This is a genomic window from Pseudomonas guariconensis (assembly GCF_024127895.1).
Taxonomy (GTDB): domain Bacteria; phylum Pseudomonadota; class Gammaproteobacteria; order Pseudomonadales; family Pseudomonadaceae; genus Aquipseudomonas; species Aquipseudomonas guariconensis_B.
The window spans coordinates 456,628-539,816 of the sequence record NZ_JAMYBK010000001.1 but is presented as its reverse complement, the minus strand read 5'-3'; the positions used below and the strand labels follow the sequence as shown (position 1 = coordinate 539,816).

Here is an 83,189-nt window from a genome sequence, read left to right as displayed (position 1 = left end):
GGGGCTGACGATCACCTGGCCGTCGCGGTCGGCCAGGAAGGCATGGCCGATGCCGCCGAAGTCCACGGCGTTGATGATGTCCACCAGGGTGTCCAGGCTCAGGTCGCCGCCAGCCACGCCCAGCAGCTCGCCACTGGCCTTGCTGCGCACCGGCGTCACGATGCTCATCATCAGGCCACCGACCGTGCCTTGGTAAGGTGGCGTCAGCACCGTGTGCCCCGCGCTCGCGGCGGCGCCGTACCAAGGGCGCTGGCGCGGGTCGAAGCCATCGGGCAGCTCGACGAACGGTCGCTGGGTGAACACCCCATCGGCCTGGCCGAGATAGGTGAACAGGAAGTTACGGGTATAGGAAGGCTGGTCGACCAACCCCGCCACATTGGCGTCGGTGCCCTGCAGGGCGATGTCCTGGGCCAGGTTCTCCAGCACCAGGATGCGCCCGCTCATCCAGTTCTGCACGCTGCTGGCGGTCAAGGCGCCAGCCTGTTGCACGGACGCCTCGATGTTCTGGCCGATGGTGTTGCGCTGCAGGTAGTCGTTGTAGAGGGTGAACAAGGCGAATGCCAGGACCACGACGGCGCAAGCGCTGAGCAGGATCTTGTGGCGGAATTTCAGGTTCATGTTTCAAGACCTTGGATTATTTTTTTGAATATCGCACGCGCATGATTCGATGGCGGCCTGTCACCCCTTGCTATCGGCCGTTGCCTGAACAATTTGATGGCGTTCGGTATTTTCCCAGGTCGTGAACGGAAACATCAGCGCGGTGAACAGCAGGCCGCGATCCTGTGACGACTCGTCACACCTGCTGTGAAATGCCATGGCCTAATCCACGCCTCGCCCAGCCCTTAAGGTAGTGCGCCAAGGCCGCCTCGCCGGTGGCCACTGACAACAATAAGCGTCCAACCGAGGTGCAAGCCGATGCGTGATGGTCAAGATAAGGTCAATGACAAGCTGGGGAACGGCTTGAAAGGCAGGCAGGTCACGATGATCTCGATTGGCGGCGTGATAGGCGCAGGCCTTTTCGTGGGGTCGAGCAACGCCATCGCGGCCGCCGGACCTGCGGTATTGGTGTCCTATGTGATCGCCGCGATGATCGTGGTGCTGGTGATGCAGATGCTCGGAGAGATGGCCACGGCCAGGCCGGACACCGGCTCGTTCTCCTCCTATGCCGACCAGGCCATCGGGCGCTGGGCCGGTTTTTCCATTGGCTGGCTGTACTGGTGGTTCTACGTGCTGGTCATCGCCATCGAAGCCATCGTGGCCGGCAACATCCTCGGCGACTGGCTGGGCCTTCCCCACTGGATCACGGCCTTTGCCATCACCTTCGTGCTGATCGTCTGCAACAGCCTCAGCGTGGGCTCGTTCGGCACGCTCGAGTACTGGTTGTCGCTGTTCAAGGTGGTGTCGATCGTCAGCTTCATCGTTCTGGGCGTACTGGCCATCTTCGACCTGGTGCCAGGTTCGTCCACCCATGGCATCGCCAACCTGTATGCCAACGGCGGCTTCGCCCCCAATGGCAACGTGGCGATAGTCGCTGCGCTGCTGACCGCCATGTTCAGCTTCCAGGGCAGCGAGGTGGTCACCATCGCCGCAGCCGAATCGAAGGACCCCAAGGCCAACATCAAGAAGGCGATTCGCGCAGTGGTGTGGCGCCTGGGCCTGTTCTACCTCGGCTCCATGTTCGTGGTCGTGTGCCTGGTCCCCTGGAATGCGCCAGGCCTGGCGCAGGGCTCCTACCAGGCGGTGCTCACTGCCATGAACATCCCTTGGGCACCTGCCATCATGAGCATCGTCGTCCTGGTGGCGGTGACCAGTTGCCTGAATTCGGCGATCTACACCGCCTCGCGCATGGCCTATTCGCTGGCCAAGCGGGGCGATGCGCCAAGGGCGGTGTCGCGTACCACGCCCAAGGGTGTGCCCCTGTTGGCGGTCGCGCTGACATCGCTGGCCGCGCTGGTCGCCCTGGCGGCCAACTACCTGTTGCCCAAGCAAGTGTTCCAGTTCCTGCTGGCCACCAGCGGAGCCCTGGCCCTGCTGATGTACCTGGTGATCGCCGTGACCCAGTTGTACATGCGTCGCAAGCTCGTGGCCCTGGGCAAGCGCCTGGAAGTGCGGATGTGGCTGTTCCCCTACCTGACCGTGCTGACCATCGCCTTCATCCTCGGGGTCTTCGCGATCATGGCAGCCTTCCCGGGGCAGCGCGCGGAGCTGTTTTCCACGCTCGGCCTGACCGCCGTGCTGGTGGGCATCGGCGCCTACCTGCAGAAGTCCCAGCCAGAGCTTTCGGCCCAGCGCAGTGCCATGGCACCGCTCGACGAGCACGCGCAGCGGCGGGCCCTGGCCTGAGTCTCCGCGCGGCGACTGCCAGCCCGCTGTGACCGAGCGTCATGGCGGGTGTGCCGACGAGGTCCTTTTTCCCCCTCTATCGCAACCTTAACCTGCATGAAGCCCCGGCCGACCGTATGGCCGGGGCCCCAGAGAACCAACCGTGGAAGCCTTTCATGAACGTAGCCCGCAAACCCGACGAATTGGCGATTCCCTATCAACTGCCCCAGGTGCCTTTCATGTCGCCCGACATGGTGCACCCCGGCGTGCTTGGCAAATGGCTCGACGACGACCAACTGTGGGTCCCGGTGACCGCGTCGGTGTCCTTCAAGCCCCTGCTGCTGAGCGTCTCTGGCGGCTACTACATCAACCTGCTGCGCGTGCGCCAGAGCGGTGTTCTGTCCCGCCACCGCCATACCGGTGGGGTCCATGCGCTGGTGCTCAAGGGGCGCTGGTACTACTTGGAGCATGACTGGATCGCCGAGGAAGGCTCGTTCGCCTTCGAGCCGCCGGGAGAGACCCACACCCTCTTCGTGCCGGAAGATGTGGAGGAGATGATCACCTGGTTCCATGTGCAAGGGGGCTACACCTACGTCGATCCCCAAGGTGTGGCAGTGGGGTACGAGGACGTCTTCACCAAACTGGAAGCCGCTCGTGCACACTACACGTCGTTGGGCCTGCCCGACGACTACATCGAACAGTTCATCCGCTGAGCAGGCTGCTGTCGGGGCTGCCGTGCAGCCCCGACGACATCACGCCCAGCTCGACCACCGCAGCACTGCCCGTCTGCTGATCGGCCACGGGAGACAGGAACATGGACAACTACTCACAATTGCTGGCATTCCTCTGGGCCACCGAGCACGGTAACTTCTCCGCGGCGGCACGGGCCCACGGGATGACCCCTTCGGCCATCAGCAAGCTGATCACCCGCCTGGAGAACCGCCTGCAGGTGCGCCTGTTCCAGCGTGGCACGCGCAGCCTGACGCTGACCGAGGAAGGCGCCGCCTACCTGGTCAGCGCCCGAGCGGTGAGCAATGCCATGGCCGAGGCGGACTCACTGGCCGAGGCGTTCCCGACCCGTGTCAGTGGCACGCTGCGCATCCATACCATGACCACCTTCGCCAAGCACCAGATTATCCCCTGGTTGCCGGAATTCCTCGCGGCCTACCCTGGCCTGGCCGTCGATATCCAGGTGGGTGCGCAGTTTCATGACCAGTTCGATCAAGGGCTGGACGTGGCCATCCACAGTGGCATCCTGCCCGATTCGACGCGCATCGCTCGCAAGATCGGCCAGAGCCGCTGGATCGTCTGCGCCTCGCCGGACTACCTGGCCCGCCATGGCGTACCCGAGCATCCACGGCAATTGCTCGATCACACCTGCTTCAACTTCGGCTTCGACAGCGTCTGGAACAACTGGAGTTTCCTCATCGATGGCGAGCCCACCACGGTGCCGGTGGTCCCCAAGGCCACGTTCGCCCAGGGCGACCTGCTGCGCGACCTGGCGCTCGGTGGCGCGGGCATCGTGCGCCTGGCGCAGTTCCATATCGGCCAGGACCTCCACGACGGGCGCCTGGTCCCGCTGCTGGAGCCCTACAGTAGCGACAGCAGCGAGCCGATCTACATGATCTACACCAACCGCAAGCACCTGAGCCCGAGGATCCGCGTGTTCCGCGACTTCCTCGAGCACAAGCTCGCCCACAACCCCTGGGACACACGCCGACAGTGAGCGTGGCCGAACCACACAGGCTTCGAGCCGATCCCGCCATCGGCTCTTCATCGAACGACAGAACAGAGGTCCCCATGCGTAACCTGGTTGGCGATGTTTCCAGCGCCGCTCGCATCCTGCCCGAACTCAACGGGCAAACCCTCTTCATCCGCAAGGGCAAGGGCGCCTACCTGTGGGATGACCAAGGCCGTCGCTACATCGACACCGCGCTCGGCTTCGGCGCCGTGTTGCTCGGGCATGCCAACGACCAGGTCACTGCCCAGGTCGCGGCGGCCCTGGCCGACTCGCCCTCGCCGTCGTGGGCGCATGTCCGCGAGCATGCCGCCGCCACTGCGCTCGCTGCGCACACCGGCGCGCTGAGCAAGGTCATCTTCACCAACTCCGGCAGCGAGGCGGTGCACCTGGCCTGCCGCGCCGCCCGCGCCTTCACCGGCCGCGGCAGGATCGCCAAGATGGCGGCCGGCTTCGATGGCTGGTTCGACGACGTCAGCTTCGGTAACGTCAGTTCGCGCGAAGCCGGCTTCGCCAACGGCCAGCGCCCCGCCACGGCACGTACCACGCTGCTGCGCTTCAACGACTTCGACGACGTGGAACGCCTGTTCGCCGAAGACCCCGACATCGCCGCGGTGATCCTCGAACCCATGCTCGCCAACGCCGGCTGCATCATGCCTGCCCCTGGCTACCTGGCGCACGTACAGGACGTGGCCCACCGCCACGGCGCCCTGGTCATCAGCGACGAAGTCCTGATGGGGTTTCGCCTGCACGCGGGGCTGGCGGCCTTGCACGCAGGCCTGGACCCGGACATCGCCAGCGTCGGCAAGGCCATCGGCAACGGCGTACCGGTCTCTGCCATCGTCGGCAAGCCACATATCCTGGCGGGCTTCGAGGAGGGGCGCGTGCTGCGTGGCGGCACCTTCAGCGGCAACCCGATGGCGTGCGCGGCGGTGATGAGCACACTGGCGCAACTGGACGATGCCGACTATCCGCACCTGCTCGAGCGTGGCGAAGGGCTGCGCCTTGCCGTGGAAGAGATCTTCGCCGCCCAGGGCATGGCCGTGAGCACCAGTGGCTACGGCAACGTGTTCGGTATCTGGCCTTCGCGTCAGGCGCCGGCAACCTACGCGCAGGCACTGGAGGTCGGCGACGCCGGGTTCAGCAAGGCTTTGCACCTGGCCCTGCGGGAAGCGGGCCTGCTGATGATGCCGTCGCAATATGGGCGGATCTACCTGTCATTCGATCACAGCGACGAGGTGGTGGACGACATGAAGGCTTGCTTCGAGGCCGCCGCCGCCAGCCTTGCCCCACGCTTCGCCCACGCAGGGTGAGACTTTGAGCTGTCGTTTGGGGCGCTTCGCGCCCCTTTCCGACCGGTCCGGCGCCCCGGACAGTCATTGGGCCACCACCCACGTCGCCATGACGCGCAACGACACAAGCAACGTCGCGATCTGACAAGTACATGTCGCAGGCGACCGTCTCGCCAAAGCCCCCTGATCGAATAATTCTCCCATCGGCTGAACCTTGCGCCAGAGGCCAGCCCCGCGACACCCGCGAGTATGCAGCCTCGCTTCACAATTCCAACGCTGCGGCGCCCCTTTGCACCGGACAACCGGTAGCACCCCATAACGATAAATTCTCCAAACCCGAAAACCCCGCGCGCATCGCCCTTGGGAAGTGCCTGCGCGCGCTTGTGAAGACCATTCGACTGCCATGATCGCAACCTCCGTTTCCACCGCCGGGACCTCGACCGGCCATCGCAACGCCCTGCTCGCCGCGCACATCGCCGCTGTGCTGTTCGGCCTGACCGGTATCCTCGGCGCACTGATCCAGGCCGATGCCAGCCTCATCACCTTCGGCCGGGCGACCTTCGCCTTCATCGCCCTGGGCTTCGTCGCCGGGCTCAAGGGCACGCGTCTGCTCGATGCGCTGAGCTGGCGCAACCTGCCGGTCATCGGCCTGACCGGCACCCTGCTCGCCGCCCACTGGGTGACTTTCTTCATCGCCATCAAGGTCGGCGGCGTGGCGGTGGCGACCCTGGGCTTCGCCAGCTTCCCGGCGTTCATCGCGCTGATCGACCTGCTGGTGTTCCGCGAGCGGACCGGCGCCACCGAGAGCCTGCTGCTGTTGCTGGTGACGGCGGGGCTGGTGCTGGTGGTGCCGTCCTTCGACCTGCTCGACCAAGGCACCATGGGCCTGCTCTGGGGGCTGGCCTCGGGCCTGGCGTTCGCCCTGCTGGCGGTCGCCAACCGCCGCCGCCCCAGCGGCATGGACGCGATGCAGGTGGCGTTCTGGCAGAACGTGGTGGTGGCGGCGCTGGTGGCACCGTTCGCCTTCAGCCACCTGGCCGGCACCAGCCTGCACGGCAACGACTGGGTCAATCTGGCGCTGCTGGGCGTGTTCTGCACCGGGCTGTCGCAGTTCCTCTTCGTCAAGAGCCTGGACGGCCTGCAGGCCCGCACCGCCGGCATGGTCATTGCGCTGGAGCCGGTGTATGCGATCGCCTGCGCCTGGTGGCTGTTCGGCGAACAGCCGTCGCTGCGGATGGCCGCCGGGGCGGCCCTGATCGTGCTGGCCACCCTCATGACGGCGTGGCGCAAGGCCGCAGCCCACTGAGGCGGCGACCACACTTGACAAAGATCAAGCGGCGCCCTGGGCAGGGCGCTAAAACAGCAGGGTGCATTCTCCTTTCCCGAACCTGCTGGAGGCTCCCATGGACCCTGCCCATCCCCATGCTGCACCCGCTGACCTGGCATTTCCCGAGACCGCTGGCGAACACTGGGTCCAAGCCCTGAACAACGGCAGCCATGTGCTCATCCGGCCGCTGCGCGCCGCGGATCGGGAGCGCGAGAAAGCGTTCATCCAGCGGCTGTCGCCGCAGTCGCGGCACTTTCGCTTCCTGTGCCAGATCAAGGAACCCGGCGAGGCCATGCTTGACCAACTGATGAGCATCGACCACGACCGGCAGATGGCCTACGTGGCCTTGGCCCATGTCGACGGCGAGCTGCAGGAAGTGGGCATCAGCCGCTACGCGGCTGCGGCCGAGACCGGGCAGTGCGAATGCGCGGTAACGGTGCTCGATGCCTGGCAGAACCTTGGATTGGGATCGCTGCTGCTCGGCCACCTGATCGATGCCGCCCGGGCCCATGGCTTCACGCAGATGTACTCGATCGACGCGGCCGCGAACGTGGCGATGCGCGACCTGGCACAGGCCCATGGCTTCACCACCTCGCGGGACCCGGACGACCCCAGCCAGGTCGTTCACCGTCTGGCCTTGGTCTGAGCTGCCTGCAGGTGGGTCATCTGGGGCTGCGAAGCGGCCCCAGCATTTGCCAAGCCCAACGGTGTAATTAGTGCTCCTCCCCCTGCCCCACCGGCACCGTCTGCAAGTGCTCCGGCACACACACCGACCAACCGAGCTCGAGGCTGATGCGCCGGCGCAAGGTATCGGCGGCGTGGGGCTCGCCATGCACCACGTAAGTCTGCCGGGGCGCGGTACGCAAACCCCGCAGCCACTGGATGATTTCGTCGGCATCGGCATGGGCGGAAAGATTCTCCATGGCGAACACCTGTGCGTTGATGGGAACGTCCATGCCATGCATGCGCACGCTCCTCGCCCCGGCGACGATGTCCGCCCCACGCGTGCCACCGGCCTGGAAGCCTGAGAACAGCAGGCTGTTGCGAGGGTTGGGCGCCAACGCCTTGAGGTGGTGCAGCACCCGCCCACCGGTCGCCATGCCACTGGCGGCGATGATCACCGCAGGCCCGCGCAACTGGTCCAGTTGGCGGGACTCGTCGACCGAGCGAACGATGCGCGTGCTCCGGTACATCGCCGCACACTCCTCGGCCGACAAACGGTGCTCGCTGTGAAAGCGCAGGTACAGCGCCGTGGCGTCGGTGGCCATGGGGCTATTGAGATAGACCGGGATATCGGGGATCAGCCCGTCCTTCTTCAGCTTGTAGAGGTAGTACATCAACAACTGGGCGCGCCCGACGGCGAACGAAGGCACCAGGGTGATGCCCTGGCGCAGCGAGGTCTGGTTGATGACATCCGCGATGTACTGCTCGGTCGAGCCGGCGGGGTGCTGGCGATCGCCATAGGTGGACTCCACCAGCAGGATGTCGGCCGCCTCGATGGGCTCGGGCGCATACATGACCGGGTCTTCCGGCCGCCCCAGGTCGCCGGAGAACACCAGCGTCTGGCCATCGACACTGAGCTCCACGCTGGCAGCGCCCAGGATGTGCCCGGCCGAACGCAGGTAGACGTGCACGCCAGGGGCGATCTGCACCCGCTGGTGCAACTCCAGCGGCCGTAACAGTTTCAAGGCACGCTGGGCGTCCTCTTCGGTATAGAGGGCACGGGCGGGATGATGCTTGGAATAGCCCCGCCGGTTGGCATAGTCGGCTTCCTCCTCCTGCAGCCGTCCGCTGTCGAGCAGCAGTATCCTGGCCAGCTCGCAGGTGGCGGGGGTGGCGTAGACCGGCCCGCGATAGCCTTCCCGGGCCAGCACGGGCAGGTAGCCGCTGTGGTCCAGGTGGGCATGGGTCAGCAGCACCGCGTCGAGTGAATGCAGCGGCATCGGCAAGGGTTGCCAGTTGCGCAGCCGCAGCTGCTTGTAGCCCTGGAACAGGCCGCAGTCGACGAGGATACGGGTGGCACCGCGTTCGAGCAGGAACTTGCTGCCGGTCACCGTGCCGGTGGCACCGAGGAAGGTAAGCTGCATGGCATCGACCTCTGGGATCAGTCAGGCGTGGGTTGACCGCCAGGGCGCTACAGGCCATCGGACATGCCCGCCAAAGCGGCTCGTCCACGGATTATCGAAGCGCCGCCGCCTGCCGGCTTGATCCAGGTCAGAAAGGCTCGCGCCACACCGGAAACTTGATGCAGGTCAGGTCGCCCGGAGCCAGGCGTTCTACAACAACCTTGTTGCCGGCTGGGATCGAGCGCTTGGGAGCAGGGTATGAACAGCAAGCATGACGATGACGACCTGGCCTGCCCACATTGGGTCGAGGCCCTGGATGACGGAACACCGGTGTTGATCCGCCCCCTGCGCGAGGAGGACCGGGAGCGGGGGCGGCGTTTCCTCGGGGCGATGGCCCACGACGTGCGCCACTTCCGCCGCCTGGCAGGGTTCGATGGCCGCGCGCCGTCGATGATCGACCGGCTGATGGACGTGGACCCTCACGGGTGCAGGGTGTTCGTCGCCCTGGTGCATGACACAGGCCAATTGTGCCAGATCGGCTTGAGCCGCTACGCGGCGATCCCCGGCAGCCAGGACTGCACCTGCGCGGTGGCGGTGAGCGAGCCCTGGCGGCGCAAGGGGCTGGGCAGGCTGCTGATGCGGCACCTGATCGATGCCGCCCGGAGCGATGGCTTGCACGGCATGGTGTCGCGCGACCTGGCGGGCAACTACGGGATGCACCGGCTTGCCAAGGCGCTTGGCTTTTCTGCCCGTTACCTGGACGGGGATGTCTCTGAGATCATCCATGAACTCGCACTGCGCGAGTGAGTGTCGATGCGGGACGGGCGTCAATGCCGGTCAGTCACGCGGCATGGGGCTGCCTTGCAGCCCATCGCCGGCAAGCCGGCCCCCACAAGGTACGAGTCGTACCCTAGATGATGCGGTTTGTAGGGACTCTGTGGGAGCCGGCTTGCCGGCGATGGGGCGCGAAGCGGCCCCTGTCGCTCACACCACCGCCTGCTCCGGCGTGATCACCAGCACGCTGGTCGGCAACTTGTACAGCATCCGTTCGACCGTGCTGCCGATATACCTGGCGACGCCGCGATGGTGGGTCCGCCCCATCACCACCACATCGATATCGTGATGCCCGACGAACAACGTCAGTACCTTGGCCGGGTCGCCCATGATCATGTGGCAGCGCTCGGGAGGAATGCCATTGCGTTCGGCCAACTGATTGAACTCGTCACCCTGCGCCGCGTGCAAGGTCTCGGCGGCGTTGGCGTCGAACAGGAACGAACGCCGGGCAAGGGTCTCGGCCTCCTGGTACATGGTGCCCAGATCGTAGACGTAGAGAAGCTCCATCTGCGCATTGCATTGCAAGGCCAGCTTCAAGGCTTCGCTGATGATGCGGTCATTGAACCCTTCGTACTGGTCTTGCGGCCGCGACAGGTCCACAGCCGCCAGCACCCTGCGCGGGAGGGCATGCCGGGTGGCACAGACGAAGTGCAGCGGCACCCGGCACTCGCGCAGCAGCCGGACATCGAGCGTGGTGAACAGCGCCCGCTGCAGGCGCGACGCCTGCTCGATATCCTTGATGAGCATGGCGAACGGATACTCGCGCAGGTGGGCGAGGATTTCATCGAGCACATCCTGCACCCAGACGACCTCGGTGGTCACCGTGAGCCCGTTGCGGCGCAGCGGCACGGCCTGGGTCTCGAGCCATTGGCGGTGTCGCTCCAGGTAGCCCTGGCGCATCGCCGCCAGGGCCTGCTCATCCACCAGCCCGGCCGTGGCCAGCCCTTCGAGGTAGTCGAACGCCACGATGTGCAGGGCCATGCCCTTGGCCTTGGCCAGGGCCGCGGCCCGTTCGTGGGCGGGGGTATGCTGCATCAGCGGGGAGGCGATGAGCAGCAGTCGTTGTTGGTCGGCCATGGCGCACCTCATGCTCGGGAGTCGTGCTTCGATGCTGCGCCTCCGCCCTGCTGCCCGCTTGACCTGTATCAAGATCGCATCGGCACCTAGCGGGCCGACATACGGTCGCGCGCGACCGGCCAATCCCGAGCGAAACATTGACACCGGTCAATGGATGCCCAGGGTTTTGGCGCACGCTAGGTGAACATTTCGAATGCCGATCACGGATCAGGAGGCGTTGCCATGGCTCGCATGAAAGCTGCGATCTTCGTCGACAAGAACAGAATCGTGCTGGACGAGAAACCCATTCCCGACGTGGGCCCCCTCGATGCGCTGGTGCGGATCACCACCACCACGATCTGCGGCACCGACGTGCATATCCTGCGTGGCGAGTACCCCGTGGCCAAGGGCTTGACCGTCGGCCACGAACCGGTCGGGGTCATCGAGAAACTGGGCGCCCAGGTCCAGGGCTTCAGCGAAGGCCAGCGGGTCATCGCCGGGGCGATCACCCCCAGCGGCCACAGCAACGCCTGCCTGTGCGGCTGCGCCTCCCAGGATGGGCCGGGCACCCGGCATGGCTTCAAGGCCACCGGGGGCTGGAAGTTCGGCAACATCATCGACGGTTGCCAGGCCGAGTACGTGCTGGTGCCCGACGCCATGGTCAACCTCTCGCCCATTCCCGACGGGCTTTCCGACGAGCAGGTGCTGATGTGTCCGGACATCATGTCCACAGGCTTTTCCGGCGCCGAACGCGGTGGCGTGAAGATCGGTGACGCGGTCGTCGTGTTCGCCCTCGGCCCCATCGGCCTGTGCGCGGTCGCCGGGGCACGCCTGATGGGCGCCACGACCATCATCGGCATCGACTCGATCGCGCCACGCATGGCCGTGGCACGCCAGCTCGGCGCGACCCATGTGGTCGACTTCAAGCAGGGCGACGTGGTGGAACAGATCATGGCCCTCACCGACGGCCGTGGGGTCGACGTGGCGATCGAGGCCCTGGGCACCCAGGCGACCTTCGAGTCGGCCCTGCGCGTACTACGTCCAGGGGGCACGCTGTCGAGCCTCGGGGTCTACGCCAGCGACCTGCGCATTCCGCTGGACGGTTTCGCCGCCGGGCTCGGCGACTACAGCATCGTCACCACCCTCTGCCCGGGCGGCAAGGAGCGCATGCGCCGCCTGATGCAAGTGGTCGCCAGCGGCCACGTCGACCTGTCGCCGCTGGTGACGCACCGCTTCAAACTCGACGATATCGAGGCGGCCTATGAACTGTTCGCCCATCAGCGCGATGGGGTCATGAAGGTGGCGATCACGCCCTGAATCCTCCTGCCACGCTGGGCATGGACGCTGTCACGCTTCATCGAATGTGCATGTACAGGTACGTCTGAACCTCACAGGCCTTGGCCTGGCGCAACCACGCGGAGGATGGCCGATGAACGTCTATATCGAGAAGCACCCACGACAGGGCCGTTGGTGGGTGCACATGGACCTGTGGCGCGTGGCCTTCAACAGCCACGAGGAGGCTCGCCAGTTCGTGGAACGCTTGAACAGCCGCCTCAACGCCCCGCATTCCCTGGCGATGATCGCTCCTTGCCCGGTCCCCCCGGATCACCTGCCCCGCCCAAGTGCCCGCGCGCACCCGACGGAGGCCTGACATGTACGAGCGGATCAACGCCAGGCTCATCGAACAACCGCCCCAGGATGCCGCGGCCCCGCCGATCCACCTGCACCCGCTCGCCTCTGTCTGCAAGGGCTGCAGGGTCGGCTCGCTGTGCCTGCCCACCGGCCTGCCCGAGCAGGACAATGGCCGCTTCAGCGCGCTGATCGGCCAGCGCATCAGGGTCAGGAAAGGTTGCGGCCTGTACCACGCCAACGACCCGTTGCAGTACCTCTACGCGATACGCTTCGGCAGCTTCAAGACCAGCCTCACCAATGCCGAGGGGCAGGGTCTGGTCATCAACTTCTGGATGCCGGGCGATGTGATGGGGCTGGATGCGATCAGCACCAACCGCCATGTCTGCGATGCCATCGCCCTGGAAGACAGCGAGGTCTGCCCCATCCCCTACCAGCGCCTGGAAGCGTTGGCCCGTGAGTTCCCCTTCCTGCAACAAAGCCTGAACCGCCTGCTCAGCCGGGAAATCGTCCGCGAGCACGAGCGCGTGCTGATGATCTGCAACCTCACCGCCGAGGAACGCTTGGCGAGCTTTTTGGTGGGGCTGTCCAGGCGCTTCGTCAACCGGGGCTATTCGGCCCACGGTTTCGTCCTGCGCATGTCGCGGGAAGACATCGCCTCCTACCTGGGGCTGCGCCTGGAAACCGTCTGCCGGGGCATCGCGCACCTGCGGCAACTGGAAATCGTGCGCCTGCGTGGGCGCGTCGTGGAGATCCTCGACCTGCCGGCGCTGATGGCGTTGGAACATGGCTACGGCAAGTCACGGTCACGCTCGGCGTGCGCCCGGCCCGCTGAGGACTGAGTGAAAAAAAGACGACAGGTTCGCCCCCATGCCAGTCAGTAACGCTTAACTGACTGGCATGGGGGCGAACGTTCAGTTTTGCCCGATCACCTGGGGCGAACGCTTCAACACGCGCCGCTTGAAGTCGGTCACCAGCATCAGGAACAACAGGCAGAAGCCGATATAGCCATTGAGCACGTACACCACGTTGATCAACGCATCGAAGGGTACGTTCAAGCCCACGGCGGTGCCGACCACGCAGAGCACGCACAGCAGCCCACGGTGCCGGGCACTGAATTCATCCGGCGCGAAACGCTTCACCGGCGCCCACAGCAGCGAAGCCGCTGTGGTGTAGATGGCCGCGAAGATGACCAGCGTCACCAGGCCAGACAGACTGGGGCTCAGCTTTTCCACCAGGATCAGCGAAGGAATTTGCGCACTGGCCACATCCTCCAGGTGCGCCGCCAGGCCGAGCATCATGGCCAGGACCGCCAGGGAGAACAGCACCATGCCCAGGACGGCGCCGCCACCGGCCTCGGCGCGATTGTTGCTGGTGCTGCCCAGGTTGGTCATGAAGGCCGCCAGCCACATCATGCAGAAGCCGACATAGGACAGGCACGCCGTGAACCAGCTGCTGCCGGCCTGCAGGACGGTCTTGTCCTCCACCAGGGGCTTGAGCGTGGCCGGGTACTGCTCCAGGCCTTCAGGTGCCATGAGCACACCCGCCACGCCGATGACGATCGCCAGCACCGAGAGCAGCGGGCCGATGGAGCCCACCACGCTGATCAGGCGGTTGAAGCCGAAGAACAGCGTCACCAGGGTCAGCCCGCCCATGAGGACGCCGCCATACCAGTTGGGCCAGCCGAACTGCTGGTTCAGGGCCGCCCCCGCGCCAGCGATCATGACCCAGAACGACATGTACAGGAACAACACCGAGAAGTAGTCGAAGAACGTCCCGATAGGCTTGCCGCAGTAATACCTGAAGATGTCTTTGGGTGCGGAAAACTGTTGCTCGTAACCCGCCATGACAAAACTCAGTGCCACGTAGGTGAATAGCAGGAACATGAGCGCGATACTGGCCAGGCCGGCATATTCGTAGGCCACGAAGTACTGCATGATTTCCTGGCCTGTGGCGAAGCCGGAGCCGATCAGCAGGGCGATACAGGCGCCACCGATGACGAACATTCGGGAAATGCGGGCGGGGGAATGTTGCTTATCCATTTTGACTACGTCCTCGTGCTTCTTTTTCTTATTGCTAGAAGTCGCTGTATTCCAGGCGCAGCAGGGCAGCGCGCAGCGCCCGAAGAACACTGGGTATGAAAGGCTTTTTTCGACAGTTGTAACGTGATCGAGCGGGTGGAAGGGCTGGGAGTGGTGGTTCTTCTCTTTGTTATCCAGCGTGGATTCGACAAGCAATGTACGTGCTGGTTTTGCCCACCGAACCTTCCGCTAACGCCGTTTGCGTGTCTGTTCGCGACACTTGGGAAGCGTGTACCAGAACAGGGGTGGCCAGTGGACGAGCAAGGTCGAGAATACCCTACCGTGCTCGGCCTACCGGCTCTGCCACGACAACCAAGTGCATACCCGCAATATCACACGCGTGCCGTTGATCTGCCCTCGGCGAACTGGTGGATACCGGTCACTGGGCCGCTGCGCGCCCCTTTCGCGCCACAAGGCCGCTCCCCCTTCTGTCATTCATCACTGTGCTTATGAGGGATCACCCTGCCCTTCGGACTGAGCTGTCGCGCAGAGAACATACGGTTGAGGCAGGCCCCTGTAGGAGCGAGCTTGCTCGCGAACAAGGGCGCAGCCCTTGCCGTACACCGGTGGAGTCAGGGCCGTCCTTCAGAACTGCCTGGCGATTGCCGCCACGATGATGCCTGCGGCAATCGCCGGCAGCGGTTTTCTCAGCGACAGCATGACGACCGCGGTCGCCAGCAAGGCCAGACGCGCGCCCATGTCGCCCGTCACCGCCAGCGGGGCGATGACCGCCACCAGTACCGAACCCGACATGGCATTGATGAACTGCTGCACGCGGTAGTTGATCGGCACGAACGACATCACGAAAACGCCACCCCAGCGCGTGGCCAGGGTCACCACCGCCATGACCAGGATAATGACGAACGTGCCGAGGCCTGTGCTTTCGATACTCATTGCTTCTTCTCCATCCAGAGTGCTCCCAGCACACCACCGGCCAATGCCCCGACCACCACATGACTGTTTTCAGGCAGGTACGCGTACGCCAGGAGCGATGAGCACGCCGCAAGGCTCCAGATAACCAGCATGCGCAGGTTCTTTTGCCCACCGATCACCATTGCCAGCAGGAAGCATCCCATCACCATGTCGAGCCCCAGGCTGACCGGGTCCTGGATCGCGCTACCGAAGTACAGGCCCAGCCAACTGCCCAGCGCCCAGGCCGACCACAACGCGATGCCCCCACCCAACAAGAGCCCCAGGCCAGGCTTGCCGCGGTTGAAGGCCTGCATCGACATCGCCCAGTTGGCATCGGACACCACCAGCATCACCCCGTAGCGCCTGGCCCGGGGCAGGTCCTTCAACCAGGGATACAGGGTCGCGCCCATCAGCAGGTGCCGGGCGTTGATCGCGAACACCGTGATGACCAGCGGGACGATCGGTACATGCGCTCCCCACATATCGAGAACAGCGAACTGCGCCGCGCCGGCAAACACCAACGCACTCATCAGTAGCGTCGATACATCGTCCAGCCCAGTCTGGGCCGCAGCCAGGCCGAAGGCGACACCGAAGACAACGACGAACAGGGAAATGGGCAGAAGCTGCTTGAAGCCACCCCATACCTCGCCCGCATCCAAGCGCACGGGTCTATTTTCCACACTCAACGCAAACCTCTCCTCTTTTCTGTATGGGTGCTCAGGCATTGGGGGCATATTTTGCTGGGCAGCCTTGATTCAGAAAAGCGAATAAGTGTTCGGCAGGCCAGGGGACACCCCCACTGGCCTGCTGTGATAGCGCTAATGCGCTATCGATCACCGCCCCTCGAACACCGGGTACGACGCCTTCTCGATGGCCGCTATCGCGTCGGCCTCAGTCATCACTCCCGACTCGGCCATGATCGCCAGCAGCGAGCGACCTTCGTTCACCGACTGGCGCGCCAGCTTGCTGACCTGGGCATAACCCAGGCGCGGCACCAGGGCAGTGGCCACGGCCATGGAGTCGGTGAGATGCGCCAGATTGCGTGCCTCATCCGCCTGGATACCAGCCACGCACTTGTCGCGGAAACGTTCGATGCCTTGAGTCAGCAAGGTGATGCTGTCGAACACCCGCGAGGCCACCACAGGCTCGAAGTGATTGATCTCAAGCTCGCCATACTGCACGGCCTGGGCCACGGCGACGTCGTTGCCGATCACTGCGAAACTCAGCTGGATCATCGCCATCGGCAGCACTGGGTTGACCTTGCCGGGCATGATCGACGAACCGGCCTGGGCTTCCGGCAGCTTCAGCTCGCCCAGGCCACCTACCGGGCCGGAAGACAATTTGGTCAGGTCAGCGGCGATCTTCGCCAGCGACGCCGAGCAGGTGCGCAACTCGCCGGAGACACGGGCGAACACGTCCATGTTCTGCATGGCATCGAACGGGTTGGCCGGGGCCAGGTACTCCACCTGGGTGATGCGTGCCAGGTGCTGGTACACCGCCGCACGGTAGTCGGCCGGGGCACCGAAGCCGGTACCGATGGCAGTGCCGCCCAGCGGCAGGGTACGCAGCTTGCCGCGCACGGCCACCAGCTCATCGGCCAGGCGGCGGGTCAGCGAGGCGTAGCCGGAGAACAGCTGGCCCAGGCGCATGGGCTGGGCATCCTGCAGGCAGGTGCGGCCCAGATGGAGGATGTCGGCGAACTGCACGGCCTTGGCCTCGAATACGGCCGCCAGCAATTTCACCTGCTCGATCAACCCACCGAGCATGGCATGGGTGGCGATCTTCAGTGCCGCCGGATACACATCGTTGGTCGACTGGGAGATGTTGACGTGGTCGTTGGGGTGCACCACGTCATAGCTGCCGGCGGCATGGCCGAGCAACTGCTGGGCGCGATTGGCGATGACCTCGTTGAAATTCATATTGGTCGAGGTTCCGCCCGAGCCCTCCATCAGGTCGACGATCAGCGAGTCGTCGCACTCACCAGCGATCAGCGACTGGCAGGCCTGCGCAATGGCCTCAGCCTGGGTGCCGCCGATCACACCGCAGTCGAGGTTAGCCAGGGCCGCGGCCCACTTGCACTGGGCGAAGGCATCGCGCAACGCCGGATAATGGGCGACGGTCAGCGGCGAGACGGTCAGGTTGTCGAACCCGCGTACGGAGTTCACGCCGTAGAGCTTGCTTGCCGGAATCTGCACATCGCCCACATAGTCCTGTTCGACGCGCACGTCGACACGGTCAAAAGTACTCACAGGTAGTTCCCTCATCGAATTTCACTAAAGCCTCGACCCCCTTGCCCAGCGCCTCGAGGCGCGGCAGGAAGGAGTCGAAGATGACGGTACGCGCCGACTCGCAGGCATCTGCGAAGAAGGCGCCGTATTCATTGCGTCTGGCCACCAGGTACAGCGAGCGCTCCAGGTTCAGCTCGGGTGCAAGGTGGGCGGTGACGTTATCCACCCAGGGCAAGGCCTGGAGAAAGCACATGGGGCTGGTCACCGCCCAACCGATACCCTCGGCGACCATGGCGGTCAGGGCGTCGGCGTTGTCCAGCTCCAGGCGGTTGGGTACGCGCACGTTGAGGCTGCGCAGGTGCCGCTCGATCTGCCGGCCCACCTGCGAGGTGCGGTTGAAACGCACCACCGGCAGCACATTGGCCAGCGCACGGACGTCCTCGATGCTGTGCAGCTGTTTGCCCAGGGTCTTGGGCGTGATCACGAAGTAGCGTTCGGTGAACAGGCGGTAGCGGATCACGTCGTTGGCATCCATCAGTGGGTCGCTGGTGACGATCAGGTCCAGGTCACGGCGCAGCAGCGACTCGCCCTGCTGCGGGCTCAAGCCTGTGCGCACCGACAACTGCGTCACCTGGCCGAGCATCTGCCGGGTGAACATCGAGCCGCAGGTGGCGGCGAAGGAGTCGACCAGGCCGATGCGCAGGTCGGGCTTTACCCCGCGCCCGGCATCCAGCACCTGGGCCTTGAGGTTGGACAGCTCCTCGCTGAGCAGCGCACCACGGTTGCGCAGGGCCAGGCCGAAGGGGGTCAGGGTCAATGGCCGCGTGGTGCGATCGACCAGCACGACCCCCAACTCGTCCTCCAACTGGCGGACCATTTGCGACACCCCGGACTGGGAGATCCCCATGCGGCTGGCCGCGCCCGACATGCTGCCCTCCTCGGCCACGGCGATGAACACCTGTACTGCGTGCATGTCGATCAGTCGATTGGCTGGCATGGGATCTTCCTTTTTAGCGTTAGCGGATCAGTGCGCGTTGGCCGGCCGCTCATCGGCCGTGGCCGCAGCCTGGGCCTCGGGACTGACCGCTGCAAGCTGCTCCTGGCTGGTCTCGGGGGCGAACAGGTGACAGAACACCCCGCCGAACACCAGCACACCGACGCACACTCCCAGCGCCGTATGCACCCCCAGGTGCTGCACGGCGATCGGCAGCAAGAAGGTGGCGAAAGCCGAACCGAAGCGACTGGCGGCCACCGCCATGCCGATACCCGAGGCCCGCAGGTGGGTGGGGAACAGCTCGCCGGGGTAGACGAACTCCAGGTTGACTGCTGCCGCCAGCACGCAGGCGAAGAAGCCGAAGGCGATGATGGTGCCCAGCGGCCCGAGGCCGGCCCAGGCCAGCGCGGCCAGGCCCACGGCACTGAGGTAGAAGGTGCCGACCAGGAATGCCCGGCGCGAGATGCGGTCGATGATCAGCAAACCGAGCAGCGCACCGATCATCAGCAGCACGTTGTACACCAGGCCGCCGACGAACTTGTCCTGTACGTTGAGCGCTTCCAGCACCCGGGGCGAGAACGTACCCAGGGCGAAGAACGGGATCACCTGGCAGGTGTAGAACACGCAGCCGACCAGGGTGTTCTTGCGCCAGCGCTTGCTCATCAGTTCGTTGAAACCGCCGCGCTTGCTTGGCGTGACGGGTGCTGTCGGCAGGCTCACGTTCGGGCCGAACTTGGCGCGCACGATGGCCAGCGCTTCCTCCCTACGGCCACGGGCCACCAGCCAGATCGGCGACTCTGGCACGCCCAGGCGCAGCGGCAGGATCAGCAACGCCGGCACACCGCTCAACGCCAGCATCACCCGCCAGGCGTCCGGGCCGATATCACGGATGGCGAAGCCCACCAGGTAGGCCGCCACGTACCCCGCCGCCCAGGCTGCCGCGAGCACGCTGAGCAGGCGACCACGGTAACGACGCGGGGCGAACTCGGTGACCAGCGACTTGCTCACCACATAGTCGAAGCCCAGCACCAGGCCCAGCAGCAGACGCAGCACCAGCAACTGCTCCGGTGAGGTGACGAAGAACTGCGAGGCCGAGATACCTGCGAACAACAGCATGTCCCAGGCAAAGATGGTGCGACGGCCGAACTTGTCGGCCAATGGCCCGGCAAACAGGCTGCCGAGGAACAGGCCCGCCAATGACGCCGCGCCGAGCAGCCCCATCCATAGCGCATTCAATTGCAACGGCCCCGCCGCCATGCTGACCGCGATGCCGATGATCCCTAGCACGAATCCGTCACTGAATTGACCGCCTGTGCCACTGAACACCGTCCGCAGGTGGAAGCGGCTCAGGGGGAGGTCTTCGAACGAAACTGGACTACTCATTCGTGTCTCCACTTGCTTCTTGTAGTAGTTGTGGGCCGGCCCGGGTGGCCGGTTGCGAATGAGTCTACGGCTGCACAATCAGCAAAACAGCAGGTGTGTTCGGAGTATCAGGATCCTTGATACTAGCGGCCACGAACACTGATGGAGGTGCCTTTTATCGGGCTCGCGGCGTTGCTCGGTAGCGTCAGGAGCTTCGTGGAGCGAGGCTATCTACACCTGGCCAGTGACAGGCGCAGGATGGCGTTCGCTCAAGGAGAGGGGGCAAGCAGAAATGTTGTAAAGCACAACCTCGACAAACGCCGCTGCGCTGCCAGTTCGAACAGCGTGGCCAGGCAGGGCAGGTGGAAGTGCTCGGTCATGCGCTCGACCGAGTCCCAATGTCCGGTGATGATCCAGGCCTCGCTCGAGGACTCCCGGCGAGCCAAGGTATAAGCCACGCAGCCGGACGTGCGATTCAGCGCTTGCAGCAGTGTTTCCAGCCTCCCCCGAAGGTTCGCTGCCGCCCCATTGGCCGAGTCGATTTCCACTGTGTTGATTGCAACCAGGCCCATGGCGCTATCGCTCCGCCGTTCATTTCGCCAGTAGTTGATCCGCGACCTTGAAGGCTTCTTCCTCGGTGTTCACTACCAACAGCGGATAGCCCCAGAAGGCTTCGAACGTGCTGGCGAACGACCTGGCGGCTTTCTGTTTTTCAGCATCGGGCTCGACGAGCACCTGCCCTCTGACGAAAGCGCGCAAGGCGGCCTTGTGACGCTTCATCCAGAGCGACAATCGCTTGCGTTCTTCGTGGGAATGCTCATGCGCCTGCCGGTCTGCGTTTTCCGCATCCAGTAACACGAAAGGCTCCTCGCGGGCCAACAGCGCTTCGAACGCGGCAAAGCCCTCGTCGCCGGTATCGATGCCGGCACCGCCAATCTTCATCCAGACCAACGGGAAATAGGTGGAATTCAAAAGCATCGGGCTCGTCCTCTGGGTTGGCTCCTGAAAAAACAAGGCGTCGACGACGCCGTTGCACAATAACGACGCTCCCCGTGGACGTCATTGCATAATCTTGTCATTCTGTTTTTCATTTCGGCCAAAGGCATCCGCCTTCCACAGGAACAAGCATCGTGCAGCCGACTGCCACAGAGGACAGCCCGCATTCGTGGGACATCGATGGCATTGCCCGTCAGGTCATCGCCTTGAATGCCTCCTGGGTGGGCAGGGACTGGGAGCACGCACCTCACCGCCATCGCAAGGCGCAGTTGATCTACTCGGTGCGAGGCATCCTCAATTGCGAGGTAGAGACCGGGCTGTGGATCGTGCCACCGCAGTGCGCACTGTGGATCCCGGGCGACATGCTGCATTCGGTCCGGGGGTCGGGAGAAACCGAGTGCTATTGCCTGTTCGTCGAACCGCAGGCCATCGAAGGTTTACCTAGTGCCTGTTGCACCCTGGCCGTGTCGCCCTTGCTCCGCGAATTGCTGCTCAAGGCGACGGGGTTCGAAACGCTGTACGCCGAGCAGGGTCCGCAGGCGCGGTTGATCGCGACCTTGCTGGACGAGTTGTGCGAAGCTCCCGTCGAAGACCTGCATCTACCGACGCCGAGCGACCGCAGGCTGCGCCAGTTGACGCGAATGCTGCTGGCCGATCCGGCCAGCAAAACACCGAGTGGTGAATGGGCCAGGCGCATCGGCATGAGCGAACGCAGCATGAGCCGGCTGTTGCTGCAGCAAGTCGGCATGAGTTTCGGCCGCTGGCGGCGGCAGTTGCACGTGATCCTTTCGTTGCAACGCCTGGCCAGGGGCGAGAGCGTGCAGACGGTTGCGCTGGCGCTGGGCTATGAAAGCGCCAGCGGCTTCGTCACCATGTTCCGCAAGGCGATGGGCAAGCCGCCGGCACGCTATCTGCTCGAACGCGGCACCAGCGGTGAGGCAGGTGCTGCGCGCAGCATCGTACTTGTGCCAGCGTGTTCACCCACGCCCAGCACGCCCTGACCCACTACAGCCGTAGTAGATACGGATCCCTCCGTCTCAGCGATACTGCATGCAAACCCGCCCCGCCCGGAGACGGCCGATGCGCATTCTGCTGATAGATGACCACGGCATCCTCAGAGCCGGGGTCAAAAGCCTTATCCAGGCCGTTCACCATGACGCTCAGGTCCTGGAAGCTTCATGCACGTCGCAAGCCTTGGCGCTGGTGCGCAGCCAAGCCTTCGACGTGATCTTCCTGGACCTCTGCATCCCCACCTCCCCCACCAGCAACGACCTCACGCCAGACAATGGCCTGAGCCTGTTGTCCCTGTTCAAATCCGGCCGGGAGGAGCCGTCTGACCCCGACCCCGCAAGGTGTGTGGTGGCCCCGGTGATCGTCATGTCGGCCGAATCCGAGCGGCGCTTCGTCGATGAGGTCATGCGTCGGGGAGCGTCGTCCTACGTGCCCAAGTCCAGTGCTCATGAGGCGATGCTGGAAGCCATCAACCGTGCGCTGAGCGGCGGGGTGTACCTGCCCAGCGAAGCGATCGGCAAAGGTGGCCAGGCACCGGCACCTTCCCTTCCCCTCCAGGAGCGGCCCGTCACCCCGCTAGGCCCCAAGGACCTGGGGGTAACGCCTCGCGAATTCGACATTCTGCGCCTGGCGTTGCAAGGCAATGCGCCCTGGAAGATCGCGGCGATCCTGGAGATCAACCCGGTCAACGTGCGCCAGTACCTGAGCAAGCTCTACAGCAAGTTCGGGGTGATCGACCTCTACGGCTTGCAAGGCTTGTTCGCCAAGACCGGTCAGGTGCTGGGGGTGCTGTCTTCCCCCGCCTCGCCAGCGTTGGCCTGCCGGCCGCGGAACAAGAGCTGCTGAACGGCGGCCATCAATGTTGCCGCGCTTTCACCCTTGCTGACCGACCGGGAGAGGAAATCGTCATCCAGCGGCCGTGGCAACAGCTCCGCCGAGTAAAGGATCGCCGGCACCTGGGCCCAGTCGTAGAACGCCCTGACGTGCTCGATCAGCGCCACGCCAACCAGGCCGTCGTGCAATGTGTAATCGCAGATGAGCAGGTCCGGGTAGCGGTCAGGCGCCCGCTCCAGCGCCGCCTGCAGCGAGGCCCGATCCTCGGCCGTGACGACGATGGCGCCCTGCAAGGTCAGGGATTTCGACAGGCTGTCGAAGATGCGCTTGTCATCGTCGACCAGCAGCACATAGGCACCGGTGATATCCAGGTCTTTCCCGTTGACCTGCACAGCGGGCGCACTGGCGCCCAACGGCGGCTCATCGCCCTGGTACAGCGGGCAATCGATTGAGAAACGGCTGCCGTGTCCGGGCCGGCTTGCGAAGGTCAGCCGATGCCCCGGGAGCCGGTCGATGAAGTTTTTCACGATCGAAAGTCCAAGCCCCAGGCCACGCTGGCTGTCATGGTTGGGGTTATCGACTTGGAAGAACTCCTCGAAGATCTTGCGTTTGAAGGCGTCGGGGATGCCTATGCCAGTATCGACCACATCGATGCGCAAGGTCGTTCTGCCCGCCACACTGCCCACCAGGACGCCGCCACGCTCCGTGTACTTGATGGCATTCGAGATCAGGTTCCCCAAGATCCGCTTGAAGATCGCCCGATCAGAATTGAGAACGGCATCCCGCCGGCGCTGGGGCAATCGAAGACGCAGGCCCTTGGCCTGCGCCGAAGGCATGTACAGGCACTCGAGTTCCGTCATCAGTTCGTTCAAGGAAAAAGGCTCGATGGCCGGTTGCGACTCACCACTGGTGAACACTTCACGCAGGCCTGTGAACAGGGCGCTGATTTCCCGGCCAGAGGCCTCTATATCCCGGAAGACCTCACGCAGGCGATCATGCTGGCCCTGCTCGACAATGCGCTCCCCTGCGAACGCCAAGGAGGCGATCGAGGCCAAGGGCTGCATGGTGTCATGGTAGGCCGCGCGCACGAAGCGCGTGCTGGCTTCGGCCTTTTCGCGGATCTGCGCGGCTTTCCTCGCCTCCTGGTCGAACAAGGCCTTCAACGCATCGTCCGCTTTCTGCTTCTCGCGGCGGATCCGGCTATTGGCCTGCTCGAGGCTTTCATTCTTCCTGTTCAGGGCCAGGGTTTTGAGATACCCCTCCCGGGCAACCTTCTCGGCGCGCACACTGATCGTCCACCCCACCAAGGTAAATGCCAGCAAATAGAACATGGCGGGAAAGAAGTTGATCTGCAAAACCCCGGTGGCGATTTCCTGCAGCAGGAACAACAGCACGCAATAACCCGTACTGAACAAAGAATAACGAGCCAGCAGTGCCAAGGTGCCATGCTGAAAGAAGATAACCAGTACGATGCCGACAAAATAATAGTTGTAGTTCAACGGCGCCGGCACGATTTGCACCATGGCCACCAGGCAGGTCTGGGTGAAACATACCGTGACCACCACACTTCTGTTCACCCAGCGCTCATCCTCGAAACGTGCGGTGAACGACACCACGGTCACTGCGGCTATCGCCAGCGTGCCGACCACCCGCCATACCAGGATCCCGTGAAAGTCCGTCCGGGACAGGACGTGTTCGTGGCTGATGTAGTGGTAATAATCCCAATAACCAAAACCTGCCCAAACAGCAATGGCGACGAACATGAACAAGCGTCGCCTTCTGAGGTTTTCAATGGCCTGGGTGTCGAGGAAGCCTTGCTCGTCCCGCGCGGAAGAAAAACGCTGTGGTAAACCGAAAAGTTCAACGGCAGCCATCTGGAGTTCACGCAGTCTTGTCATGTTGGCCACTCACGCTGCGGCTACTACAACTGTTGCACCACCGCCGTTGTATTTTTAAAACACGCCTTCGGTGAGAAGCTGAATCCGTCGAAAAACTCCAATTTCGAAACAGCCGGAGCAGGCTTCATGAACATCAATCAGATTAAAGCACTTGTCCGAAAACTCGCCATCGCGCCGCTGGCGAGCGGTCAAGGCCGCCCCTTGCCCACACAGAGCGAGCGGGGAGAGGTTGCGAAGACCAGGGTGGGCCTGGGGGGAACACAGACGGCGAACACCACGCCAAGGGTCAGTCGTTGTGCATCGGTCGAAATGACGCAATTGCAACTGTCGGCTCACCTTGTCGTCAGCTTCGCCTTTTCAAACTACCCGTTAGCGAAGGCCGCCATCCCGGCGAGCCTGGTAACGATGGAGAACAATCATGAAACTTGTAAAAACCCTCGCGGTTGGCAGCATGCTGCTTGGTCTTATGGGCACGGCTTATGCTGAAGACGGCTTTGAGCGAGCCAGGCAATTCAAGCAGAACTTTCTAGCGGAGCAAGCGCGCCTATGGGGTGATGGCGGTGTGGAGCAGAAGCAACAGCAGATCGCTCAGCGACAACAAGAACAACGGGACGTCAAGGACGACCCCAACAAACCATCAGCGGTAACGAAGGACTTTAAATGACGGTAGCAATTAACAAGAGAGCCAGGATAACGCCTGGCTCTCTTGCATCGCCCATGTATCGATCGTCACTGATTGCTCAGCTCGATCCCACACCTCGGGTTCGGTCATGCACCGGACCATCCCGAGTCTAGTATTACCTTAAATAGTATTCGTGTATAAAACCTGAGTCCTTAACAGACGTTCACAACCCGCTGCAATCGACAGCAGACAGGCCCAAAGGGAACAGCCCCTGCATTATTCGTTACAGCCAAGCCCTGATCTGTCGCGCTACCGCCTCCGTGGAAATACCATAGCGATCATGCAAAGTCGGCAACGCCCCCGCATCCAGGAATGCATCCGGCAGTGCGATCTGGCGGAAAGTCGGCGTGACGCCGTTGCGAAGCAGTACACCTGCAACCGCCTCGCCAAGGCCACCGATGATCGAATGGTTTTCTGCAGTCACGACCAGGCGGCCCGGCTTGCGTGCCTCGGCGAGCAGCGTCTCCTCGTCCAGCGGCTTGATGGTCGGGACGTGCAGCACCGAGACGTCCACCCCCTCTTTGTGCAACTGCTCCGCCGCCTCCAGCGCGCGCATGGTCATAAGCCCGCTGGCAATCAACAGGACATCTCGCCCACCACGCAAGACCTGCGCCTTGCCCAACTGGAACCTGTAGTCGTAGCGATCCAGTACCAAGGGTACGTTACCGCGCAGCAGGCGCATGTACACCGGTCCCTTATGCGCGGCGATGGCAGGCACCGCCTGCTCGATTTCAAGCGCGTCGCAAGGGTCGACGATCATCAGGTTGGGCATCGCACGGAAGATCGCCAAATCATCGGTTGCCTGGTGGCTTGGGCCGTAGCCCGTGGTCAGGCCAGGCAAGCCGCAAACGATCTTGACGTTGAGGTTCTCCTCGGCAATGGCCATGCAAATGAAGTCGTAGGCCCGCCGTGAGGCAAATACCGCATAGGTGGTGGCGAAAGGTGTCAGGCCTTCGCGAGCCATGCCGGCAGCAGCGCTCATCAGCAGTTGCTCGGCCATACCCATTTGGTAGAAGCGGTCGGGGTGGGCCTTGGCGAAGATGTGCAGGTCGGTGTACTTGGACAGGTCGGCGCTCAGGCCGACAATGTCCTGGCGCTGTTCAGCCAGGGCCGCCAAGGCATGGCCGAACGGCGCCGACCGGGTAGGCTGGCCCTCGGCGGCGATGGAGGCGATCATCGCCGACGTGGTCAGGCGTTTCTTCGGTACATTCGCAGTGTTCATGCTTGGCTCCCAGCGTCCAGCGCTTTCAAGGCAAGGTCCCATTCGTGTTCGTCGACGCGGATGAAGTGGGTTTTGTCGCGGTTTTCGAGGAAGGGCACGCCCTTGCCCATGCGGGTGTCGCAGATGATCACCCGCGGTTGCGCATCCGGGTGGGCACGGGCCTGATCGAAGGCCCGGACCAAGGCGTCGAGGTCGTTGCCATCTACCCGTTGTGCGTACCAGCCGAAAGCCTGCCAGCGGTCGACGATCGGCTCGAACGCCAGGATTTCGCTGGAATGGCCGTCGGCCTGCTGGTTGTTGACGTCGACGATGGCGATCAGGTTATCCAGCCGCCAATGGCTGGCTGACATCACCGCCTCCCAGGTGGAGCCCTCGTTCAGCTCACCGTCCGACAGCAGGTTGTAGACCCAGCTCGCCGAGCCCTTGCGCTTGAGCCCCAGACAGGCGCCGACGGCGATGCCCAGGCCATGGCCAAGCGAGCCGCCGGTGATCTCCATGCCGGGGGTGTAGGCAGCCATGCCGGACATGGGCAGGCGACTGTCATCGCTACCGTAGGTTTCCAGCTCCTGCTCCGGAATGACCCCGGCTTCGATCAGGGCAGCGTACAAGGCGATCGCGTAATGGCCGATGGACAGGTAGAAACGGTCGCGCGCCTCCCATCCAGGATTGCCTGGGTCCATGCGCAGGGCATGGAAATAGGACACGGCAAGCAGGTCCGCAGCACCCAGTGCCTGGCCGATATAGCCTTGGCCCTGGACCTGGCCCATACGCAGGGCATGACGTCGGATATTATGAGCGCGCACAGCCAGGGGCAGCGCCTCGTTGTGGGTAGGCACAGCAGTCATGAGTGACTCCTTGTTGAATCAACGATTGACCAGGTTTGCCGGTACGCGGAACACCAGGAGGGCACCACCCATCAGCACGCCGGTGATCAGGTACATGCCGATGGCATTGCTACCCAGGGCCGTAGTGACCCACCCGATCAGGTAGGGGGAGCAAAAGCCGGCAAGGTTGGCGAAGCTGTTGATCGCAGCGATACCCGCCGCAGCCGATACACCGCCCAGCAATGTGGTAGGCAGCATCCAGAACAGCGACGACGCGGACAGGACCCCAGCCGCAGCGAGACAGAGGCCAAGGATCGACAGGGTGAGGTTGCTGCCCAGGGCTGCGGCAAGGCTCAGGCCCAGCGCGCCAAGCAACATGGGGATCGCGAGATGCCAACGCCGTTCGCGGTGGCGATCGCCGCTGCGTCCGGCCAGCAGCATCGCAACGATGGCGCACAGGTAGGGGATGCTGGTCAGCAAACCGATGTGCAAGGGTTCGCTCACCCCCGCATTGCGCACCAGTGTCGGCAGCCAGAAGGTGATCGCATACTGGCCCATCACGACGCAGAAGTAGATACCGGCCAGCAGCCACAGCCGACGGTCGCGGATGAAGTCGGCCACCGATCCATGCTCTACCTTGCACCGCTCGTCTTCAGCCAGCTCCTTGCGCACCAGGGCCTTTTCGTCGTCACTGAGCCAATGGGCCTGCTCGACGCCATCCTTCAAGTAGCTCAGTACCAGGATACCCACCAGGACGGTAGGGATGGCTTCCAGCACGAACATCCACTGCCAGCCGGCCCAGCCCTGCACGCCGGCGAAGCGTTCCATGATCCAGCCCGACAGAGGCCCGCCGACCATGCCCGAAAGCGGGATGGCGATGAACCACAGGGCGGTCATCTTCGCCCGTCGGTAAGAGGGGAACCAGTAGGTCAGGTACAACAGCAGGCCGGGGGCAAGCCCCGCCTCGGCGACGCCGAGCAAAAAGCGCAGGAGGTAGAACTGCCAGGCCGTTTCGACGAAAGCGAACATCGCCGAAATGATGCCCCAGGTGATCATGATACGGGCGATCCAACGTCGCGCGCCGACCTTGTGCAGAATGATGTTGCTCGGTACCTCGCACAGGAAATAGCCGATGAAGAACATCCCGGCACCCAACCCGTATACCGCCTCGGAAAGCGCCAGGTCATCCATCATCTGGAGCTTGGCGAAACCGACATTCACCCGGTCCAGGTAGGCACACAGGTAGCAGAGCATGAGAAAAGGCATCAATCGCCAGGCCGTCTTGCGGTAGGCACTGCTGCGCGCGGCCGAGGCCGCGTCGAGCGTCAATATGGTCATGTCGATCTGATCTCTTGTTGTTATTGATGGCCCGGAACAGGCCGGGCTCAGATACAGAACACGGCGGGACGGCTAGTGGATCAGCATCCCACCATTGACGTCCAAGGTGATGCCCGTCAGATAGCTCGACAAATCGCTGGCCAAGAACAATGCTGCATTGGCGACATCGCGCGCCTCACCGAGCCGGCCAAGCGCAATCCCCTCGATGATGGCGTGACGGCGTTCGTCTTGCATCAGTCCGCCGGTGATATCGGTATGGATCAGGCCAGGGGTGATCGAATTGACCCGTACGTTGTCCGGGCCAAGCTCGCGGGCCATCGCTTTGCCCAGGCCAAGCACGCCGGCTTTGGCTGCACTGTAGTGAGGACCACCGAAGATGCCGCCCCCGCGCTGGGCAGAGACGGAAGACATGCAAATGATGCTGCCGGAACCTTGGGCACGCATCGACGGGATGACCGCCTGTGACATCAACAACGTACCTCGCAGGTTCACATCGAGGATACGGTCATAGTCAGGACCGGTGATTTCCAGTGTCTTCACCGGCTGAGTGATGCCGGCATTGTTGACCAGTACATCGATCCGGCCGAAATGGGCCAGCACTTGCGCCACGGCGTCGCGTACCTGTGCTTCATCGGCGACGTTCACGGCAATTCCAATGTGGCCTTCCCCGAGTGTCGCGGCGGCGTCGGATGCCGCTTGCGCATCGATGTCCAGTATTGCGACCTTGGCACCTTGGTCCACAAACGCTTGGGCGGTCGCGCGGCCGATCCCGCGGGCAGAGGCGGCACCGGTGACGATTGCGAATTTTCCTTCGAGTAGCATGGGCAGTGCTCCGGATGATTATTGTCGTGAGCGGCGGTTCACACAGAACCGATGGCCACAGCTTCATGCAGGCGCGAGGGAGCAGCAACGCAGTGCACCTCATCCGATGCTGAAAAAAATTCAGCCCTGTCTTGTAGGCAGTTATCCGTGCAGAGTAAAAACCTCTGTCACAGCCGTTGCTTTCAGGAAAGATCATGAACCAGGATTCACTCAGAAAGCCGCCCCAGATCCCTGCGCTGAAAGCAATTCAGTCCTTCGAGCAAGTGGCACGCTTTGGAAACGTTGCCCGAGCGGCCGAGCAGTTGAACATCACCCCATCAGCCGTCAGTCACCAGATCGCGAACCTGGAAGCGCTGATCGGGCGCCCCTTGTTCATCCGAGAGGCCCGCGGCGTCTCCTTGACACCTGCCGGGAAGCAATACCTGCGTGACGTTTCAGGCATTCTGCAGAGCTTGGCGAGCGCCACCGAGCGTGCCGGCAGCTCGGTCGGCTTCGATTGTCTGCGCCTTCACTCCGCGCCTAGCTTCGGCCTGCTCTGGCTCCTACCGCGCCTCGAACATTTTCGCACCTGCCATCCAGACATCCAGATCAACCTGTCCTGCTCGTACGAGTCGCTGCACTTCGGTCGCCACCAGCTTGACCTCGATATCCGCCATGGCTATCCCAATTGGCCCAGCCTGGAAGTGCGCACCATTCGACACGAGCGCGCGACGGTACTGGCCGCGCCGACACTGCTCGCGCGCACGCCAATCACGCAGCCCAGTGACCTGTTGGGGCAAAACCTGATCCTCTCGGAGGCGGCATTGGTCCAGTGGCCTCAATGGTTCGCCCAGCAAGGCGTAACGCTTCCCCAGGCGCCGTTTGCACTCAGCTTCGACCGTTCCTACATGAGCCTGGAGGCGGCGAGCCATGGCTACGGTTTCGCGTTGGAGAGTTCGCTTCTTGCCCAGGATTACATCGCTCGTGGCGAGTTGGTGCCCGTATTCGCAGAAGAGCTGGCGACCCCGGTTAGCGCGCATCATCTTGTCTTTCCGCGCGGGCATGCCGAGTCGTCGACGGTTCGACAGTTCCTCGATTGGGTACAGGGGCAGTTGGGCCATGACTTCAATTATTGATCCCGTGGGTTGGCGGGATAGCCGACACTGCCTCTGCCAGGACTACAAAACTTCCCACCAATCACGTACGTTGCCCCCTGCCCCACGCCACTGAGGTCATCACTCATGGAGCACAAGTCTCTGCGCGACGCCTTCACCGGCTTGCCGATCTTTTTCGAAGTGGCCCGCGAGCGCAGCTTCACCAAGGCCGCAGCCCGCCTGGGCATGTCGCAGACTGCCGTCAGCCACGCGGTGCGCACCCTCGAAACGCGGCTGGGGGCCCGCCTGCTGGTGCGCAACTCACGGACCGTCACGCCCACCGAGGCTGGCGAACAACTGCTGCGCACGGTGGCGCCGGAGATGGCAATGATCGACGGCGAGCTCGAGGCCATGAACGACCTGCGCGACAGCCCCACCGGAACGATCCGCATCACCGCCTCGGACCATGCGGTGCGCACGGTACTGATGAGCAAGCTCAAGCAGTTCCTGCCCCAGTACCCCGGCATCAAGGTCGAGCTGTTCACCGACAACGGGTTCGTCGATATCGTCGCCGAGCGCTTCGATGCTGGCGTGCGCCTGGGTGAATCGTTGGCACAGGACATGATCGCGGTACGCATCGCCCCCGATGCACGATTCGCCGTGGTGGCCAGCAAGGCGTACCTGGCGCGCCATGGCGCACCGCAAGTGCCCGAGGACCTGCTGCAGCACAACTGCATCAATATCCGCCTGCCCACCCATGGCAACCTGTGGCCCTGGGAATTCAGCAAAGAAGGACGCTCGCTGAACCTCAAGGTCGAAGGCCAGCTGGTGTTCAACACCACCTTCGATATTCTCGACGCCGCCCTGGCCGGGTTGGGGGTCGCCTACCTGCCCGAGGAGCTGCTGGCCGCCCACCTGCAGGCCGGCGACCTGATCAGCCTGCTCGACGACTGGTGCCCGGTGTGGCCGGGCCTGCACCTGTACTACCCCAGCCGCCGACAGCCTTCCGGTGCCATGGCGTTGCTGATTGGCGCCTTGCGTCTCGACTGACTTATCAATCTGATACATAGCTACATGCGCTTTATGCGGGTTTTTATTGACCCCGCTGATACCTAGACTCTACCGCCTGTCGTATTTCCAGGCCGCGAAGCCAATGAACATCACCCAGCCCTCCCCCTGCGCTCCCCAGGGGCACCGACCGACGCCGCCAGCCCGCCCCTGAGGCAGGCCACGTCAGCGCCCATTACACTGGAACAGCCAACCCGAGGAGACCGGCCAATGGCCAAGGAGCCCTACAGCCAATTGCTGGCCCTGGTCGCCGTGGCGCGTGAACGCAGCTTCACCCGTGCCGCCGCGCAACTGGGCATGTCGCAGTCGATGCTCAGCCACACCATCCGCACCCTGGAGGCGCAGATGGGCGTGCGCCTGCTGACGCGCACCACCCGCAGCGTGTCGGTGACCGAGGCGGGCGAGCGTCTGCTCGCCTCGGTGGCGCCCAGGCTCGAAGCCATCGAAGCGCAATTGCACGCCGTGGCCGAGTTCGGCGACACGGTCAGCGGCACCTTGCGTATCACGGCCAGCGACCATGCCATCGACACACTGCTGTGGCCCAAGCTGGCACCAGTCCTGGCCCAGCATCCGCGGCTGCACCTGGAACTGCACGCCGACTATGCCTTCACCGATATCGTCCAGGGCCGCTTCGACTTTGGCGTACGGCTCGGCGACGGCTTGGCCAAGAACATCTGCGCGGTGCCCATCGGCCCGCCCTTCGGCATGGCCATCATCGGCACGCCCGCTTACTTCGCCACCCGCGAGCGCCCCCGAACCCCTGCCGACCTGATGACGCACGCGTGCATCAACCTACGCCTGCCCACCCACGGCAACCTCTATGCCTGGGAACTCAAGCACGGCGAGCAGGAGATGAACGTGCGCGTGCCGGGCCGCCTGGTGTTCAATGGCATCTACCAGGTGCTCAATGCGGCGCTCGATGGCCATGGCCTGGCCTATGTGCCCGAGGACCTGGCCCGACCGCACCTGGAGTCCGGGCGCGCCCTGCCGGTGCTGGAGCAGTGGTGGCGCAGCTTTCCGGGCTTTCACCTCTATTACGCCGCGCACCGGGAAACCTCGCGGGCCATGCAGGTGGTGATCGACGCCTTGCGGCTGGCGGATTGAAGCTGCGCAGGCGATTTATCAATCCCATCGCTAGGTCCTAGCGATGGCGGCTAGGCCTTGGCCCAGCGACGCTGTGCTAGCGTTTCGGGATTGGGCGTGCTTGGCCCTCCTCCCTACAAGAAAAATCGACACATCAACCGACTGATTACGGGTGAGCCATGGAGCTGAAAATCAACCAACGGACCTATCAGGTCGATGCCGAGGCCGACACGCCCTTGTTGTGGGTGATTCGCGACGACCTGGGGCTGACCGGCACCAAGTATGGCTGTGGCCTCGCCCAGTGCGGCGCCTGCTCGGTGCTGGTCGATGGCAACGTCGTGCGTGCCTGTGTCACCCCGGCGGCCGCTGTGGTCGGGCGTGAGGTGACCACCATCGAAGCGATCGAAGCCGACGAGGTGGGCAAACGGGTCGTGGCCGCGTGGGTCGAGCACCAGGTGGCCCAGTGCGGCTATTGCCAGTCTGGCCAGGTGATGGCGGCGACCGCGCTGCTCAAGCACACGCCAAGGCCCAGCGACGAGCAGATCGACGCCGCGATGGTCAACCTCTGCCGCTGCGGCACCTACAACGCCATTCATGCCGCCATGCATGACCTGGTCCAAGGGGGTAAGGCCTGATGAAGACGCGCATCGAAACCCCTGAAGACCTGCTGCACCTGCCCGTGGGCGAAACCGTCAACCTGTCCCGCCGACGCTTTCTCGCCGGCACCGCCGTGGGTGCGCTGGTACTGGGTTTCGGCCTGCCACTGGGGTCGGCCCGTGTGCAGGCCGCCGCCGCGACCACCGAGCGTGGCACCCAGGTGCCTGCCTTCCTGGAGATCCGCCCGGACAACACCGTGCGCCTGCTCAGCCCGTTCATGGAGGGCGGCCAGGGGACCTACACCTCGATGGCGCAGATCGTCGGCGAAGAACTGGATGCCGACCCGGCCACCTTCCTGGTCGAGAGTGCACCGCCCGGCGAGGCCTACGTGGTCATGGAGAACGGCATGCGCATCACCGGAGGCAGCATGTCAGTACGCATGAGCTACCCGACCATGCGCCGCCTCGGCGCCCTGGCCCGGAACATGTTGCTGCAGACCGGCGCCGAGCACTTCGGCGTGCCGCTGGGTGAGCTCTCCACCGAGCCCGGCAAGGTGGTCCATGCCGCCTCGGGCCGTACCATCAGCTATGGCGAACTGGCCGAGCGCGCCATGGACCTGCCCGTGCCGGACCCGGCCACCGTCAAGCTGCGCGACCCCAGCCAGTTCCGCTGGATCGGCAAGCCGGTCAAGCGCGTCGATGCCTACGACAAGTCCACCGGCAAGGCCCAGTACAGCATCGACATCAAGGTCGACGGCATGCTGCATGCCGCCGTGCAGCACGCACCGCGCCTGGGCATGACCGTCGGCGGCCTGCGCAACGCAGCGCAGGTCAAGGCCATGAAGGGCGTGCATTCGGTGCACCAGTTGCCAGGCGCGGTGGCGGTGGTCGCCGAACGCTGGTGGCATGCCAAACGCGCAGCAGAGGCGCTGCAGGTCGACTGGCAGGAGCCGGGCCCGGACTCGAAGGTGCGGCCGATGCCCAAGGACTTTTCCAGCGACGCCTGGCGCGAGCACCTGGCCGCCCAGCCCGGCCCAGGGCGCGACGACGAGAAGGAAGGCGATGTGGCTGCTGCCCTGGCCAGCGCCAAGACCACGGTCGAGGCCACCTACCATAACCAGTACCTCAACCATGCCCAGCTGGAGCCACCGTCAGCGACGGCACGCTTCAACCCTGACGGCTCGCTGGAGGTCTGGCTGCCCAACCAGGCGCCAGACATGTTCCGCGACGACATCGCCAAGCGCACCGGGCTCGAGCCTGCGCGGATCACCCTGCACTCGCCCTTGCTGGGGGGCTTCTTCGGCCGGCATTTTCTTTACGACTCGGCCAATCCCTACCCGCAGGCGATCACGCTGGCCAAGGCGGTCGGCCGCCCGGTCAAGGTGATCTGGAGCCGCGAGGAGGAGTTCTTGCGCGATGTCCTGCGCCCCATGGCCGTGGTCAAGTTCCGCGCCGGGCTGGATGACAAAGGCCTGCCGGTGGCCCTGGAAGCCGTGAGCGCCACCGAAGGCCCTACCGAAGCCATCGCCGGCAAGCAGGGCGAGAAACTCGACCCCAGTGCGCTCGAAGGGCTGGCGGGCAAGGCCTATGCCATCGCCAACAAGCGCATCGCCCAGGTCTACGTCAAAGGGCCTGCCATGCTCGGCTACTGGCGCTCCGTGGGTAACTCCTTGAACGACTTCTTCTACGAGGCCTTTCTCGACGAATTGGCCGACAAAGGCGGTCACGACCCCTTCGAGCTGCGCCTGCACCTACTGCGCGACAACCCGCGCCTGAGCGACCTGCTGCAGGCGGTCGGCGAGCTGTCCGGGGGCTGGAAACGCGGCCCGTTCACCGCCGAGGACGGCAGCAAGCGCGCCCGTGGCGTGGCCATGGCCTCGCCGTTCGGCTCGGAGGCGGCGGTGATCGCCGAGGTGTCGATCGACGACGGCCAGGTCAAGGTCCACGACATCTGGCAGGCGATCGATCCGGGCAGCATCGTCAACCCAGCGATCATCGAGGCCCAGGTCAACGGGGCCGTGGCCCTGGGCCTGTCGCAAGCGCTGCTGGAGGAAGCGGTGTGGCGCGATGGCATGCCGCGGGCACGCAACTACGACCAGTACCCGATCCTGCCGCCGTCGCGCATGGCCCGGGTGCATGTGCGTATCGTCGAGAGCGGCGCGAAGATGGGCGGCATCGGCGAACCGCCGCTGCCAGCGGTGGCGCCCGCCGTGGCCAATGCGGTGGCGCAACTGACCGGCCAGCGTATTCGCAGCATACCGCTGAGCCGCCATACGTTCGGCTGACGCGCTGGACGATCGCTGATGCGCAAGATCCGCTGGCAGGCCGCGCAAGCCAGCACAGACACCATAGAGGCTTCGCGACACCCATGGAAAGCATCGACCTGCTCGTACTGCGCACCACCCGCGACTGGCTCGCCGCTGGCGAGCGCGTCCTGCTGGCCACCGTTGCCCGCACCTGGGGCTCGTCGCCACGGCCTGTCGGCTCGATGATGGCGCTGCGCAGCGATGGGCGCGTGGTGGGCAGCGTGTCCGGTGGTTGCATCGAGGACGATCTCATCCACCGCCACACCACGGCCTATGGCGGGCCCGGCATGCACGGCGACCTGCCGCAGGTGGTCCGCTATGGTGTCAGCGCCGACGAGGCCCATCGCTTCGGCCTGCCCTGCGGCGGTACGCTGGAGCTGGTCCTGGAGTTCCAGCCGGCCGTGGACAGCCTGGACGAACTCCTCGCCAGCCTCGACACGGGCAACCTGGTACGCCGCGAACTGGACCTGGCCAATGGCGAAGTCAGCCTCACCCCGACCCCGGTTCCAGACCAGTTCAGCTTCGACGGGCAGCGCATGGTCAATACGCTCGGCCCAGGGTATCGCATGCTGCTGATCGGTGCCGGTGCGCTGGCCGAGTACCTGGCGACCATGGCCCTGTTCAACGGTTTCAACGTGTCGGTCTGCGATCCCCGCCCCGAACACCAGGCCGGCTGGCACCTGCCGGGCGTCGAGCAGATCGTCGGCATGCCAGATGACGTGGTCAGGGCCTTCGTCCCGGACCAGCGCACCTGCATCATCGCCCTCAGCCACGACCCCAAGCTCGACGACCTCGCCCTGCTCGAAGCCCTGCACAGCCCGGCGTTCTACATTGGCGCGATTGGCTCGCGGCGCAACAGCCAGCTGCGCCGCGAGCGCCTGATCGAGCATTTCGGCGAAACCGAGGCGTCGCTCAAGCGCCTGCATGGCCCTATCGGCATCTACATCGGCAGCAAGACACCGGCCGAGATCGCGGTCAGCGTCATGGCCGAAGTCCTTGCCAGCAAGAATGCCGTCGCCCTGCCCGGTGAAATCAGCGTGTCCAGGGCCAAGCGCGCCAGGGAGCGCCAGGTGCTGACGACCTAGCGAATGCCGGTCAGTTAACTTTCAGCCGGCATTTTTGGGGCCGCTTCGCGCCCCATCACCGGCAAGCCCCACAAGGTTCGGCGCCAGTCATGAGTTGAGCGCTGTCCCTGTGGAAGCGGCTTCGGCAAGTCCGCGTGCTTCCCGTTGCCATTGAGGTCGGCCATGTCGATGGCCAGCGGCAACATCGCGGCGAAGGCATGGGCCGCCTCGGTATCGGCCAAGGTAATGGCAAAGCGGCGTTCGCCGCCGGTCATCCACATGGGTGATTCCTTGGTAATCTCGGGCATTGCCCCCGCCAGCGGGGCTCAGGCGACCTTGGGCGCTGGCGCGCGCGAGGTCAGGAAGGTCAGCAAAGCCGCAAGCAGCAGCACGGCCGCACTCACGACGAAGGTGCTCTGGTAGCCGCTGGCATCGAACAATACGCCGCCCATGGTAGACCCCAGGGCAATGGCCAGCTGGATGACCGCGACCATCAGCCCGCCGCCAGCCTCGGCATTGTGGGGCATGACCTTGGCGATCCAACTCCACCAGCCCACCGGCGCCGAGGTCGCTATCAGGCCCCACAGGCCCAGCAGCGCCACGACCGCCGCAGCCCAGCCACCGAGTGGAATCAGCGTCAATGCAATGGCCGCCATCACCACTGGAATGACCATCAGCGTCCCGTACAGGCCGCGCCGCAGGACGCTGCCGATCAACAGGGTCCCGATGAAACCGGCGACGCCGATCACCAACAGGATGAGCGACAAGGTGGACACGCCGACCTGCGTCACCTTCTCGAGGAACGGCCGCACATAGGTGAACAAGGCGAACTGGCCCATGAAAAAGGCACCGCAAGCAGCCATGCCCAATGCCACGGCCCGGTTCTTGAGCACCGTGAAGACATTGCTCGCAGCCGACGGGCGCTGCGGGACCTGCATGGCCGGTAGGCTCACCCATTGCCAGACCAGGGCAATCGCCGCCACCGGCACCAGGCAGAAGAACGCACCACGCCAGCCCATGATCGACCCCAGGTAGCTACCCAGCGGCGCCGCGATCACCGTGGCCAGCGCATTGCCGCCGTTGAAGATCGCCAGGGCACGCGGCACCTGGTGGGGCGACACCAGGCGCATGGCCGTTGCCGCCGACAGGGACCAGAAGCCACCGATGACCACACCGATGAGCGCACGGCCGACCATATAGACCAGGTAGTTCGGCGCCAGCGCGACGATGGTACCCGACAGGGCCATCACCCCGGTCAGCAGCAGCAACAACGTCTTGCGGTTCATGCCGCCGGCCAACGCGGAGATCGACAGGCTGGTCAACACGGCGAACACGCCGGAGATGGCGATACCTTGCCCGGCCATCCCCTCCGTGACCTGGAGATCGGCCGCGATTGGCGTCAGCAGGCTGACGGGCATGAACTCGGAGGCGATCAGCGCGAACACGCACAGCGACATCGCGAAGACACCGCTCCAATGGGCAATGGGTGCCTGCGCCTGGTCGTTTGAGAATAGAGTTCTCTCGATGTTTTCAGTCATCTGCTACAGCTGGAATAGTCAGGAAAAAGGAGCCCGGTGATGGCAGGCGTTGGAAATGGTGGAACATGCCGGGCCCCATTACTAGCTAATGAATGCTTAAAGGGGATATAAGACCCACTAATCAGTCAAGTGTGGGACGCAGCAGCCATGGTCAGACGAAACCTCAACGATCTGTTGTCATTCGTGATCGTTGCCCGGGAAGGCAGTTTCACCCGCGCCGCCTCGCTGCTGGGCGTGACCCAGTCCGCCCTGAGCCAGGCAATCAGCGGGCTGGAAGCGAGGCTGGACATCCGCCTGCTCACCCGCACCACGCGCAGCGTGTCGCCTACGGCAGCCGGCGAGCGCCTGTTGAAGGCGATTGGTCATCGCTTCGACGAAATCGAAGCAGAGCTCGACGAGTTGACCGAGATGCGAGACAAGCCTGCAGGTACCGTGCGGATCACCTGTGGCGAGCATATTCTGCGCACCTACCTGCTTCCCAAGCTCACGCCCCTCTTGCGCGAGTACCCCGACATCAAGATGGAGTTCGACATCAACTACGGCTTTCGCGATATCGTTGCCGACCGTTTCGACGCGGGCGTGCGCCTGGGCGATACCATCGACAAGGACATGATCGCGGTTCCCATCGGCCCACCCTTGCGCATGGCCGCTGCAGCCTCCCCGGCGTACTTTGAAAGTCGCCCCGTTCCCAAGACCCCACGCGACCTGCTCAAGCACAGCTGCATCAACCAGCGCATGCAGTCGGCAGGTGGGCTGTACGTCTGGGAGTTCGAGCGGCGTGGCCAGCCGTTGAATGTGCGGGTGGATGGCCAACTGGTATTCAACACCTCGCCCAGCATGGTGGATGCTGCATTGGCAGGCCTGGGCATCGCGTTTCTTCCCGAGGAGGAATTCGCCCCGCACCTGGAGGATGGCCGTCTGGTTCGCGTACTGGAAGACTGGTGCGCGCCGTTCCCGGGTTATCACTTGTATTACCCGAGTCGTCGGCAGCCATCCCATGCGTTTACCTTGGTCGTCAATGCACTGCGTATGTGACAGGCCGCTTTTGAAGGCAGAGGATGCATACCGATGCAGCGGCCATTGGCGCTACAAGAAGTAATGCACACTCTGCAGGGCAGTGAAAAGAAAGCGATTGCAGCCACCAGCGTGACTTAGGCGGTAGGGCGACTACCTACAACCCAGAAACGAAAAAGCCCCGCAGATCTTAATCTGTGGGGCTTCTCTATGTATGGCGGAGAGATAGGGATTTGAACCCTAGGTACCCGCGAAGGTACAACGGATTTCGAATCCGTCCCGTTCGACCACTCCGGCATCTCTCCAGTGGCGCGCATCATACCAGCGATTTCGCGAAAGGCAAACCCTTCTTTGAAAAAATTCGCGTGGTATCAGGCGCTTGCGTGCGCGTAGCGCTTAGAGCGGCACGCCCAGGCGCTGGGCCACTTCTTCGTAGGCTTCGATGACACCACCGAGGCCCTGGCGGAAGCGGTCCTTGTCCATCTTCTTGCGGGTTTCCTTGTCCCACAGGCGGCAGCCGTCGGGGCTGAACTCGTCGCCCAGGACGATCTGGCCGTGGAACAAGCCGAATTCCAGCTTGAAGTCGACCAGCAGCAGGCCGGCGTCGTCGAACAGCTTGCTCAGCACTTCGTTGACCTTCAGCGACAGCTGCTTCATGGTCGCCAGCTGCTCGGCGGTGCCCCAGCCGAAGGCGATCACGTGGGATTCGTTGATGAAAGGGTCGCCTTTCTCGTCGTTCTTGAGGAACAGTTCGAAGGTCGAAGGCTCGAGCTTGATGCCTTCCTCGACGCCCAGGCGCTTGACCAGGCTGCCAGCGGCATAGTTACGCACCACGCACTCGACCGGGATCATGTCCAGCTTCTTGACCAGGCTCTCGTTGTCGCCCAGCAGCTTGTCGAACTGGGTCGGGATGCCGGCTGCTTCGAGCTTCTGCATGATGAAGGCATTGAACTTGTTGTTCACCATGCCCTTGCGGTCGAGTTGTTCGATGCGCTTGCCGTCGAACGCCGAGGTGTCGTTACGGAACAGCAGGATCAAGCGGTCGGCGTCGTCGGTCTTGTAAACCGATTTGGCCTTGCCGCGGTAGAGTTCTTCGCGTTTTTCCATGATGGGCTCCGCTTGCTTGAGTGGGTGGGCTAGGCGATTTCACGCCAGTCGAGCCCGTGTTCCTGGTTCGCCACCTGGAGCCAGTCCGGGTCGCACCCCAGGGTGTCGACGAAGCACTGGCGGGCCAGTTGTGGCCGGTTGTTCTTGCTGCTGAGGTGGGCCAGCACCAGGTGCTGCAGGTGTTGCCAGCCCAACTCGGCCACCAGGCTGGCGGCCTGGTGGTTGTTCAGATGTCCCTGGCTGCCGCCGACCCGTTGCTTCAGGAAGTACGGGTAATGTCCGCGGGCCAGCATGTCACGGCAGTGGTTGGCTTCGATCAGCAGTGCATCCAGGCCTTGGTAGCGGTCCAGCAGGCGCCCGTCGTAGGAGCCCAGGTCGGTGAGCATGCCGAAGCGCCGACGCCCGTCGCTGAGCACATATTGCAGCGGCTCGAACGCATCGTGCTCGACCCGCGCCGCGCTGACCTGCAGGTCGCCGATGCACAGGTTGTCGCCACAACCGAGAAAACCGGCCACCTCCACCGGCTTGCGCATGCCGCGCAAGGTACCCTGGCTGAGGTAGACCGGTACATTGTAGCGCCGTGCCAGCAATCCGACGCCATGCACGTGGTCGGCATGTTCGTGGGTCACCAGCACGGCGCTCAGTTGCGTCGCCGATACGCCGAGCAGCGCCAGGCGCCGCTCGGTCTCGCGCAAGGAAAAACCGCAATCGACCAGGATGAAGGTATCACCACTGGCGATCAGCGTGCCGTTTCCCTGGCTGCCGCTTCCAAGTACCGCGAAGCGCACTTAGCCCAGGTGGTCCTGGATCATGCTCAGCACGCGGCGAGCCACATCGGCCGGGGCCACGGTGTTGATGTCCTTCTCGACAGTGACCTGGACGCTCTCGGCGACCTTGCTCAGGCGCACCTGGTAGCGTTCGGCGCGGGCTTCACGCTCTTCCTGGGTCGGCGCGCTGCCGAACAGGCGGCTGAAGAAGCCAGGCTCGTTCTGCTTGTCGTCGGGCTTCTCGGACAGGTTGATGTAGTAGAGGCCCAAGCTGCGGTTGATGTCCTCGACCCGCCATTCGCCCTGCTCCAGGGCACGGCCCACGCTGGACCAGGCGCGGTCCAGGTCGGCGCCCAGGTACAGCACCGGGTTGCCGCTGCCGTCCTCGCTCAGGCTGACACGGCTCGGCGCGTCGAAGTCGCGGGCGGCCAGCAGCGAGACCGAACCGCCCTTCTCGGCGCTGCGGTTCATGCTGGCCAGCATTTCGTCGACCAGCAACGCATCGGCACCGGTGTTGGTGGAGCTGGACGGGAAGTCGGGCTCGGCAGTGCTGCCAGCCGGACGCTCGACACTGACGATGTAGACCTCGGAGGTATTGCGCTGCACGCCAGGCTCCATGCGCACACGGACGCGCACTTCACTGTCACCGCTGCTGGCGGTGCTGGCCAGACGCTGGCCGAGGGAGGCGGACAGCTCGTCGAAACGCTGCCAGGTGGTATTGAATTCACCGGTCTGCGGACGCTCCTCGGCGATGCGGAAGCCGTTGTCCTCGAAGAACTGGTGGGCCACCGGCCAGACTTCGGCAGGCGAGCGCTGGGCCAGTACCCAGCGGCTGTTGCCGCTGCGCTGCAGGCTGAAGTCGCTGACCTCGGCGGCGGTCGACAGCGGCTGCGGCCGGGGTACCTCGAACTCGCCGGTGACGCGGTCGTCGGCGACGTTGCGCGGGATCGGCAGCAGCGGGTCGAGACGCTTGACGTTGCTGGCGTCCGGCGGCAGTTGCATCGGCGCGGTCGGGTGCGCCTGCAGGTAATCGCTGCCGCGGTCGCGGAAATAGCCATCCTCGCCCCACAGCCAGCCGCAACCGCTGGTGCTGGAGATGATCAGGGCGAGGGTGGAAAGGCCAACCAGTCGCTTCATGCGGTGTACTTCCTCGATTAAACCAGCACGCCGGACTGGCGCAGGGCCTGGCGGACAACGTCGTGGCAGGATTCGCTCAGCCAGGTCAGCGGCAGGCGGATGCCCGGTTGCATCAGGCCCATCTCGACGAGCGCCCACTTCACCGGGATCGGGTTGGCCTCGCAGAACAGGTGCTTGTGCAGTGGCATGAGTTTTTCGTTGATCGCGCGGGCCTTCTCGGCATTGCCCGCAAGGGCGGCCTCGCACAGGTCGGCCATTTCGCGCGGGGCGACGTTGGCGGTGACGGAGATGTTGCCCTTGCCGCCCAGCAGGATCAGCTCGACGGCGGTCGGGTCGTCGCCGGACATGACGATGAAGTCGTCGCTCACGCCCTCGAGGATCGCCTTGGCGCGGGCCAGGTCGCCGGTGGCTTCCTTGATGCCGATGATGTTCGGCACCTTCGACAGGCGGATCACGGTCTCGGCCTGCATGTCGCAGGAGGTGCGGCCGGGCACGTTGTAGAGGATCTGCGGGATGTCGACGGCTTCGGCGATGTGCTTGAAGTGCTGGTACAGGCCTTCCTGGGTCGGCTTGTTGTAGTACGGCACGACGAGCAGGCAAGCGTCGGCGCCAGCGTTCTTGGCGTTCTGGGTCAGGTGGACGGCTTCGGTGGTGGAGTTGGCGCCGGTGCCGGCGATGACCGGGATACGGCCATTGACGCGCTTGACCACGAATTCGATGACCGCGATGTGCTCCTCGACGTCGAGGGTGGCCGACTCGCCGGTGGTGCCGACGGCGACGATCGCATGGGTGCCTTTTTCCAGGTGGAAGTCTACAAGTTTGCCGAGGCTGTCCCAATCAAGACGCCCTTGTGCATCCATGGGTGTGACCAATGCCACCATACTGCCCGCAATCATGTAACTGCTCCTGCCGGAAAAAGAGAGCCGTAATGGTACTGGCGCCATCGGCCTTGCACAAGCGAAGCAGGCGGGCGGAGCATTCCCCTTCGCGCCGCTTTTCGCTACCCTTGATCCTTTGATCGGTGCAACGCGGCCCGCCGGGCCGTCGACGGTGCTCCCCGCCAGCGTCCACGACCGCCAAGCCGGCTCCTGGCCCTGGCGCAACCGGAGGCTTGTCCCCGTCCTGCGCCGACCGCTCATCGCTTTAGGAATGCTGCATGTCCACCCCCACCGTCCGCGAACAATTCCTCGTCATCAGCGCCCTGGGCCCCAACCCCATGGAGCTGGCCAATGTCCTGAGCCGTGCCGCCTTCGACAATCGTTGCGCGGTGGTCACCTCGCGCCTGACCCGCCACGGCGAGACCAGCGCCCTGGTGCTGCAGGTCGGCGGCAGCTGGGACGCCCTGGCGCGCCTGGAGACAGCCCTGCCGAGCCTGGGTAAAAAGCACGGCCTGACCCTCGACGTGGTACGCAGCGCCGACCAGGAGGTCCGCCCGCAAGCCCTGCCCTACGTGGCCTATGTCAGCGCGGCCTATCGCCCGGACATCGTCAGCGAGCTGTGCCAGTTCTTCCTCGACCACCGCGTCGAGCTGGAAAGCATGACCTGCGACACCTACCTGGCACCGCAGACCGGCAGCAGCATGCTCAATGCCCAGTTCACCGTGATCCTGCCGGCCGGCACGCAAATCAGCTGGCTGCGCGACCAGTTCCTCGACTTCGCCGACGCCCTGAACCTGGACGCGCTGATCGAACCCTGGCGCCCACAGAACCCCATGTAAGGAAGCTCCCATGGCCGTAGCACTCGACCAACCCGTTGCCGATTTTCAGGCCCAGGCCACCAGCGGCCAGGCCGTCAGCCTTTCTGCCCTCAAGGGCCAGCAGGTGGTGCTGTATTTCTACCCCAAGGACAGTACCCCCGGCTGCACCACCGAGGGCCAGGGTTTCCGCGACCATCACGAGGCGTTCAAGGCCGCCAACACCGTGGTGTTCGGTGTGTCCCGCGATGGCATCAAATCCCACGAGAACTTCAAGGCCAAGCAGGGCTTTACCTTCGAGCTGATCAGCGACAAGGACGAGGCGCTGTGCCAGCTGTTCGACGTGATCAAGCTCAAGAAGCTCTACGGCAAGGAATACATGGGCGTGGACCGCAGCACCTTCCTGATCGACAAGGACGGTGTGCTGCGCCAGGAATGGCGCGGCGTGAAGGTCCCCGGCCATGTCGAAGCCGTACTGGCGGCAGCCCAGGCCCTGAACCAGCGCTAGGGCCGAGCTGCAAGCTACAAGTAAAGCGGCGTCAACGCGATCTGCTTTTACTTGCAGCTTGCGGCTTGTAGCGTGCAGCTAGAGCATCGGCGCGACCGAGGGCTCCTGCCGCGGCCAGGCATCGAGCACGGCCTTGAACAGGGTCGCCAGCGGGATGGCGAAGAAGATCCCCCAGAAGCCCCACAATCCGCCGAACAGCAGCACCGCGCAAATGATCGCCACCGGGTGCAGGCTGACCGCCTCGGAGAACAGCAGCGGCACCAGCACGTTGCCATCCAGCGCCTGGATGATCGCGTACACCATCATCAGGTAGATGAACTCATCGCCCCAGCCCCACTGGAACAGCGCGATCAAGGTCACCGGCACGGTCACCACCACCGCGCCCACGTAGGGCACCACCACCGACAGCCCCACCAGCAGCGCCAGCAAGGCGGCATAGTTGAGGCCCAGGCTGATGAAGGCGATATAGGTGGCGATACCACAGATCAGTATCTCGATGCCCTTGCCGCGGATGTAGTTGGCGATCTGCCGGTTCATCTCGTCCCCCACCCGGTTCAGCAAGGTGCGCTCGCGGGGCAGGTAACCGCTGACCCAGCGGGCGATCAGCTCGCGGTCCTTGAGGAAGAAGAACACCAGGATCGGCACCAGCACCAGGTAGATCATCGCATTGACCAGCAAGGGCAGGCTCGACAGGGAGAACGTCAGGGCCCACTGGCCGAACTTGCCGATCTCGCCGCGCACCGACTCGATGGCGCGCAGCACCTGCTCGTCGGACACCAGGTGCGGGTAGCGCTCCGGTAGCAACAGCAGCAGCGACTGCCACTTGCCGAGCATGCCCGGCAGCTCGTTGAACAAGGTGATCAACTGGTGCCAGAGCAACGGCACCAGCACCAGCAGGAATACCGCCAACGCGCCCATGAACAGGGCGAACACCAGCCATACCGCCAGCCGGGTCGGCACCTTCAGGCGCTCCAAAGCATTGACCAGCCCCTGCATGAGGAACGCCAACACCATCCCGGCCAGGACCGGCGCGAGCATGCCACCCAGGGTCAGCACAGCAGTGAAGGCCAGGAACAGCAGGACCGCCAGCACCACTGCCTCCTCATCGGAGAAGTAGCGCTGCATCCAGTCACGAAGCACTTTGAACATTGACGATCCTTGGGAAAAGACTCAGGCCTTGCGCAGCCAGTAGGTGTAGACGCCCGCCTCGGCCGTTTCACGCAGCAGCGTATGACCGGCAAGCTGGGCAAAGGTGCGGAAGTCGCGCTGGGAGCCGGCATCGGTGGCGACCACCTTGAGCACCGCGCCGCTGGCCAGGCGGTTGAGCTCCATCTTCGCCTTGAGCAGCGGCAGGGGGCAATTCAGGCCGCTGGCGTCGAGTTCGGCGTCGCAGGTCGGGGTGTCGCTCATCGAGGGTTTCTCCAAGGGCATGGCGGGGCAATCCGCTAGGATAGCGCCACTGGTCGTCAACGTGCGAGCCGGCTACAGTAGAGCTCTTTGACCGACGCGAGCTTCGTGCATGAATCTACTGCGCCCTACCCTGTTGACGCTGGCCTGCCTGATGGCCCTTCCCGGCCATGCCGACGACCTGCCGTCACTGGGTGACGCCAGTTCCGCGATCGTTTCGCCACAGCAGGAGCATCAACTGGGCCGGGCCTGGCTGAGTCTGCTGCGCGGCCAGGTCAACCAGTTGAACGACCCCCAGCTCAAGGACTACGTCGAGACCAGCGTCTACAAGCTAGCCGAAACCAGCCAGCTGCAGGACCGGCGCCTGGAATTCATCCTCATCGACAGCCGCGAGCTCAACGCCTTCGCCGCGCCCGGCGGCATCGTCGGGGTCAACGGCGGCCTGTTCCTCAACGCCCAGACCGAGGGCGAGTACGCCTCGGTGCTGGCCCACGAACTGGCGCACTTGTCCCAGCGCCACTTCGCCCGCGGCGTCGAGGCCCAGCAGCGCATGCAGTTGCCGATGATGGCAGCGCTGCTGGCCGGTATCGTGCTGGCGGCAGGGGGCGGGGGCGATGCCGGCATCGGCGTGATCGCCGGAACCCAGGCGGCGGCCATCCAGGAGCAGCGGCGCTTCTCCCGGCAGAACGAGCAGGAAGCCGACCGCATCGGCATCCAGAACCTGGAGCGTGCCGGGTATGACCCACGCAACATGCCGACCATGTTCGAGCGCCTGGCCCGCCAGTATCGCTACGACGCCAAGCCACCGGAATTCCTCCTTACCCACCCGGTCACCGAGTCGCGTATCGCCGACACCCGCAACCGTGCCGAGCAGGCGCCCAAGGGGGGCATCGAGGACAGCCAGCGCTACCAGTTGATCCGCGCCCGCGTGGCACTGATCTACGAAGGCACGCCGGGCCTGGCGGCCAAGCGCTTCCGCGCCCAGCTCGATGAGAATCCGAACATGGATGCGGCGCGCTATGGCCTGGCGATCGCCCAGATCAAAGGCGGCCGGCTCAACGAAGCGCGGGAGAACCTCAAGCCCCTGCTGGCCAAGGCGCCCAATGACCTCACCTACAACCTGGCGCAGATCGATCTGGAGATCACCAACAACCGCCTGACTGATGCCCAACAACGTGTCGAGCGGCTGCGTGCGCTGTACCCGAGCAGCTACCCGCTGCAGCAGGTGCGCGCCGACCTGCTGGTCAAGCAGAACCGTCCGGCCGAGGCGGAGAAGGTGCTGGACAGCCTGGTCAAGAGCCGCCCCTATGACCCGGACGTGTGGTACGACATCGCTGAGGTGCGCGGTCTGTCTGGCAACACCATCGGCCTGCACCGGGCCCGGGCCGAGTACTTCACCCTGGTGGGCGACTTCGACCAGGCCATCCAGCAACTGGATTACGCCAAACGCCGCGCAGGCGGCAACTTCCCGCTGGCCTCGCAGATCGATGCGCGCCAGCGGGAGATCCTCGAGCAGCAGCGGATGGTCAAGGAGATGATGCGCTAAGGTGTAGCGCGTGTTCAGCCGCCATTTGGGGCCGCTTCGCGCCCCATCGCTGGCAAGCCAGCTCCCACATGGGGTCTGCGGCGTTCACCAATCATGTGCTCTGCAGAGACCCTGTGGGAGCTGGCTTGCCAGCGATGGGGCGCGAAGCGGCCCCTTGCCTCACGCGTTGCCGGATAGCTTCAGCCGCGCCGCCTGGGTGAAGTCGAGCATACGGTTGAGCGGCTTGATCGCCTTGGGGATGAGCGCCGGATCGACGAAGATCTCGTTGCTGCCCTTGCGCAGGCAATCCAAGGTGCGCTCCAAGGTGTTCATGGCCATCCACGGGCAATGGGCGCAACTGCGGCAGGCGGCGCCATTGCCGGCGGTGGGGGCCTCGACGAATTCCTTGTCCGGGCACAACTGCTGCATCTTGTAGAAGATGCCACGGTCGGTGGCGACGATGAAGGTCTTGTTCGGCAGGGTCTGGGCAGCCTTGATCAACTGGCTGGTGGAGCCCACCGCGTCGGCCAGTTCGATCACCGACTCAGGCGACTCGGGATGGACCAGGATCGCCGCGTCCGGGTACAGCGCCTTCATGTCCGCCAGCTGGCGCGACTTGAATTCTTCGTGGACGATGCAAGCGCCATCCCAGAGCAGCATGTCGGCACCGGTCTGCTTCTGGATGTAGCGGCCCAGGTGCTGGTCCGGGCCCCAGATGATGGTTTCGCCGTTGTCCATAAGGCTCTCGACGATCTCCAGCGCGCAACTGGAAGTCACCACCCAGTCGGCCCGCGCCTTCACCGCTGCCGAGGTGTTGGCATACACCACCACGGTACGCTCCGGATGCTGGTCACAGAAGGCCGAGAACTCTTCCACCGGGCACCCCAGGTCAAGGGAGCAGGTGGCGTCCAGGGTCGGCATCAGCACACGCTTTTCCGGGGTGAGGATCTTCGCCGTCTCGCCCATGAAGCGCACCCCCGCGACCACCACGGTGCTGGCCGAGTGGTTCTTGCCGAAACGGGCCATCTCCAGCGAGTCGGATACGCAGCCACCGGTCTCCTCGGCCAGTGCCTGGATCACCGGGTCGCAGTAGTAGTGGGCGACCAGAACGGCATTCTGGGCCTTGAGTTCGGCAGCGATGGCCGCACGGTATTCGGCCTCCTGCTCGGGCGTCAGCGGATTGGGCTGCTTGGCATCAAGATGGGCTTGAACCAACAGGCGTTCGGAAATCTGGGTCATGATCGCTGGACCTGCGGGCGCATGTGCGCGTCAATCGAGTGTAACACCCGGCCCTGGCAGATCGGCTAACAGGTGCCGGATGGCCAGGCGGGCCATCGCGGCCCATCTGCGGGCACGGATTATTATCGGACGCCGAAGGCTACAGACAATCGAGACAATTCAAAAGCGCTTTTTACCGGGCGAGTGGGTCAGGGCAATCTTCCTGGTCTATTCGTGGCGGTTCGGCGCCTCGACAGGCCTGCTCCCACAAACTGGCGCTGTTTTGTCATCAGCGCTGTGTGGGAGCGGCCTTGTGTCGCTAAAAGGGCGCAGAACACCACCCGGGGTATCAGCCCTGCGGCGCCAACGCAGCCAGGTGGGCATTGAGAAGCATGGCGAACTCCTCGACGGTCATCTTCCGGCCGTTGAAATCGACCATGCCATCGGCATAGTGCAGGCTCGATACCACATCGTCGCCCTCGACCGTGGCCATGCCGCTCTGCAGCGCCATCATGCCGACCATTTCGCCCGCCTGGCTGGACTGCCGGGCGATGAACTGGGCATCGGTCTGGCCCTCGAGCAGCGCCTGCAGGGTCGCCAGGTCGCCGATCATCGGCTTGGACAGTGTCAGCTTGCCCTGCAAGCGGGTGACCAATTGCTTGCCCAACTGCTCAGGCGGCAAGTCGAAGGACGTGGGGCTGGCCAAGTCGACCGCCAGGTTGAAACGGCTCTCGCCATTGGCTGTCTTGAACGACAGGTTCTCCAGGGCCAACTGTGGCTTGGCGGCGAGCATCTTCTGCAGATCGGCCTGGACCTTGGCCTGCTCCTGGGCAGTCATGTCGAGCGACGGCAGGGGCTCACCCTGGGCGGCAGCCTGCTGCACCTGCGGCATCTTGGTCTGGTACCAGGCGAGCAGCGCTTGCATGGCCGGGATATCCAGGGACTTCATGGTCCAGACCATCTCCCCGCTGCCCACGGCACGGCCGGCATAAGTGATATCGGCGACCTTGTATTCCAGGCGGCCGGACAGCTTGTCCTGGCCTTCGGCGTCGTAGCGGTTGTTCTGCTCCAGCCCCTTGAGCACCAGTACATCCTGCTGCGGCCCGAGGGTGACCTGGGTCTCGGCCAGGGCCAGGTCGAGGTTGCCCACGTAGATCATGTCGTGGCCGATCCCGGCCAGGTCACCATCGACCTTGAAGCCGTTGAGCAGGAACTTGATCGGCGGATGCTCGTCACCGGCCAGGTTCATCTCCAGCCTGTCGGCGTGACCGTCGATCTTCACCACCTTGCCGTCGCGATCGCCACGCAGCAGCAGTTGCATGCCAGAGAAGTCGAGGGTGCTGCCGTTCTCCTCGCTGAGCTTGAGTGGCGCCAGGCGGATGTCGCTCTCGATGCCGCCGCCATAGCCCAGGCTGACCTGGCCGGCCAATGGTGTCTTGTCGCCAGCGGCAGTGAACCAGGCTGCGGTGAAGTCGTCCTTCTCCAGCACGCTGTTGCTGGTGGCCATGACCGGCATCAGCTTCAGGGCCTTGATCCGCGACCAGGGAAACGGGCCGTGCTCGATCTGGTCAACGATACCGAGATCGAAGTTCAGCGGCTCGCCCTCGCCCAGCCAGACATCCTTGGCCTTGAGCCGGTAGTGCGCGGTACTGGTGAAAAAGCGCTGCTCGAGCGAGGCCAGTTCGAGGGTCATGCTGCCACCGGTGCCGGCCATGGTCTTTTGCAACTGCTCGTTGCCACGGGCGACGGAGCGCTCCAGTTCCGCGGGCAGGTGCGTGCCGGTGTACCAGGCGCCAGCAGTGGTTGCGACGGCGATGACAACGGCCAGGCCGGAAAGGATGCCTACTGATTTCTTCATGAATAGAACCGATTGCTGTCCATAAGGGCGGGATGCGCGGCACAGGGCGCGACGCGGTGCACCAAGATTACCATTGTCCGCAGCACGGGCGGCGGCCCTGCCTGGGAAATTGCACCTTGCGTCGCAATCGTTAATTTTTTTGAACGCAAAAATCTATATAAATCACCTTTTACATGCAAAAACCCCTAATTAAATCGTTAAACACACCGATAATTTTCTGTAAAAGTAATAATTTGTCGTATTACACTTGACACATAGACACCTTTCGTTTTTTATTTTTCCCACCCAGCTCCGCGCCCAACATAACGAAGAAGAACAGCGCTGCCATGACCCCCATCCGCCCCTGCCCTCACGCGCCACCTCCTACGTTGCCCCCCTGCCAGCCCTGATACAGGCAAACCCGCCGCGCCAGCTCCCGCTCCTACAAGAAAGGTGAACAACATGGAGCCCACCCGCTCGCCCTTGCCGCGCCCGTCACCCGCCGCAGAAGGTGATCCCCGGCGGCTGTTCGCCCGCCTGCACCCGCGCCACAAGACGCCGGCAGTGAATATCGTCGTGGTTGGCGTGCTATACCTGACCTGGCTGACAAAGGCCTTCCGGGTAGCGCCACCGAGCTATATCGCCGAATGAGACCCTGCCGACAACGCCCGCGCCAGAGCGCGGGCGTTGTCTTCGATCGAGAAGGAAAGCCCCATGCCCCTGCGCCGCCTCTCCATCCAATGGAAGATCACCCTCCTCGCCGGCCTGTGCCTGGTGGCCATCGTCGCCCTGCTGGTGGCCACGTCGCTGACCCAGGCCCGGCGTAGTGCGGTGCAGGTCTTCCAAGCCAACACCGAGCTACTCGACCATGGTGCCCGCCTGCGCCTGCAGGCCCACGCCGAGACCCAGGCCCTGCGCATCGAGCGCTACTTCATGGATGCCTATCAGTACGGCAACGGCTTCGCCCGCCTGGTGCAGGTACTCAAGGCGCATGGCAATACCGACCTGCGCAGCGAACTGGTCACCCAGGCGCGCGCCGCACTGGCCGCGAACCCGGAGCTGATCGGCCTGTACCTGGTATTCCAACCCGACGCCCTGGACCAGCAGGACACCCGCTTCATCGGCCAGGACGCACTGGGCAGCAACGACAGCGGCCGCTTCTCGCTGTACTGGTCGCAACCCCGCCCCGGCACCCTGGAGGCCGAGGCCATGCCCGAATCGATGCTCGCCGATACCAGCCCCGCCGCCAACGGCTCGCCCTACAACCGCTGGCTGACCTGCCCCCAGGAAACGGCCAGGGCCTGCGTGCTCGACCCGTATTTCGACGAGGTCAACGGCCACCAGGTACTGATGACCAGCATCGCCCTGCCCTTGCTGGAGGGTGGCAAGGTGATCGGCGTGGTCGGCCTGGACATCGGCCTGGACAACCTGCAGCAATTGAGCCTGGCCGGTCGCCAGGAACTGTTCGACGGCCGGGGAGAGGTCAGTATCGTCAGCCCCGCAGGCCTGCTGGCCGGGCACAGCCGCGACAATACGCAATTGAGCAAGCCGCTGGAGCGGGCCTTCGACGACCGCTCCCTGGCCGACACCCTGCGCACCGGCCAGGCGCTGGAGCGTCTGGATGACGGCCTGATGCACATCTCCCGGCCATTCGCGCCGATCCCCGACGCAGCGCCCTGGCAGGTGCTGCTGGAACTCCCGGAGCCCGTGCTGCAGGCGCCAGCCATCGCCCTCAACCAGCGCCTGGACGCGTACAACCAACAGGCCAACCTCACCAGCCTGCTGATCGGCCTGGCCGCCGCCGTGCTCGGGCTGTTGCTGGTCTGGCTGACCGCCCGGGGCGTGACCCGGCCGATTCTCGCCGTGGCCGAGCGCCTGCGCGACATCGCCAGCGGCGAAGGCGACCTGACCCGGCGCCTGGACTATGCCAGGGACGACGAACTGGGCCAGTTGAGCGCGTGGTTCAACCGCTTCCTCGACAAGCTCCAGCCGGTGATCGCCCAGGTCAAGGGCTCGCTGCAGGAAGCCCGCGGCACCGCCGACCAGTCTGCCGCCATCGCCAGCCAGACCAGCAGCGGCATGCAACAGCAGCAGCGGGAGATCGAGCAAGTAGCCACCGCCGCCAACGAGATGAGCGCCACCGCCCACGACGTCGCCCATAACGCGGCCCAGGCGGCCCAAGCCGCGCGCGGTGCCGACCAGGCCACGCGCGAGGGCCTGGAACTGGTCGCCGCCACCCGCCAGGCCATCGACCGGCTGGCGGACGACATGGACACGGCCATGGGCCAGGCCCGTTCGCTGGCAGGGCGTAGCGAGCAGATCGGCTCGGTGCTCGAGGTGATCCGGACCATCGCCGAGCAGACCAACCTGCTGGCGCTCAACGCCGCCATCGAGGCTGCCCGTGCAGGCGAAGCCGGCCGTGGCTTCGCCGTGGTCGCCGACGAAGTGCGCAGCCTGGCCCAACGTACCCAGGTCTCGGTGGAGGAGATCCGCCAGGTGATCGAAGGCCTGCAACAAGGTACCCATGACGTGGTCGGCGCCATGAACGAGAGCCAGCGCCAGGCTCAGGACAGCGCCACGCGAATGGAACAGGCCCTGCCCGCCCTGCAGCGTATCGGCGAGGCGGTGGCGGTGATCAGCGACATGAACCTGCAGATCGCTTCGGCCGCCGAGGAACAGAGCGCCGTGGCCGAGGAGGTCAACCGCAACGTGGCTGGCATCCGCGACGTGACCGAGTCGCTATCTGGCCAGGCGGACGAGTCGGCACGGATCAGCCAGGCACTGAACCGCCTGGCCAACCAGCAACAGGCATTGATGGAACAGTTTCGCGTCTAGCCTGTAGCGGCCCATTCGCGGACAAGCCCGCTTCCACAGGCTCGGTACCGCTCTCAGGAACGGCGCGGTCTGCGTGGGAGCGGGCTTGCCCGCGAATGGACCAGTACAAGCACCCCGGCACCACCTGAATGAGCCCGATCATGGAAACACCGAGCAAAACCCCACTCTTCGACCTGAATAGCGAACAGGGCCTGCTACGCATGTCCATCGCCGTGACCCTGTTCATCGCCAGCATCGGCATCGCTTTCGGTCTGGCCTCGGGCTCGTTCTCAATCATTTTCGACGGCGTGTATTCGCTGGTCGACGCCAGCATGAGCGGCCTGTCCCTGGTGGTGGTCAGGTTGATCACCGCCCACGCCAGGGCCACGCAGCTCTCACGCAAGCTGCGCGAACGCTTCACCATGGGGTTCTGGCACCTGGAGCCGATGGTCCTGGCACTCAATGGCATCCTGCTCACTGGCGTGGCCATCTATGCCTTGATCAACGCCGTCAGCAGCCTGCTCGAAGGCGGCCGTGAACTGGAATTCGGCGTGGCGCTGGTCTATGCGCTGGTCACCGTCGCCGCCTGCGTGGCCATCGCCGTCGTCGAGGCCCGCGCCAACCGTGGGATCGGCTCTGACTTCGTGCGCATGGACGTCAAGGGCTGGGTGATGTCGGCCAGCATCACCGCCGCGCTACTGGTCGCCTTCTGTTTCGGCTATGCGGTGCAGGGCACGAAGTGGCAATGGCTCTCGCCGTACATCGACCCAGCCGTGCTGGCCCTGGTCTGCCTGGTCATCATCCCGCTGCCGATGTCGGTGGTGCGCCAGGCGCTGGCGGACATGTTCCTGGTGACCCCGAGCGACCTGAAGCAGCATGTCGACGAAGTCGCCCAGACCTTCGTCAGCCGGCACGGCCTGCAATCCTATCGTGCCTATGTCGCCAAGGTCGGACGCTCGCGGGAGATCGAACTGTACTTCATCGTACCGGCCACCCTGGCAGCCAGGACGATCGCCGAGTGGGACGCCCTGCGCGACGAGATCGGCGCGGCCATCGGCGGCGAAGGGCCGGATCGCTGGCTCACGGTGGTGTTCACCGGCGACCCGGAATGGGCCGAGTAGAACACCGGCAATCGCGAGCGGCTTGCAGGGAGCACGGGCATCACCGTGCAGGCCATCCGTTCTTCGACAGGGAAAATATTTCAGTTGCCATTTTGGGGGCCGCTTCGCGCCCCATCGCCGGCAAGCCGGCTCCCACAAGACCGGCGGCGCTCAAAAATCACGGGCCATGCAGAGCCCCTCTGTGGGAGCCGGCTTGCCGGCGATGGGCTGCAGCGCAGCCCCAATGCCACTTAACCGACTGGCATTGACCTCAACGCCTGGCCAAAAGCCAAAATATGAAAGCCACTTTCAAAGCACAAAAAATAAGTTTTGCAGGCTTTACGCCCAGGCGAAACCTCGCCATCAACTTGACGAACCCACCCTCGACAGGCGCCATCTTCCATAATCGGCCCAAGAAGAGCCCCAACGGAAAAGCCCACGCGCTTGGCGCGATAAAATCCTTGTACTTCTGGCCACAAAATGGGCAGATGGAGTACGAAGGCTCCCCATCCCTGAAGACGACCCTTGGCACCATTTGGTGACGGCAACTCTGGCACTCAGCCAATCGCTTGGAGGCATCCACTTCCCGCCACTCCATGATAGCTAGGTAGCATCAAGGTATACCCGATGCCATAACGGTAAGACAATCACTGAGCCCCCGAGAAAGATCAAATGGATCTGGAACCAGGGAACGCAATACAGCAGCCGTCACCCGCCGCATGAGCCCAAACCCTTGATTTTTCTGGAGCAGAAATGAAATAGCCCACCATGATAGGTGGGCTATTTCATATATATGGTGGGTCGTGAAGGACTCGAACCTTCGACCAATTGGTTAAAAGCCAACTGCTCTACCAACTGAGCTAACGACCCGTTGGATGGCGCGTATAATACTGATTTCTAACGGGAAATCAACACCCCATCGCAACTTTTTTCAAAAATAGTTCGTCGGATCCTCGACACCGGCCGCCTTGAAGCCTTCGGCGCGCAGGCGGCAGCTGTCGCATTTGCCGCAAGCGCGGCCCTGATCGTCGGCCTGGTAGCAGGAAACCGTAAGACTGTAGTCCACGCCACGGGCGATACCGGCCTGGATGATCTGCGCCTTGCTCAAGTTCTGCAGCGGTGCCTGGATACGGAAGCCCTGCCCCTCGACCCCGGCCTTGGTCGCCAGGTTGGCCATGCGCTCGAAAGCCTCGACGAATTCCGGGCGGCAGTCCGGGTAACCGGAGTAGTCCACGGCGTTGACACCGATGAAAATGTCACGGGCCTCCAGCACCTCTGCCCAGCCCAGGGCCAGGGACAGGAACACCGTGTTGCGGGCCGGCACGTAGGTCACCGGGATGCCGTCGCCCGGCGCCTCGGGCACGTCGATGCTGCTGTCGGTCAGGGCCGAACCACCGATACCGTTGAGGTTCAGACCGATCACCTTGTGCTCGATCACGCCCAGGTCACGGGCGACCCGAGCCGCGGCGTCGAGTTCGGCGCGATGGCGCTGACCGTAGTCGAAACTCATGGTGTAGCAGCTGTAGCCTTCGGCCTTGGCCATGGCCACCACAGTGGCCGAGTCCAGGCCACCGGAAAGCAGGATTACCGCGCGTTTTTCTGTCATGTCTTTTTCTCCTGTCAGCGGCCCGGCTCGTCATTCCACAGCAGCTTGTGCAACTGCAGCTGGAAGCGCACGGGCAGGTTGTCGGCGACGATCCAGTCGGCAAGCGCCGTGGCATCGACCTGGTGATGGCTGGGCGAGAACAGCACCTCGCCGGCCCGCTGGTCGAGGTTGTACTGGATCAGCTTCGATACCGCCCAGTCGTAGTCCTCGCGGGAACAGATGACGAACTTGACCTGGTCGTTGCGCGTCAGGTGCTCGATGTTCTCGTAGCGGTTGCGGTGCGCCTCCTCGGAGCCGGGCGTCTTGAGGTCGACCACACGGCTCACGCGGCTATCGACCCGGGAGATGTCCAGGGCACCGCTGGTTTCCAGCGATACCTCGTAGCCGGCATCGCACAGCCGCTCGAGCAAGGGCAGCGCGTTGGGCTGGGCCAGCGGTTCGCCGCCGGTGACGCAGACGTAGCGTGGCCGGAAACCGGCCACCTGCTCGAGAATGGAGTCGAGGGTGCGAATGCTGCCGCCACTGAAGGCATAGGCACTGTCGCAGTACTGGCAGCGCAGGGGACAGCCGGTCAGGCGCACGAAAACGGTGGGCAGCCCAGCCGTTCGCGTTTCACCCTGCAAAGAGTAAAAGACTTCGGTGATGCGTAATGTGTCTTGCATGGTCGCCACGGGCGTGACAGCTGAACAGGCCATCCGCCTCCGTCAGGCACTGTCGCGGACTCGACATGGCGTTATCCGCGGCAGCGTGTTTACGTAAAAGGGCCAAGATTCTAACGAAAAAACCCGCGACGAGCGCGGGTTTCTTTCGAACGGCGATGCTCAGAGCTTCTGCAGGTCGCGCTGGGCCAGTTGCGCGGCGGAGGTGCCGGGGTACTGGGTGATGACCTGCTGGAGGATGCCCTTGACCTTGTCGGTGTGGCCGAGGCGACGTTCGACATCGGCCAGCTTGTACAGCGAGTCAGGCACCTTGCTGTGCTTGGGGTACAGCTGGCTGACCTTGGCGAAGGCCTGGCCGGCGCCTTGCAGGTCGCCTTTGGCCAGGTTCACCTCGCCGAGCCAGTACTGGGCGTTGCCGGCGTACTGGCTGTTGGGGTACTTGCGCAGGAAGGCGTTGAAGGCCTGGCTGGCCTTGTCGAAGTCCTTCTGCTTGATCAGGTCGAAAGCCGCGTCGTAGTAGAGCTTCTCTTTCGCCGGATCACCTGGTTCGCTGCTGGCGGCCGGTTGTTGGGCGGCGGCGCCAGCGGCAGCACCGGCGGCGGCACCCGGTGCGCCGCCAGTGGAGGAATTCTCGGGAGTCGCGGCAGGTGCGACACCACTGTTGATGCGACGGTCCAGATCCTGGTAGCGCTCCAGGTTCTCCTGCTTCATGCGGGCCACATCGTTCTGCAGCTCTTCGATGATGCCCTGCTGGCGGGAAATCTGGTCCTGCATCTGCTGCAGCTGCATGAACAGCTGGCCCTGTGCAGAGGCGGGAGTCGAAGCCCCCACCCCGGCATAGGCGCCGCTCGTGCCATAACCCGCAGGCGGATAGCCGCCCGCGTTGTCATCTACTACGGGAACCGCAGCCCATGCCGAAAGCGGCAGGCTGAGTGCGAGGACGGTTACAGCACGACGGCACATACGCATGGCAAATTACTTGCGCAGCTCTACGCGACGGTTCTGAGCCCAGGACTGCTCGTCGTGGCCGGTGGCAACCGGACGCTCTTCACCGTAGGAAACCAGTTCCAGCTGGGCAGGGGAAACGCCCTGCAGGACCAGGTAGCGCTGAACGGCCTTGGCACGACGCTCACCCAGAGCCATGTTGTACTCGCGGGTGCCGCGCTCGTCGGTGTTGCCTTCCAGGACAACGCGGTTGCCGTTGGCTTTCAGGTCCTTGGCGTGAACGTCCAGGGCGCGCATGGCTTCCGGCTTCAGGTCCGAGCTGTCGTATTCGAAGTAGAAGGTGGTGATTGCGCGCAGGGCGGCTTCTTCGCTCAGGCTGCCATCGACAGCACCGGTGTTGGCGCCGTAGCCAGCGTTCGGGTCGACAGCACCTTCGCCAGAATCGTCACCGCCCTTGGAGGAGCAACCTACAGCCACGGCCATGGCCAGGGCCAGCGCAGCGAATTTACCAAACTTCAGCATTTCCATCGTGAAACTCCTAATGAAACCCCAGTGTGTTAAGCAAAAATGTTACGCCGCAATCAGTTCAGGTAAGGGGACCAGGACGGTTCTCTGACTTCGCCTTGAGCGGTGGGAAGTGGGAGCCTCACGCGTCCATTGAGCGAGACGAGCATCAAGACTCCCCGGCCCTGCTGGCGGGTGGCGTAGATTAGCATGGTGCCGTTTGGCGCAACAGTGGGGGACTCGTCGAGACTGGTCTCGGACAGAATCTTTACACTTCCGCGCTGCAGGTCCTGGGCCGCCACCTTGAAGTTGGTGAAACCCTGCTGGCGATGGATCATCACCAGGGTCTTCTCGTCCGCCGAAAGTTTCGGGTTGGCGTTGTAGTTACCCACGAAGGTCACGCGCTCGGCACCACCGCCACTGACCGACGTCTTGTAGATCTGCGGCTTGCCGCCACGGTCGGAGGTGAAGTACAGGGTGTTGCCATCCTTGCCCCAGAACGGCTCGGTGTTGATGCCCGGGCCGGCGGTGACGCGGCTGATCTGGCGCGAGGCCACGTTCATCACGTAGATGTCCGGGTTGCCGTCCTTGGACAGCACGAACGCCAGGCGCGAACCGTCAGGCGACCAGGCCGGGGCACCATTGAGGCCCTCGAAGTTGGTGACCTGCTCGCGGCGGCCGGTGTCGATGTGCTGGATGAAGATGCGCGGCCGGCGCTGCTCGAACGACACGTAGGCGATGCGCTTGCCATCCGGGGCGAAACGCGGCGACAGGATCGGCTCGCGGGACTGCAGCAGGGTCACTGCACGGGCACCGTCGTAGTCCGAGCGCTGCAGGGTGTAGCGGGTGTTGTTGGTGGAGAAGCGCTCGGCGGTCACATACAGCATGCGGGTGGAGAACGCCCCCTTGATGCCGGTGAGCTTCTCGAACGACTGGTCGGCGATGTAGTGGGCCATGTCGCGCAACTGGTCGACGCCGCCGGCGACGCTGCCGGTCAGCACTTGCTGCTCGGTGGCGACGTTGAACAGGGCGTACTGCACCTGCAGGCGGCCACCGGCCGGCACGATGTTGCCGACCATCACGTACTGGGCGCCCAGGGCCTTCCAGTCGCGGAAGATCACTTCGCTGGCCTGGGTCGGCTGGCTGATCATGTTCTGCCGTGGAATCGGCGCGTAGTAGCCAGAGTTGCGCAGGTCGTTGCCGATGATCTCGGCCATGTCTTCCGGCAGCACGCTACCGCCCTGCAGGCCGAACGGCACCACCGCGATAGGCGTTGCCCGGTCGCTGCCGCTGGTGACCAGGATGTTCTTTTCCTCTGCCACGGCCATGCCTGCCACGCAGCAGAGCATGACCAGCAGTCCTCGAAGGAGTTTAATCACAACGATAGATCCTCAGGTGTAAATGTCATCTTGAATGAACGATACGGATTGAACTCGTTCGGCTTCAAGCCCTGCATCTCGGTCAGTCGACCAATGTTCCTCACTGCCGCCACCGCCGAACTGTCGAACGGGCCGTCGCCGCTTGAGCGGGACACGCTGACGTTGGTGATGGTGCCATCCGGCAGCATGTTGATCTGCAGGACTACCGTCATGCCCCTGCGTGCGGATGGCGGACGCGCCCAACCTTCGGCCGCGCGCATGCGGATCAGGTCGTCGAAATCGCCGGCCACCTGGTCGCCCTGCTCGTCGGCCAGCGCCTGCTGCCGCTCGGTGGTGTCGGACAGAAGCTCGGCCAGGGCCTGTGCCTTCTTGTCCTCGGCCGCCTTGCGAGCCGCTTCCTGTGCCTTTTTCTTCTGGGCTTCTGCCGCGGCCTTCTTCTTGGCCTCTTCAGCTGCCTTTTTCTTCGCTTCCTCGGCCGCCGCTTTCTTCTTGGCGTCCTCGGCCGCTTTCTTCTTGGCTTCTTCGGCGGCCTTTTTCTTGGCCTCCTCGGCAGCCTTCTTCTTTTCTTCCTCGGCTTTCTTCTTGGCGATGTCGGCCTGCTGCTTCTCGGCGGCCTTCTTCGCCTCCTCGGCCTTCTTGGCTTCGGCGGCCTTCGCCGCTTCCTCGGCCTTCTTCGCCTCGGCGGCCTCACGGGCCTGCTCGGCCTTTTGAGCAGCCTCGGCTTTCTTTTGTTCCGCGGCCTTCACGGCCTCCTGCTCGACCTTCTTCTGCTCCAGCTGTTCGACTTCGGTCTGGCGCGAGGCGGTTTTCTTCGCCTCCCCGGCAATCTTCTGATTGGTCTGGGTGGTCGCCTGGCTCTTGGACTTGAGCTGGTAGAGCGTGGCCTGGACGATGGGCTTGGAGGGCGGCAGCTCAGGCGTCATGGCAAAGCTGACGAACAGCATGGCGAACACCAGCACATGCAGGCCGATGGCCCAGACACTGGGCCAGAAGTAGCTTTCCGAGGCGGATGGCTCTCGCTGTTGCATCAGGGCGCCTCGGTAATCAGGCCAACGTTTCCGACACCGGCCTTCTGCAACCCGCCCATGGCGCCCATGACAGCACCGTAGTCGACGGCCTTGTCGCCACGGATGAAGACCTGGGTCTGCTTGCCCTGGTCACGGCCGGCGGCAATGATCTTGGTCACGGCGTCGGTCATTTCCGGCAAGGTCATGGCCTTGTCCATCTGCTTGTCGGTATCGACTTCGCCGCCGAGGTTCCAGTAGTAGGTCTTGTCGGCCTTGATCGAAATGGTCAGGATCTGAACGTTGTTGTCCTGCGGCAAGGCTTCGCTGGAAACCTTGGGCAGGTCCACCTTCACGCCCTGGTTGAGCATGGGGGCGGTCACCATGAAGATGACCAGCAGCACCAGCATCACATCGATGTAGGGCACCACGTTCATCTCGGCGACCGGCTTGCGTTTGTGGCGAACTCGGGCCATGGGCTTCTACCTGATCACTCTTCGCTGGTGTGCACTTTGCGGTGCAGGATCGCCTGGAACTCGTCGGCGAACGTGTAGTAACGGCCGATCAGCACTTCACTGCGCGCGGAGAAGCGGTTGTAGGCGATGACCGCCGGGATCGCGGCGAACAGGCCGATCGCGGTGGCGATCAGGGCCTCGGCGATGCCCGGTGCGACGGTGGCGAGGGTGGCCTGTTGGGCACTGGCCAGGCCGCGGAAGGAGTTCATGATGCCCCAGACGGTACCGAACAGGCCGATGTACGGGCTGGTGGAGCCGACGGTGGCGAGGAACGGCAGGCTCTGCTCGAGCTTCTCTTCCTCACGGGAAATGGCCACGCGCATGGCACGGCCCACGCCTTCCATCACCGCATCCGGATCGACGCCAGGTTGCTGGCGCAGGCGCGAGAACTCCTTGAAGCCGGCCCGGAAGACCTGCTCGACGCCCGAATCCGGATCGGGGTTGCTGCCGGCCTGGCGGTACAGCTTGGACAGGTCGATACCCGACCAGAAGCGCTCCTCGAAGGTATCCAGCGCACGACGACCGGCGCGCAGCATGTTGCTGCGCTGGAAGATCATGATCCATGAGGTGACCGAGGCTGCCACCAGGGTCAGCATCACCAGCTGCACCACGATGCTGGCATTGCTGACCAGACTCCACATGGAGGTATGGTCGACGACGTTAGCTTCCACGCTTATTCTCCTGCGTTCGATTGAGTACCCGTGCCGTCCGCCAGGAAGGCGTCGCGCAGTTCTGGGGGTATGGCCCGGGGTTTGAAAGTGTCGGCGCGCACGGCGGCCACCAGGAACTGCCCTTCGCAGAGCAGCACTTCATCCTTTTCCCGCCAGACCTGCTGCACGAAGCGCAGGCTGGCGCGATTCAATTCAAGCACTTGCGCGGTCACCCGCAGCGTATCGTCCAGGCGTGCCGGCGCGTGGTAGCGCGCTTCGCTGGAATGGACCACGAACAACAGGTTCTGGCCGGCCAGTTCGGCCTGGGAGAAGCCCAGGTGGCGCAGCCGTTCGGTACGCGCTCGCTCCATGAATTTCAGGTAGTTGACGTAATACACCACGCCACCTGCGTCGGTGTCCTCGTAATAGACGCGACAGCGGTGTGCGAACGGTTCCAGGCCATTTTGCGCGCGCATACTCTAGTGCTTACTCCTCAGCTTGCCAATCCGCCCCGGCAACTGTTTTTTCATCGATAATGTCGTATTGCCAGCAGGCCGATGGCATGCCAGCGGTAGGACCACGAAAAACCCGATTCGATCTGTCATTCATCGCCCGGGTCGGAAAAATCTCCGCCCTCGGCCAGGCGTCCGGGAATGTTCAGGCCGAAGTGCAGGTAGGCGTGCCGGGTGACCACACGGCCACGGGGTGTGCGCATGATGTAGCCCTGCTGGATCAAGTACGGCTCGAGCACGTCCTCGATGGTATGGCGCTCCTCGCTGATGGCTGCGGCCAGGCTGTCGACCCCCACCGGGCCGCCATCGAACTTCTCGATCATGGTCAGCAGCAGGCGCCGGTCGGAATGGTCGAAGCCGCGCTCGTCCACGTCCAGCAGGTTCAACGCCATGTCGGCCACTGCCTTGGTGATCTGCCCCTTGCCACGCACCTCGGCGTAATCGCGCACACGGCGCAGCAGGCGGTTGGCGATCCGCGGGGTACCGCGGGCGCGGCGGGCGATCTCGAAGGCGCCCTGCTCTTCGATCGGCAGGCCGAGGATGTTGCCGGAACGGCTGACGATGGTGGCCAGGTCGGCGTTGTTGTAGAACTCCAGGCGCTGGACGATGCCGAAGCGGTCGCGCAGCGGGTTGGTCAGCATGCCCGCCCGGGTGGTGGCGCCGACCAGGGTGAAAGGCGGCAGGTCGAGCTTGATCGAACGCGCCGCCGGCCCCTCGCCGATCATGATGTCCAGCTGGAAGTCCTCCATGGCTGGGTACAGCACCTCCTCGACCACCGGTGACAGGCGATGGATCTCGTCGATGAACAGCACGTCATGGGGTTCGAGGTTGGTCAGCAGGGCTGCCAGGTCGCCAGGGCGCTCGAGGATCGGCCCCGATGTGCTCTTGATCGACACGCCCATCTCTTGGGCGATGATGTTGGCCAGGGTGGTCTTGCCCAGCCCGGGCGGGCCGAAGATCAGGGTGTGGTCGAGGGACTCGCCACGGGCGCGGGCGGCCTGGATGAACAGCGCCATCTGCTCGCGCACCACCGGTTGGCCGATGTACTCCTCCAGGCGCAACGGACGGATCGCCCGATCCTGGACTTCCTCGCGGTCACGCCCGCTGGCGGCGATCAGTCGGTCGGCTTCGATCACTTGGCGATCATCCCTTTGAGGCTACGGCGGATCAGCTCTTCGCTGCTCAGGCTGGCCTTGCCTTCGATGGCCGAGACGGCCTTGCTCGCTTCCTGGGGCTTGTAGCCCAGGGAGATCAGCGCACTGACCGCATCGGCCTCGGCGTTGGAGAGACTGGACACCGGCAGCGGGCCGTCGGCGACCAGGGTGAACATGGCCGGCGAGGTTTCCCAGGCCTTGAAGCGGTCCTTGAGCTCGACCAGCAGACGCTCGGCGGTCTTCTTGCCGACACCAGGCACGCGCACCAGCGCCGAGGTGTCCTGGGCCTGGACGCAACGCACCAACTCATCGGCCTCCAGGCCCGACATCAGGGCCAGGGCCAGCTTGGGCCCCACGCCGTTGAGCCGGATCAGCTCACGGAACAGCTCGCGCTCGCGCTTTTCGAAGAAGCCATACAGCAGATGGGCATCCTCGCGCACCACCAGATGGGTATGCAGGGTCACCGTCTCGCCCACCTTGGGCAAGCGATACAGGGTCGTCATGGGGACTTCCAGCTCGTAGCCCAGGCCATTGACATCGACTATCAGGTGCGGCGGCTGCTTTTCCGCCAGGGTGCCGCGCAAACGTCCAATCACGTTCCGATCCTTCCTCTCGGGCGCCGGTCGGCGACCGGACAACCCTATCAGCAAATGCAACGGGTGAACGCTTCACCCGGACAAAATGTGTATCAGGGCATGAAGCCGCTACAGACGCAAGCGCCCGCCGCGTCGTCGCGCCGTGGCCAGGCCGTGGGGCACCAGGCTGGAACGGGTGTGGGCATGACACAGGGCGATGGCCAGGGCGTCGGAGGCATCGACCTGCGGCTTCTGGGTCAGCTTGAGCAAGTGCATGACCATCAGCATCACCTGCTCCTTGTTGGCACCGCCGGTGCCGGCCACTGCCTGCTTGACCTGGCTGGCGCTGTATTCGGCGATCTCCAGCCCCTCTTCCACCGCCGCGACGATGGCCGCGCCCCGGGCTTGACCGAGCTTGAGCGCCGAATCGGCGTTGCGCGCCATGAACACCCGCTCGATGCCCATGGTCACAGGACCATGCAGGCGAATGATCTCACGCACGCCACGAAACACGATCTGCAGCCGCTCCTGCAGCTCGCCGCCACCGGTGCGGATGCAGCCCGACGCCACGTACTCGCAGCCATGCCCGACCTGGCGCACCACGCCGTAGCCGGTAATGCGCGAGCCGGGGTCGATACCAAGAATCAAAGTCATAAGGCCTGCAATGCCGGGGAAATAGGGAAGCCAGGGCTTCGGGAATGGCCAGGGCCCGTCGCTGTCAGTGCTGAGCCTGTACGGGCAGGTCAGGCGGTGCTGGGTCTTGGGGCTGACCGGGACGCCAGGCCGCCGCGAAGGGTCAGCAAGAACGCCTGGCATCCACGCGGCTGGCCCGTGCCTTCCCGACCACCTTAGCCGAGTTTTTCCATGATCTCGTCGGAAATCTCGGCATTGGAGTGGACGTTCTGCACGTCATCCAGGTCTTCGAGCATATCGATCAGCCTGAGCACCTTCTCGGCGCCGTCCTGGTCCAGCTCGGCGGTGGTGCTCGGCTGCATCACGATCTCGGCGTCGGAGCTCTTGTAGCCGGCCTCTTCCAGTGCGCTGCGCACGGCGTAGAAGTCCTGGAACGAGGTGAAGACCTCGAACGAGCCGTCGTCATTGGCCACCACGTCCTCGGCGCCAGCCTCCAGGGCCGCCTCCATCAACGCGTCCTCCTCAAGGCCCAGTTCGGCGGCAAAGCTGATCTGCCCCTTGCGCTCGAACAGGTAGGCCACGGAGCCGTCGGTGCCCAGGTTGCCGCCACACTTGGTGAAGGCGTGGCGCACTGCCGCCGCGGTACGGTTGCGGTTGTCGGTCATGGCCTCGACCATGATCGCCACGCCGCCGGGGCCGTAACCTTCGTAGGTCAGTTCCTCGACATTGTCGTTCTCGGCGGTCCCGGCGCCGCGAGCGATGGCGCGATCGATGACGTCGCGGCTCATGTTGGCGCTCAGGGCCTTGTCCTGGGCCAGGCGCAGACGCGGGTTGGACGCCGGGTCAGGGCCGCCCTGCTTGGCGGCGACGGTCAGTTCGCGGATCCATTTGGTGAAGATCTTGCCTCTCTTGGCATCCTGGCGCCCCTTGCGGTGCTTGATGTTCGCCCATTTGGAATGACCAGCCATATCGACTCCGAATCCTTGAAACACAAACAGGTTCCGCCCCGGAGGGCGGAACACGAGAAATCCTGCGCAAAAGCGCAAGGGCACCCGTCGAGGGTGCCCGGGGTCCGCTTACTCGACCTTGGTCTGCTCGCGCAGGCGGATGTGCAGCTCGCGCAGGGCCTTGGCATCCACCATGCCAGGAGCCTGGGTCATGACGCAGGCAGCGCTCTGGGTTTTCGGGAAGGCGATCACTTCACGGATCGACTGGGCGCCGGTCATCAGCATGACCAGGCGGTCCAGGCCAAAGGCCAGGCCACCATGGGGCGGCGCACCGAATTTCAGGGCGTCGAGCAGGAAGCCGAACTTCTCCTGCTGCTCGTCGGCGTCGATGCCCAACAGACGGAAGACCGCCTGCTGCATTTCCTTGCGGTGGATACGGATAGAACCGCCACCCAGCTCGGTGCCGTTGAGCACCATGTCGTAGGCACGCGACAAGGCGGCGGCCGGGTTGGCCTCCAGCTCCTCGGGGGTGCACTTGGGCGCGGTGAACGGGTGGTGCAGGGCAGTGAAGCTGCCGTCGTCGTTCTCTTCGAACATCGGGAAGTCGACGACCCACAGCGGTGCCCATTCGCAGGTCAGCAGCTCGAAGTCGTGGCCCAGGCGGATACGCAGCGCACCCAGGGCCTCGCTGACGATCTTGGCCTTGTCGGCGCCGAAGAACACGATATCGCCATCGACCGCGCCGACGCGATCGAGGATCACGTTCAGGTTGGCCTCGGGGATGTTCTTGACGATCGGCGACTGCAGGCCCTCGACGCCCTTGGCGCGCTCGTTGACCTTGATGTAGGCCAGGCCCTTGGCACCGTAGATACCGACGAACTTGGTGTATTCGTCGATGCGGCTGCGCGGCATGCTGGCGCCGCCCGGCAGGCGCAGGGCGGTGACGCGGCACTTCGGATCGTTGGCCGGGCCGGCGAAGACCTTGAACTCGACGTCCTTGAGCTGGTCGGCGACGTCGACCAGTTCCAGCGGGATGCGCAGGTCAGGCTTGTCGGAGCCGTAGCGGCGCATGGCCTCCTCGAAGGTCATGTGCGGGAACTCGCCGAACTCCAGGTCCAGCACTTCCTTGAACAGCTTGCGGATCATGCCCTCGGTCAGGCCCATGATCTCGGCTTCGTCGAGGAAGCTGGTCTCGATGTCGATCTGGGTGAATTCCGGCTGGCGGTCGGCACGCAGGTCTTCGTCGCGGAAACACTTGGCGATCTGGTAGTAGCGGTCGAAGCCGGCGACCATCAGCAGCTGCTTGAACAGTTGCGGCGACTGCGGCAGGGCGAAGAAGCTGCCGGCGTGGGTACGGCTCGGCACCAGGTAGTCACGCGCGCCTTCCGGGGTGGCGCGGGTCAGGATCGGCGTCTCGACGTCGAGGAAGCCGTTGTCGTCCAGGTAGCGGCGGATGCTGCTGGTGATACGCGAACGCAGGCGCAGCTTGTCGGCCATTTCCGGGCGACGCAGGTCGATGAAGCGGTAGCGCAGGCGGGTTTCCTCGCCCACGTCGGAATATTCGTTGAGCGGGAAGGGAGGCGTCTCGGCCTCGTTGAGCACCTTCAGCTCGTAGCCCAGCACCTCGATGGCACCGGAGGCCATGTTCGGGTTGACCGCACCGGCCGGACGCAGGCGCACCTTGCCGGTGACCTGCACCACGTATTCGCTGCGCACGCGATCGGCAGCGGCGAAGGTCTCGGCGCGATCCGGGTCGAAGACGACCTGGGCCATGCCTTCGCGGTCACGGATATCGAGGAAGATCACCCCGCCGTGGTCGCGGCGACGATGGACCCAGCCGCAAAGGGTGACTTCCTGGCCGTCCAGGCGCTCGTTCAGTTGGCCGCAATAATGGCTGCGCATCATGATGGTGGTTTCGCTTCTCGTGATTCGTGTATTCGGTGGAGGTCTTGGCCGCCCAAGGGGCTAATACTGCAAGACCTGGTCACAGCAATTCAACTCAGTCGGCCTTGTCGCCGCCTGCCAGATTCTTTTTCGCCCCGGTCTTGAAGTCGGTCTCGTACCAGCCGGTGCCGCTCAGTCGAAAGCCTGGCACCGACAACAGTTTCTTCAGTGCCGGCGCCTGGCATGCCGGGCAATCGGTCAGCGGCGCGGCGCTGATCTTCTGCAACACCTCGAGCCGGTGATCGCAGGATGCACATTGATAGTCATACAGGGGCATGGGTGTCTCTCGTCAACCACAACAACGCTGGCTGCCGGGGCAGCAAAAAGCGGGATTATATATGGTTAACGAGAGCAGTGCAGCCCGCCCGCGATCAGCGCACACTGGGCGGATCGAGCAACCAGGCGACGCAGATGACGCGGACCAGCCCGCTGAAGTTCCTCGCCCCGCCGTGGCGCAGGTGGACCTCGCGATCCACGTACGACAACACGGCACTGACCGTGCAGCGATTGGCCTCGGCGATACGCTCCAGGATCCGCCAGTAGACCGCCTCCAGGCGCAGGCAGGTGGCCAGGCCGTTGAGCCGTACGGAGCGAGAGACCGGCCGCACCTGCATCATGTCGAAATCAGCCCTGAATGGGTCCATACAGTGCTTGTCTGGCCATTTTCCTGGGCGAACGCTCCGCTTGCCGCTCTGTAACAGGTTCTCCACCGCATCACTCCATCGCCATGGGACATGGCCTTAATGAAGCGCCGGCAAGCCCTCGCAAAGCAGCGGCAAAACCTTCCCCGCGCACCATGAAAAAGCCCGGATCCAGCGACTGGATCCGGGCTTGCACAGCGTTCGGGGCCGGGAGGACGGTCACTTGCCGTCGAGCAGCACCCGCAGCATCCATGCCGTTTTTTCATGCACCTGCATACGCTGGGTCAGCAGGTCGGCGGTCGGTTCGTCGCTGACCTTGTCCACCACCGGGAAGATACTGCGTGCCGTGCGCACCACTGCTTCCTGCCCCTGGACCAGCTGGCGGATCATCTCTTCTGCCGGCGGCACACCCTCCTCCTCTTCGATCGAGGAGTGGCGTGCGTAGAACGCATAGGAGCCCGGCGCCGGGAAACCCAACGCCCGGATGCGCTCGGCGATCGAGTCGACGGCCAGGGCCAGTTCGTTGTACTGCTCCTCGAACATCAGGTGCAGGGTACGAAACGAAGGGCCAGTGACGTTCCAATGGAAGTTATGGGTTTTCAGATACAGCACGTAGGTATCCGACAACAGGCGGGAAAGTCCTTCAACGATGGACTTGCGATCTTCTTCACTGATACCGATATCGATTGCCATGACGCTCCCCTTTCCATAAGGCTTGATCATCAAGCGGGCACGAAACACTGTATCAGACTCGTCCGATCCTGCATGTGACCCAAGGCAACACATCGCCCGGTAGTTTGAGAAGCCACTGTCTTTGCGGTTAAATAGCAGGGTGCCACCCGTGCGGACTGTCATTGCCGGGTGCATAGGCTGGCCAGCCGCGTGATCGCGCCCTATACCTCATGCGCACCGCGCGGCCAGCTCTTCCTGTGATCGGCCTTATCAACGTGAGCCAACCCAAATGTTCAAGATCGTCCACCTGGTGACGGGCGTTGCGGCTTTGCTGCTATCGCTCATACCCAGCCTGAAAACCGATGCGACACCCTTCCTGCAGCAACCCGAAGCCGTCTACCTGGCCTTGCTCGGCCTGCTCAACCTGCTCCTGGCGCCCGTGCTGCCGCTCTACTACAAAGGCGCTCGCCAGCAACTGCAATACGCGGCCTGCGCCCTGCTGGTAGTGGCGGTGATCCTGCAGACCGTCACGCTCCTGGCGCGCCCGGAACTGGGCGACATCCCCGCCCTGCTCTGCGCCACGCTGGCCGTGGCCCTGCACCTGGGCGCGGGCTTTGCCCGCAGCACCCGGAAGGCCCGCGCAAGCCAGGGCACCGTGCAAGAGGGCGGCCGGCGCGATACCGGCACCGTCAAGTGGTTCAACACCTCCAAGGGCTTCGGCTTCATCTCCCGTGACAGCGGCGACGATATCTTCGTGCACTTTCGCGCCATCCGCGGCGAAGGGCATCGCGTGCTCGTCGAAGGCCAGCGCGTGGAGTTCTCGGTGATGCACCGGGACAAGGGCCTGCAGGCCGAAGACGTGGTCGCGGTCTCCCGCCGCTGATCCCTCGCGGCCCTGGCGCAGCGGCCTCCCGCCGCACCAGGGCCGACGCCTCCTCAATAATGCGGCGGCGGTGGTTCCTCGCCTTCCTCACCGACCTGTCCGACCATCTCCTCGTAACGCTCGATCAGTTCGGTCATCTGCAATTGCAGGCGCTCGATCACCCGGCCCTGCTCGACCAGCACATCGTTGAGCGCCTGGATGGTGTCGTCCTGGAACGCCTGGCGGCTTTCCAGCTCGATGATTCGCGACTCCAGTGACATAACCTCATACCTCCTTGAAGTCATCGCTCAAGACCGCCCGCAAACGCTGGCGTACCGCCTCGACCTGTTCGTCGGTGTAGGCCACAGCCGGCTGCCGCCCCCAGACCGGAGCCGGCCAGGCAGCATCGTCGCGACGGCGCACGATCACATGCATGTGCAACTGGCTGACCACATTGCCCAGGGTCGCCACGTTCATCTTGTCGGCGGCGAAGCTGTCCTTGAGCGTCTCGGCCAGGTAGGTGGTTTCCTTCCAGAGCTGGCGCTGGTCGGCCTCGTCCAGCTGGAACAGCTCACTGACATCGGCACGCCGTGGCACCAGGATGAACCAGGGATAGTTGGCATCCTTGCTGAGCAGCAGGCGGCACAATGGAAAATCCCCCAATACCAGGGAATCCTGCTGCAGACGTGAATCCATGACGAACACGACGAACCTCCTCGAGACCAACAGCCCAGCGAATGCGGGCAACATGGCTAAAGGATACCCTGCTTCGCCCAGGCAAGCATGCAATCGCCTCACATGCCCAGGCGCGGTAACACAGCGCTACTTTTCGCACCAAAATGAGGCCTTGGCGTGAAACAAGCCACATTTCTCCCCACTTGGACCACTCAGGATGAACAGTCGCCGGTAACACATTGACTTTCATGGCAGCTCTTTCGCATCACACCTTGCTCGATCCTGGCACACCATCAGACAGCCATTCCCCCGTGTTTGCGGCGGTTTTCCGACCAATCGCCAGGCAAATGTGAAAATTTCATGAATCGGCGGCAATTTTGAGCACGCTTGTTGCATTCCTTTCCGACCAAGTCGGCACGCCACCTGCATCGGCAGATGGACGCGACAAATAACAACAGCGATATGGACACCCCAGGGAGTTTCACCAACCGACCGATGTTTACACATTTGTTACGGCTGCGAGAAACAGCGCTGGCGTTGTGCGTCCCAAGAAAAAAGGGACGTGATTTGCGACATGGAAAACACTAATTGCGACAGGGGAAAAAAGTTAGCGAAAGATTGTTTTCCCCATATCGCCAAGAACAGTCAGCGTGATATACATTTTCGCCGACATAACAAGAAAGAGCTGCCCCTATAACTAAAAAACCAGGGTGCAGCGGTACTCTTCCTAAAAACCAAAGGAGCAAATCACGATGCGCGTGATGAAGTGGAGCATGATCGCCCTGGCCGTTGCGGCAGGGACCTCGCAGTTGGCCGTGGCCTCTTCGCAGGATGAATCCAAGGGTTTCATTGAAGACAGCAAGCTGAACGTCAAGACCCGTATGCTGTATTTCAGCCGTGACTTCCGTAACAACCCCAGCGGCACCCAGAGCCGCGTGGAAGAAACCGGCCTTGGCTTCCTCGGCACCTTCGAGTCCGGCTTCACCCAAGGCACCATCGGCGTCGGTGTCGATGCCATCGGCATGCTCGGCCTGAAACTCGACAGCGGCAAGGGCCGCGCCGGTACCGGCCTGTTCCCGGAGGGCTCCGATGGACGCTCCCAGGATGACTACTCCGAAGGCGGTGCTGCGGTCAAGTTCCGTATCTCCGATACCGTCCTGAAAGTCGGCAACCAGTTCACCGAACTTCCGGTCTTTGCAACCGACGACAGCCGCTTGCTGCCAGAGGTTGCCGAAGGCGCATTGATCACCTCAAACGAGATCTCGGGCCTGACGCTGCATGCTGGCCGTTTCACTGGCATGAACGCCCAGGAGCAAACCCATCATGACAGCCTGCACCTGAAGGAGGCCAAGGTATTCGGTGGTACCTACGCCTTCAGCGACAACCTGAGCACCAGCCTGTACTACTCCAAGGTCGAGGACTACTGGCGCAAGTACTACGCCAACATCAACTGGGCATTGCCGATCGCCGACAACCAAGGCCTGACGTTCGACTTCAACATCTATGACACCAAGAGCGACGGCGCTGGCTTGCAGCGTGCCGCCAAGGATGACGAAACCAAACTCGACAACCGCGCGTTCAGCCTGTCCGGCGCCTACAACATCGGCGCTCATACCTTCACCCTGGCCTTCCAGCGCGTGACTGGTGACGGTGACTACGGCTACGGCGTCGACGGTGGCGGTACCGTGTTCCTGGCCAACTCCATCGCCCGCTCCGACTTCAACGCTGAAGACGAGAAGTCCTGGCAGGCCCGCTACGACCTGAACTTCGCCGAATACGGCATTCCAGGCCTGAGCTTCATGACCCGCTATGCCCGTGGTACCGGCGCCAACACCGCCACCACCAACAACGGCAAAGAGTGGGAGCGCGACATCGACATCAAGTACGTCCTGCAGGAAGGCCCGGCCAAAGACCTGAGCTTCCGTATCCGCCAGGCCACCTACCGCTCCAGCGATGGCGTCTACTACGGCTCCCCATCCCTGGACGAGCTGCGCCTGATCGTCGAGTACCCGCTGAGCATCCTGTAAGCCTGGCTTGCAGTGCCCTGCACTTGAAGAAGCCCGGCGATCGCGCCGGGCTTTTTCTTGGCTGACACCCTTCAAGGCCTGCTGCATTCTGTACGGAGATAAACCATCCCCGTACAATGCGGGGTCATTTCAACGTCTTAGGCAATCGACACGGCTCACCATGCGCACCAGTCAATATTTGCTCGCCACCCAGAAAGAAACCCCCGCCGACGCGGTGGTCATCAGCCATCAGCTCATGCTGCGTGCCGGCATGATCCGCAAGCTGGCCTCGGGCCTGTACACCTGGCTGCCGATGGGCCTGCGGGTGATGCGCAAGGTCGAGGCCGTGGTACGCGAAGAGATGAACGCCGCCGGCGCTCTGGAAGTGCTGATGCCGAGCATCCAGCCCGCCGAGCTATGGCAGGAATCCGGCCGCTGGGAACAGTACGGCCCGGAGCTGCTGCGCCTGAAGGACCGCCATGACCGCGACTTCTGCGTAGGCCCGACCCACGAAGAGGTGATCACCGACCTGGCGCGCAACGAGCTGTCCAGCTACAAGCAACTGCCGCTCAACCTGTACCAGATCCAGACCAAGTTCCGTGACGAGATCCGTCCGCGCTTCGGCCTGATGCGCGGCCGCGAGTTCATCATGAAGGACGCCTACTCCTTCCATGCCGACCAGGCTTCCCTGCAGGAAACCTACGACCGCATGCACCAGGCGTACACCAACATCTTCACCCGCCTGGGCCTGGACTTCCGCCCGGTGCAGGCCGACACCGGCTCCATCGGCGGCAGCTACTCCCATGAGTTCCATGTCCTGGCCGAGTCCGGCGAAGACGATGTGATCTTCAGCGACAGCTCCGACTACGCGGCCAACATCGAGAAGGCCGAGGCCATCCCGCGCGAAACCGTGCGCCCGGCCCCCACCGAGGAGCTGCGCCTGGTCGACACGCCGGACGCCAAGACCATCGCCCAACTGGTCGAGAACTACGGCCTGCCGATCGAGAAGACCGTCAAGACCCTGATCGTGCGCGGTGCCGAGGAAGGCAAGCTGGTCGCCCTGATCGTGCGCGGCGATCACGAACTGAACGAGATCAAGGCCGCCAAGCTCGAGCAGGTCGCCGACCCACTGGTGATGGCTACCGACGCCGAGCTGCGTGCCGCCATCGGTGCCGGCGCAGGCTCCCTGGGCCCGCTGAACCTGCCGCTGGAGTGCATCATCGACCGCTCGGTCGCCCTGATGAGCGACTTCGGCATCGGCGCCAACATCGACGACAAGCACTACTTCGGCGTCAACTGGGAACGCGACCTGCCGGTCCCGCAGGTCGCCGACCTGCGCAACGTGGTCGAAGGCGACCCGAGCCCGGACGGCCAGGGCACCCTGGTGATCAAGCGCGGCATCGAAGTCGGCCACATCTTCCAGCTCGGCACCAAGTACAGCGAAGCGCTCAAGTGCCAGGTACTGGGCGAGAGCGGCAAGCCGGTCACCCTGTCCATGGGCTGCTACGGTATCGGCGTATCCCGCGTGGTCGCCGCGGCCATCGAGCAAAGCCATGACGACAAGGGCATCATCTGGAACGACGCCCTGGCGCCCTTCCACATCGCCCTGGTACCGCTGCGCTACGAGACCGAAGCCGTGCGCGAGGCCACCGACAAGCTGTACGCCGAGCTGACCGCTGCCGGTTACGAGGTACTGCTGGACGACCGCGACAAGAAGACCAGCCCCGGCATCAAGTTCGCCGACATGGAACTGATCGGCATCCCGCACCGCATCGTGGTCAGCGACCGCGGCCTGGCCGACGGCAACCTGGAGTACAAGCATCGCACCGAGCAGGATGCCCAGCCCGTACCGCTCGCCGAGGTGCTGACCTTCCTGCAAGCCCGCGTCCGTCGCTGATAGCCAATGCCCGAGTGAACATGTCCAAGCGAAGTACCTTTACCCTGGGGGGCGCCGCACTCTGCGGCGCCCTGCTCGTCAGCGGCTGCGCCAACCAGATGTCCCAGCGCAGCGAACATGAGGAGCGCGTCGAGCGCAAGTTGCTCGAACACACGCTGCAGATCGACGTCGGCGAGCCGAAGGTGATGGCGCTTCCCCAGCGGCGCGTGCGGGTTCACGAGCAGAAGCGCTTCGAGGTCACCGAGTTCGAGGTCACCCGTCGCTACGACCGCTACACGCCCTACCAGCCCTGGCGGGAAATCTACGAGATCCCCCTGGGCGCGGTGGCCGTGGTCGCCGGGGTCGGTGCCAACGTGGTCAACGTGTTCACCCTGGGCAACCTGCCACACAGCGTCACCCACGACTGGCTCGACTACGGCGTGGCCGGGCTCAACCCTTTCATGAACGTACAGTCCAACGGCCGTGCCCAGCAGAACCTGGCCGGCATCAGCGAAGTACAGAAAGGCAAGCGCGAGGAGTACACCAGCCTGCCGTGGAGCGAGCGACTGGTCGAGGTCAAGGCCGGCAAGCTGACCCATGAGCTGACCACTGACCGCAACGGCGTCTTGCGCCTGAATCTGCTCGACAGCCCGTTCTCCGAACAGAACCTCAGCCATATCGGCACCCTGCACCTGCAGGTCGTCGACGAGGACAACGGCGTGCGCGGCGATGCCAGCCTGCTGGTCAGCGGTAACCTGCGCAGCAAGCTGCTGGAAGCCCATGACCTGATCTTCGATGACCTGGAGGACGACGATGTCGGCCAATGGGTCCACCGGGTCAAGCGCCTGTCGGAGCTGGGCCTGGAAGAGGAAGCCAGCGAGCTGGAACAGAGCCTGATCGAGCTGACCCGCAACGATCCGGAGCTGCAGCAGGAATTTCTGCATACGCTGACCAAGGACACCGGGCGACTGGTGGCCGATCCAGGCGTGCATTAAATCTGCTGGGCCTTGTTGGGCTGCTTTGCAGCCCCAGGATCACAAAGCCAGAAGATGAGCGCACTACTACAGAAGCTGAGGCGGAAAAAGCTCCAACTGCTCATGGGTACCCCGCAAGTCGCGCAGCCGCACCCCCACCCCCAGCAACCGCACCGGTTTGCCGCCCCGGGCAAAGGCCTGGCTGAGCAACTGTCGGTAGCTCTCCAGGTCACGCCCTGCCCCTGCCTGCTCCAATGTGGTCTGGCTGAAGTCGTGGAACTTGACCTTGACGAAGGGCTTTTCCGGCTTGTAGCTGCTGTCCATGCGCGCGACCCGCTCGTTCAGGCTGTCCAGCAACCGGGGTAGTTTCTCCAGGCAACTCGACAGGTCCGGCAGATCCGTATCGTAGGTATTTTCCACACTGACCGACTGACGCCGGCTGTCGTTCTGCACGAGCCGCTCGTCGATGCCCCGTGCCAGGCCCCACAGACGCTCGCCGAAACTGCCGAACTCACGCACCAGGGTCAGGCGCGGCCATTCGCGCAGCGTCAGGCAGGTGTCGATGCCAAGGCGCGCCAGCTTGTCTGCCGTGACCTTGCCCACGCCATGCAGCCTGGCGACCGGCAAGGCGGCGACAAAATCCTCCACCTGCGCCGGCGTGATGACGAACAACCCATCGGGTTTGCGCCAGTCGCTGGCGATCTTGGCCAGGAACTTGTTCGGCGCCACGCCGGCCGAGACGGTGATGTGCAACTGCTGCGCGACGCGCCGGCGTATGTCTTGGGCGATCCGCGTGGCACTGCCGGCGAACCACTGGCTGTCGCTGACATCCAGATAGGCCTCGTCCAGCGACAATGGCTCTATCAACTCGGTGTAGTCACGGAAGATCGCCTGGATTTCGCGGGACGCTTCGCGGTAGGCCTCGAAGCGCGGCTTGACGATCAACAGATCGGGGCACAGCTTGAGCGCATGCCGGGACGACATGGCCGATCGCACCCCATAGGCCCTCGCCTCATAGTTGCAAGTGGCAATCACCCCACGCTGCTCCGGCGCCCCGCCGACCGCCATCGGGCGGCCAGCCAAACGCGGGTCGTCACGCATCTCGATGGCGGCATAGAAGCAATCGCAGTCGATATGGATGATCTTGCGCAAGGACATGGATGGCCGTCAGCACTGTAAATTCATACAGATATTACTCCACTGGATGGAGACGGGACAGCCCACGGACAGGGTCAACGGGAAAACCACCGACAAACGCCATACAAGCCCCGCCATTACTGAGCCGCAGCCCATATGGAAGCGCTAAGGGATTGAACGAAAAAGGATTTTTTCCATAAATCGCTTGACACAGAGAAGGATATCCGTAGAATTCATTTCAACAGGCGCGGGATGGAGCAGCCTGGTAGCTCGTCGGGCTCATAACCCGAAGGTCGTCGGTTCAAATCCGGCTCCCGCAACCAGATTCAGAAAAAGGCCACTGTCGATACAGTGGCCTTTTTCATTGCCTGCGGAAAATTCCAACGAAAAATCAACGATTAACGCTTGACAGCCGTTCGAAAAACCGTAGAATGCGCAACCACTGACGCGGGATGGAGCAGCCTGGTAGCTCGTCGGGCTCATAACCCGAAGGTCGTCGGTTCAAATCCGGCTCCCGCAACCATATTCGTCAGAACAAACCCCGCCTGTTTCCAACAGTGCGGGGTTTGTTGCTTTTACACCTCCAGCTATCCCCCCTGCCCGCCCTCTTCCACTACCCGGCCCGCTTGACTGGATGAACTATCTTTAACCGTGCCGAGCGGCTGAAAGCGACTTCACCCGGAGTAACATTCGGATACGTTTTCCGAAGAGACTTTCACTTGGCCGCACCTCTCCCCTACCTCGCGCGGCACGCCCGAGGTTATCCATGACCGCCCACCCTTCCGAGTCCCGGGCACCGCTTGACGAAGAGCCGCCCCGGGCGCAACCACTGCCCTGGCGGGAGCGACTGATGCGCTATCGCCAGCCCCTCGGCCTGGCCCTGACCCTGCTGCTGTTCGCCCTGGCCCTGGTCGCCTGCCGGCACTTGCTGAGCGAACTGGACCTCTACGCATTGCGCGATGCCGTGCTCAGCGTCCCGCCCCCCTCCTTGCTCGGCGCCCTGCTGGCCGCGATAGTCGGGTTCGTGATCCTGCTCGGCTACGAATGGTCGGCCAGCCGCTACGCCGGGGTACGACTGCCCGGTCGCACCCTGGCACTGGGCGGGTTCAGCGCCTTCGCCATCGGCAACGCCATTGGCCTGTCGATGCTCTCCGGCGGTTCGGTGCGCTATCGCCTGTATGCCCGCCATGGTCTCGGGGCTGTCGAAGTCGCCCGCATGACGGCGTTCGCCAGCCTGTCGCTCGGCTGTGCCCTGCCACCGTTGGCGGCACTGGCCAGCCTCGGCGACCTGCCGGCTGCGGCCAATGCCCTGCACATACCGCCTGTACTGCTGGCCAGCCTCTCCCTGGCGGTGCTGGCGCTCAGCGCCGCGCTGGTGATCGGCCTGTACCGTCGGCGCCTGGACGAACAGCCCCTGGCCGACACTCTGCGGGTACGACTCGGCCGGCGCACCCTGCGCCTGCCGGGCGTTCGGCTGGCGGCCCTGCAATTGCTGATCACCGCCCTGGACGTCATCGCCGCCGCCACCGTGCTCTACCTGCTGCTGCCCGAAACGCCGCCCTTCGCGGTCTTCGTCCTGGTCTACCTGCTGGCGCTGGCGGCTGGGGTGCTCAGCCACGTGCCAGGCGGTGTGGGGGTGTTCGAGGCCATTCTCCTGGCTGCCTTCGCCAACCCGCTGGGCGCCGCGCCGCTGGCTGCAGCCCTGCTGCTGTACCGCCTGATCTACGTGGTCCTGCCATTGCTGCTGGCCTGCGTGCTGCTGCTGGCCAACGAGGCCCGGCGCCTGCGAGCCGCGCGCCAGGCGATCAGGGCGGCCTCGGGGCTGGCCGCGCCAGTGCTGGCGATCCTGGTGTTCCTTTCCGGGGTGGTCCTGCTGTTCTCGGGGGCCACCCCGGAAATCGACACCCGTCTGGAGCACATGGGCTTCCTGGTACCCCATCGGCTGATCGACGCCTCGCACTTCGGCGCCAGCCTGATTGGCGTGCTGTGCCTGCTGCTGGCCCAGGGGCTGCGGCGACGCCTGTCCGCCGCCTGGCTGCTGACCACGGTCTTGCTGCTGATGGGCGCGCTGTTGTCGCTGCTCAAGGGTTTCGATTGGGAAGAGGCCGGCATCCTGACGTTCACGGCGGCCCTGCTGGCGATGTTCCGTCGCGCCTTCTACCGCCCCAGCCGCCTGCTGGAGCTGCCATGCTCGCCGATGTACCTGATGGCCAGCACCTGCGTGGTCGGCGCCTCGGTCTGGCTGCTGCTGTTCGCCTACCAGGATGTGCCCTACCGTCACGAACTGTGGTGGCAATTCACCCTGGACGCCGACGCCCCTCGCGGCCTGCGCGCGGCCATGGGCAGTGCCGTGCTATTGGTGATCGTCGCCCTGACCTGGCTACTGCGTACCGCAAGGCCGGTGATCCACCTGCCGGACGCAGCAGAGCTGCAGCGCGCCAAGCGCATCCTGCTGGCCTCGGATCAGCCCGACGGCGGCCTGGCACTCAGCGGCGACAAGGCGCTGCTGTTCCACCCCAGCGACAGCGCCTTCCTCATGTATGCCCGGCGCGGCCGCAGCCTGGTCGCCCTGTACGACCCGATCGGCCCCGCCCAAGAACGCGCCGAGATGATCTGGCAGTTCCGCGACCTGTGCGACCTGCACCATGCCCGCCCGGTGTTCTACCAGGTGCGCGCGCAGAACCTGCCGTTCTACATGGACATCGGCCTGACCGCCCTCAAGCTCGGCGAGGAGGCCCAGGTCGACCTGCGGCGCTTCGACCTGGAGGCCAAGGGCAAGGAGATGAAAGACCTGCGCTACACCTGGAACCGTGGCACTCGCGACGGCCTGGCCCTGGAGATCCACGCGCCCGGCCAGGCCCCGCTGGACGAGTTGCAGCAGATCTCGGACGCCTGGCTGGAGGGTAAGCACGTGCGCGAGAAAGGCTTCTCCCTGGGCCGTTTCAGCCCCGCGTACCTGCAGCATTTCCGCATCGCCCTGGTGCGTTTCCAGGGCCGCCCGGTGGCCTTCGCCAACCTGCTGGAAACCCACGGTAACGCACTGGCCAGCCTGGACCTGATGCGTGCCCACCCGCAAGCGCCCAAGCTGACCATGGAGTTCATGATGATCGGCCTGATCCTGCACTACAAACGCCACGGCCATGCCCGCTTCAGCCTGGGGATGGTCCCGCTTGCCGGGCTGCAGCCCCGGCGTGGCGCGCCCCTGACCCAGCGCCTGGGCTCGATGGTGTTCCAACGCGGCGAGCAGCTCTACAACTTCCAGGGCCTGCGACGCTTCAAGGACAAGTTCCAGCCCGACTGGGAACCCCGCTACATGGCCGTGCCGGCCGGGCTCGACCCGCTGGTGGCATTGGCCGACACCGCTGCCCTGATCGCAGGCGGCCTGACTGGACTGGTGAAACGCTGATGACCCGACGCTACTGGCTGTACGTATTGATTCCCCTGCTCCTGGCCCTGCTGGCAGGCACCATGGTCTTCTGGCTCTGGGCCCGACCGACGCCAGCGGCGCATCTGCAACACCTGGCCCTGGCCGACGGCAGCAGCCTGCTGCGCGCCACCCCAGGCGTACAGGCCAAGGCCCGGGTCGCCATCGGCGTGCCCCAGGGCCAGGCCCTGAGCGACAAGCAACTGCTGGACCTGAGCCAGGCCGGTGCAGCCCAGCTGGTCCAGGTGATCCTGCCGCCGGCCGACTGCACCAGACAACGACAGGCACTCGAGCAGGCCATCGCGCAGCTGTCGGGCAAGCCGACGCTGGTTGCCGGCATCGGGCCGGGCGCCGCCCAGGCCTGGCGCTGGCTGGCCGGCCAGGCCGACGACACGGCACGCGCCATCTCCGTGGATTTCAGCATGGACCAGCCCGGCTGCCAGTCGCTGCCGAAATCCGCCGCCCATGGCCACTGGCAGGTGGCCTGGAACGACAACCCGGACGACGCCAGCGCCGCCTTCGTCCGCAGCCAGGCCAACGCCGAAACCAGCATCAGCGACTACGACATTCACCTGCCCGAGGTGCTCAGGGCCCAACTGGCCCAGGCCCTGGTCGGTCGTGACGGCAACGTCCCGAACCTGCCAGTGGTGGAAGTCCCGGCCGGCCAGGCCAGCGACACCGTCACCCTGTTCCTCTCCGGCGATGGCGGCTGGCGTGACCTGGACCGCGGTGTGGCTGGCGAGATGGCCAAGCTCGGCTACCCGGTGGTCGGCATCGACACCCTGCGCTACTACTGGCAGCACAAGACCCCGGAGCAGAGTGCCGTCGACCTGTCCGCGCTGATGCAGCACTACCGACAGAAATGGGGCACCAAACGCTTCGAGCTCACCGGCTATTCCTTCGGTGCCGACGTGCTGCCAGCGATCTACAACCGCCTCCCGGCGCAAGACCAGCAGCGCATCGACGCGGTGATCCTGCTGGCGTTCGCCCGCAGCGGCAGTTTCGAGATCGAGGTCGAGGGCTGGCTGGGCAAGGAGGGCCAGGAAGCGCCGACCGGGCCGGAGATGGCCAGGTTGCCGGCAGCGAAGGTGGTGTGCGTCTATGGCGTGGAAGAAGCCCACGAGAGCGGCTGCACCGACAAGACCGCCGTCGGTGAGCGCCTGGAGCTGCCCGGTGGCCATCACTTCGACGAGAACTACCCGGCGCTGGCCAAGCGCCTGATCGGCGCGATCGATGCGCGCCAGGACAAGACCAGCATGGCCGCGCAGCCGTGAAGGCATGGGTGTATGCCCGTCAGGTAAGCGGCCCCAAGTGATCGGTTCGGCCCCGGCAGCGCTTGCCCCCGATGGGGTAGCGAAGCACGACGCAGCGTTCGTCGCTTTTGTGCTGGTCAAGCGACCTTGCGCTCGCTAGAATTGCGCACTTTTTGATCAGAGGCGCCACAAGCGTCCACCAGGACCGCCCCCGTCACCGGCTGGGCGGCCTGCATTCAATACCGAGGTTAGCCATGTCCACCACTCCCGCCACTCCCAAGGTAGGATTCGTTTCCCTGGGCTGTCCGAAGGCCCTGGTCGATTCCGAACGCATCCTGACCCAGCTGCGCATGGAAGGCTATGAAGTCGTGCCCACCTACGAGGATGCCGACGTGGTGGTGGTCAACACCTGCGGCTTCATCGACAGCGCCAAGGCCGAGTCTCTCGAAGTGATCGGCGAGGCGATCAAGGAAAACGGCAAGGTCATCGTCACCGGCTGCATGGGCGTCGAGGAAGGCAACATCCGCGAAGTGCACCCCAGCGTGCTGTCGGTGAGCGGCCCGCAGCAGTACGAACAGGTGGTCAGTGCCGTCCATGAAGTGGTACCTCCACGCCAGGACCACAACCCGCTGATCGACCTGGTACCGCCCCAGGGCGTCAAGCTGACCCCGCGTCACTACGCCTACCTGAAGATCTCCGAAGGCTGCAACCACAGCTGCAGCTTCTGCATCATTCCGTCCATGCGCGGCAAGCTGGTCAGCCGCCCGGTCGGCGAAGTGCTGAGCGAGGCCGAACGCCTGGTCAAGGCCGGGGTCAAGGAGATCCTGGTGATCTCCCAGGACACCAGCGCCTATGGCGTCGACGTCAAGTACAAGACCGATTTCTGGAACGGCCGCCCGGTCAAGACCCGCATGCTCGAGCTGTGCGAGGCCTTGAGCAGCCTCGGCGCCTGGGTGCGCCTGCACTACGTCTACCCGTACCCGAACGTCGATGACGTGATCCCGCTGATGGCCGCCGGCAAGATCCTGCCGTACCTGGACATCCCCTTCCAGCACGCCAGCCCCAAGGTGCTCAAGGCCATGAAACGCCCGGCCTTCGAGGACCGCACCCTGGCCCGCATCAAGAAATGGCGCGAGCAGTGCCCGGAACTGGTGATCCGCTCGACCTTCATCGTCGGCTTCCCCGGTGAGACCGAGGAAGACTTCCAGTACCTGCTCGACTGGCTGACCGAAGCCCAGCTCGACCGCGTCGGCTGCTTCCAGTACTCGCCGGTCGAAGGGGCCCCGGCCAATGACCTGGGCCTGGAGGAAGTGCCGGACGCCATCAAGCAGGAACGCTGGGATCGCTTCATGGCGCACCAGCAGGCCATCAGCGCCGCGCGCCTGCAACTGCGCATCGGCAAGGAAATCGAGGTGCTGATCGACGAGGTCGAAGAGCAGGGCTCGGTCGGGCGTAGCTTCTTCGATGCCCCGGAAATCGACGGCAGCGTGTTCATCGATGGCAACCACGGTTTCAAGCCGGGGGACAAGGTGCGTTGCCGGGTGGTCGATGCCGACGAGTACGACATGTGGGCCGAGCCGGTCTGAAGCCAGATGTCAGGGCTGCCTTGCAGCCCATCGCGCCCCGTCCACTGGCGGGGCATTTTTTTGCATCTATGTTGTGAGGAAGACGGCCCGTTCGCGGGTACCGGAACGTCCCCCATGGAGGATCACGACATGCCGCCGGCACTGACGCTGCGAACCCCACACCTGAGCGACTACCCGGAGCTGGTCCGGGTCTGGGAGGCGTCGGTGCGCGCTACCCACGACTTCCTTCCCGAGTCCTACATCCTGTTGCTGCGCGAGCACGTGCTGCGCCAGTACCTCGATGCGGTGATGCTGATCTGCTGCAAGGACGGCAACGGACATATCCTTGGTTTCGCCGGTGTGGCCAACGGCCGGGTGGACATGCTCTTCGTCGCTCCCGAGCACCGCGGGCAGGGAGTCGGCAAGCGTCTGCTGCGCTATGCCATCGACGAGTTGAATGCCGAGCGCCTGGACGTCAACGAGCAGAACCCCCAGGCACTGGGCTTCTACCTGCACGAAGGCTTCGAAGTGACCGGACGCTCGGCCACCGACGGCTTGGGCCAACCCTATCCCCTGCTTCACATGAGGCTTATTCGTACAAACTCCTAGGGCTTGTTCCGAAGAGACAGTGCGCTTTCTCCGAAATGGCGCAGATTCCCAGCCCCAAGGTCGCCCGGGCGGGTACAATGGCAGCCTTTCCCTGCCCTCTTGCGAATCGTCTCCATGTCCGAACCCGTGCGCCTGTCCAAACGCC

General features: G+C 64.0%; 82 protein-coding genes, 4 tRNA genes and 1 pseudogene (1 of these 87 running past the window's edge). 38 read left to right on the top strand and 49 right to left on the bottom strand.

The annotated features are described in order from the left end of the window. Nucleotides 1–618 (bottom strand): cache domain-containing protein (locus tag NJF35_RS02550; protein ID WP_253090644.1); only part of this gene is annotated, 618 nt, incomplete at its 3' end. Nucleotides 619–678: 60 nt separating this feature from the next. Further along, complete coding sequence (locus NJF35_RS02545; RefSeq protein ID WP_225787454.1) at nt 679–816, bottom strand: hypothetical protein; 138 nt, start codon at nt 814–816, stop codon at nt 679–681. Between the two features lie 99 nt (nt 817–915). Here NJF35_RS02545 and NJF35_RS02540 point away from each other — a divergent pair, with 99 nt between their 5' ends. From NJF35_RS02540 to NJF35_RS02515, 6 genes are all read left to right on the top strand, one after another. Further along, on the top strand, nt 916–2,343 hold the full coding sequence (locus NJF35_RS02540) for an amino acid permease (protein WP_225787453.1): 1,428 nt from the start codon (nt 916–918) through the stop codon (nt 2,341–2,343). A gap of 155 nt (nt 2,344–2,498) precedes the next feature. After that, complete coding sequence (locus NJF35_RS02535) at nt 2,499–3,035, top strand: 2,4'-dihydroxyacetophenone dioxygenase family protein (RefSeq protein WP_225787452.1); 537 nt, start codon at nt 2,499–2,501, stop codon at nt 3,033–3,035. Nucleotides 3,036–3,136: 101 nt separating this feature from the next. After that, nucleotides 3,137–4,048 (top strand): LysR family transcriptional regulator, encoded by a 912-nt coding sequence (locus NJF35_RS02530; protein WP_225787451.1) that lies wholly within the window; start codon nt 3,137–3,139, stop codon nt 4,046–4,048. A gap of 74 nt (nt 4,049–4,122) precedes the next feature. Then, nucleotides 4,123–5,373: an aspartate aminotransferase family protein gene (locus tag NJF35_RS02525; protein WP_225787450.1), complete on the top strand. Its 1,251-nt coding sequence runs from the start codon at nt 4,123–4,125 to the stop codon at nt 5,371–5,373. A 382-nt stretch (nt 5,374–5,755) separates the two neighbouring features. Then, nucleotides 5,756–6,658: a DMT family transporter gene (locus NJF35_RS02520; RefSeq protein WP_225787449.1), complete on the top strand. Its 903-nt coding sequence runs from the start codon at nt 5,756–5,758 to the stop codon at nt 6,656–6,658. 97 nt (nt 6,659–6,755) lie between these two features. Beyond that, nucleotides 6,756–7,325, top strand: a complete 570-nt coding sequence (locus tag NJF35_RS02515) for a GNAT family N-acetyltransferase (protein WP_225787448.1) — start codon at nt 6,756–6,758, stop codon at nt 7,323–7,325. A gap of 67 nt (nt 7,326–7,392) precedes the next feature. Here NJF35_RS02515 and NJF35_RS02510 read toward each other — a convergent pair whose 3' ends face one another. Beyond that, nucleotides 7,393–8,766: an MBL fold metallo-hydrolase RNA specificity domain-containing protein gene (locus NJF35_RS02510; protein WP_225787447.1), complete on the bottom strand. Its 1,374-nt coding sequence runs from the start codon at nt 8,764–8,766 to the stop codon at nt 7,393–7,395. 237 nt (nt 8,767–9,003) lie between these two features. Between NJF35_RS02510 and NJF35_RS02505 the strand changes: the two genes are divergently transcribed. Further along, nucleotides 9,004–9,552: a GNAT family N-acetyltransferase gene (locus tag NJF35_RS02505; protein WP_225787446.1), complete on the top strand. Its 549-nt coding sequence runs from the start codon at nt 9,004–9,006 to the stop codon at nt 9,550–9,552. A gap of 177 nt (nt 9,553–9,729) precedes the next feature. Here the strand turns inward: NJF35_RS02505 and NJF35_RS02500 are convergent, their stop codons facing one another. Then, entirely contained in the window at nt 9,730–10,656 is a 927-nt protein-coding gene (locus tag NJF35_RS02500; protein ID WP_253080935.1) for a universal stress protein, read from the bottom strand. A gap of 222 nt (nt 10,657–10,878) precedes the next feature. On the opposite strand from NJF35_RS02500, the gene NJF35_RS02495 reads away from it, so the two are divergent. From NJF35_RS02495 to NJF35_RS02485, 3 genes are all read left to right on the top strand, one after another. Then, complete coding sequence (locus tag NJF35_RS02495; RefSeq protein ID WP_225787444.1) at nt 10,879–11,952, top strand: NAD(P)-dependent alcohol dehydrogenase; 1,074 nt, start codon at nt 10,879–10,881, stop codon at nt 11,950–11,952. 112 nt (nt 11,953–12,064) lie between these two features. Further along, entirely contained in the window at nt 12,065–12,286 is a 222-nt protein-coding gene (locus NJF35_RS02490) for a hypothetical protein (protein ID WP_225787443.1), read from the top strand. Nucleotide 12,287: 1 nt separating this feature from the next. Then, nucleotides 12,288–13,106 carry a helix-turn-helix domain-containing protein gene (locus NJF35_RS02485; RefSeq protein ID WP_225787442.1) on the top strand — a complete coding sequence of 273 codons (819 nt, stop codon included), beginning with the start codon at nt 12,288–12,290 and terminating at the stop codon, nt 13,104–13,106. 72 nt (nt 13,107–13,178) lie between these two features. Here the strand turns inward: NJF35_RS02485 and NJF35_RS02480 are convergent, their stop codons facing one another. The 8 genes from NJF35_RS02480 to NJF35_RS02445 all read right to left on the bottom strand — a co-directional run bounded on the left by NJF35_RS02480 (nt 13,179) and on the right by NJF35_RS02445 (nt 20,819). Beyond that, nucleotides 13,179–14,306 (bottom strand): hypothetical protein, encoded by a 1,128-nt coding sequence (locus tag NJF35_RS02480; RefSeq protein WP_225787441.1) that lies wholly within the window; start codon nt 14,304–14,306, stop codon nt 13,179–13,181. 624 nt (nt 14,307–14,930) lie between these two features. Continuing rightward, nucleotides 14,931–15,239 carry an AzlD family protein gene (locus NJF35_RS02475; protein WP_225787440.1) on the bottom strand — a complete coding sequence of 103 codons (309 nt, stop codon included), beginning with the start codon at nt 15,237–15,239 and terminating at the stop codon, nt 14,931–14,933. Further along, the gene (locus NJF35_RS02470; protein ID WP_225787439.1) at nt 15,236–15,943 is read right to left on the bottom strand and encodes an AzlC family ABC transporter permease; all 708 of its coding nucleotides are present in this window, start codon (nt 15,941–15,943) and stop codon (nt 15,236–15,238) included. Before NJF35_RS02470 ends, NJF35_RS02475 begins: the two co-directional genes overlap by 4 nt. A 147-nt stretch (nt 15,944–16,090) precedes the next feature. After that, a complete protein-coding gene (locus NJF35_RS02465) occupies nt 16,091–17,506 on the bottom strand; it encodes an aspartate ammonia-lyase (RefSeq protein WP_253090643.1) in 1,416 nt (471 codons plus the stop codon). Further along, on the bottom strand, nt 17,493–18,482 hold the full coding sequence (locus NJF35_RS02460) for a LysR family transcriptional regulator (protein ID WP_253090642.1): 990 nt from the start codon (nt 18,480–18,482) through the stop codon (nt 17,493–17,495). Before NJF35_RS02460 ends, NJF35_RS02465 begins: the two co-directional genes overlap by 14 nt. Nucleotides 18,483–18,509: 27 nt before the next feature. Beyond that, entirely contained in the window at nt 18,510–19,862 is a 1,353-nt protein-coding gene (locus NJF35_RS02455; RefSeq protein ID WP_225787436.1) for an MFS transporter, read from the bottom strand. A 248-nt stretch (nt 19,863–20,110) separates the two neighbouring features. After that, nucleotides 20,111–20,413, bottom strand: a complete 303-nt coding sequence (locus tag NJF35_RS02450) for an antibiotic biosynthesis monooxygenase (protein ID WP_225787435.1) — start codon at nt 20,411–20,413, stop codon at nt 20,111–20,113. A gap of 19 nt (nt 20,414–20,432) precedes the next feature. Next, the gene (locus NJF35_RS02445; RefSeq protein ID WP_225787434.1) at nt 20,433–20,819 is read right to left on the bottom strand and encodes a hypothetical protein; all 387 of its coding nucleotides are present in this window, start codon (nt 20,817–20,819) and stop codon (nt 20,433–20,435) included. 152 nt (nt 20,820–20,971) lie between these two features. Here NJF35_RS02445 and NJF35_RS02440 point away from each other — a divergent pair, with 152 nt between their 5' ends. Beyond that, nucleotides 20,972–21,838 (top strand): AraC family transcriptional regulator, encoded by an 867-nt coding sequence (locus NJF35_RS02440; RefSeq protein ID WP_253090641.1) that lies wholly within the window; start codon nt 20,972–20,974, stop codon nt 21,836–21,838. A 79-nt stretch (nt 21,839–21,917) separates the two neighbouring features. Beyond that, complete coding sequence (locus tag NJF35_RS02435) at nt 21,918–22,694, top strand: response regulator transcription factor (protein WP_225787432.1); 777 nt, start codon at nt 21,918–21,920, stop codon at nt 22,692–22,694. On the opposite strand, the gene NJF35_RS02430 is transcribed toward NJF35_RS02435, so the two are convergent. Next, complete coding sequence (locus tag NJF35_RS02430; protein ID WP_253090640.1) at nt 22,622–24,580, bottom strand: hybrid sensor histidine kinase/response regulator; 1,959 nt, start codon at nt 24,578–24,580, stop codon at nt 22,622–22,624. The genes NJF35_RS02435 and NJF35_RS02430 overlap by 73 nt on opposite strands. Before the next feature lie 418 nt (nt 24,581–24,998). Here NJF35_RS02430 and NJF35_RS02425 point away from each other — a divergent pair, with 418 nt between their 5' ends. Further along, nucleotides 24,999–25,244 (top strand): hypothetical protein, encoded by a 246-nt coding sequence (locus tag NJF35_RS02425; RefSeq protein ID WP_253080958.1) that lies wholly within the window; start codon nt 24,999–25,001, stop codon nt 25,242–25,244. Nucleotides 25,245–25,485: 241 nt separating this feature from the next. On the opposite strand, the gene NJF35_RS02420 is transcribed toward NJF35_RS02425, so the two are convergent. The 4 genes from NJF35_RS02420 to NJF35_RS02405 all read right to left on the bottom strand — a co-directional run bounded on the left by NJF35_RS02420 (nt 25,486) and on the right by NJF35_RS02405 (nt 29,468). Then, a complete protein-coding gene (locus tag NJF35_RS02420) occupies nt 25,486–26,484 on the bottom strand; it encodes a transketolase family protein (RefSeq protein ID WP_225787429.1) in 999 nt (332 codons plus the stop codon). Further along, on the bottom strand, nt 26,481–27,329 hold the full coding sequence (locus NJF35_RS02415; protein WP_225787428.1) for a transketolase: 849 nt from the start codon (nt 27,327–27,329) through the stop codon (nt 26,481–26,483). Before NJF35_RS02415 ends, NJF35_RS02420 begins: the two co-directional genes overlap by 4 nt. Before the next feature lie 18 nt (nt 27,330–27,347). Then, entirely contained in the window at nt 27,348–28,646 is a 1,299-nt protein-coding gene (locus NJF35_RS02410) for an MFS transporter (RefSeq protein ID WP_225787427.1), read from the bottom strand. 72 nt (nt 28,647–28,718) lie between these two features. Then, a complete protein-coding gene (locus tag NJF35_RS02405; RefSeq protein ID WP_225787426.1) occupies nt 28,719–29,468 on the bottom strand; it encodes an SDR family NAD(P)-dependent oxidoreductase in 750 nt (249 codons plus the stop codon). A gap of 194 nt (nt 29,469–29,662) precedes the next feature. Here NJF35_RS02405 and NJF35_RS02400 point away from each other — a divergent pair, with 194 nt between their 5' ends. The 6 genes from NJF35_RS02400 (at nt 29,663) to NJF35_RS02375 (ending at nt 36,679) form a co-directional block, all read left to right on the top strand. Next, nucleotides 29,663–30,583 carry a LysR substrate-binding domain-containing protein gene (locus tag NJF35_RS02400; RefSeq protein WP_225787425.1) on the top strand — a complete coding sequence of 307 codons (921 nt, stop codon included), beginning with the start codon at nt 29,663–29,665 and terminating at the stop codon, nt 30,581–30,583. A 105-nt stretch (nt 30,584–30,688) separates the two neighbouring features. After that, complete coding sequence (locus NJF35_RS02395; RefSeq protein ID WP_225787424.1) at nt 30,689–31,591, top strand: LysR family transcriptional regulator; 903 nt, start codon at nt 30,689–30,691, stop codon at nt 31,589–31,591. A 228-nt stretch (nt 31,592–31,819) separates the two neighbouring features. Then, the gene (locus tag NJF35_RS02390) at nt 31,820–32,713 is read left to right on the top strand and encodes a LysR family transcriptional regulator (RefSeq protein WP_225787423.1); all 894 of its coding nucleotides are present in this window, start codon (nt 31,820–31,822) and stop codon (nt 32,711–32,713) included. Nucleotides 32,714–32,871: 158 nt separating this feature from the next. After that, the gene (locus tag NJF35_RS02385; protein ID WP_253090639.1) at nt 32,872–33,327 is read left to right on the top strand and encodes a (2Fe-2S)-binding protein; all 456 of its coding nucleotides are present in this window, start codon (nt 32,872–32,874) and stop codon (nt 33,325–33,327) included. Further along, nucleotides 33,327–35,573: a xanthine dehydrogenase family protein molybdopterin-binding subunit gene (locus NJF35_RS02380; protein ID WP_225787421.1), complete on the top strand. Its 2,247-nt coding sequence runs from the start codon at nt 33,327–33,329 to the stop codon at nt 35,571–35,573. Before NJF35_RS02385 ends, NJF35_RS02380 begins: the two co-directional genes overlap by 1 nt. An 83-nt stretch (nt 35,574–35,656) precedes the next feature. Further along, nucleotides 35,657–36,679 (top strand): XdhC family protein, encoded by a 1,023-nt coding sequence (locus NJF35_RS02375; protein WP_225787420.1) that lies wholly within the window; start codon nt 35,657–35,659, stop codon nt 36,677–36,679. A 14-nt stretch (nt 36,680–36,693) separates the two neighbouring features. On the opposite strand, the gene NJF35_RS02370 is transcribed toward NJF35_RS02375, so the two are convergent. Together NJF35_RS02370 and NJF35_RS02365 are read right to left on the bottom strand one after the other, a co-directional pair. Then, the gene (locus NJF35_RS02370) at nt 36,694–36,966 is read right to left on the bottom strand and encodes a cyclophilin-like fold protein (protein WP_225787419.1); all 273 of its coding nucleotides are present in this window, start codon (nt 36,964–36,966) and stop codon (nt 36,694–36,696) included. A gap of 18 nt (nt 36,967–36,984) precedes the next feature. After that, nucleotides 36,985–38,115 (bottom strand): MFS transporter, encoded by a 1,131-nt coding sequence (locus tag NJF35_RS02365; protein WP_225787418.1) that lies wholly within the window; start codon nt 38,113–38,115, stop codon nt 36,985–36,987. 228 nt (nt 38,116–38,343) lie between these two features. Here NJF35_RS02365 and NJF35_RS02360 point away from each other — a divergent pair, with 228 nt between their 5' ends. Continuing rightward, entirely contained in the window at nt 38,344–39,231 is an 888-nt protein-coding gene (locus tag NJF35_RS02360; RefSeq protein ID WP_225787417.1) for a LysR family transcriptional regulator, read from the top strand. 194 nt (nt 39,232–39,425) lie between these two features. Here NJF35_RS02360 and NJF35_RS02355 read toward each other — a convergent pair. From NJF35_RS02355 to dapA, 5 genes are all read right to left on the bottom strand, one after another. Next, nucleotides 39,426–39,515 (bottom strand) — tRNA-Ser (locus NJF35_RS02355). A gap of 91 nt (nt 39,516–39,606) precedes the next feature. Next, nucleotides 39,607–40,317 carry a phosphoribosylaminoimidazolesuccinocarboxamide synthase gene (gene purC, locus NJF35_RS02350; RefSeq protein ID WP_225787416.1) on the bottom strand — a complete coding sequence of 237 codons (711 nt, stop codon included), beginning with the start codon at nt 40,315–40,317 and terminating at the stop codon, nt 39,607–39,609. A 29-nt stretch (nt 40,318–40,346) separates the two neighbouring features. Beyond that, nucleotides 40,347–41,105: an MBL fold metallo-hydrolase gene (locus tag NJF35_RS02345; RefSeq protein ID WP_253080962.1), complete on the bottom strand. Its 759-nt coding sequence runs from the start codon at nt 41,103–41,105 to the stop codon at nt 40,347–40,349. After that, the gene (gene bamC, locus NJF35_RS02340) at nt 41,106–42,221 is read right to left on the bottom strand and encodes an outer membrane protein assembly factor BamC (protein WP_225787414.1); all 1,116 of its coding nucleotides are present in this window, start codon (nt 42,219–42,221) and stop codon (nt 41,106–41,108) included. It lies immediately after the preceding gene. 17 nt (nt 42,222–42,238) lie between these two features. Beyond that, on the bottom strand, nt 42,239–43,117 hold the full coding sequence (gene dapA / locus NJF35_RS02335) for a 4-hydroxy-tetrahydrodipicolinate synthase (RefSeq protein ID WP_225787413.1): 879 nt from the start codon (nt 43,115–43,117) through the stop codon (nt 42,239–42,241). 260 nt (nt 43,118–43,377) lie between these two features. On the opposite strand from dapA, the gene NJF35_RS02330 reads away from it, so the two are divergent. Together NJF35_RS02330 and NJF35_RS02325 are read left to right on the top strand one after the other, a co-directional pair. Further along, on the top strand, nt 43,378–43,938 hold the full coding sequence (locus NJF35_RS02330) for a glycine cleavage system protein R (RefSeq protein ID WP_225787412.1): 561 nt from the start codon (nt 43,378–43,380) through the stop codon (nt 43,936–43,938). Between the two features lie 10 nt (nt 43,939–43,948). Beyond that, complete coding sequence (locus NJF35_RS02325) at nt 43,949–44,422, top strand: peroxiredoxin (protein WP_225787411.1); 474 nt, start codon at nt 43,949–43,951, stop codon at nt 44,420–44,422. 78 nt (nt 44,423–44,500) lie between these two features. On the opposite strand, the gene NJF35_RS02320 is transcribed toward NJF35_RS02325, so the two are convergent. Then, nucleotides 44,501–45,571: an AI-2E family transporter gene (locus NJF35_RS02320; protein WP_253080963.1), complete on the bottom strand. Its 1,071-nt coding sequence runs from the start codon at nt 45,569–45,571 to the stop codon at nt 44,501–44,503. A 21-nt stretch (nt 45,572–45,592) separates the two neighbouring features. Beyond that, nucleotides 45,593–45,832, bottom strand: a complete 240-nt coding sequence (locus NJF35_RS02315; RefSeq protein ID WP_225787409.1) for a sulfurtransferase TusA family protein — start codon at nt 45,830–45,832, stop codon at nt 45,593–45,595. 109 nt (nt 45,833–45,941) lie between these two features. Between NJF35_RS02315 and NJF35_RS02310 the strand changes: the two genes are divergently transcribed. After that, on the top strand, nt 45,942–47,375 hold the full coding sequence (locus tag NJF35_RS02310; RefSeq protein WP_225787408.1) for a M48 family metalloprotease: 1,434 nt from the start codon (nt 45,942–45,944) through the stop codon (nt 47,373–47,375). Nucleotides 47,376–47,534: 159 nt separating this feature from the next. Here the strand turns inward: NJF35_RS02310 and nadA are convergent, their stop codons facing one another. Together nadA and NJF35_RS02300 are read right to left on the bottom strand one after the other, a co-directional pair. Then, nucleotides 47,535–48,593, bottom strand: coding sequence for a quinolinate synthase NadA (gene nadA, locus NJF35_RS02305; RefSeq protein WP_225787407.1), 1,059 nt, complete (start codon nt 48,591–48,593; stop codon nt 47,535–47,537). A 328-nt stretch (nt 48,594–48,921) separates the two neighbouring features. Next, nucleotides 48,922–50,430, bottom strand: coding sequence for a YdgA family protein (locus NJF35_RS02300; protein ID WP_253079953.1), 1,509 nt, complete (start codon nt 50,428–50,430; stop codon nt 48,922–48,924). A 441-nt stretch (nt 50,431–50,871) separates the two neighbouring features. On the opposite strand from NJF35_RS02300, the gene NJF35_RS02295 reads away from it, so the two are divergent. The 4 genes and pseudogenes from NJF35_RS02295 (at nt 50,872) to NJF35_RS02285 (ending at nt 54,344) form a co-directional block, all read left to right on the top strand. After that, nucleotides 50,872–51,060, top strand: coding sequence for a hypothetical protein (locus tag NJF35_RS02295; RefSeq protein ID WP_225787405.1), 189 nt, complete (start codon nt 50,872–50,874; stop codon nt 51,058–51,060). A gap of 63 nt (nt 51,061–51,123) precedes the next feature. Beyond that, a pseudogene (locus tag NJF35_RS24785) lies at nt 51,124–52,386 on the top strand (HAMP domain-containing protein); the annotation flags it as partial. A 102-nt stretch (nt 52,387–52,488) separates the two neighbouring features. Next, the gene (locus NJF35_RS24780; RefSeq protein ID WP_410046050.1) at nt 52,489–53,244 is read left to right on the top strand and encodes a methyl-accepting chemotaxis protein; all 756 of its coding nucleotides are present in this window, start codon (nt 52,489–52,491) and stop codon (nt 53,242–53,244) included. Between the two features lie 140 nt (nt 53,245–53,384). Further along, nucleotides 53,385–54,344 (top strand): cation diffusion facilitator family transporter, encoded by a 960-nt coding sequence (locus NJF35_RS02285; RefSeq protein ID WP_225787403.1) that lies wholly within the window; start codon nt 53,385–53,387, stop codon nt 54,342–54,344. A gap of 773 nt (nt 54,345–55,117) precedes the next feature. Here NJF35_RS02285 and NJF35_RS02280 read toward each other — a convergent pair. The 18 genes from NJF35_RS02280 to NJF35_RS02195 form a co-directional block, all read right to left on the bottom strand. Next, nucleotides 55,118–55,193, bottom strand: a tRNA-Lys gene (locus NJF35_RS02280). Between the two features lie 61 nt (nt 55,194–55,254). Continuing rightward, on the bottom strand, nt 55,255–55,929 hold the full coding sequence (gene queC / locus NJF35_RS02275; protein WP_253090637.1) for a 7-cyano-7-deazaguanine synthase QueC: 675 nt from the start codon (nt 55,927–55,929) through the stop codon (nt 55,255–55,257). 14 nt (nt 55,930–55,943) lie between these two features. After that, nucleotides 55,944–56,591, bottom strand: coding sequence for a 7-carboxy-7-deazaguanine synthase QueE (gene queE / locus NJF35_RS02270; protein WP_225787401.1), 648 nt, complete (start codon nt 56,589–56,591; stop codon nt 55,944–55,946). A gap of 159 nt (nt 56,592–56,750) precedes the next feature. Continuing rightward, nucleotides 56,751–57,557: a tol-pal system protein YbgF gene (ybgF, locus tag NJF35_RS02265; protein WP_225787400.1), complete on the bottom strand. Its 807-nt coding sequence runs from the start codon at nt 57,555–57,557 to the stop codon at nt 56,751–56,753. A gap of 6 nt (nt 57,558–57,563) precedes the next feature. After that, complete coding sequence (gene pal / locus NJF35_RS02260; protein ID WP_225787399.1) at nt 57,564–58,061, bottom strand: peptidoglycan-associated lipoprotein Pal; 498 nt, start codon at nt 58,059–58,061, stop codon at nt 57,564–57,566. 53 nt (nt 58,062–58,114) lie between these two features. Continuing rightward, a complete protein-coding gene (tolB, locus tag NJF35_RS02255) occupies nt 58,115–59,386 on the bottom strand; it encodes a Tol-Pal system beta propeller repeat protein TolB (protein WP_225787470.1) in 1,272 nt (423 codons plus the stop codon). Nucleotides 59,387–59,412: 26 nt separating this feature from the next. Then, entirely contained in the window at nt 59,413–60,447 is a 1,035-nt protein-coding gene (tolA, locus tag NJF35_RS02250; protein ID WP_410900170.1) for a cell envelope integrity protein TolA, read from the bottom strand. Next, nucleotides 60,444–60,896 (bottom strand): protein TolR, encoded by a 453-nt coding sequence (gene tolR / locus NJF35_RS02245; RefSeq protein ID WP_253090636.1) that lies wholly within the window; start codon nt 60,894–60,896, stop codon nt 60,444–60,446. Before tolR ends, tolA begins: the two co-directional genes overlap by 4 nt. A 14-nt stretch (nt 60,897–60,910) precedes the next feature. Next, entirely contained in the window at nt 60,911–61,606 is a 696-nt protein-coding gene (tolQ, locus tag NJF35_RS02240) for a protein TolQ (RefSeq protein WP_225787397.1), read from the bottom strand. A gap of 2 nt (nt 61,607–61,608) precedes the next feature. Continuing rightward, nucleotides 61,609–62,061, bottom strand: a complete 453-nt coding sequence (ybgC, locus tag NJF35_RS02235; protein ID WP_225787396.1) for a tol-pal system-associated acyl-CoA thioesterase — start codon at nt 62,059–62,061, stop codon at nt 61,609–61,611. A 125-nt stretch (nt 62,062–62,186) separates the two neighbouring features. Next, nucleotides 62,187–63,233 carry a Holliday junction branch migration DNA helicase RuvB gene (gene ruvB / locus NJF35_RS02230; RefSeq protein ID WP_225787395.1) on the bottom strand — a complete coding sequence of 349 codons (1,047 nt, stop codon included), beginning with the start codon at nt 63,231–63,233 and terminating at the stop codon, nt 62,187–62,189. Further along, nucleotides 63,230–63,847, bottom strand: coding sequence for a Holliday junction branch migration protein RuvA (ruvA, locus tag NJF35_RS02225; RefSeq protein WP_225787394.1), 618 nt, complete (start codon nt 63,845–63,847; stop codon nt 63,230–63,232). Before ruvA ends, ruvB begins: the two co-directional genes overlap by 4 nt. A 108-nt stretch (nt 63,848–63,955) precedes the next feature. Further along, complete coding sequence (gene ruvC / locus NJF35_RS02220) at nt 63,956–64,480, bottom strand: crossover junction endodeoxyribonuclease RuvC (RefSeq protein WP_225787393.1); 525 nt, start codon at nt 64,478–64,480, stop codon at nt 63,956–63,958. Between the two features lie 194 nt (nt 64,481–64,674). Beyond that, a complete protein-coding gene (locus tag NJF35_RS02215; RefSeq protein ID WP_253090635.1) occupies nt 64,675–65,427 on the bottom strand; it encodes a YebC/PmpR family DNA-binding transcriptional regulator in 753 nt (250 codons plus the stop codon). Between the two features lie 108 nt (nt 65,428–65,535). Then, nucleotides 65,536–67,311 (bottom strand): aspartate--tRNA ligase, encoded by a 1,776-nt coding sequence (aspS, locus tag NJF35_RS02210; protein WP_225787391.1) that lies wholly within the window; start codon nt 67,309–67,311, stop codon nt 65,536–65,538. Nucleotides 67,312–67,405: 94 nt separating this feature from the next. Then, nucleotides 67,406–67,627: an FmdB family zinc ribbon protein gene (locus tag NJF35_RS02205; RefSeq protein ID WP_225787390.1), complete on the bottom strand. Its 222-nt coding sequence runs from the start codon at nt 67,625–67,627 to the stop codon at nt 67,406–67,408. 94 nt (nt 67,628–67,721) lie between these two features. Further along, nucleotides 67,722–67,994, bottom strand: a complete 273-nt coding sequence (locus NJF35_RS02200; RefSeq protein WP_225787389.1) for a ribbon-helix-helix domain-containing protein — start codon at nt 67,992–67,994, stop codon at nt 67,722–67,724. 216 nt (nt 67,995–68,210) lie between these two features. Further along, the gene (locus NJF35_RS02195; protein WP_225787388.1) at nt 68,211–68,684 is read right to left on the bottom strand and encodes a Dps family protein; all 474 of its coding nucleotides are present in this window, start codon (nt 68,682–68,684) and stop codon (nt 68,211–68,213) included. Nucleotides 68,685–68,952: 268 nt separating this feature from the next. On the opposite strand from NJF35_RS02195, the gene NJF35_RS24720 reads away from it, so the two are divergent. Then, nucleotides 68,953–69,546: a cold shock domain-containing protein gene (locus NJF35_RS24720; protein WP_317235040.1), complete on the top strand. Its 594-nt coding sequence runs from the start codon at nt 68,953–68,955 to the stop codon at nt 69,544–69,546. Between the two features lie 53 nt (nt 69,547–69,599). On the opposite strand, the gene NJF35_RS02185 is transcribed toward NJF35_RS24720, so the two are convergent. Continuing rightward, nucleotides 69,600–69,806: a SlyX family protein gene (locus tag NJF35_RS02185; RefSeq protein WP_225787387.1), complete on the bottom strand. Its 207-nt coding sequence runs from the start codon at nt 69,804–69,806 to the stop codon at nt 69,600–69,602. Between the two features lie 4 nt (nt 69,807–69,810). Then, nucleotides 69,811–70,230, bottom strand: a complete 420-nt coding sequence (locus NJF35_RS02180) for an HIT family protein (RefSeq protein ID WP_225787386.1) — start codon at nt 70,228–70,230, stop codon at nt 69,811–69,813. Between the two features lie 722 nt (nt 70,231–70,952). On the opposite strand from NJF35_RS02180, the gene NJF35_RS02175 reads away from it, so the two are divergent. From NJF35_RS02175 to NJF35_RS02165, 3 genes are all read left to right on the top strand, one after another. Beyond that, nucleotides 70,953–72,227 (top strand): OprD family porin, encoded by a 1,275-nt coding sequence (locus NJF35_RS02175; RefSeq protein ID WP_225787385.1) that lies wholly within the window; start codon nt 70,953–70,955, stop codon nt 72,225–72,227. 160 nt (nt 72,228–72,387) lie between these two features. Beyond that, nucleotides 72,388–74,103, top strand: coding sequence for a proline--tRNA ligase (locus NJF35_RS02170; RefSeq protein WP_225787384.1), 1,716 nt, complete (start codon nt 72,388–72,390; stop codon nt 74,101–74,103). Between the two features lie 20 nt (nt 74,104–74,123). Continuing rightward, nucleotides 74,124–75,077: a hypothetical protein gene (locus tag NJF35_RS02165; RefSeq protein ID WP_225787383.1), complete on the top strand. Its 954-nt coding sequence runs from the start codon at nt 74,124–74,126 to the stop codon at nt 75,075–75,077. 66 nt (nt 75,078–75,143) lie between these two features. Here NJF35_RS02165 and dinB read toward each other — a convergent pair whose 3' ends face one another. Continuing rightward, the gene (gene dinB, locus NJF35_RS02160; RefSeq protein ID WP_225787468.1) at nt 75,144–76,208 is read right to left on the bottom strand and encodes a DNA polymerase IV; all 1,065 of its coding nucleotides are present in this window, start codon (nt 76,206–76,208) and stop codon (nt 75,144–75,146) included. 231 nt (nt 76,209–76,439) lie between these two features. Between dinB and NJF35_RS02155 the strand changes: the two genes are divergently transcribed. The 7 genes from NJF35_RS02155 to NJF35_RS02125 form a co-directional block, all read left to right on the top strand. Next, nucleotides 76,440–76,516, top strand: a tRNA-Met gene (locus NJF35_RS02155). A gap of 123 nt (nt 76,517–76,639) precedes the next feature. Further along, nucleotides 76,640–76,716 (top strand) — tRNA-Met (locus NJF35_RS02150). Between the two features lie 243 nt (nt 76,717–76,959). Beyond that, complete coding sequence (mprF, locus tag NJF35_RS02145; RefSeq protein WP_410900169.1) at nt 76,960–79,599, top strand: bifunctional lysylphosphatidylglycerol flippase/synthetase MprF; 2,640 nt, start codon at nt 76,960–76,962, stop codon at nt 79,597–79,599. Continuing rightward, the gene (locus NJF35_RS02140) at nt 79,599–80,891 is read left to right on the top strand and encodes a virulence factor family protein (protein WP_253090634.1); all 1,293 of its coding nucleotides are present in this window, start codon (nt 79,599–79,601) and stop codon (nt 80,889–80,891) included. The genes mprF and NJF35_RS02140 overlap by 1 nt, the downstream gene beginning before the upstream one ends. Nucleotides 80,892–81,124: 233 nt before the next feature. Then, on the top strand, nt 81,125–82,456 hold the full coding sequence (rimO, locus tag NJF35_RS02135; protein WP_225787381.1) for a 30S ribosomal protein S12 methylthiotransferase RimO: 1,332 nt from the start codon (nt 81,125–81,127) through the stop codon (nt 82,454–82,456). A 129-nt stretch (nt 82,457–82,585) separates the two neighbouring features. Further along, nucleotides 82,586–83,044, top strand: coding sequence for a GNAT family N-acetyltransferase (locus tag NJF35_RS02130; protein ID WP_225787466.1), 459 nt, complete (start codon nt 82,586–82,588; stop codon nt 83,042–83,044). Between the two features lie 114 nt (nt 83,045–83,158). Beyond that, nucleotides 83,159–83,189 carry the 5' portion of an rRNA pseudouridine synthase gene (locus NJF35_RS02125; protein WP_253079947.1) on the top strand. It continues 680 nt past the right edge of the window, so 31 of the gene's 711 nt are visible here — the first part of the coding sequence; the start codon lies at nt 83,159–83,161; the stop codon falls past the right edge of the window.

Coding starts and splice junctions, on each gene's coding strand:
- NJF35_RS02535 (WP_225787452.1), top strand. CDS start 2,499: ATGAACGTAGCCCGCAAACCCGACGAATTGGCGATTCCCTATCAACTG.
- NJF35_RS02365 (WP_225787418.1), bottom strand. CDS start 38,115: ATGTCGCTGTGCGTGTTCGCGCTGATCGCCTCCGAGTTCATGCCCGTC.
- queE (WP_225787401.1), bottom strand. CDS start 56,591: ATGCAAGACACATTACGCATCACCGAAGTCTTTTACTCTTTGCAGGGT.
- NJF35_RS02445 (WP_225787434.1), bottom strand. CDS start 20,819: ATGCTTTTGAATTCCACCTATTTCCCGTTGGTCTGGATGAAGATTGGC.
- NJF35_RS02475 (WP_225787440.1), bottom strand. CDS start 15,239: ATGAGTATCGAAAGCACAGGCCTCGGCACGTTCGTCATTATCCTGGTC.
- NJF35_RS02140 (WP_253090634.1), top strand. CDS start 79,599: ATGACCCGACGCTACTGGCTGTACGTATTGATTCCCCTGCTCCTGGCC.
- ybgF (WP_225787400.1), bottom strand. CDS start 57,557: ATGCGTATGTGCCGTCGTGCTGTAACCGTCCTCGCACTCAGCCTGCCG.
- NJF35_RS02195 (WP_225787388.1), bottom strand. CDS start 68,684: ATGGCAATCGATATCGGTATCAGTGAAGAAGATCGCAAGTCCATCGTT.
- NJF35_RS02375 (WP_225787420.1), top strand. CDS start 35,657: ATGGAAAGCATCGACCTGCTCGTACTGCGCACCACCCGCGACTGGCTC.
- purC (WP_225787416.1), bottom strand. CDS start 40,317: ATGGAAAAACGCGAAGAACTCTACCGCGGCAAGGCCAAATCGGTTTAC.
- rimO (WP_225787381.1), top strand. CDS start 81,125: ATGTCCACCACTCCCGCCACTCCCAAGGTAGGATTCGTTTCCCTGGGC.
- NJF35_RS02315 (WP_225787409.1), bottom strand. CDS start 45,832: ATGAGCGACACCCCGACCTGCGACGCCGAACTCGACGCCAGCGGCCTG.
- NJF35_RS02390 (WP_225787423.1), top strand. CDS start 31,820: ATGGCCAAGGAGCCCTACAGCCAATTGCTGGCCCTGGTCGCCGTGGCG.
- NJF35_RS02515 (WP_225787448.1), top strand. CDS start 6,756: ATGGACCCTGCCCATCCCCATGCTGCACCCGCTGACCTGGCATTTCCC.
- NJF35_RS02285 (WP_225787403.1), top strand. CDS start 53,385: ATGGAAACACCGAGCAAAACCCCACTCTTCGACCTGAATAGCGAACAG.
- NJF35_RS02490 (WP_225787443.1), top strand. CDS start 12,065: ATGAACGTCTATATCGAGAAGCACCCACGACAGGGCCGTTGGTGGGTG.
- NJF35_RS02320 (WP_253080963.1), bottom strand. CDS start 45,571: ATGTTCAAAGTGCTTCGTGACTGGATGCAGCGCTACTTCTCCGATGAG.
- NJF35_RS02455 (WP_225787436.1), bottom strand. CDS start 19,862: ATGAGTAGTCCAGTTTCGTTCGAAGACCTCCCCCTGAGCCGCTTCCAC.
- queC (WP_253090637.1), bottom strand. CDS start 55,929: ATGACAGAAAAACGCGCGGTAATCCTGCTTTCCGGTGGCCTGGACTCG.
- NJF35_RS02545 (WP_225787454.1), bottom strand. CDS start 816: ATGGCATTTCACAGCAGGTGTGACGAGTCGTCACAGGATCGCGGCCTG.
- NJF35_RS02295 (WP_225787405.1), top strand. CDS start 50,872: ATGGAGCCCACCCGCTCGCCCTTGCCGCGCCCGTCACCCGCCGCAGAA.
- NJF35_RS02510 (WP_225787447.1), bottom strand. CDS start 8,766: ATGCAGCTTACCTTCCTCGGTGCCACCGGCACGGTGACCGGCAGCAAG.
- ybgC (WP_225787396.1), bottom strand. CDS start 62,061: ATGCGCGCGCAAAATGGCCTGGAACCGTTCGCACACCGCTGTCGCGTC.
- NJF35_RS02520 (WP_225787449.1), top strand. CDS start 5,756: ATGATCGCAACCTCCGTTTCCACCGCCGGGACCTCGACCGGCCATCGC.
- NJF35_RS02380 (WP_225787421.1), top strand. CDS start 33,327: ATGAAGACGCGCATCGAAACCCCTGAAGACCTGCTGCACCTGCCCGTG.
- NJF35_RS02505 (WP_225787446.1), top strand. CDS start 9,004: ATGAACAGCAAGCATGACGATGACGACCTGGCCTGCCCACATTGGGTC.
- NJF35_RS02175 (WP_225787385.1), top strand. CDS start 70,953: ATGCGCGTGATGAAGTGGAGCATGATCGCCCTGGCCGTTGCGGCAGGG.
- NJF35_RS02200 (WP_225787389.1), bottom strand. CDS start 67,994: ATGGACCCATTCAGGGCTGATTTCGACATGATGCAGGTGCGGCCGGTC.
- NJF35_RS02400 (WP_225787425.1), top strand. CDS start 29,663: ATGAACCAGGATTCACTCAGAAAGCCGCCCCAGATCCCTGCGCTGAAA.
- NJF35_RS02525 (WP_225787450.1), top strand. CDS start 4,123: ATGCGTAACCTGGTTGGCGATGTTTCCAGCGCCGCTCGCATCCTGCCC.
- NJF35_RS02310 (WP_225787408.1), top strand. CDS start 45,942: ATGAATCTACTGCGCCCTACCCTGTTGACGCTGGCCTGCCTGATGGCC.
- NJF35_RS02540 (WP_225787453.1), top strand. CDS start 916: ATGCGTGATGGTCAAGATAAGGTCAATGACAAGCTGGGGAACGGCTTG.
- NJF35_RS02360 (WP_225787417.1), top strand. CDS start 38,344: ATGGTCAGACGAAACCTCAACGATCTGTTGTCATTCGTGATCGTTGCC.
- NJF35_RS02460 (WP_253090642.1), bottom strand. CDS start 18,482: ATGCCAGCCAATCGACTGATCGACATGCACGCAGTACAGGTGTTCATC.
- NJF35_RS02330 (WP_225787412.1), top strand. CDS start 43,378: ATGTCCACCCCCACCGTCCGCGAACAATTCCTCGTCATCAGCGCCCTG.
- NJF35_RS02450 (WP_225787435.1), bottom strand. CDS start 20,413: ATGGGCCTGGTTGCAATCAACACAGTGGAAATCGACTCGGCCAATGGG.
- bamC (WP_225787414.1), bottom strand. CDS start 42,221: ATGAAGCGACTGGTTGGCCTTTCCACCCTCGCCCTGATCATCTCCAGC.
- ruvC (WP_225787393.1), bottom strand. CDS start 64,480: ATGACTTTGATTCTTGGTATCGACCCCGGCTCGCGCATTACCGGCTAC.
- mprF (WP_410900169.1), top strand. CDS start 76,960: ATGACCGCCCACCCTTCCGAGTCCCGGGCACCGCTTGACGAAGAGCCG.
- NJF35_RS24720 (WP_317235040.1), top strand. CDS start 68,953: ATGTTCAAGATCGTCCACCTGGTGACGGGCGTTGCGGCTTTGCTGCTA.
- NJF35_RS02385 (WP_253090639.1), top strand. CDS start 32,872: ATGGAGCTGAAAATCAACCAACGGACCTATCAGGTCGATGCCGAGGCC.
- NJF35_RS02485 (WP_225787442.1), top strand. CDS start 12,288: ATGTACGAGCGGATCAACGCCAGGCTCATCGAACAACCGCCCCAGGAT.
- NJF35_RS02130 (WP_225787466.1), top strand. CDS start 82,586: ATGCCGCCGGCACTGACGCTGCGAACCCCACACCTGAGCGACTACCCG.
- NJF35_RS02435 (WP_225787432.1), top strand. CDS start 21,918: ATGCGCATTCTGCTGATAGATGACCACGGCATCCTCAGAGCCGGGGTC.
- NJF35_RS02205 (WP_225787390.1), bottom strand. CDS start 67,627: ATGCCCCTGTATGACTATCAATGTGCATCCTGCGATCACCGGCTCGAG.
- NJF35_RS02370 (WP_225787419.1), bottom strand. CDS start 36,966: ATGCCCGAGATTACCAAGGAATCACCCATGTGGATGACCGGCGGCGAA.
- NJF35_RS02395 (WP_225787424.1), top strand. CDS start 30,689: ATGGAGCACAAGTCTCTGCGCGACGCCTTCACCGGCTTGCCGATCTTT.
- tolR (WP_253090636.1), bottom strand. CDS start 60,896: ATGGCCCGAGTTCGCCACAAACGCAAGCCGGTCGCCGAGATGAACGTG.
- NJF35_RS02430 (WP_253090640.1), bottom strand. CDS start 24,580: ATGACAAGACTGCGTGAACTCCAGATGGCTGCCGTTGAACTTTTCGGT.
- NJF35_RS02325 (WP_225787411.1), top strand. CDS start 43,949: ATGGCCGTAGCACTCGACCAACCCGTTGCCGATTTTCAGGCCCAGGCC.
- aspS (WP_225787391.1), bottom strand. CDS start 67,311: ATGATGCGCAGCCATTATTGCGGCCAACTGAACGAGCGCCTGGACGGC.
- dapA (WP_225787413.1), bottom strand. CDS start 43,117: ATGATTGCGGGCAGTATGGTGGCATTGGTCACACCCATGGATGCACAA.
- pal (WP_225787399.1), bottom strand. CDS start 58,061: ATGGAAATGCTGAAGTTTGGTAAATTCGCTGCGCTGGCCCTGGCCATG.
- NJF35_RS02425 (WP_253080958.1), top strand. CDS start 24,999: ATGAAACTTGTAAAAACCCTCGCGGTTGGCAGCATGCTGCTTGGTCTT.
- NJF35_RS02530 (WP_225787451.1), top strand. CDS start 3,137: ATGGACAACTACTCACAATTGCTGGCATTCCTCTGGGCCACCGAGCAC.
- NJF35_RS02410 (WP_225787427.1), bottom strand. CDS start 28,646: ATGACCATATTGACGCTCGACGCGGCCTCGGCCGCGCGCAGCAGTGCC.
- NJF35_RS02495 (WP_225787444.1), top strand. CDS start 10,879: ATGGCTCGCATGAAAGCTGCGATCTTCGTCGACAAGAACAGAATCGTG.
- NJF35_RS02420 (WP_225787429.1), bottom strand. CDS start 26,484: ATGAACACTGCGAATGTACCGAAGAAACGCCTGACCACGTCGGCGATG.
- NJF35_RS24780 (WP_410046050.1), top strand. CDS start 52,489: ATGCAACAGCAGCAGCGGGAGATCGAGCAAGTAGCCACCGCCGCCAAC.
- tolB (WP_225787470.1), bottom strand. CDS start 59,386: ATGCTCTGCTGCGTGGCAGGCATGGCCGTGGCAGAGGAAAAGAACATC.
- NJF35_RS02165 (WP_225787383.1), top strand. CDS start 74,124: ATGTCCAAGCGAAGTACCTTTACCCTGGGGGGCGCCGCACTCTGCGGC.
- NJF35_RS02415 (WP_225787428.1), bottom strand. CDS start 27,329: ATGACTGCTGTGCCTACCCACAACGAGGCGCTGCCCCTGGCTGTGCGC.
- NJF35_RS02480 (WP_225787441.1), bottom strand. CDS start 14,306: ATGGATAAGCAACATTCCCCCGCCCGCATTTCCCGAATGTTCGTCATC.
- nadA (WP_225787407.1), bottom strand. CDS start 48,593: ATGACCCAGATTTCCGAACGCCTGTTGGTTCAAGCCCATCTTGATGCC.
- NJF35_RS02215 (WP_253090635.1), bottom strand. CDS start 65,427: ATGGCTGGTCATTCCAAATGGGCGAACATCAAGCACCGCAAGGGGCGC.
- NJF35_RS02185 (WP_225787387.1), bottom strand. CDS start 69,806: ATGTCACTGGAGTCGCGAATCATCGAGCTGGAAAGCCGCCAGGCGTTC.
- NJF35_RS02300 (WP_253079953.1), bottom strand. CDS start 50,430: ATGAAGAAATCAGTAGGCATCCTTTCCGGCCTGGCCGTTGTCATCGCC.
- NJF35_RS02170 (WP_225787384.1), top strand. CDS start 72,388: ATGCGCACCAGTCAATATTTGCTCGCCACCCAGAAAGAAACCCCCGCC.
- NJF35_RS02500 (WP_253080935.1), bottom strand. CDS start 10,656: ATGGCCGACCAACAACGACTGCTGCTCATCGCCTCCCCGCTGATGCAG.
- NJF35_RS02405 (WP_225787426.1), bottom strand. CDS start 29,468: ATGCTACTCGAAGGAAAATTCGCAATCGTCACCGGTGCCGCCTCTGCC.